Origin of the sequence: Flavisphingomonas formosensis (assembly GCF_009755815.1) — a bacterium.
Lineage (GTDB): Bacteria > Pseudomonadota > Alphaproteobacteria > Sphingomonadales > Sphingomonadaceae > Flavisphingomonas > Flavisphingomonas formosensis.
In genome coordinates this window covers 220842-333796 of the sequence record NZ_WRPK01000001.1, presented here as the reverse complement: position 1 = coordinate 333796, position 112955 = coordinate 220842, and the positions used below count along the sequence as shown (strand labels likewise).

Here is a 112955-nt window from a genome sequence, read left to right as displayed (position 1 = left end):
CGCGACATTGGTCCTGCTGTTCGGTTTCCAGGGCCAGCAGATCCTCGCCAAGCCGCTGGTGATCGCGCTTATTGCCGTGCCGATCCTCATCCAGGTCTATCTCAACGCGGGTCTCGCTTACGTCCTGTCCCGTCAGTTCGGGGTCGCGTGGTGCGTCGCGGCTCCCGCCGCGCTGATCGGCGCCTCCAACTTCTTCGAGCTAGCGGTGGCCGCGGCGATCTCGCTGTTCGGCCTGAAATCCGGTGCCGCGCTGGCAACGGTGGTCGGCGTGCTAGTCGAGGTGCCTGTAATGCTGTCCGTGGTCTCGATCGTGAAGCGTACACGGGGATGGTACGAGTGCCGCGCCATGGCATGAGCCGCGTGACCCTCTCGCCCCTGCCGGTAGGCAGCTATGACGTGTTCCAACTCGCGTTGGATGCCGCTCGGCTGCCGACCGACGACCTGATGGAAGCCGATCGCCAGTTCTTCGAGCTGTCGGACGAGGCCGGCCCGATCGGCTTCATCGGTCTCGAAGGCACGGGCGCCGATCGCCTGCTTCGGTCGCTGGTCGTTCTCCCGAGCCGCAAATGCCAACGCTATGGCGGACTGCTCGTCGCTCATGTCGAGACATTCGCCAGGCAGGAGGGGGTCGAGCGCCTTCATCTGCTCACCCAGACCGTCCCCGATTTCTTCCGGTTGCGCGGCTATCGACCTGCCGAGCGCGGCTCGGCACCAAGCGCCATCAAGGCGACGGCGCAATTCAGCGCGGTTTGCCCCGCAAGCGCCTCCTATCTCGTCAAGGACATCGCATGACCCGCGTCCGCCTGCTCTCCGATCCCGATCACCTCCCCGCCCTCGACCCGGCGTTCGTCATCGACCGGCCGGCGCTGGGTATCGGTGACGATCAGCCCCCGCCCCGCATCCTGCTGCTCTACGGATCGCTGCGCGAGCGGTCCTTCTCGCGGCTTGCGGTCGAGGAGGCCGCACGGTTGCTCCAGCTCTTCGGCACCGAGACGCGCATCTTCGATCCGTCCGATCTGCCGTTGCCCGACCAGGTGAAGGGCGACGATCATCCGGCCGTCCATGAGCTGCGCGAGCTGTCGATGTGGTCGGAAGGCCAGGTTTGGTGCAGCCCGGAGCGTCATGGCCAGGTCAGCAGCATCATGAAGGCGCAGATCGATCATCTCCCGCTGGAGATGAAGGGGATGCGGCCGACGCAAGGACGCACACTCGCCGTCATGCAAGTGTCGGGCGGATCGCAGTCGTTCAACGCGGTCAACACGCTGCGCCTGCTCGGCCGCTGGATGCGGATGTTCACCATCCCCAACCAGTCGTCGGTCGCGATGGCCTACAAGGAATTCGACGAGGCCGACCGCATGAAGCCGTCGAGCTACTATGACCGGATCGTCGACGTGATGGAGGAGCTGGTACGGATCACCGTGCTGATGCGCCCCCACGCGGTGCAGCTCGTCGACCGATATTCGGAGCGAAAGGCGACCGGCAAGCCGGTCGCCGTAGTCGAGGATCACTTGGCGATCGCCATCGGTCGACGCTAACGAAGAGAATGCCTTGACCACACCCCTTCCATGTGAGACCGGCAGCGTCGCGAGTGCCGCGAGGGCGACCGCCGGGCAATCGGCGACATAGCCTATCGCTATGATCGCATCGGCCAATGGATCGACAGCGAAGCGCATCGCGGCTGGTAGGCGGGCGACGCAGCGCACGAGATACGCTGCGCGTTGTGGGGGAACCCGTTCCGCTCAGCGCCAGAATCGCGCGGCGTCGATCAGCATCGCGTGGGCGTCGCCGGCCGCGTCGAGCAGCTTCGTTTTGCTGCCCGGGAAGAGCAAGGCCATAGCATCCGGCGGATCGCCAATGCCGAGGCCGGTCAGGACAGCGGGCGCTGTCACCAAGTCGTTGAGGTTCCCTAATTCGTCCTGCAAACCCTCGAGTGCCGCGATGAAATGCCTGTACCGGCGGCGCTCGCGTTTGCGATCGAACAGCGCGATGAAGAACTCGGCCGCGTAGCGCAGCTTCTTGGCGTCCTTGCGGACCTCGTGACGCGCCGGGTCGTCCGCTTCGGCCAAATTGCGACCATGTTTCTTCACCTTGCGACGGAGACGATCCAGAGCGGCGCCGGCAAACACGCGCGCCGGCGCGTCGCGCACGTCCGCGGCGGCGGCCGCAGCCAACCATGCGCCACTCATGCTCCATTGGGTCAGATCAAGCATCAGCCCGCGTACGCGGGGCGAGCCGAGGGTTGCGTCTACATGGACATAGGCGGTTTGCCGCGCGGTCTCGAGGTGGTGCCGAAGCGCACCGGACGGAGCACGCTCGAGCAGGGCATCGATGCCACGCGCTTCGCCCAGTTCCGCCGCAAGCCAACGCAGGTCATCGCGCAGGCCCGCGCCAACGCCGTCATCGACCAGCGCCCTGAAGATTGAAAAGGCCGACCGCAGTCGGCGCAGCGCCACGCGGGCCTGGTGCAGCGCCTCCGGCGCGTGGCCGGTGAGGAACAGGTCTTCGTTCAACCGGAACTGACGCAGGCAGGCGCGGACGACATGCTGGAATGCCCGCGCTGCCGTCATATCGTGGTTCAGCAAGACCGGCTCGGCCTTGAACGCCGTCACGGCCGGCGCGAGCAGCGCGTAGCCGCGTTCGGCCTTTGTCTGAATGCCCAGGCGGACAGGTGCGGCGGCATCAAGCTTGCGCGCGAGCGCGAACAGGGCAGCGGGCTCACCGCTCTTCAATTCCAACTCGGCCTCGCAGAACGACGATCGACGATCGCCGGCCACCACCTCGCCGCGGTCGAGAACCAGTTCGATGACCGCGCCACCTTCGTTGATGTCCCAGGCCCGGCGTTCGACGTTGACCTTGAAGACAGGCGCAAGACCGGAAGCCAGATCGCCGAGGAGTGCCGGGATCGGCGTGGTGTCGTCGATGACGGGCGTGTCGTCGGCAACCGCTCGCTCCCATTCCGGCCGTGCGAACAGGCCGGCCGCCGGCGCGCCGCCGGCCTTGATCGTCTGAACCCGCTTGCGCCCGGAGCGGCGGATGCGCAGCGAAAGACCTGCCTGCAACAGCCGGTGATCGGATGTGTCGAAGTAGATCGACCGTTGACGTGTCTTCCTCGGCGTGCGCGCCATCAAGCCGGCGGATTCCAGGACATCGGCGTGCCGCGGACTCAGCGTCAGCTTGAGTTCGACTTCATCCGGCATTGTCACGACCGATGATATACTGCCAGGAGCTTTCTTGCTGTTCATTCGCCGATCCTCCTTCTGGGAGAGGCGCGATCGTCGGACTCGATCGCAGGGGCATGGGGTTCGGCGTCGCCGACGATCTCCCACGCCGCCATGAACAGCGCGGCGATGGCCGGTCCGATCACGAACCCGTTGAACCCCATCAGTTCGAATCCCCCAAGCGTGGCGACCAGGACGACATAATCGGGCATACGGGCATCGTGCCCGACCAGGATCGGGCGCACGATATTGTCGACGCTGCTGATGATGAAGAATCCGCATAGGAAAAGGATCGCGCCCTGCCAGATCGCCCCTGTGGCAAGCAGATAGACCGTCACGGGCACCCAGATGAGGCCGGTGCCGATCGCCGGAAACAGGGAAAACACACCCATTGCCACGCCCCAGAGCAGGGCACCGGGGAGCCCGAGCAACCAGAAAGTCATGCCGCCGACGGTGCCTTGCAGAATGGCGACGATCAGGCTGCCCTTGATCGTCGCGCGAATGACCGCGACGAATTTCGCGACCAGCACCGCGCGCTGATCGCGCCTCAGCGGAATAGCGCGCTCGACCCGCGCCGCCAGTGCGTGCCCGTCACGCAGGAGGAAGAAGGTCAGGTAGAGCATCACGCCGAGGGCGAGGAAAAAGCCGAACGCTCCCTGACCGATGCTGAGCACCTGAACGGCTACCGCGCGAAAGCTGCTCGCAAAACCTTGACTGAGTTTGGAACGCAGGCCGCCGACGTCGTCCAGGCCGATGTCGGCGAGCCAGCTTCTGGCCCAGGCTGGCAAATGCCCCTGCGTCTGGACGAACAGCCGTCCGAGATCGATCTCGCCACTTTGCACGCGGGCGTACAAGTCGGCAGCCTCGCGCAGCAGTGCCGCGCCCAGCAGGATTGCCGGCACCACCACCACCACGACAATGATGAGGAGGGTCGCGAGAGCCGCCCTGCCCGGGACGCCGCGGCATCGCGGCCAGCAGCCGCATATTGACCGGTTCGAACAGCACGGCTGCGATCACCGTCCAGAGGATCGCGCCAGAGAACGGCGCGACAAGCCAGAGGAAGGCGAGCGTGGCGACGGCGACCAGTGCGAGAAGGAAAGTGCGCCCCAACGACATGCCGGAAGGTGAGCGCTCGCTCATGGCACCGAGACCAGGCCGCGTCCCTGGCGCGGGGCGAAAACGGTCAACCTCCGGCCCAGGGGCTTGCAGCCTTCGAGCAGCACCAGAAGCATGACCCCAAGGCCGATCGCCAGCACCATGTCGCTCCAGGCGATCGACCCGAATTTCAGCAAAGCCTGCGCCTGTGGCAGGAACAGGATCAGGGCGGTCACGGTCGTGATGGCAGCGCCGACATAGCGCAGCGCGGCATTGTGCCGGATAAGCGCTTCGCCAAGCGAGGCACTGAACGACCGGTTGACCAGGATCAGCGCGACGATCTCGGCGATCAGCGCGAAGAAGGTCAGCGCGCGGAGCTCCATCTCGGGCATCCCCGACCATGTCTCGACGAGAAAGACGGTGGCCAGCATTGCAAAGGCAGCTCCGCCCTGAAGGACGCTCCACACGATCATCGGCAGCGAGAACAGGGCCTCGGCGGGATCGCGCGGGCGGCGTCGCATGATGTCATCCTCCTCGCGCTCGGCTTCGAACACCAGCGCGCAGACCGGGTCGATCACCATTTCAAGCAGCGCGATATGGATTGGCCCGAACAGGATCGGCAGCCCGAAGAACAGGGGCAGCAGGGCCAACCCCGCGATTGGCACATGGACCGCGAAGATGAAGGCCATCGCCTTGCGGATATTGTCGTAGATCCGCCGCCCAAGCCGGACCGACTGCACGATCGATCCAAAATCATCCTCGAGCAGGACCATGGCGGAAGCCTCGCGCGCGACATCGGTGCCGCGTTTGCCCATGGCGACACCGATATGGGCCGCCTTGAGCGAGGGCGCGTCGTTGACGCCGTCGCCAGTCATCGCGACGATCTCGCCATCGGCCTTGAACGCCTGGACGATGCGCAGTTTCTGTTCTGGCATGATGCGGGCAAATACGGTGACGGTCTTCAACCGCTCGGCAAGCTGTGTGTCGTCGAGCGCCGCCAGGTCAGCTCCCGTCAGCACGTCGCCATCGGCGATCCCCGCCTGGGTCGCGATCGATCGTGCGGTGGCGGCATAGTCGCCGGTGATCATGACGACGCGAATGCCGGCGCTGCGGCATTCCGCGACCGCCCCTGGCACGCTCGCGCGGATCGGATCGGCGAGCCCGACCAGTCCGGTGAGCACATAGTCATAATCATGCTGCGTCTCGGCCCAGCTTCGATCGTGTGGGGTTGCGGTCGCGACACCGAGCACGCGAATGCCGCGCGCCGCCATGGCTTCAACCGCGGCGGTCATCGCCGCATGTTCATGCGCGGGCAGGTGGCACAGGCTGGCGATCGCCTCCGGCGCGCCTTTGGCGGACAGGTTCAACGCAGCGCCATCGTCCCAGATGTTCGACATCGCCAGCAGATCGGGACGCAGCGCATAGGCATGCGCCAGCGTACCGGCGGATACCGCGGCTCCCCGGATCGCGCCGTGAGCACTGTGCAGCGCGATCTCCATCGGGTCGGTCGGCTCAGCCGCACTGGCGAGCGCCGCCGTCTCGATCAAGCCATGATAGGCATCCGGGACCGCGTCGGTGCCGATCATGTGGATCTCCCCGGATGGCAGCCAGAGTTCGGTGACCGACATGCGGTTCTCGGTCAGCGTGCCGGTCTTGTCGGTGCACAACACGGTTGCCGATCCGAGCGTCTCGATCGCCGCGGCCCGTCGGGTGAGGACGCCGACCTTGCCGATCCGCCACGCACCCATCGCGAGAAAAACCGTCAGGACGACGGGGAACTCCTCCGGCAGCATCGACATGCCGATCGCGATGCCGGCCAGCACCGCCTCGATCCAGCCGCCGCGCAGCAGTCCGAACAGCAAGACGACCAGCAGTGCTATGACCCCGCCGCCGATACCGCACCACGTGACGATCCGCGTTGCTTCTCGGCGCAGGCGCGGCGCCTCGGTATCGAGGGTCGCAAGCGACTGGCCGATCCGGCCGATCTCGCTGCGCGGTCCGGTCGCAAGCACCCGGGAAATGCCGCTCCCGCGCGTAACCAGCGAGCCCGAATAGACATAAGGCTGGCCCTCTCCGCCGGGGCGGGGCGTCGCCTCCGTCACATCGGGCATGGCGATGACCTTGCCGACCGGAAGCGATTCGCCCGTCAGCAGCGATTCGTCGGTCTGGAGATCGGCCGCCTCGACCAGCACCGCATCGGCGGCGATACGATCGCCCTGCTCGAGGACGAGCAGGTCATCGCGCACCACCTCGCGCCCGGGGATGCGAACGCGCGTGCCATCGCGAATGACGAGCGCACGCGGCGCCGACAGGTCGCGCAACGCCTCCAGGACGTGCTCGGTACGGGTTTCCTGGATCACGGTGACGGCGACCGAAAAGGTCGCGAAGCCAAGCAGGATCAGCGCTTCGGTCATGTCTCCGAGCAGCAGATAGGCGACCCCGCCGGCCAGCAGCAGCGCCAGCATCGGCTCGCGCAGGACCTCGAGTGCGATGCGCACGATGGACCTTTGTCCGGCCCGTGGCAGCTCGTTGGGTCCGTCTGCCGCCAGTCGCGCGCGCGCCGCATCGGCGGTCAGGCCGGCCGGTCGAATGCCCTCAATCATCGTCACGCCCGCCCCCTTCGCGCCCGCCCCCTTCGCGTTCGCCGCCTTCGCCTGAGCCGCTGCGATGGCAGCGTGCGCAATTGTCGATATTGCGGATGCCCTCTTCCGCATGCTTGGCGCGAAGCTGGTCGGGTTGATGTTCGTGGCAACTGTAGCAGGTGTAGCGGGAGAGATTGCCGCCAACATGACAGGTGGCGCAGCTTGTATTGTGGGGTCCGGTCAGCGCGAAGAAGCGCGCGTGGTCGAAGCTTGCGGGTCTCCAGCCCTTTTGCGTGTGGCACTGCGCGCAGTTGCTGCCAGCCTGGGCATGGAGAGCGGTCTGCGGGGCGCGATGGCATGACGCGCACCGGGTGCGCAGGTCGGCCCGCAACAGTTCATGCGCGAAGCTCGTCTGCGACGCCTTCACCAGTTGCGGCTCGCTATGATCGCTGTGGCAGGCCAGGCAGTTGGGCTGAGCGAGCGACTGGTGAAAGGTGATGCGACGCTTGCCCGCCTCCAGCGGCACGCCCTTGGTGGACCGGATGCCGATATCCGCGACCTTGTGGCAGGCGGTGCAGCGGTCCGCCGACACGCCCTTGAACGGGACATGGCAGGCAAAGCAGTCCCGCGTGATCGCGCTATGTGCCGGGGTCAGGGCCCCGGGCGCGACCATCAGATGCGGGCGGGTAAAGGCCAGGACGATCAACGCGCAGAGGTTGAGGGCGATCAGGATCAAACCCCAGCGGCGCATCATTTCCAGCCCCAGAACAGGAAAATCGCGATGATATGGGCAAGCGCCAGCACCGCGAACGCCAGCGTGATGGGCAGGTGGACGACCCGCCACTGCTTGACGGCATCGAAGGTCAGGCTGTCCCAGTGAGTCCGGTCATCAACTTCTTCCGACGACAGGCCCTGCGCCCGCAGTCCGGCACGGGTCGCCTCGAGTCGCTTGCGTGACCGCCCGAGCAGGAATTTGCCGGTCAGGCCGCTGGCGACGTTGATCAGCATCGCCCAGACCGCCAGCCAGGCGAGGATCGCGTTGAAATGGATGCCGGCGTGGATGAGGATCAGCAGCGACCCGGCCCAGGCGAGGCGTTCGTGCCAGCGCAGCAGCGTGGCGGGCTTGCCCGAATTGATCAGCTTGTGCTTGCGCAGCGAATAGCCGGTCGAGGCGATGATCAGCAGCACGCCGGGTATGCCGAGATAGCGTCCGACCCAGACCATGTTCGACAGGTGCAGCAGCGCATCGAGCGCCAGCGCCGCGCCGCCGAGCAGGGCGAGCGAGACGTAGAAGGGAATGACCTCCCGGCTCATCAGGCTGGTGCGCCATCCGCTCATGCCTCAAGCACCAGATCGCCGACCGGCGCGCCGACGCAGAGCAGACAGCGACCGCGGGCGACCTCGAAGGACGGTGGTTGCGCATAGCGGACCTCGCCGGTGCCGATCGTGGTTTCGCATGTTCCGCAGCTGCCCGACCGGCAGCCGGACTCGACCTCGACCCCGTGGTGCTCGGCGAAGTCGAGCAGGTTGGTCTCCTCTCCGGTCCAGCTCAGCGTCCGCCCCGACCGGGAAAAACGCACCGCCAGCGGCCGATCGAGCGGCATCGCGGCGATGGCCTCAGCCGACGCAAGCGATGCGGGGCCAAACGCCTCATATCGCACCGCGGCGTCGTCCCCTGTCCAGACGCGCAAGGCGGGAACCAGGCTCGCCATCATCGGCGGCGGTCCGCAGACATAAAAATGGTGGCGTCCTTGCGCCAGAACGCGCTGCAGCAGCGGAATATCAATGAAGCCCGTCGCCTGACAATCCGGCCCACCCGCTTCACCGGACAATGGGCAGCTCTGGACGATGGTGACCCGAAAATGGGGATGCTGCGTGCGCATTGCATCGATCGCTGCTTCGAACACCAGCTCGCGGCTGTCGCGCACGCCGTAGACAAGATGGATCGCACGATCGGGCTGCCTGGCAAGCGCCTCGCGCGCCATGGCGAAGAGCGGCGTGATACCAATGCCGCCGGCGATCAGGACGGCGGGGACATTGGGCTCATCATCAAGGCCGAAGGTGCCAGCCGGCGCGCGCAGCTGCACGATCGAACCAGGAAAGACGTGATCGTGGAAATGCCCGGAGACGAGCCCTGGCGGGAGTTCGGGCCGGTCAACGGGGGGCGGGATACGCTTGATGGTGATGCGATAATTATCCGAATTGGGGCTATCGGACAGCGAGTAGCAGCGCGTGACCTGTCGGAAGGTGCCCCGAGGGTCGGGCAGGTCAAGCTGAACGGTCAGGAACTGTCCGGCCTTGTAGGGTGGCAACGGAGCGCCATCGACCGGCTCGAGATAGAAGGAGCATTGGCCGAGCGCATCGTCTTCATAGTCTCGGCGACGTACGCGAAACGCGCGAAGGCCGGCCCAGGCCGCCCCGCTCCCGGCCGGGCGGTGGGGATCGACCGCGGCAGCCTGCCTTGATGTCAAAGCTCTGCGATGAATCGCTATAGCGATGGCAAGCGCCACCTGAACCAGCAGGGCCGCGGAAATATAGCCGAGAAGCGCGAGCGCTGTCACTCGAGCAAGCGCGTGGGCGGCGGGGTGGCAAGGCCGCGGGGATGGCGCGACGGCATCATACTGCCGTTCCGACCATCAATCCGATCCCCGCAGTCGCCGCCATCGCCAGCGCACCCCAGAATGTGACGCGCAGCGTTGCGGTCCACACCGGCGCTCCGCCCGCGCGCGCGCCAACCCCGCCGAGCAGAGCAAGGAACAGGAGCGAGGCAATCGCTTCGATCACGATCAGCCAGCCGCCGGGCGCGATGATCACGATCGCCAGCGGCAAGGCGGCGCCGGCGGTAAACGTCGCGGCCGAAGTCAGCGCTGCCTGGATGGGCCGCGCGGTCGTCATTTCCGAAATACCGAGTTCGTCGTGGGCATGGGCGGCAAGCGCGTCCTTCGCCATCAACTGGCGCGCGACGGTGTCGGCGGTCGCCGCATCGACGCCGCGCTTGACATAAATGCCTGCGAGTTCGTGCACCTCGGCCTCGACATTGCCCGCCAGTTCGCCGCGCTCGCGCGCGAGATCGGCTCGTTCGGTATCCGACTGGGAGCTGACCGAGACATATTCGCCCGCGGCCATCGACATCGCACCTGCGACGAGGCCGGCAACGCCCGCGACCAATATGTCTGCCGGTTTCGCGGCCGCCGCCGCGACGCCGATGATCAGGCTCGCGGTCGAGACGATGCCGTCGTTCGCGCCGAGCACCGCCGCGCGAAGCCAGCCGATTCGCGAGACGAGATGACGTTCGGGATTGAGGTGAAGCCTAGTCATCGTCCTGTTCGCCCTTCGCAGCCGCGCCGTCGCCCCGTTCGCCCGCCTCGGCATGCGCACCGGGGGTGAAGGCTAGGGGGTCGAGCGCCAGTGCTCCATAAGTAGAAGCACCAATGGCGGCCACGGCGAGCGGAGCAGCCAGCGTGGCGGGCGGCCGGGCGTCGGGCACGCCCGGATGCAGGGCCGCTGGCTTGCGGCCGGTGATGAATGCGCGGATCAGGTTATCGCGCGTGATGAGCGACATGGCGATGACCGCGACGACGTGCATCGCGATCAGGCCGAGAAGGATGTTCGCCAGCGCTTCGTGGAGGCCTTCGCCGCCTTCGCCCTGCATCGTCGCGCCGGTATAGACGATGCCGCCGACCGTACCGAGCAAGGCGACAATCGCCAGGCCGCCCAGCGCGTTATGCCCGATCGACCGCTCGGGCGTGCCGGCGAACAGGCCACGAAGATGGTGCGCGATCTGCCCGGGCTTCAGGAAATTGGCGAAGCGGGCGTGTTCGCCGCCGACAAGACCCCAGACGAGACGGAATGCGATAAGCACGGCGGCGACCCAGCCCGCGGGGACATGCCAGGGCGCAAGCGCGCTGTCTTCTTCCGAGGACAGGAACGCCACCAGGATCGTGGCGACGAGCAGCCAATGGACAGCCGCACGGGCAGATCCCAAACGCGGATCGTTGCTGATGGCTGTGAATTGGCAGTCGATATGTCAGAATGATCACCTCCGTGGTGCGGTGATCCTGGGCTCGACTTCTGACGGAGACCTGACGCCGGGCGCTATTGGCGGTCTGTCGGAGCGTTTCCCCCAAGGTGTCGCGCCCAGTCGATCCGGGTCAGGCCAACGAGCGCGACGATCATCAGAACCTGAATGACGATGCTGGCCGGGCTGCTGAAAGCATCGAGAAGAACGTCGCCCATAGAAGTTTTCTGAATACTCTTCGCGGTGAATGCGTAGATCGAATAGGAAATGATCCGTCCCGCGAAGAAAGCAATTGTGAAGCCGGCCAGTCGGACGCGGGTCAAGCCGGCGGCTTCGAAAAGTTGCGCGGACGGTACCGGCGAAAGTGCAAAGAGTGCCAGCGCGAGAAGGCCACCGCGCTTGTTCCGTTCCAAAGCGGCACGCGCTGCCGCAAGGTTGCGCCGCGTTCGTACCGACACGCGGTTGCCGAGAAGCCGGAAGCCAAGCGCGAGCAGGAACCGGCCCGACGCTGCCGCGACCGCTCCCGTCAGGATGATCGCCGGTGTCGACATCTGCGTGCCGAGCCCGAAGAGGACGATGATCGACCATGTCGGCGGGCCGAATGCCGGCATCAGGTTCACGCCGAGAACGACGGCAAAAAGAAGAATATAGGGCAGCAGGTAAGCCTCGATTGCCGATTGCGCCTCGCTCTATCAGCCCTGCGCGGGCGCAGCGAACGAAACCCGGAAGAGCGCGCCGCCGCCTGTCTGGTTCTCGACGGTGATGGTGCCGCCATGCGCCTGTGCGAGACGCTGCACGATGCCGAGGCCGAGGCCCGCGCCATCGGTCTTCCGGCGCTCCTTGCGCCAGAACCGTTCGAAAATGTGCGGCAAATCCTCGTCAGCGATGCCGTGCCCATAGTCGCGCACGCTCAGCTGGGGACCAGGGCCTGCGGTCACGTCGATCGGGGTGTCGCCAGGCGCGTGCGCGAGCGCATTGTCGATGAGGTTGCGATAGATGCGGGTGATCGCTTCGGCATGGCCCAGCACCCTGGTCTCGCCGACCGCCTCGAATCGCAGGTCGCGGTTTGCGGCGAACGCCTTCGGCGCCATCATCGCCACGACATCGCGCCCAATCTCGGCGAGATCGACCAGCGTACATGGCTCGACCGCCAGAGCGTCGGCCTGGGCCAGATCGAGCATCTGGCCGACCAGACGGGTCATATGCTGGGTATCGGCCTGCAGTTCGTCGCGCACCTTGCTCGGAGGCAGCCGGTCGAGCGACAGCTGCATGATCGACAGCGGCGTGCGCAGTTCATGGGCGGCGTTGGCGGTGAACCCGCGCAGGATCGCCATCGATTCATCAAGGCGTGTCAGCGCTCGGTTGACGGCACGCACAAGGGCATTCACCTCGCGCGGCTCGGTCACCTCCGACAAGCGCGACAGACCGTTTTCGGGATCAAGAGCATCGACTTCCGCCTCAGCCCGCTTGAGCGGCGTGAGAACCCGCCGGACCGCGACGACGTTGAACAGCAACAGCAGCGCCGACAGCGGGATCAGCGGCAGCGCGACATGCTGGACGATCTCGTTGACGATAACGGGAACATAGGGCCGGATGCCGTCGCCTTCGAACTGCATGAACAGCCAGTGTCGTTGGCCGTCCTGAACAACCGAGCGAACGCCCGTTATCCGGTAGCCGGCCGGCACCCGCTCCCGCCTTGTCCAATCGATCAGGGTGCCGGGGGAAGAGACCGACCCAATCGTTGGCTGCGCCGCAGCTACCTCCCGTCGGTCGACATAGCGGGCTGACCAGTGCTCGGCCCCCGGCGGGCCGGCAAGGAAATCGGGTGCCAGGGCAGTCGCGGATTGCGCTTTTCCGGCCTCCAGCGTCAGCAGTTCCTGCGCGAGCGATTCCGGCTGGCTGCTATAGGTGAACACGACGATCGCAACGTCGAGCAACGCAAATAGGAGCGTAAACCCGGCGAGCCGGGTCGCAATCTGACGGAACAGGGTCGGTCCCGTCGGCCCTCGCTTGCGATTGCCGGCCTTATCCATGGGCGGTGGCAGGGGCGAACAAGGCGTAGCCGACGCCGTGGACGGTGCGGATCTGCACGTCAGCGGCGGCGGAGGTCAGGCGTTTGCGCAGCCGCGACACGCACGTCTCGAGCGCGTTCGGCGTAACCTCGGCATCCATCGAATAAAGCGCGCCTTCGAGCGCCGGTTTGGCAACAACATGCCCCGCGCGCCGGAGCAGGCATTCGAGCAGGTCGACTTCGCGTGGCGTGGCGTCGACCGGTATTCCCCCGACCGTCACGGAGCGCTCGGCCGAATCGAGGATGACATTGCCGACGGTCAGATGGGTGCCGAGCGAAGCGCCGGGGCGCCGCAACAAGGCACGGCAACGCGCCGCCAGTTCGGGGATCTGGAACGGCTTGACCAGATAGTCGTCCGCACCGGCATCGAGACCCATCACCCGATCATCGAGCCCACCGCGCGCAGTTAGGACCAGGATCGGCATCATGTCCTGGCGCCGGCGCAAGGATCGAACAAGATCGAGGCCTTCCCCATCGGGCAGACCAAGGTCGAGCAGCATCAGATCATAATCATTGATCCTGAGCGCATGCTCGGCGCCGTCGACGGTTTCGCACCAGTCGACCGCGAAGCCCTGCCGGTCGAGGCCTTCGCGAATCAGGCTCGCCAGCCGGGCATTATCTTCAACGAGCAACAGGCGCATGATCGATATCCGTCCCCTCCGCGGCACGCTTGTAGCCGGTAATCATTGCGAGCGGCAGATTCTCGCGGTGACGCACACTCTCGACGATAGCGCCGATCACATGCAGCGCGACCGCACCGATCAGCAGGTTGGCTGTGACCTCGTGCAGCGTTTCGACCCAGACGATACCCCAGAAGGCATCGAGACCCATCATCCACCCGGTCGTGCCAACCGTGGCGAGCAGCGCCATGAGCAAGACGATCATCGCCGCGCCGGCGGGGTTATGGCCGACGTAACGCGGTTCGCGATGCCGCATCATGGCTCCGAAATAGCCGAGCAGCCGTCGCGGCCCCGGCACGAAGCTGGCGAAGCGGGCATGTCCGCGCGCCACGAAGCCCCAGCCGAGCCGAATGGCGAGCGCCGCCACGACGGCATATCCGACATAGATATGCGGCGCCTCCTCGTGGCGCAGGAAGGTCAGATTGGCGATGACGCCGCCCGCGACGGTCCAGTGAAAGATGCGGACGAGCGGATCCCACACTCTGACCCGAACTTTGCCCGGGACAGCAGGGACGGCGAGCGGAGCGGCGCCAACCTCAGCCATGATCAATCGACGTTGTTCTGAACGACGGCGCCGGTCACCGGGTTGAAATAGACTTCGGCGCGCTTGCCGTCCTTGGTGTGGGCGTAGATTTCGTAGCAGCTACCCGAAACCTGGAAGACCTTGATGTCGCGGTAGCCCATCTTGGCGATCTTCGCCTTCATCTGCGCCGGCGTCAGCCACTTCGCCTGCGGCACACTGGTGCACAAGGGCGCTGCAACGGCGATGGAAGTGATGGAAAGGGCAGATGCGGTCAAAACGAGCTTGAGCATAAGAGAAGGTTTCATGGGGCAATCCTTGATCGTCGGAGGTAGGGCGATGAGCCCGGTTCGATCGATCTGGTCCCCGCTGCTGACGAAATGCTGACACGGCGGTGAAATAGAAATCGACCAGCACTTCGGAGTTATTTTCGAAGCAACGTCAGGGATGCGTCAGGACTTCGGTCGAGATGCCGGTTGTCGCCGCTCTCGGCGCAACCCGGAGTTTTCAATATGAACCGAATCCTGCTTTCGGCGGCGACCTGCGCCGCCGCCCTTCTCTCCACCGGTGCCATGGCCGCTCCTCCCGAGCCGAAGCCGCTTTCGGCACAGACGCGCGCCAATCTTGAGGCCGCGATGCACGGCGAGGCCTATGCCAACCTCAAATATCTTCGCTACGCCGACCAGGCCGAGGCTGCTGGCAAGCCGGAACTCGCCAGGCTGTTCCGAGAGTCGGCGAACATCGAGGCCAATGAGCATTTCGACCGCGAGGCCCAGGCACTGCAACTCGGCGGTGCGAACAGCGCCAATCTCGAAGATGCGATGGCCGGCGAGCATTACGAGAACGTCACCATGTATATCGATTTCGCCAGGCAGGCCGAGGCCGATGGCGATACCAAGGTCGCAGCTATGTTCCGCCAAATCGCGGTCGACGAAGGCATGCATTACGAAGCCTACAAGGCTGCGCTGGCGAAACTGTCGCCCCGATAAGCCAGCGCTCGGTGCCGACCGCCTTCCCCCGAGCTGGTCGGCACCGAATTAGAACGTAATCGAACGATGCGCCCCGCCATCGTTAAGCCATCGCAATTGGCAGCGAACGGTAGGCGAGTCGGCCCGTCTTTGGATCTGGCCCGAGTATCCGAGAGCGTCTTTAGCGCCGCGGACATACAAGCGAACTCGTTATCGTGATTTGCCGAGCAATGAGCGATACCCGCCCACTGCCATAACGCCGGCCTCGCGCGCCAGGCGACGGACCCGCGAGCGAAGTGAATCGGACGCAGCGTTCCACTCTCGTGCAATCCGCTCATCGCCGAACAGAGCGGCTCCAATTTCGCGCTGGCTGGCACCTTCCCTGAGCGCATCATGGACGCGGAGCATATCGATAAGGCGCGCGATCTGGGGATCGGGCGGAAACAATGAGCGCGCGAACCGTCGCCTGCGAGACAGGTCGAGGAGTCGGCGCAGCGGCAGCAATTTCCGCTCCGAAGACACTATGCCCCGCAATCTGAAGTGCAGCAGGACGGCTTGCTGTCCCGACAGGCGGCCTTCCTCGACATCGAAACGGATGTGATGCCAGCCATCGGAAAGGACGGCATGTTCGCGTTCGTCCGCGTCGATCGCGATGGCGAGCCAGGGCGCGATGAGGTCAAGATCCAGGCTGTCGGGATCCGCCCGATCCGCGGGAATGGCGGCGACGGAAATCGTTGCCGGATCGAAATCGACATGCCAGATGATCCGGGCCTCGGGCGCAGCGCGGCTCGGATTCTCGGCGAAAGTGAAGCCCCCATGCAAGCGGTTCGGGACGGACGCCACGGGTGACGCTGCTGGCCCGCACATGCCAGGCAATATAGTCGGGATCGCGGCGCACCCATTCCCACATCAATCCGGCGCGATCGATTCCGCGCAGTCGCGCATACCCCGCCGCGTCGCGCCAGTCCGGCGAGGGTTGCTCGCCAGTTGGCACGCTCATCGGCCACCCCTGGCAAAGCAATCGGGGCGGCGATCAAGAACAACCAAAATGGATGCAACGGTCAATTTGCGACTTGGCGGTCCCGGATCGAGTTGAGTCGCGCTTTTTCGCGAAAAGCCTCCGTGATATGACAGTTTTATTACTGGAGCCGTCGGACACTGACGTGAGACACCAGAGTCCGGCCCGAAGTGTCGGGAAAGGGCGATCACCGGAATTGCGGTGACTTGAGACATCGCCGGCGATCGTGAAGCGGCCCCATGGGCATGCACAGCATGGCGACGCAATTTATGCGCGTTGTCGAGGCCGCGGCGAGCGCGGACGATCTCACCACCGCAATGGCGGCGGTGACTGCTCAGTTGGGCTTCCAATATTTCGCGCTGACGCATCATGTCGACATTGTCGCGGCGAGCGGCAGCGCCATTCGCCTCCACAATTATCCGGCGCGCTGGGCCGATTATTATGACCGCAATGCGCTCGGCGTCTCCGATCCGGTCCACCGCGCGAGCCATATGACCAGCCTGGGTTTCCCGTGGTCGCGGATGTCCGAGATGATCCCGATGACCCGCGAAGACCACCGCGTGCTGTCGCTGGGCCGCGACCAGGGTATCGGCGACGGTTTCACGGTGCCGGCGCATGTGCCCGGCGAGGCGCGCGGCTCCTGCTCGTTCGCGAACGAGGCGGGCCGGCCGATGCCGCACGAGATGCTGCCGATGGCGCAGCTCGCGGGAATGTTCGCGTTCGAGGGCGCGCGGCGGCTCTGGGTGATGCGCGGAGGGCTGCAGATGCCGCCGCGGCCGGTCCTCACGGACCGCCAGCGCGACTGCGTACTCTGGGTCGCGCGGGGCAAGAGCGACTGGGAAATCAGCCTGATCCTCGGTGTCGGCGAGGAGACGATCGCCCGGCATATCAAGCAGGCCTGCGAGCGCTACGGCGTGAACAAGCGGACATATCTGGTGATCCTGACGCTTTTTGACGGAACGCTGACCTTCTCCGATATCTTTCGCAGCCGATATTACCCTTTTCCGGAATAGCGGGCTGACCCGCAGCAGGGCGACCCTTGGCCGATCACGGTCAAGGAGCCAGTCACATGCTGCATATTGTTCAATCCGCCGCGCAGTCGGCATCAGGCGCGGTCCTGCGTTCGATGTTCGCCGCCCGCAAGTCGGTCTTCGTCGATCTGCTAAAGTGGGACGTACCGGTCCTTGATGGCCGCTATGAGATCGACCAGTTCGACGATGTCCACGCAACCTATCTGATCCTCGCCGACCCCGACGGCACCCATCTCGGATCGGCCCGGCTCCTGCCGACGACGCGGCCGCATATCCTCGACAGCCTCTATGCAGAACTGTGCGACGAGGCGCCGCCGCGGTCCGCCGACATCTTCGAGATCACGCGCTTCTGCCTCGATCGCGGGCTGAGCGCGCGCGAGCGCCGCCAGGTGCGCGACATGCTGGTAACCGCGCTGGTCGATCATGCGCTGGCGACGGGGATCACCGCCTATAGCGCGATCGCGGAGACGGGCTGGTTCCAGCAGATCCTCGCCTTTGGCTGGCGCTGCATGCCGCTCGGGCTGCCGCGCGTCATCGATGGCACGATGCTGGCGGCGCTCCGCATCGAAATCACCCCGGAAACGCCGAGCCTCCTCGAGTCCGGACGTGCCACGGCAGCCGCGCTGCGCGTCGACCGACGCGTCGCGGCGTGACGCGGGGGGGACGGAACATGACCGACACACCCGACCTATCCGGCGAGATCGCGCGCCACGCCGCCGACCTCCTTGCCGATGGCTATTGCATTATCCCGGGCGCGCTGCCGCTGGCGACAATCGGTGCGCTCGACAACGACCTCGCGGGCGACTTCGACCGCACCCCGTTCGGCCAAGGCGGCTTCTACGGCACGACGACCAAGCGGTTCGGCCGGCTTCTCCTCCGTTCGCCCCACACGGCGGCGCTGGTCCAGCACCGCCTGATACTCGGCATAGTCGAAGGGGTGCTGTCGCCCTGGTGCGATCGCCTCCAGCTCAACACCACCCAGGCGATCGCCGTGCATCCCGGTGCTCCGGCGCAGCTTCCCCACCGCGACCAGGATATGTGGCGGGGGCCGGTTGGCGAGATCGAGTATCTCGTCAACGTTATGTGGCCGCTGACGCCCTTCACGAACGACAATGGCGCGACAATGGTGTGGCCACGGAGCCACGGCTCCAGCGCGCTCAAGCCCGAGCCGGTCGAGTCGCCCCTCGCGGTCGAGATGGCGCCGGGCGCAGCGCTCATTTTCCTCGGCTCAACGCTGCATGGTGCCGGCACCAATCGGACGGGCGCGGTGCGGCGTGGTCTGGTCGTCGGCTATTCGCTCGGCTGGCTCAAGCCCTATGAGAACCAGTGGCTCGCTTATCCCCCAGACGTCGCGCGCCATTTTGCCCCGGAGCTCGCCGCGCTGGTCGGCTACTGCCAGCATCGTCCCAATCTCGGCAATTTTGAAGGCCAGTGCCCGTCGGTGCTGCTCGGCAACGGAGCGGACCTCCCGCTCGGCGCGATCGACGCGCTCCGCCCGGACCAGCAGGCAATAGTCGATGCTTACGAACAAGAACGGCGAGCGGTGTCGTGAACTCGGGTGCAACCGCCGAACGCGTCCATGAAGCGCTGAAACGCCGGATCATGAGCCGCGAATTCCGGCCGGGCGACCGGCTCGACCCGGCGGTGCTCGCCGCACCGCTGTCGTCCAGCGTGACACCGGTACGCGATGCGCTCCACTTGCTGACCGGGGAAGGACTGGTCGAGACCCGTACCAGCGGCGGCTTCCACATTCCCGCGCTCGACGAGCCGGCGCTGAAGGACCTCTATGACTGGTCCGCGCAGCTGCTGGCGCTCGCCACCCGTGGATGGCCGGGCCCCGATGCTGCGGCCATCGCGCAAGGCAGCGGCCAGGACGATCGATCGATCGCCGAACGCACCGCAGCGATATTTCTGTCCATCGCCCGGCGTTCGCCAAACGGCGAGCACCAACGCGCTGTTGATCGTCTCAACGCACGTCTGCACGCGATCCGGACCGTCGAGCCGCAGGTGCTCGACCAGGTGGATGACGAACTCGCCGCAGTGGCATCGGCAGTAGCCGCGGGCGCGCGCGACACGCTCCGCCGCATCAGCGCGTCCTATCATCGCCGCCGCCGCCGCGCCGCAGCCGATATCGTGCGCGCCGTGTACCGCGCCGGCTGAACGGCGACCGCCCCGGTGCGTCAAACAAACTCGATATAGAATCCGTATAAAGTTCGGATAGCCGGCCGCGCTCCATAGACTGCCATGGCTGCATTTCGCAGCATGACAGAAGGAGTGCATCATGGAACGCGAAGACGACGTGATCGAACTCGGCACCGCGAGCGTCGAGACCAAGGGCGGCGCAGGCTTGGTCATCGATGCCAAGAACGGCCAGCAGCCGTTCGGCATCGCTGACGACTGACCCTGTCGGCGCGCGGTCCCGTCCGGGGCCGCGCGTCGATCTGCAAGATCCAGCCATGCACCTCGCCCTTCGCACCGGCATTTCCTTCTGCTGCGTCGATGGGCGCCTGCTATTCCTGGACGTGATCGCTGATCGCTATTTCTGCCTGTCGGCACGCGCCGAGGAATGCTTTCTCGGGCTCGTCGGGACCGGCGGGAGGGTCGCTGACCGCAAGGATGCGCTCGATGCGCTCATCTCGCGTGGCATGCTCGTCGAGGCGCCGACGCCCGTTCCGCTCAGGCCATGCACGCTCCCACCGCTTCCGGAGGAGAGCGTGCTCGACCAGCCGCTGCCGCGCGGAAGCTTGCGGCAAGCGGTCGGAGCCCTGGGTCGTCTTACGGCGGTCCAACTGCGCCTGAAGATCGCCGGGCTGGCGCGCACCCTGACCTCGATCAGCGTGATGAAGGCGCGCCTGGAGCCGGTTAGGGGCAACCCGGACATGCTGCTCTGCCGGACAATGGCCGGCTTCGGTCGGGCAACCGGGGTCGCGACGATACTCGATAACTGCCTCGGCCAGTCGATCGCCATCGCCCACGACATGCTGGCGCGCGGGCTCGGGCCGGACGTCGTGCTGGGCGTGCGGCTCGGTCCGTTCAATGCCCATTGCTGGGTTCAGTATGAGAACCGCCTGGTCAACGACCGCTTCGACATGGTTCGTACGTTCACGCCGATCCTCGTGATCTGATGCGCGCGCGCTTCCTCGCCGTCATTCGCCTCGCTGGGCCGGACGCGGGGGTGGTCGAACGGCCGGACAGTGCGACAGCGACCGCCGAGCCGCTGCCGGTTCTGGTCCGCGGCGACCGTCTCACGGTCTTGAGCAACTTTGGAATAGCTGGTCCCGACACAGCCGGAGAGGCGGTCGTCGGCGAGCTCTTCGGCCGCGGCAACACGCAACCCGCGCATGCGCTCACGGAAACCGAGTGGACCGGCATCCGGCAGTCGCGCGGGCTGGCCCTCGTCGAACGATATTGGGGTGCCTATGTCGCGTTCATCGTCGGCGACAGCGAGGTGAGCATCGTACGCGCGCCGCTTGGCGACGTGGGATGCTATTATGCGCGGTCCGGCGACATGCTGATCGTCGCATCCGATCTTGCATTGCTCCTCGCCGCGTCCGGTCGGGCGCGGCGCATCAGCATGCCGGCCCTGGCGCGCCATATCGCCTATCCGGAGTGGCGGTCGGGGGAAACCTGCATCGATGGCGTCGGTGAGCTTCGCGGCGGAGACCGGCTTACCGTCTCGGCGGCCGGCATGCGCTGCGAGACCTTGTGGTCGCCTTGGGCATTCGCCGCGGATGAACGGATGATCGACGATCCCGACGAAGCGGCGCGGGCGATCAGGAACGCGGTCCACCTCGGGGTCCGCGCGCGGGCCGCCTGCCGGGACCGCACACTGCTCCTGCTGTCGGGTGGCCTGGATTCTGCGATCGTGGCGGCAAGCCTGGCACGTATCGGTGCGGACTTTGTCTGCCTCAATCTTGTCGGCGACGACCCCGCCAGCGACGAGCGGCATTATGCCGGCCTGGTGGCTGACTCCGTCGGTGCCGGGCTGCTGACGCGACGGTTCGAATTGGAGCGGATCGATGTGCGGCGATCCGGCGCCGCGCACATGCCCTATCCCGTCCATCGCTGCTTTACCCAGGCGCAGGACAGCGTGGCGATGGAGGTCGCCAACGAGGAGGGTGCCCAGGCCATTCTCGACGGTGGCGGTGGCGACAATGTCTTCTTTGCCGTGCGCACCGTCACAATCCTGGCGGACTGCCTGATCGCAGGCGGCTTCGATCGACGCTTCTGGGCCGCGACGCGAACGCTCGGCGACCTTGGCCAGACGAGCATGTTCGCGCTCGCGCGCAAGGCCGCTTATCGTGCGTGGTTCCGCTCGCGGGCACCACGGCTGGCGGCGGGGACGGCTTTCCTGACCAGGGCAGTCAGAGCCGCCATCGCCGAAGGGACGCCCCACCCCTGGCTCATGCCTCCCCGGCATGTCCTCCCGGGCCGCGCGAGTCACATCGCGCTGCTCGTGCCGGCGCAGAATCTCGCCGAGGCCATCAACGCCCAGGCGCCAGCACATGCGATCTCGCCCCTGATCACTCAACCGGTGATCGAGGCTTGCCTCCGCGTTCCGAGCTGGTTGTGGCTGGAGCCCGGCCTGGACAGGGCGGCGGCGCGACGGGCGTTCAAGCCTGTCCTGCCACCAGAGATATTCCACCGGCGCTCAAAGGGGACGCCTACCAGCTTCGTTGCGTCCATCTTCGATCGGAATCGATTGGCCATCCGCGACATGCTGCTTGGTGGAAGGTTGGCCGTGCTCGGAATCCTCGATGTGAACGCGGTCGAGCGCGCGCTGGATATCGCCGGACCTGTCCGTGATCTTCGCTTCGTCCGGATCATGGAACTGGTCGATGCCGAGGCCTGGGCCAGCGCGCAGGACTAGCGGGTCGGGCGCGGTTGCGGCGTGCTCCGACCGGGCGATCGCAGCGCACGCCAGCGGGTATATTGGGCGGCCTTGGCCGGGTCGGAATCCTCGTGATGCTGCAACCAGAAGGAGAACCAGTCGAGGTTGCGCTCGTAAACGGCCCGGCGATGCACAGGCTGCCATTTCACATGATATTCGTCGGGATAGACGTACATTTCCACCGGCTTGCGCTGCTCGCGCAGCGCGCCGAACGCCTCGAGCGCAAGCCGAAACTCATTGTCCGCAAGCTGCAAAAGGAGCGGCGTGTCGATCCGTGCCGCATTCTGGGCAAGCGACGTTTCGCGCCAGAAGGTGCGGTCGTTGGCGGTCGCCGGGGGGTAGCCCATGCCACGCAGCCAGTCGGCCCAGGCGATGCCGCCATAGGTTGCGGTCGTGTTGGGCTCCATGCAGCAGGTGCTCATGGCGGCAGCGGCAAAGGCGCGCGTGTTGATCAGCGCGAAAGCCGCGGTCGACGCGCCGTCGCTGAGGCCGGTGATTCCGACCCGCGCGGGATCCGCGAAACCGCGATCGACGGCGAGACTGACTCCGGTCAGGACAGAAGACAGGAGGCTGCGTCGCTCGCCCCAATTCTTCTGGTTGGCGGCATTGATGTCGTACCATGTCTTCAGCTTCGGAAACGCTGCGGCGAAGAAGGTCGGGCGCTCGGTACTGAGGACGGCGAACCCGCGCTGGGCAAACAGGTAGATCGGGTAGTCATCCCCGGTCCCGCCGCGCAGGAAACCATCGCTGTGATACTGGACGACGACCATCGGCAGCTTCGTGCCGGCACGATAGTCCGGCGGCAGGACGAGATCGCCCCAGGCTTCGAGACCGAGATCGTTGCGCCACCGCAACCGGACGACCTGCCCCAGCCGGATACCGGCAAATTCGGGGTTCGGGTTGAAGATCTCGCGAACCGCGCCGGTCACGACGTCGATCGTCACCACCCGGCGTGGTGTCAGGCTGTTCTCCCGCGTGCAGACCAGCATGGTGGTCGCCTTCACGCAGCCGTGAAAAACATCGTCGGTCCGCAGCACCGTCCCGGGCGCCCGTGCGTCCATCGACCAGCGATAGAGCGCGGTGTCACCCTTGTCCCAGCCCTCGCGTCGCAGGAACAGCACCGCATCGCCGTCCCACCAGATGGAGAGGATGCCCCCGGCACATGCGGCGGCGCCGCACTGCACCGTCTCGCCGTTACGCCCGGTCGCCTTCAGTCTTGCGGGCGCCAGGGGCGACGAAACGGCACGCTCGGCCCATGCCCTGCGACCGTCGGCCGTGACCGCCACGGGGTCGGCGGGCAGATCGGGCGCGATGGCCGCCTGAAGCGCGGCACGATCGACGGAATCGGCCACCATGGTTCGTCCGGACTGGACCTCCACGGCAACGACATCCAGTTCGTCGGTCGCCGGTGTCAGCGGCCGTGCCGAGATTTCCGGCGAAACGCGCCTGTCGTAAAGCCATCCGGCCTCGCCTTCGCGGTCGATCGCCGCGTCCGCGGCGGCCCCGTCCCGACGGCTGCCGAAGAGCAGGCGCGCGCCGTCCTGGCTCCAGGCAAGCACATCAACGTCAATGCTTGAATGGGAAACAGCGCGCGCGCCGCTTCCATCGGCATTGGCCACCCATGCCTGGGTCACGCCATTGTCCCGGCGCAGATAGGCGAGCGCTCGTCCATCCGGCGACCATCTGGGAACGATCGTCCGGGTCGCGCCGCTCGGTAGATAGAATCCGCGCTGGACGTCGAGGATCTTGATGAGTTCGCCGCCACGATCGAGCACTGCCGGCGGCCCGGGCGCTCGGAGTTCGTTCACGACCAGCGCTCGGCAATAGCCGTTGGTGGCAAGGTCCGCGCGATTGAGGATATAGGCGACGCGGCTGCCGTCGGGCGAGACCGCGAACGGGCTCGGACCCGCATAGGACGCGGAATCCGGATCGCCGATATCGCGCAGTCCGATCAGATCGACCGCCGTGATCGGGCGCTTCGGCCGCGTTTCCGACGTCGGCGCCGGGATGATGTCGTCGCATCGCGCGTGCGCGACCGTCGGGAACGCCAGCAGGATCGCGAAGGCGGACATCGTGCGCACTCCGGATAGCCTCACCATTTCTTGGTCAGCCCGAAGGCGATCAGCCGCCCGACCGGCGAATAGTTGGTGGAGTCGTAGGGTGTGTCATACGGGATCGACGTGGCGATCGGGTCGGGCTTGGCATTGAACAGGTTCTGGACCGAGAGCGTCACTTCGATGCCGCGCAGGGCGGCTGACGCGGCTTCCACCCGGTAGCGCGCCGTCAGGTCAAACGTCGTCATCGCGCCGACCCGGACCGCCGGGCTGGAGCGGACATCGCTGACGCCGCCCGTATAGTTTCCGTTGGCCGTCAGCGTCAGCGGCCCGCCGGTCCAGCCGATGCTCGCCTGGCCGCGCCAATGCGGCGGATTGAAGATGACGCCGGCGAGCGGCGATACGGGCTGGCCGGCGCTGAGCTGCTGGTCGCTCGTCAGATAGGCGATGTCGGCCGACAATCGGAGCTGCTGGCCGTTGGCGATCGACGCGGTGTAGCTTGCGAGGATGTCCACGCCCCGCGCGGCCTGGCGTCCGGCATTGACGTTGGCGTCGTCGACGATCGCGATCACATTGGCCGGGTCATAGGGCACGCCGGTGATGTTGAGGAACGTGCCCGCGCTCGCGATCGCCGCGGCCTGCGCGCTGGCGCTCGGATCGAGGATGATCTGGTCCCGGTAGATCGGATTGCTCAGCGCCTGCTGGGTGAGCGTGATCGGCGCGACGATGCGATTTCGGTAGGCGACATTGAAATAGCTGATCTCGAGGCTTGCCCCGGGCAACGATCGCGGATGAAGCGCCACGGTCGCCGACCAGGTCGTCGCGCGTTCGGGCTTGAGGTCGGGATTGCCGCCTAGGATAAGGATGGTGCCGGCGGTCGCCGGCATGCCGGTCGCGCCCAGCGCAAAGGGTGGAAACAGGTAAACCGCGCGCGGTTGATATTGCTGGTACAGCGTCGGCGCCCGGAAGGACTCGCCCCAGCTGCCCTTGATCGCGATGTCCCGGCTCAGCGCCCAGGAAAGCCCCAGCTTGGGCGTGGCAACCTCGCCGATGCCCGGATAACGCTCATAGCGGACAGCCGCGCTGAGATCGATGCGGTTGGCGAACGGCAGGTCCTGGTCCGGGCCGATCAGGGGAAGGTTGAGTTCGCCGAATGCGAAATGACTGGCTTGCGAGTGCGCGGTATTGACTGCGCTGCCCGCGCCGACAAAGCGTCGGAAGCCGATGTCGCGATAGCCCGCGCCGAGCGCGAGCTTCGCGGTTCCGCCGGGAAGGCGGAACAGGTCGCCATCGCCGTCGATCTCGATCGACTTGGCGGTATTGCGGTAGAAACTGTTCCCGGAGTCGGTGCACGCGGCGAACGCGCATTCCACCTGATGATAGTCGACCCGCTCCTTGCCATAGGTGCCCGTCAGCGCAATTCGCCAGTTGCCGGGGAGTTCGAGCTTGAGCGACGGGGCGATGCCAAAGGACTTGTCGACCGAGGAGAAGGTCGCCCTGCCTTCGTCGAGATTGCCGCCCGCGACCGTCGGAAAGGTGAGGTTGCTCCAGCGAATATTGTAGAGGCCATCGATCTCGAAGGAGAGCCATCCGCCAAGCGACTGGTGTCCGCTCGCGAGGACACTGTGGTGGCGCAGCGCCGGGAACAGGTCGAGGCCCGGCGAGCGACCGGCTGCATAAGAGCGCTGGCTCGCCCGGATTGCGCTGTTGCTGCCATATTCATATGCTGCGATCAGGCCGCCGCCCGGCCAGGTCCTGCCCGCGACCGCGCCATATTGCTGCTGGAAATCGCCGCCATCAGTCGTGGCGGAGAGGCGCGCGCTGGTTTCCAGTCCGTCATAATCGCGCCGCAGGATGATGTTGGCGACACCGGCGACCGCGTCCGAGCCATAGATTGCCGACGCGCCGTCCGGCACGACTTCGATGCGGTCTACGGCGCTCGTCGGGATGCCCGATACGTCGACGCTCTGCTTGACCGCCGTATAGGCCAGCCGATGCCCGTTGAGCAGGGTAAGCGTCGCGTCACTGCCGAGGCCGCGCAGATTGACTGACGAGCCGCCGCCGACATCCACCCCGCTGGCGGAAGGGACGTTCATGCCGATGCCCGGGTTCTGACCGCCGCCGAAGCTCTGGGGAATCCTGCGCACGACATCACCCAGGCTGGCCTGGCCCGAATCCCGGATATCCTCCCCGCTCAGCCGGATGACGGGGGAGGCGACCGACGATCCGCGGATGCGGCTTCCCGTCACGACGATGTCCGACCCGTCGGAAACGGCTGTCATGGCCTGAGGCTCGCTCGAGGGATTCGGTTCGATGATCAGGCCATCGGCCACGGCGCGCTGCTGCAGGCCGGACCCGGCAAGCAGGAATGCGACGGCATCTTCCAACGTGAAATCACCATCGAGCGCTGGCGCGCGCTTGCCCTTCACGAGGTTCGCCGGGGCGACGATGCTGCGACCGGAGGCAGTCGCGACCGCGCGCAGCGACGCTGCCAGCGGCTGCGACGGAAGATGATAGCTGTGCCGCTCGACTTCGCTGGCCTGGGCAGCCGTCGCTCCCAGAACAGACGCCGCCACGCTCGTCGACATCGAGGCGGCAATCACCGCAAAACGCAATATTCCCATTATGAACTCCCCGTGCGACGCTCCGACGCGGCATCGCTTGGGGACCTCGACAGCCGAGGTGCGTTTTACCCTGGGATTTTTTTGCGGCTATCGACGCGGCGCCAGGATCAGGCTGCCGTGATCGTCGTGGGACAGGTCAAGATTGAACGTTGCGGACAGCATTCGGGCCAGGCCCTGTGCATCCCTCGCGGCGAAGGTGCCGGTGAACCGGAGGGCGCCGATGGCTCGGTCGGCAAGAATGATCTGCGCGGAATTATAGCGGTTCGCGGCCGCCACGACCTCGGCCAGCGACGCGTCCTCGAACGACAACATACCCGAGGGCCATCGCGTTTCGCTGGCGCGGAGCGCTACCGGCGAACCCATCGGTGTGTGCTGTTCCAGTGCCAGCCGCTGGCCCGGCTTAAGCAGCCGTCCGGTCCTTGCCGTCTCGACCCGACCGGCCGCTTCGTTTCTCACTTCGACCGACCCCCGCAGCAGCGACACCGTCACGCGACGTTGCTGCAGGTCGACGTCGAAGAGCGTTCCGTGCGCGATGATCATGCCGCTCCCGGCCGTGACGACGAACGGGCGCGCTGGATCATGCGCCACGTCGAAGCGGGCACGCCCATGCTCGAGCGTCAATCTGCGTTCCCCGGCGGTGTAGGCGATTGCCAGGGCACTGTTCGTGTCGAGCGTGACGCGCGAGCCGTCCGCCAGCGTGACGGTGCGGATCTCGCCTATCCGGCTGGCGACTTCGGCCGGGTCCGTCCGGCCTGGTCCAAAGGCGCCGAACCGCTGCAAGCCGATGCCCGAAAGCACCACCAGGACAAGGGCGGCAACAGCGGCGACCGCCATTCGGTACCGCGGCCGGGTAGGTTTTGAGTCGAACCGCCGCGGCATCTCGCCAGCCGGTGTCCGGGCCGCCAGGGCCGTGCTGTCCCAGGTGCCGAGGACATCATCATAGATGTCGGCATGTCGAGGATCGGCGGCGTACCAGTCCTGGAAGGTTTCGTGATCGTCCGCACCGTCCGGCGAGCGCAGTCTCGTCAGCCAGGCAATGGCCTCCGCGCGCACGATCTCGTCCGTGCGCGCCTCCCTCCCGGCTTCGGACATCAACGGGACCTCAGCACGCGGTCGAGATGGGTTATCGCCTTCGTCATGTGCCACTCGACGCCTTTTACGCTCAATCCCGTGCGCTTGGCGATGTCGCTATAGCTGAAGCCGTCGACACGATGCGCCAGGAATATCTCGCGTGTCTTGGGGCCGAGCCGCATCAGGGCATTCTGGATCCGGTTGAGCAGGTCACGCGCCTCGAGCCCCGCGACGATATCCGGTCCAGCCAGCGTCTCCTCGTCGGCGGGTACATGCCGCGCGAGCGAGCGTTGCAGGGCTGTCTTGGCGCGGTCGCGGAGCAGGTTCGTCGCGATCCGGTTGAGATAGGCTTCGGGCTGTTCGATTACGCGGTCCGCCGCCGTTGCATCGACGAAGCGAGCGAAGCTTTCCTGCATGAGGTCGTTCGCATCCTGGCGGTCGGCTCGCCGCGCGAAGTAGCGAAGCAGCTTCGGCGCCTGGGTTTGGTAAAGATCGTTCAGGGCGAGCACCGACCCAGTCACCACGCGGTCGTCGGGGGGCAACGGGTCGCCTTCGACCAGCCTTGGCGAGGCCAGCGATTTCAGGACGTCGGGGATCAGCCGCATCGGGATCCCCGATCCGCGATGCAGGCCCTGTCGCTCGCGCGACGAAATCGCTTCAGTCCAACGCTCATCCGGCTCGCCCAGTCGTTCGAGGCGATGCCGGCGAAAGCCGGGTGTAGAGAACATGCTTGAGACATGCGCCGACGCCTTTGGCCGCAAGCGGCTTGGACATGCGCGTCGGCCACCCGGCCGCGTCGATGGCGGGTCAAATTTTCCCAAGCGAGGTTCTCAAGCCTCGGCGCCGCCCTCGCGACGCGGGGCCAGACTAACACCCTGATTCCGAGAAGCAACACCAACGGTCTTGGCGTCGCATTACCAGAATCGGAGTGCAGCCGGCATCAGCATTGAACATCGCAAGGCGAGCGTTCGTTCGTCACCCACCGCAACCCGTTGTGTCCAATCATCTCATCCACCGACCGCAGACGGCTGGGTACTCCCAGGCGACGTAAATGGTTTTCGCCCGTTCTCTCGACGATCGGCGCGCGGGAACGGACGGGTTCCTCGACGATCCTCCTGACGCAGATGTCACATTGCGGACCAGCTTTTCCAGAGCATGTAGAGGGCCACGCAGAAGATCAGCACGGCGAAGACACTGTTGAGAAGACCCTTGCGGGCGGACAACTGCTTGGATGCGGCTGCCCCAATGACACCGCCGATGATACCGCCGCCGATGAAGGTCGCGGCCAGGCCCCAATCAATCAGCCCGGAAAAGGCGTAGTTGAGCGCCGTCGTCAGGCCAAAGGCTGTCACTGCGACGAGTGAGGAGCCAACCGCATTGATCATCGGCATGCCGGTGGAAGCCATGAGGCCAGGCACGATCAGGAAGCCGCCGCCAATGCCGAAGAAGCCCGAGAACAGTCCCGTCGCGCTGCCATAGGCAATGACCTTGGGGGCATTTTCGCGCCGGCACTGAACGTCGGGATTTCCCAAATTGCCGCGATTGCGCAGCATCAGCACGCCGACCACCAGCATGAGCAGCGCGAACAGAAAGAGCAGGTGCTGCCCGTCGAACGCCTTGCCCAGCGTCGAACCGCCATAGGCACCAAGCACACCGGCGAACGCATACATGCCTGCGCAGCGCCATTTGATCGTGCCCTGCCGGGCATGGGGAATGAGGTTGGCGCCGGCATTGGCAGCGACCGCAAGTGCACTGGTGCCGATCGCGACATGCGGCGACGCCACGCCCACGAGATAGACCATGAGGGGCACCGCCAGAATCGAGCCTCCGCCCCCGACCAGACCAAGCGTGAAACCGACGACGGAGCCCGAAGCGGCGCCCAGCAGATATTGGACAGACTCAAGCATGCGCGCGTTAGAGACTGTTCAAGGGAAGTTTGAGATAGCGCGTACCGTTGTCCTCGGGCTCGGGAAGGTTGCCGCCGCGCATGTTGACCTGGATCGAAGGCAGGATCAGCCGCGGCATACCAAGCGTGGCGTCGCGCGCTTCACGCATCGCGACGAACGCCTTCTCGGTGACGCCTGAATGGACATGGACATTGCCCTGTCGCTCCGCCGCCACCGTCGTCTCCCACATGAAATGCTCACGCCCCGGCGCCTTGTAATCATGACAAAGGAACAGCCGGGTCCGGTCCGGGAGCCCCAGCAGCCGGTGGATCGATCGGAACAATGTCTGGGCGTCGCCGCCCGGGAAGTCCGCGCGAGCAGTGCCATAATCGGGCATGAACAGCGTATCGCCGACGAACGCGACGTCACCGATGACATAGGCCATATCGGCGGGTGTGTGCCCAGGGACATGGAGCGCGATTCCCTCGCGCGATCCCAGCCGGAAGCGTTCGCCATCGAGTAGCAGGCGATCAAATTGCGATCCGTCCCGCGCGAAGTCCGGCCCCTCGTTGAAGATCGCGCCGAACGTCGATTGCACCGTCAGGATATCGCGTCCGATCGCGAGCGTGCCGCCCAGGCGCTGCTGCAGATAGGGCGCCGCCGAGAGATGGTCGGCATGGACATGGGTCTCGAGCAGCCATTCGATCTCTAAACCCTCGGCTTCGACATAGGCAATGATTTGATCAGCGGATTCGCGCGAGGTTCGTCCCGACGCGGGGTCGAAGTCGAGCACGCTGTCGATGATCGCCGCCTTGCGGGTTGCCGGATCGCTGACGACGTGGGTCGCGGTAAAGGTCGCCTCGTCAAAGACGCTGTGCACGGCAACGTCGCCGGCGGCCGCACCCTCGACAATACGGACGGCCTGTTCGAGCGGCAAGTCGATCATGTCGTGCTCCACCGCCACGACCTCATGCGCTCCCAGGCTCGGTGCCGGCCTGGGCCGCAAACTGGTCGAAGGCCTCAACCGCCTGGGCGGCATACATCAGGCTTGGTCCGGCACCCATGTATAGCGCCATGCCCATCACCTCCATGATCTCCTCGCGCGTCGCGCCCCGCTTGACCGCCGCCTGGCTGTGAAAGGCGACACAGCCATCGCACCGGATCGCCACAGAGATGGCAAGCGCGATCAGTTCCTTGGTCTTGGTATCGAGCGTTCCCGCCTCGGTCGCAGCCCTGGCCATCGCCGAGAAGGCCTTTGTGACCTCTGGGCTGCCAAGGCGGACTTCCTTGATCGCGCCGGTTAGTTGCGCGGCCATTTCCGGCCAATCCTTATTCATAGCGGCGATCCTTTCGTTCAGTAGCGACCCAGCAGGCTGAGCAGCCGGTAGGCGGCGACGATACGATCGGTACCCGCGCGCGCCGCGCCAGCCTCGGCGGCTATGGATTCGCGTTCGGCGTCGAGCAGGTCGAGCTGCGGCTTCATGCCAACCCGAACCTCTTGGGTAATGCTGTCGAGCGCCTGCGCAGCGGCGGCGGCCTGCTCCGTAGCCGCCTGTTCGACGAACTGCGCCGTACGAACATCCTGAAAGGCGGAGATGACCTGTTCCTGGACCTGCATCCGCATGGCCCTTGCCCGTGCGTCGGCTGCCCGGACACTACTATCCGTCTCGGCGACCTTGCCCGACACCCGGCCGCCGCTGAACAGCTCCCAGCGCGCGCGGATGCCCACGGTCGCGCTGTCCGCGCGATAGTCGGGAAAGAACTGATCGCGTACCGTGGCGCCTTCCACGAAGACACCGACCGTAGGCAGGCGCTCCGCGCGCGCACCGCGTGCTGCGGCCTGAGCGGCGCGCAGGCTGGCTTCGGACTGCGCCAGCGCGGGATTGCTGCGGATTGCCGCATCCATCACCTCGTCGAGCGTGGCGGGCAGCACGGGATTGGGCGGGAGTGGCTGCAGATCGACGGGCTCAAGCCCTGTCAGGTTACGGAAATGCGCCTGCGCCGAGACCTGCATCCCTTGTGCGCGGGCAAGCCCGGCGCGCGCCTCGGCAAGACGGGCGCCCGCCTGGGAGACGTCGGTGCTGGGGCTCTCGCCCGCACGAAACTTGAGCCGGGCCTGGCGCTCGATCTCGGTGGTTTGGATAACAAGGCGGCCATAGAGATCGACCATGTGCGCGGCGGTCAGCACGTCGCCATAGGCTTGGGTCACCGCCATCACGAGCTGGCTGCGAATGCCGATCTGCCCCGCCTCCGCGCCGGCGATCCCGGCGCGGGCCTGATCGATCCCGGCGCTGACCCTGCCCCCGGTGAATAGGGGCTGCTCGACCGTTATTTGCGCGGCGCGCGGGGTCACGTTCGCCGCGTCAAGTCCGAAGAAGCCGCGCGGATCGAGGCGGCCGTAGCCGATCGTGCCGCTGAGCGTCGCGGTCGGCAGCCGGCCCGCTTTCGCCTGCTCGAGCCGCGCATTGGCGGCATCCGCATCCGCGTCGGCTGCAGCAATCTCGGGCGCATGCGCGATGGCCGCGGCAAGCGCCTCCTCAAGCGTCGTCGCGTGCGCCGTGGTGCTCAGCGCCAGCGGGGCGGCAAGCCACAGCATCAGGCGCGCAAGGCGGCGCTTGACCATCATTTGAAGGCGTTGCCCGGACGGACGCCCATCGCCTTGAAGACCATCGCTGCCGGACAAAAGCCGGTGAAGCCGGCCTGGATCATATTGAGCCCGGCAAAGCCGCTGAGGCCGATCCACCAGGGATGGACGGTGAAGGACAAGACGATCCCCAAGAGGACGACAGTGCCTGCAAAGATCATGACGGCGCGATCGAGAGTCATTGTGCAGTTCCTTTTCGTGTCGAACGAGGCGGTCACATCCGCAGCTTCTTGATGCCCATGACGTGGAGCGCGAGCTTCTCGTAAAAGGGCTCGTTCTCGCCCTTGCGCACCTTGCGAAGGAAATATTTCTCGAAGCCAATCTTCGCGAGATGGACCCACTTGCCGCTAGCCGCCCAGTTGACGTTGCGCGGCGGGATCTGCGGCTGCGCCACGAAGGCAACGCCGCCATCGCCGAAGTCGGCCAGGCAGACGGCATTCCAGCTGGCTTCGGCCGTTGGCTCCTTGCCGTCGAGGATCGCATCGAGATTGGCCGCGATCGCGGTCACCATGCTTTCGATCATGAAGCCGGTCTTGGGAACGCCAACCGGTACGGGCGTCGGCCCGGTCGGCGGGATCGCCACGCAGACACCCAGCGCGAAGATTTCCGGGAAGGCGGGGTTGCGCTGATGCTTGTCGATCAGGATGAAGCCGCGCGGATTGGTGAGGCCGGGGATGTCGCGAACGGCGGGCACGCCCCGGAAGGCGGGGAGCATCATCGAGAAAGCGAACGGCAGGTCATGAGTTCGGGCCACGGCGCCGCCCTCGGCGATTTCCTCGACATGCATCATGCCCGCCTCGACCCTGGCGACGCGCGCATTGGTGACCCATTTGATGTGCCGCTCGCGCAGTGTGCTTTCGAGCAGACCCTTGGTGTCGCCGACGCCGTCGAGCCCGAGATGACCGATATAGGGCTCGGCGGTGACGAACGTCATCGGCACCTTGTCGCGGATCTTGCGGCGGCGCAGCTCAGTATCGAGGATCAGCGCAAATTCGTAAGCCGGCCCGTAGCACGACGCGCCCTGCACCGCGCCGACCACGATCGGTCCGGGATTTTCGACGAAGCGATCGAACGCGTCGGCCGCGGCCGAGGCATGCGCGGTCTGGCAGATCGAGACGGTGTGACCGCCATGCGGCCCGAGTCCCTCGATTTCGTCAAATGCCAAATCAGGCCCGGTTGCAATTACGAGATAGTCGTAAATGATATTGCTGCCGTCATTGAGCTCGAGTCGTTTTTCAACCGCATGCAAGCGCTTCGCGCCGACGGCAGTGAAGCCGATCTTCTTCCTGGCGAAGATGGGCGGCAGATGCACTTGAATGGCTTCGGGCTCGCGCCAGCGAACCGCGACCCAAGGGTTGGAAGGCACAAAGGAATAGGTGTCTGAATTGGATACCATCACCACCTCGGCCCGTCCCTTGGCAGCCGTTTGGATTTCATAGGCGGCGATGGTGCCGCCCAGGCCCGCGCCCAGCACCACGATCTTCGGCTTGTTCATGACGCCTGTTCCTCTCGCCTCGAATATCTCACTTGACTGAATATGATGATTACACAATATACGCAATATACAAATTAATGACTCGGCGATGGAGATCTACCATGTTCGGATTCGGCAAGACCAAGGCGCACCGGGAAATCGACGCGCAGACTCTCAACGGAATGCTGGCCGATGGTTCAGCGCTCCTCATCGACGTGCGGGAACCCGACGAATTTGCCGCCGAGCATATCAAGGGCGCAGTAAACGCCCCGCTTTCGACATTCGCACCACGTAATGTTCCGGATGCAGCGGGTCGAACGATCGTGCTCCAATGCGCTGGCGGCAAACGGTCTGGCCTCGCGCTCGACCGCTGCGCCAGCGCGCAGTCGAGCATCGATACGCATCTCGCGGGCGGCATCGGCGCCTGGAAGGCGGCTGGCTTGCCGGTCGAACGCGGCTAGGGCCATGCAACAGGGGAGCCATCGGCAGTGACAAAATGGGCATGGATGGTCGCTGGCGCGGCCCTGACGCTGACGGCCTGCGGTGAGAGTGCGCCGAGTGAACAAAAAGTCGCCGCGTTGCCCACCGGCGAGCGGCTGGCCGTCACGCTCGCAGAGACCCCCGACATGAAGGCGGTCGGAGCCGAGATAACGACCCGCGACCAGGCCCAGGCGCTTGCCCGTATTCCCGGCACCTTGGTCAGTCTCTCGGTTCGCGCCGGCGACATGGTGACCAAGGGCCAGCGCATCGGCTCGATCGTCGATTCGCGCCTTGGCTACGAAACCAGTGCGGCGGGCGCGCAGGTTGCCGCCGCGCAAGCCGAAGCAGCACGCGCACGAGGCGACCTTGTTCGTGTCCAGGATCTCTACAATCACAATGTCTATGCAAAGGCGCGCCTCGATCAGTCGGTCGCGATGTCGCGCGCCGCCGATGCCCAGGTGGCAGCCGCCCGCGCGCAGCAGAATGCGAGCGCCAGCGTCGCCGGGCAGGGCGCGGTCCTCGCGCCCGCCTCGGGCCGCGTCCTGCGTGCGGATATTCCCGCTGGCTCGGTCGTGGCGCCGGGCATGTCGATCGCAACGGTTACGGCGGGGCCGCCTGTTCTCCGCATCGATCTGCCGGAGTCGCTGGCAAACGCCGTGCGTGTCGGCACGCGGGTCATAGTTGCTCAAGGGGATTTGCCGGAAGGGTCGCGCCAGGGACAGGTGGCACAGGTCTATCCTGCCATCGCCGGAGGCCGGGTGCAGGTCGACGCGACCGTGCCTGGCCTTTCCAGCGAATTGGTTGGGCGGCGGGTTGGCGTGACGATCGAGGTCGGCCAGCGCCGGGCCATGGTGGTGCCGCGCCGCTTCATCTCGACCCGCTACGGCATCGACTATGTCGATGTCGTCACCCCCGATCGACGCATCAGCGCGGTGGCGGTCCAGACCGCGCCAACGGGCGATCCGGGTAACCTCGAAATCCTGGGGGGCGTCACGGCGGGCGATATCCTCTTCTCTCCCGGACGCGGTAAGTGAATCTCGGCTTATCGGGGCGCCTCACCCGCGCGACCATCACCTCGCCGCTGACGCCTTTGTTTCTACTGGCCGCGATCGCGATCGGCCTTCTGGCCCTGTTCACGATTCCCCGCGAGGAAGAGCCGCAGATCAGCGTGCCGATGGTCGACATCCAGGTGATGGCGCCAGGCCTTTCCGCGCCGGACGCCGTCCAGCTTGTCGGCATCCCGCTCGAGACGATTGTGAAAAGTGTCGATGGCGTCGAGCATGTCTATACCCAGGCCGAAGACGATGGCGTGATGGTGACCGCACGGTTCCTGGTGGGATCGAACCCAGAGGACGCCGCGACCCGGATCGACGAGAAGTTGCGCGCCAACTGGGACCGCATTCCGGTAGGTATCCCGGATCCAAAGGTCACGGTGCGCGGGATCAACGATGTCCCCACCATCGTCCTGACGCTGTCGCCCAAGCCGGGCGCGGCCGGGCGATATGACGACCAGGCGCTCTATGCGCTTGCCACCCGGTTGCGGACCGAGATCGCCAAGGTCGACAATGTCGGGCTTACCTTCCTGACCGGCGGGCGCCCCGAAGAGATCCGTATCGCGCCCGATCCCGGCAAGCTCAACCAATATGGCGTACCGCTCGGCAGCGTGATCGATGCGGCCGCGCAGGCCAATCGCAGCTTCCCCGCCGGGAGCGTTCGCGACGGCGGGCAAGCCGTCGCGGTCACCGCTGGCCAGACGCTTTCTTCGGCGCAGGACGTCGGCATGCTCACCGTCCGGTCAGTCGCCGGGGCGCCGGTCTATCTGCGCGATGTCGCCACGGTCACCCAGGGGCCCCGCGAGGATCAGGCCCGCGCGTGGCGCTGGGCACGCAACGACGGGCGTTGGTCGAACGCGCCGGCGGTCAGTCTCGCGATCGCCAAGCGGTCGGGCGCCAATGCAGTCGTCGTCTCCGAGGCGGTGCTCGCACGCCTCGAAAGCCTCAAGGGCAGCCTCATTCCCGACGGTATCGATGTCGCGGTCACGCGCAATTACGGCGCAAGCGCGAATGAAAAGGCCAATGAGCTTCTCTACCACCTCGCGCTCGCGACGGTCTCGATCGTCATCCTGATCGGTTTCGCGATCGGCTGGCGTGAGGCCGGCGTCACCGCCGTGGTGATCCCGACGACGATCCTGCTGACGATGTTCGCCTCGAACCTGATGGGCTACACGATCAACCGGGTCAGCCTGTTCGCGCTGATCTTCTCGATCGGCATCCTCGTCGACGACGCGATCGTGATGATCGAGAATATCGCTCGCCATTGGGCGATGCCCGATGATCGCACCCGTACCGAGGCCGCGATTGAAGCGGTCGCCGAGGTCGGCAACCCGACCGTGGTCGCCACGCTGACCGTGGTGGCAGCGCTGCTGCCGATGCTGTTCGTGTCGGGCCTCATGGGACCGTATATGGCGCCGATCCCGGTCAATGCGTCGGCCGCGATGGTCTTTTCCTTCTTCGTCGCGGTGGTGATCGCGCCGTGGCTGATGATCCGCTTCGCGCGCAAGACGCTGGCAGCCGATGGCGCGGATGGCGATCACGGGAACGGGCATGATGCGAGCGGCGGCAAGCTCGGCCGCCTCTATGCGCGGGTCGCCCACCGGATCATCGATAACCGGAAGTCAGCGCGCAATTTCCTCATCGCGGTTGGCATTGCCACGCTGGTCGCCTGCTCGATGTTCTATTTCAAGGCGGTAACGGTCAAGCTGCTGCCGTTCGACAACAAGTCCGAAGTCCAGGTCGTAGTCGATATGCCGGAGGGCACCAGCCTCGAAGGCACCGGCCGCGTTCTCGAAGATGTCACCCGCCTGACCCGCGAACTCCCCGAAGCGACCGCGATGGAAGCCTATCTGGGCACGTCGGCGCCGTTCAATTTCAATGGGCTCGTGCGCCACTATTTCCTGCGCAGCCGCCCGGAGATGGGCGATGTCATGGTGACCCTGCTGCCCAAGGGCGATCGCGATCGGTCGAGCCACCAGATCGCGCTCGACCTGCGCCAAAAGCTCAAGGCGTTGAAACTGCCAGAGGGCGCGTCGATCAAGGTCGTCGAGACACCCCCTGGCCCGCCAGTGCTGGCCACCTTGCTCGCCGAAATCTACGGCCCGGACGCCCAGAGCCGCCGCGCGACGGCGACCGAACTGGAGAAGATCTTCAAATCGATCCCCTATATCGTCGATGTTGACAACAGCTTCGGCCAGCCGCGACCCAAGCTGCGCCTGATCCCGCAGCGCGACCGGATCGACTATTACGGCCTCTCGGCCCGCGACATCAACGACTCGATCGGCGCGCTGCTGGGCAGCAAGACGGTTGGTTATGCGCCGCGCGGGGATGAACGCACGCCGCTGCCGATCACCATCGCCCTCCCGCAATCCGCGCGAAGCTGGACGCAGACGCTTGCCAGTACGCCGGTGACGGTCTCGCAAAGCGCTAACGGCCCAAAACTGATCGAACTCGGCACGATCATCGATGCGCGGCAGGAGCAGAGCAGCCCGGCCATCTTCCGGCGCGACGGTCACTATGCCGATATGGTGACCGCTGAACTCGCGGGCGATTATGAGGCGCCGATCTACGGCATGCTCGCGGTCGATCGCGCGATCGACAGCTATGACTGGGCCGCCAGAGGGCTGGAGAAGCCCGTCATCCGGTTCAGCGGCCAGCCGACCGATGAAAAGGCGACCAGCCTGCTCTGGGACGGCGAATGGGAGATCACCTGGGTGACCTTCCGTGACATGGGCGGCGCGTTCATGGTCGCGCTGCTCGCTATCTATATCCTCGTCGTGGCCCAGTTCCGCAGTTTCAGGCTTCCGCTCGTCATCCTCACGCCGGTCCCGCTGACTTTGGTCGGCATCGTGATCGGCCATATGCTTTTCCGCGCGCCATTCACCGCCACCTCGATGATCGGCTTTATCGCGCTGGCGGGCATCATCGTGCGCAACTCGATCCTGCTGGTCGATTTCATCCGCCACACCTCTACCCCCGACAAACCGCTGCGCGACGTGTTGATCGAAGCGGGTACGATCCGCTTCAAACCGATCGTCCTGACGGCGGCGGCCGCAATGATCGGCGCCGCGGTCATCCTCACTGATCCGATCTTCCAGGGCCTCGCCATTTCGCTCCTGTTCGGTCTCGCCTCATCGACCTTGCTTACCGTGCTGGTTATCCCCGCCATTTACGTGGTGCTGCGTGATGACGGGAGGCCGGCAAGCAAATGACGATGACGATGACGATGACGGTGACCGACAGTGCGGTGGAAATGCTGTGCGAACGCGCGACCGAGGTTGCCGCGTTTCTCAAGGTCGTTGCCAATGAACAGCGCTTGCTCCTGCTCTGCCGCCTGCGCGAAGGCGAGGCATCGGTCGGCGAGTTGGTCGGCTTGTGCGGCCTGTCGCAGTCGAGCGTGTCGCAGCATCTCGCCCGCATGCGCGAGGGCGGCCTGGTCCAGACCAGGCGCGAGAACACCACGATCTTCTACCGCATTGCCGATGTCAGGGTGCAGGCCTTGATGGCCTTCCTGTGTGATCAGTTCGGCGAGCAAGTCACCGGCGTGCCCGCTGCAGAGCGCGCACCGTAACCAACAACCGGCCGCCGGGGGAACTAAAGGATCTTGGCGAACATGGCAGCCGATCCACGTGCCGGCGACGCCGCCTTTCGGCCAGCCCGAGCTGCCATTTCGACAGGTCCAGTCCTTGCAAGCGCGGCGAGAAAGGCCGCTGCCGCGATGAACGCATCCGACGCCACGCTGTAATAGACCTGCTTTGCGGCGCGCCGGGTCTGAACCAATTCAGCCTTGCGCAGCACGCCGAGCTGCTGCGACAGCCCCGGTTGCCCAATGCCGGTCAAAGCCTCGATTTCGCCGACCGACTTCTCACCTTGCGCGAGCAGGGTGGCGATCAGCCGGAGGCGGGTATCGTGGCCCAAGGTGCGCATCACTTCGGCGAGCACTTCGAGATCCGGGGCGGGCAAAGTGTCAGCCATCGCCTACCCTTTCTGCGACTGCGGCTTGCTGCGGTAAAACCACAGCGGGTCATCCGCCGCGGCCAGCAGAGCAGCCTGGTCCTGGTGGGGCGGCAACAGCACCGCGTCGCCGGGATGCCAGCCTTCCGGGGTCACGACATGATCGGCATCGACAATCTGCAGGGCGGCCAATACCCGGAGCATCTCATCGACCGAGCGTCCGATCGTCGCGGGATAGCAGATCATCGCGCGGATGATCCCGTCGGGATCGATGAAATAGGTCGATCGCATTGTGGCGGCGTCGGGCGAGCGATCCGAAATCATGCCGTAGGCCCGTCCGATGATCAGCGATGGATCCTCGACAATCGGGAAGCTCACCGTGACACCGAACCCGTCGCGGATCGCGCGGATCCAGCCCAGATGCGAATAGAGACTGTCAACCGAGACCGCGAGCAGCGCGCAGTCGAGCGCCTCAAATCGGTCGCTCGCCTTTGACAGGGCGACGAACTCACTGGTGCACACCGGGGTGAAATCGGCAGGATGCGAGAACAGGATCAACCATCGGCCGCGAAAGTCGGAGAGGTTGACCACCCCCATCGTCGTTCGCGCCTGGAAATTGGGGGCCGGATCGCCGATCTGCAGGCACTGTGGGGTGCCGCCCATATCGGCCGATGTTTCTGCCATTTCGGAAAATTCCGTCTCACGCATCTTGGCACTATTTCCTACACGATTACATTACAGATGTAAGCGAGAAATTGAGGATTTGCTCGTGGGAATGTCGAGACGATGGGCCACATGGCTTCCGGTGCGCCCGAAGGGAATGACTCCGGGCCTTCCCTTGGAGGCGGGCAAGGCACAGCAATTACAGAGAATTGCGAGATGAATGCAGCGTTGGCTGATCCTGCCGTCATCATCTGCCCCTCCTGCGCGACGGCAAATCGTGTTCCCGCCACCCGCATCTCGGAAAGCCCGAAATGCGGGCGCTGCAGCCAGGTGCTGTTTCAAGGTGTGCCGGTTGCCGTAAATGGCCAGGCATTCGATCGCCATGTGATGGCCGGTTCGCTACCCGTCCTCGTCGATTTCTGGGCAAGCTGGTGCGGTCCATGCAGGGCGATGGCTCCGGCCTTTGCCGCTACGGCGAAGAGTCTCGAGCCGCGAGTGCGTTTGCTGAAGGTCGACACCGAAGCAGACCAGGCGGTTGCCGCCCGGTTCGCGATTCGGTCGATTCCAACGCTCATCCTGTTTTCAGGCGGACGGGAGATCGCGCGCAGTGCCGGCGCTATGGATCAACGCGCCATCACCAGTTGGGTCAACCAGCACCTGCCTCCCGGCTAATCTTCGCCGTAGAGATCACGGCTCGGCGCGCTACACAACCTCACCGGGCCGCGACGGTTGATTGCTGTGGGGAGCACCGTCGTGGGCGAGCTGTGCGAGCGCGGGGACGCCCACCGGCGGCGTGGCTTGCCAGGGTACGAAGAATAGTCGCTTTGCCATAGATCCGCGTATGCGATCGACCTGCTTCAGCTCACCGCTGAGCCGTTGGCGCAGCAGAGGGTCGCTCGAGCCAGCAGCCAGCAGGCTCTTGTTGATGATCCAGGCAAAAGGCTCGATTTGCGCGCGCCGCAAATCGTCCTGCAATGCGCTGGCCTGCGAGACAGGTGTGGTCTCGGCAAGGGTAACCAGCAGGATATGCGTATAGTGGGGATCCTGGAGCCTCATCAGCGGCGTGGTGATGCGGCCGGCAAGGTCGTGCAAGGTCGATTGCCGTGTCATTTGTCGGTGATAGGCACCGGTGGCATCCATGAGCAGAAGGCTGTGACCGGTCGGGGCCGTGTCCAGCACGACAAACGCACTGCGCGCCTCGGTGACGATATGCGAGAAGGCATGGAAGACGGCGACTTCCTCCGTGCAAGGCGATGCCAAATCCTCGCGCAGCAGGGCCTTGCCCTGCGCATCGAGCGTGCCGCCCTTCTGCTCCATGATCTTGGCGATGTACCGCTCGGTTTCCGCTTTGGGGTCGATTCGGTCGACGCGAAGCCCGGCGACATTCCCGGTCATCGTCATTGCCAGGTGAGCGGCGGGGTCAGTGGTACTGAGATGCACGCCGTGGCCACGCTCGACGAGACCTAGCGCTATGGCGGCGGCGATGGTCGTCTTGCCCACGCCGCCTTTTCCCATCACCATGATCAGCCCTTTGCCGTCCGCTGCGAGCAGGTCGATAAGTCGATCGAGGCCGGGCAAGTCGCCGACCCAGGGCGCAGGGACGGCGGATCCGCCAAGGCTCCCCGACAATTGGCCAGAACATAGGACTGAACGCAGAGCGTCCAGCCCCATCATCTCGAAGGGGCGCAGCGGTATGTCGTCGCGTGGAAGCTTTCGGAGCACGGCTGGCATCTCTGCCAGCGCCTGCTGTCCCTGCGCCTCCAGCGATGCCGCTGTCGCATCGGATGGGTCGCTGGCGCGGAACAGGCCGTTCACAACAAGATGCTGGTTGCTGAGCCCCAGCACCGCCAACTCCGTCGAGGTTCGGCCCGCTTCGGCGATCGCGCCGCGCTCCGGGCGCGTCACGAGTATGACGGTTGTGGCTGCCGGATCGCACAACCTCGCCATGGCTTTTCTGAAGCGCTCCTCCTGCGTCTTGAGTCCCGAGTGCGGTCCCAGGCACGAGGCGCCCTGGTCATTCTCCGCGAGGAACCCGCTCCACGCCTTGGGCAAGCTGAGCAGTCGCAGCGTATGCCCCGTCGGCGCGGTGTCGAAGATGATGTGATCATAGGTGCCGTCAGCATCGGCAAGGCGGCCGACGAATTCGTCGAATGCCGCAATCTCGGTCGTACAGGCACCCGAAAGCTGCTCACGAACCGTATCCCGTTCCTTAGCGCTCGCATTGGCCTCCATCTGAGCAAGCACGCGCGTGCGATAAGCTTCTGCCGCGACGGTCGGATCGATGTTCAGGACGTCCAGACCGACAGCATTTGGCACCGCGACCGGCTGATTGGTCAAGGGTACGACCAGTATTTCGTCGAGATTGGAGGCAGGGTCGGTACTGACGAGAAGGACCGATTTGCCGCGATCGGCAAGCGAAAGGGCGGCTGCGCTTGCGATCGATGTCTTGCCCACGCCTCCTTTGCCCGTGAAGAACAGGAAACGGGTGGGCTCGACCAGAAATTGTGGGACGCTGGTCAGCGAACTGTCGTTCATGACGTGGCTTGATCCTCTTCACTGCGGGGACGCCCGCCGCCGGCTGGCGCTGCAATTCACAAGATGTGGAAGGGACCGAAAAGTTCGAATCCTCTTTGTTGAGGGATGGCTTACCGCTTCGCTCAGCAGCCGGGCATACGTAGTCTCACGGCGTGCTGGGAAGTGTGGAAGCGCAGACCAAGGGCTACGCAACGTCACGTAGAGACCCCGGGGTGGCGTTGGACATAAGCCAATGTGCGGTTCGTCCGCGTCGATGGAGGCCTGACTCATGGCACTGAAGATGAAAGCCGCCATTTTCCTCGAACCCGGTCGAATCATCCTGGGGGAAAAACCGGTGCCGGATGTCGGGCCTTTGGATGCGCTCATCCGAGTGACGACCACCACGATCTGCGGGACTGACGTCCATATCCTAAGGGGCGAATATCCCGTTGCGCGGGGCCTGACGGTGGGACACGAGCCGGTCGGCATCATTGAAAAGCTCGGCTCGGCGGTCGTCGGCTATCGCGAGGGTCAGCGCGTGATCGCCGGCGCGATCACGCCGTCGGGCACCTCGAATGCATCTCTGTGTGGCTTCCACTCGCAATGCGGCGGCGCACATGATCATGGTTGGAAAGCGATGGGAGGTTGGCGATTCGGCAATACGATCGACGGTGCGCAAGCGGAGTACCTGCTCGTGCCCGATGCGATGGCCAACCTCTCGCCGGTGCCCGACGGCCTCACCGACGAGCAGGTGCTGATGTGCCCGGACATCCTCTCGACCGGATTCAGCGGCGCAGAATCGGGCCGCATCCGTATCGGCGACACGGTCGCCATATTCGCGCAGGGGCCTATCGGCCTGTGCGCCACCGCTGGCGCAAAGTTGATGGGCGCGACCACCATCATTGCGGTCGATACCCTGCCCGAAAGGCTGGCGATTGCCCGCGCGATGGGGGCGGATCATGTCGTCGACTTCAGCAAGGTCGACCCGGTCGATGAAATTCGCAGGATCACCGACGGCCGCGGAGTCGATGTCTCGATCGAGGCGCTTGGGCGGCAGGCCACTTTCGAGGCAGCCTTGCGCGTGCTGCGGCCGGGCGGCACGCTCTCCTCGCTCGGCGTGTATTCGGAGGATCTTCGCATCCCGATCGATGCCTTTTCCGCGGGCCTCGGCGACAACCGGATCGTCACTACGCTCTGCCCGGGCGGCAAGGAACGGATGCGGCGGCTGATGGACGTCGTGGCTTCAGGGCGCGTGGACACCGGGGCCCTTGTCACTCACCGTTTCGCGCTCGACGACATCGAGAGCGCGTATGAACTTTTCTCCAACCAGCGGGATGGTGTGTTGAAGGTCGCGGTTCGGCCCTGACGGTTCGCGCTGCCCGCCGAGTTTACGGGCACAGGCGCGGCGGCAATTCTTTTCACTGCGCGGCGGTCGGGGCCCATCGCACAAGCGCTGCGGCAAGGGCTGGCGCGATAGCGACGCTTGCGGTTGGGCCTGCCACGGTATCGGTGGACCGAACTCGCGCCACCCCCGCAGCAGCGAGTTTCGCGAGATCGTGAGGACTGGCCAGACAATGTGTGGCGACCGCCTCGATGCGTGTTGCGCCAGCGGCGTGGAGCAGTTCGGCGCATCGCACCAGGGTGCCACCGCTCGAGATGAGATCGTCGATCAGCACCACGGTCCGCCCCTGCACCCGCTCGATACCGGCTATCTCCAATTGGACATGACGATCGCCGAGCCGCCGCTTTTCACCGACCAGGACCTGGAGACCCAATGGAGCGGCGACGGTTTCGACCCAGGGCCGGGATTCAGCGTCCGGGCCGATCAGCATGACGGCTGATGTTATCTCCGGCCGGAGCAATTCGACCAATGTCTCCGCAGCCGACACTGCGACTGCATCGATCCCCGGGGCAACTGCCGCTAACGAGGCGGTTCGGTGGAGATGCGGATCGACCGTCACCAGCATGTCGAAATGCGCCGCGAGCAGCGTGCCGATCACTTTCTGGCTGACTGCTTCGCCAGGCTGGAACGCGATGTCCTGGCGCATATAGCCGAGATAGGGTGCAACCAGGACGATGCGGCTCGCGCCGCGGTCCCGCAGGGCCGAAGCCGCCAGCATCAGTTCGACCAGTTTCTCGTTGGGATGGTCGAGCGAGCGATAGAGGATTGCGGTGCGCTGCGTATCCTCAACCCGGACGAGGCTTTCGCCATCGGGAAAGCGACGGACGTTGACCGCCTGGCAGTTGATACCGAGGAGGTCGGCGAGGCGGTGAGCCGCCTGGCGAGATTCGGCGAAATGATGGATCGTCGCGATCATGACAGCAGCCGGTAGCCCGAGCCCTCGGCCGCCAGATCGCAGGCAAAGCGCAGGCCGGTCTCCGATTGCGCGTGGATCCGGTAAAGCGGCGCGCCCCTGCGAACCCTGTCACCGATCTTGCACAGCAAATCGATGCCCGCGCCCTTGTCCATCGGCGCGCCTGCCAGCCGGGCGATGCGCGCGATCAGGTGACAGTCGATCGCAGCGACCGAGCCGTCCTCGTCCGCGAGGATTTCGCTGCGCAGCGCGCCCGGACGGAACGTCTGGGTCTGCGCGCCTTGCGCCGCAACGAGGCGTTCCATTGCCGCCAACGCCTTTCCCGATGCCAGCAGGTCGAGCGCCCGCGCATAACCGCGCCCACCCTTCAGATCCGGGTCGAAATCGAGCACGCGTCCGGCCAGCAGCAGCGCCCGCTCACGCAGGTCATCGGGGGCGTCCGCATCGTTACGCAGCACGGCCATCACGTCGCGGGCCTCCAGCACCGGCCCGATGCCGCGTCCGATCGGTTGCGAGCCGTCCGTCAGCACGACATCGACCGTCAGTCCGACCTTGTGCGCGACATACTCAAAGAGCTTGCGTAGTCGCACGGCTTCGCCCTGCGAACGGACCTTGGCGGTGGGACCCACTGGAATGTCGATCACCATATGGGTGGAACCGGCGGCGAGCTTCTTGGACAGAATCGATGCGACCATCTGTTCAAACGTGTCGATGCGGAGTGGCCGCTCGACGGAGATCAGCACGTCGTCGGCCGGGGACAGGTTCATCCGCCCGCCCCAGGCAAGGACGGCCTTTTCGGTCGCGACGATGGCCCGCATGCGTTCCGCCGACAGATCGACGTTTGCAAGCACCTCCATTGTGTCGGCTGTCCCGGATGGCGAGGTGATCGCGCGCGACGATGTCTTGGGCATGATGAGACCGTGCGCCGCGACAATCGGCACGACGATCATTGACGTGCGATTTCCCGGGATGCCGCCGATGCAATGCTTGTCGACCACCAGCGGAGCATGCCAGTCAAAGCGGTCGCCGGCATCGGCCATGGCGCGGGTCAACGCGAGTGTTTCCTGGGTCGTCATGAAGCCGGCGCAGGCCACCAGAAAAGCGCCAATCTCCATCGGCGAGTAACGATAGGCCGCGACATCGGTGATGATGGCAGCGATCTCGCTGTCGCTGAGAACATCGCCGCCGATCTTGCGCCGGACGGCCTCCAGGCTGCGGGGCGGCTTGGCCTGCGCGATCGAGACGCTCTCGCCTTCGGCCAGCCCAAGTCGTCGGAAGGCCTGCTCGCCCAGGCCGATTTCGCCGTCGCCGACGATATGCGGATCGTCGCAGATCGCCAGCGTTGCGAGAATGCCGCTGACGCCTCCGGCGATCTCGATCTTGCGCATGGCTTGAAACTGCTCCGCGCCATAGCCGTCGGCCGAGCGTAGCAGGAATGCTGTGTTTTCAGGATAGGTATCGACTGCCACGCGCCTGATCTTCAACATCGATATCCCCGTTCGCGTATATCATGGCATTGCGCATGGTGCTCGAATGTCGCCGCCAGATGCGGCCGCGCCGCCGAAGCAAGATGTGCCCTCACGAGCCAGCCTGACGCAGCACGATCGGCAGCATGAGCAGGCCGGCGGCGACGCTTGCCACGAGCGGCAAAGCGGCTTGCCAGCCCCTGGTCCAGCCAGCGAGGCTGATCGCCGCTCCTGCCTTGAAGAGCGTGTTGAGCATGACGGGCGCTGCGAGCACGAGGCCTGCGGTTCGCGCATCAAGTGTTCCGGACGGCAACCCGCCCATGGTGATGATGGCGGAATCGACGTCGACTATGCCGGATAGGGCAAGCACGGTCGCAAGCCCGGCATCGCCGAACTTACGCAACACCCAGCGCAAGACCAGCGAGAGTACCATCACCAGCGCCATCAGGGTGAGGGCTGGCAGGATGTCGAATGGGTTGCGTACCGCGACTTCCTCGGTCGGCCGGGCCGGACGCCGCATCGCAATGCGCAGGTGCCAGAGCGCCGCCAGCGCACTCACGAGCGCGGCGGGAACGACAAGCAGCGCTAGCGTGGGAAATGCAAAGGGTGTGAGCACCGCCACCAGGACGAGTACGCGCAGAAACATGACCGTCGAGGCGGTTGCGATTCCGGCGATGAGAATGGGAGCGCTCTCGTCGATATTGCGTAGCTTGGTGGCCAGGGCCGCCGTCACCGCGGTCGACGAAACCATTGCTCCGGCACCCGCCGTCGCGATCGTGCCGCGCGATGCCCCCAACCGCTTGCTGGCAACATAGCCGGCAAACGAGAAGCCCGACACCATCACGACGACCATCCATAGCTGACGCGGGTTCCAGGCATCGAAGGGGCCATAGGTACGATCTGGAAGCAGCGGCAGGATAACCATGGCTATCAGGGCGAACCGCGCGATCGCGTTCACTTCGGCTTCGCTCAACCTCTCGACCCAGCCGTGAAGCTGCGGGCGCAAGGCCAGTACCAAGGTGATCACGACAGCGATGATCGTGGCGAGCATCGCTTGCTGGGTCGTCGCAAGATACCCGCAGCCGAGGGTCAGCAGGCCCACCAAACTCGCTGTCCCACTGACCTTGCCACTACGCCGCGCTAACTCTGCATAACCAAGCAGGATCAGGATGGCCGCTCCTGCGAGGATGATGGTTGCGACAATGCTGTCGCCTGAATGCATGGCACCGGCCATGCCACCTGCCAGCCCGAGCAGACCGAATGTGCGAATGCCTGCGAAGCGGGAGCCCGGCTGCTCTTTACGCAACGTCCATCCGCGCTGGACGCCGATCAGCAGGCCAAGGGCGAGCGAGAGGCCAATCGCTCCGATCGCGTCAATGCTGGTGGCCCCCAATCAATCTCTCCACTGTTGCCGTTCCCCGACCTCAGGGGGGCCGTGTTCATCTATCATCGATCATGTCGAGCGCGCGCCGTTTTGAGGAAACGCAGGTTATCGGGGGCCGTACGAAATTGAAAACATCCTTGCGCTGGCAAAGCACTTCCGCGCTCCGGTCTTCCTTCACGGCCTGGCGATATGGCGCGCGCTGGCACAGCTGATGCACTCCGCAGCCGCGGGCAATGCGTTCAGCCGCTCGGCCGCAATGACATCGCCGCAACTTGTGCAGATTCCGTAGCCGCCCGCGTCAAGCCGAGCGATGGCGTTCCTGGTCAGCTCGATCTCGGCGAGCGTCGAGCTTTCCAAAGTGTCCAGCGCCTGGTCATCCTCCCGATCGACCGCCTGTTCGGCAAAGTCGTCGTCGAGCGGTCGGTCCAGTTCGGCTTCGATACGCCCAACCTGCGACATCAACGTGGCAAGTCTCTCCGTTAAATGGCTACGAGCCTCTTTCTTGTCCGGCATCAGCCCACCTTCCTGTCGGCGATCATGGTTGCAATCTCGTCGGGCAGAACGAAACGTTGCTTCTTCAGTGTCTCCTGACGGATGATCGGCGGCATGCGCATGCGGCGAATCGTGAGGAGAAGCCCTTGGTAATTCTTGACGAATGTGCGGTGGATCGACCGCGCCTCGGTGCATTGCGCAACCTGGCCAAGGAGCCGATGCGCGCACGCTCGCTTGAGCAGATAGGGAATTTCCAACTTGTCCATGGGTCACCTCCGCACGAACACGGTGGCGCCCATCCGATACGGAGTCGTTACGGGATTCTCCGGACCCTCACCCGTCCAGATCAGCCGATGGCCGCAGGGAGATTTCCGTGGCCGTGGCGTCGAACCGACTGTTCCGCGCGCGCATGCTTGTAGCTTTCGAGCACCGCTCGCATGTCGGCGACGGCATGCTCGCGAGCCCTTGTGTCGCTGATTTGCGCGAGCTCTCGTTTCAGCTTGGTGGCGAAATCGGCATAGCTGTTTTGCCAGTCGGGTCCGATCACGTCCTGAAGTTTCGGATCGGCGGTCCTGGTTCGCGCGGCGGGCTTCGCCGGCGCAAGGTGATAGGCCTCTCCGATCTCTGGCACGAGAATCGAGGGTGCGATCTGCCTGGTTTGGGCGAGCTGGCGCAGCGTTTCGATCGACAAGGCTTCGCCATGGCCGAGGAAGACGCTGCCGCCAACAGGACGGCGAGCCTCCATCCAGGCGAGCAGGCCATCCTGGTCGGCATGCGCGGAGTAGGTCTCGATATGGCGAATCTGCGCCCGCACAACGATGTCCTCGCCCCAGATACGCACGCGCTCGGCGCCTTCGAGGATCACCCGGCCCAGCGTTCCCTCGGCCTGGAAGCCGACGAACAATATCGTCGCTTCCCGCTTGAACAGATTGTGCTTGAGGTGGTGCCGGATGCGGCCCGCCTCACACATCCCCGACGCGGCCAGGATGATCGCGCCCGAGACGCTGTTGAGCCGGATAGACTCCGCGGTGGCATCGACGAAATGGAAGGCCGTGTTGCGGAAGATGTTTTCGCCGTTCGTATCTTCCAGTGTGTCCGCATATTTCGCGAAGACGCTCGTGGCCCTGTTGGCCAGGGGTGAATCCACGAAGATGGGCACGGACCGGATACGCTTCGCGTCGATCAGCGCGGCCATGTCGAGCAGCAGTTCCTGCGTCCGTTCGAGCGCGAACACAGGGATGATAAGGTTTCCGCCGCGGGCCAGCGCCTGGGTGATTTCCTCCTCCAGCAGGGCGCGGCGATCGACGATCGTCAGGTCTTCCCGCTTGCGGTCTCCATAGGTGGACTCGCAGATGACATGATCGAAGCCGGCGGGACTCTCGGGGTCGGGGTGGAAGGCCTTGTGCTCAGGCCCTATGTCGCCTGAGCAGAGGATATGGGTGCCATCGACCTGCAGCTCGACCGAAACCGATCCCAATATGTGCCCGGCGTTCCAAAGGCGCGCCTTGAAATCGGGAACGGGTTCAAACCATTCTTCGAGCGCTACCGGTCGCGTCTGTCGCCAAGCAGCCATCGCGTCCTGCTCGGTGTATATCGGCTCGATGTCCGGCAGGTCGGCGCGATCCTTGCGCCGGTTGCGCCGGGCGGCGTCGCTCTCCTGGATGCGCCCGGCATCGGCGAGCATGAATTCGAGCAGTGCGGCGGTCGGCTCGGTGCACCAGATGTCGCCGGTAAAGCCTTCGGCCACCAGCCGAGGCAGCAAACCGCTGTGGTCGATATGCGCGTGCGTGAGGATGACGGCATCGACATGGCGTGCGTCGAACGCGAATGCGCTGCGGTTCAACGTCTCCAGCGTACGCGAGCCTTGGAAGAGGCCACAGTCCACGAGGACGCGCTTTCCCCGATGTGTGAACTCCATGCAGGAGCCAGTGACCGTGCGCGCGGCTCCGTGAAAGGCGAGCGTGAGTTTCTCGGTCATGCTGCCACGCTGCTGCTCAGGTCCATGGAACACCGCTAGGTCGAACCAGCGAGCCCGACACTTGGTATGTATACTTATCCTGGACCTTATCTCAGGCCGGCCCGGTCGCTGTGGATAGAACGGCCCTTTTCACTGGCATCGAAATGCTGAGCTTCACGCCGAAATATCCGCGATCATCAGGCCCACGGTCCCAACCTCCCATCACCTTTGCCTTGCAAGTGACCGGCTTGCCCTCCGGATTGAGCCGCAGGATCGCCGGCCGAAGGTCGGCCGATATCTCGGATGGAACCCAGCCCACCGCGCGGTGGTCGATCATCACGCCGAGCGCATTTGGATCGCGCGAATTATCGTCGAAGACGAGCTGGGCCGGAAAATGACAATTATGCCCCTCTTCGCAACGTCCGCCGGTCAGAGCGCTCAGATTGTCCTGCCATTGCATCTCGCCGACCAGATCAACATTGAATCCATGGGCGGCGCCGAGCGGCAAGACGCCGCGCTCGAACCACCAACATCCCGTGCCGTCATAATTGGCCGGAAAGTGCGGCTGCCCCGCCGTGCGGTGAGGTCTGGCAAAAAGCGCTTTGAACAGGGTCACCGCTCGTCTCCAGGCCAGCTTTCAGCCGTCATCAATGCGATAATATGATGGGAAGATCCGGTGATGCCAGGACGGAGCGAGTCGCGCCGCCAAGGACAAACTCACGGGCGCGCGAATGGCCGTAGGCGCCCATCACCAGAAGGTCAGTTCCCGAAGCCTTGCAATCCGCCAGCAGCGCCGTGCCGGCATCGCGGCCATCGGCGGGAATATCGACCGCTTCCGCTTCGATCCCATGGCACGCAAGATTGCGGCAGATATCCGCAGCGGAACCCGACATTGTCTTATCGTTATCACCCGACACCCAGGCCACACGCACCGTCTTGGCGAGGCTGCAGAATGGGAGCGCATCGGCCAAGGCGCGGGCGGCCGCACGGCTACCATCCCAGGCGACAGTAACGATGTCGAGCCGATGTCCACCGCCGCCACTTCGCGGCAGCAGGTAGATCGGCCTCCCGGACTCGAACACAAGGTCTTGAACCACGAACGCGATATCGAGCCCTTCATCGATGGGCACGACAGTGATGTCGTGAGACCGCGCGCGTTTCGTCAGTTCGCGGGACATGGCGAACTCCGTGCACTCGATCAGGGTCTGTTCACCACGGGATTGGGCCGGAATTCGCGTGGTCATTTCATCCAGAAGATGTCGTGCGCTTTCCCGGCTCTTGGCATTTTCCTCCGCGATCAGTGTGTTGGCATGCACCAGCTTGTCGGCAAGCCAGTTCGATACGCGGGGGATGACGATCTGACAGACCACACCGGACAGTCGAGCATCGAGCGTTGTGGCAAGGGATATTGCCGCATCGATCGACCAGCGCGGCGAGTGCTCTGGCGCACTGCGAAGCTGCAGTAGAATGTCGTGAATGCCCATGTGAAAACTCTCCCGCTGAAGGGATATTAGGCTCACTTGGAATCCTGGGAGATGCGTAGATTCCCGGACGCTTTCCCATTGCCAGGCGCGCCGGCCGTGCGGCTCGTCTCAGAATTTGATCGGGTGGTCGCAGCGGTTCGCAGAAATCCGCCTCATAAACCCGGACGGAGACCCGGACGAACCAACAAAAACCAGAAAAAATCTAATGATTTCAACTGGTTTTGGCGGAGACGGAGGGATTCGAACCCTCGGTACGGGTAATCCCCGTACGGCGGTTTAGCAAACCGCTGGTTTCAGCCACTCACCCACGTCTCCGGGAAGGCCGGTCGGGCGGCTATAGCGAGGCGTTGGCGCGGGATCAACTCGCCCTTTTCGAACTTTCCGCAGCCGTCCGGCTCAAGATCGACTCGGGTCATCGCGGCGTTCATTGATGCGACAGGTGCTCGGGGCTTAACCAAGCCGATCACGGTCGCGGGGGTTTGTCGGCATGTCGTCATCTTGGTTCGTTAACGCTATCGCCCTGGGGACGAGTTTCGCGCTGATCGCCGCCCCCGCCACGGCGCAGGTGCGCACGGTGGATCCCAATAGCGCTGCGCAGAGCGATTTCGCTCCGCCGCCGGCGTCCGATTCGGGCTACGGCACCACCATGCCGGCGGAGAACGGCCCGCCGCCGGGGCCGTCGCTGCAGACTGACGCAGCCGGCGCGGCCTCCTCGTCGACCGCGGCGACCAGCGGCAACAAGACCTATCAGCAGGGCGACGTGCTCGATGCCGCCGAAGGCGTGTTCGGCAAGGGCGCCGAAGGCCTCGCCAAGCTGCTCCAGAAGATCCTGCGCGAGCAGGGCGAGCCCAACGGCTACATTGCCGGACGCGAAGCGGGCGGCGCGGTGGTCGTCGGCCTGCGTTACGGCTCGGGTACGCTGCACCACAAGATCGAGGGCGACATGCCGGTCTACTGGACGGGCCCGTCGCTCGGCTTCGATCTCGGCGCGAACGGCGCGAAGACGTTCGTGCTCGTCTACAATCTCTACGACAGTGCCGAACTGTTCCACCGTTTCCCGGCCGCTGAAGGCAATGTCTACGTCGTCGGCGGCTTTACCGCGAGCTATTTGCGGCGCGGCGACGTGGTGCTCATCCCGATCCGGCTGGGCGTCGGCTGGCGGCTGGGCGCCAATGTCGGCTATATGAAGTTCACCCGCACGTCGAAGTGGATGCCGCTGTAACGGCCGCTAAGGCTGGTATGTCGCCGCGAACCGCACCGGGCGGCCCGAGGCCTGGTTGGCGAGCTGGGCTTCCCACATCACGCGCCGGCCGCGGATGATCGTGCCGACCGGCTTGCCGGTGAGCCGCATGCCCGTGAAAGGCGACCAGCCACAGCGCGAGGCCAGCCAGCTTTCCTCCACCGTCCATTCGGCCTTGAGGTCGACGATGGTGAAATCGGCGTCATAGCCTGCGGCGATGCGGCCCTTGCCGACCAGGTCGAACACACGCTGCGGCCCGGCCGAGGTGAGCTCGATCAGCCGCTGGAGGCTGAGCCGTCCCTTGGCGACATGATCCAGCATCAGCGGCAAGAGGGTCTGCACGCCGGGCATGCCGCTCGGCGAGGCAGGATAGGGCTTGGCCTTCTCGTCCTTCGTGTGCGGCGCATGATCCGATCCGAGCACGTCCGGCACGCCCTGATTGAGCCAGTGCCACAACCCGTCGCGATGCGCGCCCGAGCGGATTGGCGGGTTCATCTGTGCGTAGCTGCCGAGCCGCGGATACGCATCCTCACCCGCCAGGGTCAGATGCTGCGGCGTCACCTCGCAGGTCGCTATGTCCTTGTGCCCGGCAATATATTCGAGCTCGGCCGGCGTGGTCACGTGGAGGATGTGGATGCGCCGTCCGGTCTTGCGGGCCAGCGCGATGATCCGCCGGGTGGCCAGCATCGCACTTTCGTCGTCGCGCCACACGGGGTGGGACGAGGGATCGCCTTCGATCCGCTCGGCCAGCCGCGCCTGCATGCGCGCCTCGTCCTCGGCATGGATCGCCACGCGCCGGCGGCCCGAGCGCAGCACCCGTTCCAGCTCGGCATCTTCCGAGACGAGCAGGTCGCCGGTCGAAGCGCCCATGAAGATCTTCACGCCCGCAGCACCGGGCAGCATCTCGAACTCCGCCAGCGCCTCGGCATTGGCCGAGGTGGCGCCGACATAGAAGGCATGATCGCACCACATCCGATCGCGCGCGCGTACCAGCTTATGGTTCAGCGCGTCGGCGCTGTCGGTATTGGGCTTGGTGTTCGGCATTTCGAACACCGCCGTGACGCCGCCCAGCACGGCGGCGCGGCTGCCGGATTCGAGATCCTCCTTCGCCTCCAGGCCCGGCTCGCGGAAATGCACCTGGCTGTCGATCACGCCGGGCAGGACGGTGAGGCCGGTGCAATCGATCGTCTCGCCGGCATCGCCGGGCACGCCGATCTCCGCGATCCTGCCGTCGCGAACGCCGACATCGGCGGTAACCGGCCCGCCGGGAGTCCAGACGGTGCCGTTGCGGAGCAGGAGGTCATAGCTGTGCGTCATGTCGACTCCGATCGATGGCCAGAAAGGGCGCCGGCCGTCCCATGCCGCAAGCGGACGCCGATGGCGAGCCCGGCGGGCTTGTTCGGCCCTGCGGCCCGCCCTATCTGCCCCTCATGAGCGGAACCACCCTTGCCGATCGCGCCCTGATCCGTCTGTCCGGCGAGGATGTCCGTGGTTTCCTCCAGGGCCTCGTCACCAACGACGTCGCCGGCGACCTGCCGGTCTGGGCGGGGCTGCTGACCGCCCAGGGCAAGGCGCTGTTCGATTTCCTGATCTGGGCCGACGGCGCCGATATCCTCATCGATTGCGAGGCGACACAGGCCGACGCGCTCGCCCGGCGGCTCACCCTCTATCGGCTGCGCCGGGCGATCACCATCGCGCGCGACGAGAGCCTGGCCGTGCACTGGGCGAAGGAGGGCGAGCTGGGCGTCTCCGATCCGCGCCTGCCCGCGCTCGGCCGCCGCTGGATCGCGCCGCCGGCCCCCCCGACCGAGGGCTGGCGGGCGCATCGCCTGTCGCTCGGCGTCACCGAGGGCGTGTCCGAGCTGGGCGCGGACAAGACGCTGTGGCTGGAGGCGAACGCGGTCGAGCTCAATGGCGTCAGCTTCGCCAAGGGCTGCTATGTCGGCCAGGAGAACACCGCCCGGATGAACTGGCGGCAGAAGGTGAATCGCCGCCTGGTGGTGCTGCGCGCCGACGAGGATCCGGGCGAGGCGGCAAGCATCTGGTATACCGACCTCGGCCTCGCCGTCGCACGGCGGCGGAGCGAGGAGATCGCCACCGATCCGGCCATCATCCTGCCCGCCTGGCTGAGCGACGCTTTGACCGCGGGCTGATTCGGGCTAGCTTTCCTGCGGGACAGGGAGGGGCAATGCGCGCATCTCGGCAGTTGCACCATTTCCGACCGTCATCCTGACGAGAGTCAGGATCCAATAGCCGCAGCGTTGCATCTCATCGGCACCGCTGCGGCGAATGGATCCCGGATCAAGTCCGGGATGACGAAGGATAAGGCGATGTGCGCCCCACCGAACAGGGGAGAGGGACAGATGATCCGTTTTCGTGCCGCGCTCACGGCGCTTGCGCTGCTCGCCGCCGGCACCGCCATCGGCGCGCGTCCGGCTCCGACGCCGGCCGGCATCTCCATCCGCAACGCCGAGGATCTGGCGCCGCTGCCGGGTGGCCGCTGGGTGATCGCGAGCAGCATGGCGGGGCCTTCAGGATCGGGTGCGCTCTACGCCGTCGACGCCGCCACCGGGCGCAGCGTGCGCCTCTATCCCGATTCCCGCGATCCGCGCGAGCATGAGACGCCAGCCTGCGGGCGCGGGGTCGAGCCTTCCGCCTTCGCGCCGCACGGCCTCGCCTTCTGGCCGGTCTCGCGCGGCGGCGGCACGCTCTACGTGGTCAACCATGGCGAGCGGGAATCGATCGAGATCTTCACCATCCTGCCGGGGCGCACGCCAGCCTCGCCGCCTTATATCCGCTGGGAGGACTGCACCCGCGCCCCGAAGGAGCAGATGCAGAACAGCGTCGCCGTCACCGCGGGCGGCACGCTCTATGTCACGCTGACGCCCGACTATCGGCAGGGCAGCGATCTCGAGGATCATGCCGAGAATGCCGTGGGCGCGGTCTGGTCCTGGCATCCGACCCGCGGCTGGCGGCCGGTGCCGGGCAGCGAGATGGCCGGTCCCAACGGCATCGTCGCGACGCCGGACGGCCGCCGCCTCTATGTCAGCAGCTGGCCGAAGCGCGAGATCGTCGAGCTGACCTTGGGGCCGGACGGGACGAGCCGGCGGACGTTGGATGTCGATTTCCTGCCCGACAATCTGCGCTGGGCCGGCGACGGCACGATCCTCGCGGCGGGACATCGCGGCGCCGTCTCGGATGTCGTCGACTGCTATATGTCGGCGAAGGGCGATTGCGCGCTGCCCTCCACGGTGGCGGTGATCGACCCGGTGGCCTTTCGGGTACGCTGCGCCCGGCCGGTGGCGGCCTCCTTCGCGACGGTCGCGGCGCCGGTGGGAGGCGAAGTGTGGATCGGGACCGCACGGGGGAGCCGGATCACGCGGATAGCGGCGACGACGGTGAAGGGCCCGCGCTGCGGATGAGATCGATAGACCGGCTATGACCCCATCGCCCCTGCGAGGCAGGAGCGATGGCGAGCGGCGACGCTCCCAACCGGAGCGTCGCCGGCTCTCAGGTCCGATCAGGCGGCGAGCTTGCGCAGCACATATTGCAGGATGCCGCCGTTCAGGAAATATTCGAGCTCGTTGACCGTATCGATACGGCACCGCGTCTCGAACGTCTCGCTGCTGCCGTCGGCGCGGGTCAGCGTCACATGCACTGTCTGGCGCGGACGCAGCTCGGCGACATTCTCGATGGTGAAGGTCTCGGTGCCGTCGAGCTTCAGCGTCTTGCGGTCGACGCCTTCGGCGAACTGCAGCGGCAGCACGCCCATGCCGACCAGGTTCGAGCGGTGGATGCGCTCGAAGCTCTCGGCGATCACGGCGCGCACGCCGAGCAGGTTGGTGCCCTTCGCCGCCCAGTCGCGCGACGAGCCGGTGCCATATTCCTTGCCCGCGACGACGACCAGCGGCGTTCCGTCCGCCTTGTACTTCATCGCCGCGTCATAGATCGCCAGCACCTCGCCGGTCGGCACATATTTGGTCATGCCGCCTTCGATGCCGGGGATCATCTCGTTCCTGATGCGGATATTGGCGAAGGTGCCGCGCATCATCACGTCATGGTTGCCGCGGCGCGCGCCATAGCTGTTGAAGTCGGCCTTGCTGACCTGATGCTCCATCAGATATCGGCCGGCCGGGCTGTCGACCTTGATCGAGCCTGCAGGCGAGATGTGGTCGGTGGTGATCGAATCCGCGAAGATGGCGAGCGGACGCGCATCGCGAATGTCGGTCACCGGTGCCGGCGTCATCTCCATGCCCTCGAAATAGGGCGGGTTGGCGACATAGGTGGAGCCGGCGCGCCACGTATAGGTGTCCGAGCCCTCGACGTCGATCGCCTGCCAGTGCTTGTCGCCCTGGAAGACATTGGCGTAGCGGTTCGAGAACATCGCGCTGTCGATCGCCGAGGCGACGGTGTTGGCGACCTCCGCGGTGCTCGGCCAGATGTCCTTCAGATAGACCGGCTTGCCCTCGCTGCTCTCGCCGATCGGCTCCTCGGTGATGTCCTTCGCGGTCGTGCCGAACAGCGAATAGGCGACCACCAGCGGCGGCGAGGCGAGATAGTTGGCGCGCACGTCGGGCGACACGCGGCCCTCGAAGTTGCGGTTGCCCGAGAGCACCGCCGAGGCGACGAGGTCGTTGCCGTTGATCGCCTTGGAGATCGGATCCGGCAGCGGGCCCGAATTGCCGATGCAGGTGGTGCAGCCATAGCCGACCAGGTTGAAGCCGATCGCGTCGAGATCCGTCTGCAGGCCCGACTTGGTAAGATAGTCGGTCACCACCTGCGATCCGGGCGCGAGGCTGGTCTTCACCCAGGGCTTGGCCTTGAGGCCGAGCGCATTGGCCTTGCGCGCCACCAGGCCCGCGGCGACCAGCACCGAGGGGTTGGAGGTGTTGGTGCAGCTCGTGATCGCGGCGATCACGACGTCGCCATGTCCGAGATCGAAATCCTTGCCCTCGACGGGCACGCGCTTGTCGGCCTCGTCACCCTTCTTGTAGCCCGAGGCGAGTTCATTGTTGAAGCCCTCGTCGACATGGCCGAGCAGCACGCGGTCCTGCGGGCGCTTCGGGCCGGCGAGCGAGGGTTGGACTGTGCTCATGTCGAGGTTCAGCGTGTCGGTGAACACCGGGTCCGGCGCGGTCGCGTCGCGCCAGAAGCCCTGCGTCTTCGCATAGGTTTCGACCAGCGCGATCGCCTCGGCACTGCGGCCGGTGAGCCGCATATAGGTGAGCGTCGCGTCGTCGATCGGGAAGAAGCCGCAGGTGGCGCCATATTCCGGGGCCATGTTGGCGATGGTCGCGCGGTCGGCGAGGCTCAGCGCATCGAGGCCGGGGCCGTAGAATTCGACGAAGCGGCCGACCACGCCCTTGGCGCGGAGCATCTGCGTGACAGTGAGCACCAGGTCGGTCGCGGTAACGCCTTCAGGCAGCGTGCCCGAGAGCTTGAAGCCGACCACTTCGGGGATGAGCATGCTGACCGGCTGGCCCAGCATCGCGGCCTCGGCCTCGATGCCGCCCACGCCCCAGCCCAGCACGCCGAGGCCGTTGACCATCGTGGTATGGCTGTCGGTGCCGACGCAGGTATCGGGATAGGCGACGGCTGCGCCCGAATCATCGACGGAGTGCCACACCGCCTGGGCGATATGCTCCAGATTCACCTGGTGGCAGATGCCGGTGCCCGGCGGAACCACCTTGAAGTTGTTCAGCGCCTTGGAGCCCCATCGCAGGAACTCGTACCGCTCGCCGTTGCGCGCATATTCGAGCTCGACATTCTCCTGGAAGGCGTTCGGCGTGCCGAAGCTGTCGACCATCACCGAGTGATCGATGACGAGATGGACGGGCACCAGCGGATTGATCTTCTGCGCGTCGCCGCCGAGCTTGCTGATCGCATCCCGCATCGCGGCCAGATCGACGACGCAGGGCACGCCGGTGAAATCCTGCATCAGCACGCGAGCCGGGCGATACTGGATCTCGCGCTCGGACGTACGGTCCTTCTGCCAGTCGACGATTGCCTGGATGTCCTCGACGGTGACGGTCACGCCATCCTCGAAACGCAGCAGATTTTCCAGCAGCACCTTCATCGAGAAAGGCAGGCGGGAGATGTCGCCCAGCTTCTGCGCCGCGGCCGGCAGAGAATAATAGGCATAAGGCTTGCCACCGACGTCCAGGGTTGCGCGGGTCTCGAGTGTATCCTGTCCGACGGCGGTCATGCGGGCTTCCCCTATGCTGCGTATGTCAAGAGTCACGCGCGCTATAGCGAGGGGCTGCTGCAAGGGAAAGGGTAGCACCGGCCAGTCACGCTGCGAGGCGATCTTACGAAAGCCGGCTTGGCTGCGGCGGCACGAGGCTGCTCGCCCCAGCTTTGTGAGGGCCGCATCGTTCGTGCGAAGATCCGGCGCCCACTTTTCCGCAAGATGCCCCGTCACCCAGGGAAATTCAGTCCTCATTCAAGCGTTTCATGCACACTGACAGGTCGATGGACCCTTATCGGGACTGGAAAGAAAATGCGCATTTCCCGTAAATTTGCCGTCACCGGCACCGCTCTCGCCGCTGCGCTTACCCTCGGCGGCTGCGCCTATGACGATTATGGCGGCGGTTATGGCTATGGCTCGGTCGGCGTCGGATATGGCGGCGGCTATTATGACGATTATTATGGCGGCTATCCCGGCTATGGCTGGTATAACGACTATTATTATCCGGGCTACGGCTACTGGGTATATGATCGCGGCGGCCACCGTCGGCGGATGCGCGACAATGACTGGAATCATTGGCACGGCAATCGTCCGGGCGGGCCCGGACGGCCAGGCAATCCAGGGCGGCCGGGTGGATGGCAGGGCGGCCCGGGCGGACCCGGCGGACCCGGCCATGGCGATCATGGGGGCGATCACGGCGGCGACCATGGTGGCCCGCCGCCGCCGGGCGCTCCGCAGCCGCGGCCGGGCGGTGGCCAGTGGCAGGGCGGCGGCAACGGTCGGCCGCAGCCGCCTTCGGGCTGGTATCGCAACTGGGGCGGCAACCGTGGCGGCATGCGGCCGGCGCCAGCTCCGCGCGCCACGCCGGCGCCTCCATCCGGCGGCGACAACGCACCACCGCCGCGCCGCGGCGGCCGTTGATCGAGAGCCGCTAGGACCAGAAGCCTCTCCCCCGCCGCGAGACTGCCGGATTTATGCGTCGATTTGATCGCGGTTGTTGACGTCAATCCCGACGGAAGGCGGGCTCAGCGAAGCGTCCCGCTGAGCCCGGCTGACGAAGAAGGGCAGAACCTGCAATGCCTGTGTCTCGCAGCCAGGCACCGGAGGGGAAAATCGCATCGTGGCGAGCGCCTTTCCGCCCTCACAGAACCCTGTAAGGCACGACGTCCCGCACGTCGGGATCGATCGCGATCGGCCGGTCGGCGGGCGGGAAGGCGCGCTGCTCGCAATCCGGCCGCGGGCAGAGCCGACAGGAGATGCCAATCGGCGTCGCCGCCGCCCGGCTCGCGACGTCGAGCCCGTCCGCGTAGATGAACTCGGCGGCGTGCTCGGCCTCGCAGCCGAGCGCGACGGCGTAGCGGCGCGGGCTGCGTGCATAGCTGCCGGAAGGCTTCACTAGCCCCTTGGCCATCGAGACGTAGCGGACTCCGTCGGGCGTTTCGGCCAGTTGCACGAGGATGCGGTCGGGGATGGCAACCGCCTCGTGCACGATCCACAGCGGGCAAGCGCCTCCGAAACGGGCGAACTGAAGCCGCGTCGCCGAGTGGCGCTTGGTGATGTTGCCCGCCATGTCCACCCGGCAGAAGAAGAAGGGGATGCCGCGCGAATCCGGTCTCTGCAGCGTGGACAGCCGATGGCAGGCCTGCTCGAAGCTGACGCCGAAACGCTGGCAGAGCCGGTCGATATCGTGCCGCATCGCACGCGCGGCCGCGCGGAAGCGTTCATAAGGCATCAGCAACGCCCCCGCCGCATGATTGGCGAGGCCGACCGAAAGCAGCCGCCGTGCCTCAGGCGTGCGCAGCGGTGCATGAGTAGCGAGATCGGCGATCACCGGCTCGACTTCGACCGCCATGAGCTGATGGGCGATCAGGAAGCGCCGGCTTTCCGGCGGCAGCGCGCGATCGACCACCAGCCGCCGCGCGGCGCGTTCGAAGGTGCGGAGGGGCGCGCGCGCCTCCTCATGGCCTGCCAGCGCCACCGTGATGCCGTGCGCCTCCTGCAGATGCGCCGCAAGGATTGCCTCGGACGGGCCGTCCGCATCACAGAGCCGCGCCGCCAGCACCTCCGCCGCGCGATCGATCGCATCGACATAATTGCCCTCGTCGTGAAACCAGTCGCGCACCTCCTCCCACGGCAGCCGGTCCGCGCCGGGCACACCCGAGGATATGGCGTCGTCGACGATCTGCAGCCGCTCCTCGCTGCGCCGATAGGCGGCATGCAGCTGCACGAAGCGATCGGCAAGCGCCGGCTGCTGCTCCACCGCGCGATAGAGGGTCTCGAGTGGAATCGGCGGATCGGCGAACAGCGGATCGGCCGCCGCCGCGCGGATCGCCGCGATGCGCTGCGTGGCGTCATTCGCCTCGAACAGCCGCCAGTCCAGCGGGAAGGCGGCGCTCAGCGCTTCGATCACCTTGGCGGTGAGCGGCCGATCGCCATTCTCGAGTTGGGACAGATAGGAGACGGAGAGGCCGATGCGCTCCGCCATTGAGGCCTGGCCAAGGCCGGCACGAGCCCGCAGCCCGCGCAACTCCGCGCCGGCGAACAGGCGATGGCGGGGTGTTCGGGCCATGACGGGCCTCCTATAATTTGCAAAGACAGCCTTCGCAACTTCGCAAATTCGCATTTGCACAATCGGCCAAAGCTTGGAAAGGGGGAGTCTGGCGGCCCTCAGGGGACGGCCGCGCCGACAATAGGGAAGTGGAGCGGATGCTCTCGATTTTGCAGAAACTGGAAGACAAGCGCGCCCAGGCCAAGCTCGGCGGCGGCGAGGCCAGGATCGACTCCCAGCACAAGAAGGGCCGGCTCACCGCACGCGAGCGGCTCGACGTGCTGCTGGACGAAGGCAGCTTCGAGGAGCTCGACATGTATGTCGAGCATAACTGCGTCGATTTCGGCATGCAGGACCAGGTGATCCCGGGCGACGGCGTCGTCACCGGATCGGGCACGATCAATGGCCGCCTGGTCTATGTGTTCAGCCAGGATTTCACCGTTTTCGGCGGCTCCCTGTCCGAGCGGCACGCGCAGAAGATCTGCAAGATCATGGACATGGCGCTGAAGACCGGCGCGCCGGTGATCGGCCTCAACGATTCGGGCGGCGCCCGCATCCAGGAGGGCGTGGCGTCGCTCGGCGGCTATGCCGAGGTGTTCCAGCGCAACGTGCTCGCCTCCGGCGTGGTGCCGCAGATCAGCCTGATCATGGGCCCCTGCGCGGGCGGCGCGGTCTATTCGCCGGCGATGACCGACTTCATCTTCATGGTGAAGGATTCGTCCTACATGTTCGTCACCGGCCCGGACGTGGTGAAGACCGTCACCAACGAGGTGGTGACGCAGGAGCAGCTCGGCGGCGCGGTCAGCCACACCGCCAAGTCCGGCGTTGCCGACAATGCGTTCGAGAACGACATCGAGGCGCTGCTCGCCACCCGCGACTTCTTCGATTTCCTGCCGCTCTCCAACCGCGAGCATGTCCCGGTCCGTCCGACCGACGATCCCTGGGACCGGATCGAGGACAGCCTCGACACGCTGATCCCGGACAGCGCGAACAAGCCCTATGACATGAAGGAGCTGATCACGAAGGTCGTCGACGAGGGCGATTTCTTCGAGGTGCAGCCTTCCTACGCGGCGAACATCATCATCGGTTTCGGCCGCATCGAGGGCCGCACCGTCGGCATCGTCGCCAACCAGCCGATGGTGCTGGCCGGCGTGCTCGACATCTCCTCGGCGCGCAAGGCGGGCCGCTTCGTGCGCTTCTGCGACGCGTTCGACATTCCGATCGTCACCTTCGTCGACGTGCCGGGGTTCCTGCCGGGCACCGCGCAGGAGCATAACGGCATCATCAAGCATGGCGCCAAGCTGCTCTTCGCCTATGCCGAGGCGACCGTGCCGAAGATCACCGTGATCACCCGCAAGGCTTATGGCGGCGCCTATGACGTCATGTCCTCCAAGCATCTGCGCGGCGACTTCAACTATGCCTGGCCGACCGCGGAGATCGCGGTGATGGGCGCCAAGGGCGCGGTGGAGATCATCTTCCGCAAGGATATCGGCGATGCCGACAAGATCGCGGCGCGCACCAAGGAATATGAGGAGCGCTTCGCCAACCCGTTCGTCGCGGCGAGCAAGGGCTTCATCGACGAGGTGATCATGCCGCACTCGACCCGCAAGCGGATCGCGCTCGGCCTCCGGAAGCTCCGCAACAAGAGCCTCGAAAATCCCTGGAAGAAGCACGACAATATTCCGCTGTGACGAAACCGTCCTCTTTCCCTCGGCAAAGCCGCCACGCTGCGCGGCAATCCTAGGTATTGGTCATGGTCTACGCCGCGCCGACATCCGTATCCTTCCGTCCGCAGCCCAGGGGGCTGACGGGCGGCGCATTCGGTGCGCTTGTCCTGTTCGCGGCAAGCGGATGCCAGCAGGGTGGAGATGGGGCGGAAAACGTCAACACGTCCGAGGCAAGCCTCTCCCCGCATTCAACGCCCGGTCGGCCAACCCATGAAGCGGGGTCGAAGGGGTCGCAGGCGGAGTTGGCCGAAGCTTTCCGTGCAGCCTTTGGGAAGAGCGGTTCTGCGACGATAACGGATCACCCCGGCGGGACGACATACCGATACATGCCGGCAATGCTTGTGGAGACCAAGTTCGGCCCTGTCTTGCTGTCGGATGGTGAAGCAGTCGATTTCGGAGCCCAGACCGAAGGACGGATTGCGGCTCACTATTTGACCAGACGGAACGATACGTTCTCGATCAAGAAAGCCGATCTGAAATTTGTCCAGACCGGCATGCATGGCGCGGTCAATCACTTTTACGTCAGCGACAAGTTCGTCGATGGAAAGGTGCTTTACGCGGCAGGTAGCGGCACGAGCGCAGGGGATACCTGCGCCTGGGCAACTCTGACCGAACTTGACGAGAGCGGCCCAAAGAATCTTGGGACCATCTATCTGCACCATGATAATGAAGGCTCAGAAGAAGACGGAAGCAAGGTGATATCGACTACCGGCGAGATCGCAAATATTCGCAAAGGACAGTCATTCGATGTGATCTACAAAGGGTCCTTCCCCTTTGTCGCCCATTACATATTTTCGGATGGGCAGTTCATTCGCCAGAACCGCAACGGCAAGATGGAAAGCTGCTCATGAAACTCGGCCGTTTGAACCATATCGGCGTCGCCACGCCCTCTATCGAGGCGTCGGTCGCTTATTATCGCGACATCATGGGCGCCACCAAGATCCATGAGCCGTTCGACATGCCGGCGCAGAAGGTGAAGGTCTGCTTCGTCGACACGCCGGGCGAGAACGGCACGGCGGGCACCCAGATCGAGCTGGTCGAGCCGCTGGGCGAGGACAGCCCGATCCACGGCTTCCTCGCCAAGAACCCGGCCGGCGGCCAGCATCACATGTGCTATGAGGTGCCCGACATCCACGAGGCGAAGGCCTGGTTCGAAGGGCTCGGCAAGAAGGTGTTGGGCGAGCCGCGCATCGGCGCGCACGGCACCCTGATCTTCTTCGTCCATCCCAAGGACATGAACGGCGTGCTGACCGAGATCATGGAAACGCCGAAGCCGGGGGCCGGGCATTGAGCTACGAGACCATCCGGCTGGAGCTTGCCGAGAATGTGGCGACGCTCACGCTCAACCGGCCCGACCGGCTGAACGCGCTGACGCCGCAGCTCTTCGCCGAGACGATGGCCGCGATCGACGAGGCGGTGACCAACGGCGCCCGCGCGCTGATCCTGACCGGCGAGGGCCGCGCCTTCTGCTCGGGCGCGGATCTCACCGCGCGCGGCGAGACCGGGCTGCCCGAGGACCTCGGCCCGATCGTCGACGAATGCTATAATCCGCTGGCGCTCAAGCTCGCCAATCTCGACATCCCGGTGGTTACCGCGATCAACGGCCTCGCCGCGGGCGCGGGCTGCAGCTACGCGCTGTCCGGCGACATCAGCGTCATGGCCCGCTCGGCCTATCTGCTGCTCGCCTTCGTCAATATCGGCCTGGTGCCGGATGGCGGCGCGAGCTGGATGGTCGCCAAGGCGGTCGGGCGGGTGAAGGCGCTGGAGATGGCGCTGCTCGGCGAGCGGCTGATGGCCGAGGATGCGCTGGCCGCCGGGCTCGTCACCCGCGTCGTCGACGACGAGAAGGTGCTCGAGGAGGCGACCGCGATCGCGCGCAAGCTCGCCGCCGGACCGACGCAGGCGATCGGCCGCATCCGCAAGCAGATCGCCGCGGCGCTGACCGCCACCCTGCCGGAGACGCTCCAGATCGAGCGCGACAACCAGAGCGCCTCGGGCAAGACCGAGGACTTCAAGGAATCCATCGCCGCCTTCGCCGAGAAGCGCCCGCCGGTGTTCAAGGGCCGGTGAACATGATCTCGTCATCATCGGCGTTTCGGGCTATGGAGGCGGCATGGGCGAAGAGACCAGGGCAGTGCAGCTCCAGATCCCGGCGAAGGAGCTCGCCGAGCTGGAGCAATGGGCGCGGAACAGCGAGCGTCCGCTCGATGAGCTGCTCGGCGACGCCGTGCACACCTATGTCGAGCGCCAGCGCGCCTTCGCCGCTGCGGTCCAGGAAGGTCTCGACGACATCCGGGCGGGGCGCACGATCAGCAGCGAAGAGCTCCACGATCACATGGCCGAGGTCAAACGCCGTTTCTTCGCGCAGCGCGGCTAGGTGGCGGTCCGCTGGGCGTTCAACGCGCGCGCCGATCTCGAGCGTATCTGGCATTTTCATGCCGACCGCGATCCCGATCGGGCCGACGCCGTGGTCGCCATCATCGAGGATCGTGCCGACGCACTGGCAGTCCGCCCCCTACACCGCTCGCATCGGCGATATTCCCGGCACGCGCGAATATCTCCTCCGCGATCTCCAATATCTCCTCATCTACACGATCGACGATGATGGCATCTTCGTCGTCCGTGTCCTGAGCACGCGAGAAAGAGCATGACCGACAAGACGATCGCCGACTGGCAGACCGCTGCCGCCAAGGAGGTCAAGGGCCAGGACCTGACCTGGAACACCCCCGAGGGCATCGCGGTGAAGCCGCTCTACACCGCCGAGGATGTGGCGGGGATCGATCCGGGCCTGCCCGGCTTCGCGCCCTTCACCCGCGGCGTGCGCGCCTCCATGTATGCCGGCCGGCCGTGGACGATCCGCCAATATGCGGGCTTCTCCACCGCCGAGGCGTCCAACGCCTTCTATCATCGCAACCTCAAGGCGGGGCAGAAGGGCCTCTCGGTCGCCTTCGATCTCGCCACCCACCGCGGCTATGACAGCGATCATCCGCGCGTGACCGGCGACGTCGGCAAGGCAGGCGTGGCGATCGACACGATCGACGACATGAAGATCCTGTTCGACGGCATTCCGCTCGACAAGATGTCGGTGTCGATGACGATGAACGGCGCGGTCATCCCGATCCTCGCCTTCTTCATCGTCGCGGGCGAGGAGCAGGGCGTGTCGCAAGCCCAGCTCGACGGGACCATCCAGAACGACATCCTCAAGGAGTTCATGGTCCGCAACACCTATATCTACCCGCCCGAGCCGAGCATGCGGATCATCTCGGACATCTTCGCCTTCACCAGCGCGAACATGCCGAAATTCAACTCCATCTCCATCTCCGGCTACCATATGCAGGAAGCCGGCGCGACGCAGGTGCAGGAGCTTGCCTTCACCATCGCCGACGGCATGGAATATGTGAAATATGGCGTGGCCTCCGGCCTCGACATCGACAAGTTCGCCGGCCGCCTCTCCTTCTTCTTCGCGATCGGCATGAACTTCTTCATGGAGATCGCCAAGCTGCGCGCGGCGCGCGTACTCTGGCACCGGGTGATGACCAGGCTGGGCGCCAAGGACGAGCGCTCCAAGATGCTGCGCACCCACTGCCAGACGTCGGGCGTCTCGCTTACCGAGCAGGATCCCTACAACAACGTCATGCGCACCACGATCGAGGCGATGGCGGCGATGCTGGGCGGCACCCAGTCGCTCCACACCAACGCGCTCGACGAGGCGATCGCGCTGCCCACCGACTTCTCCGCCCGGATCGCGCGCAACACGCAGATCGTGATCCAGGAAGAGACCGGCATGACCAAGGTCGTCGATCCGCTCGGTGGCTCCTATTATGTCGAGGCGCTGACCCAGGAGCTGGTCGACAAGGCCTGGGAGATCATCGAGCGGGTCGAGGCCGAGGGCGGAATGGCCAAGGCGGTCGCCGCCGGCTGGCCCAAGGCGATGATCGAGGAAGCCGCCGCCGCCACCGCCGCGCGCATCGACCGCGGCGAGCAGGTGATCGTCGGCGTCAACAAATATCGCCTCGCCGAGGAAGCCGAGATCGAGATCCTCGATGTCGACAACCACGCCGTGCGCGAGGCGCAGATCCGCCGCATCCAGAAGGTGAAGGCCGGCCGCGACGAGGCCGCCTGCCAGGCCGCGCTCGATGCGTTGCGCGAGGGCGCCAGGGGCAAGGAGAATCTCCTCGGCCTCGCCGTCGAATGCGCGCGCAAACGCGCGACGCTGGGTGAGATCTCCGCCGCGATGGAGGATGTCTTCGGCCGTTACGGCACCAGCCCGACGCCGGTGAAGGGCATCTATGGCGGCGCCTATGGCGAGGAAGCGCGCTGGGGAAATTTGGTGGACGGCGTCAATGCGATCGCGCAGCGCAAGGGCCGCAAGCCCAAGCTGTTCGTCGCCAAGATGGGCCAGGACGGCCATGACCGCGGCGCGAACCTGGTGAGTTCGGCCTTCGGCGACCTCGGCTTCGACGTACTCGCCGGCCCGCTTTTCCAGACGCCCAAGGAAGCCGCCGAGATGGCGATCAAGGCGGATGTCGACGTGGTCGGCGCCTCCAGCCTCGCCGCCGGGCACAAGACGCTGATCCCCGAGCTGATCGGCCATCTGCGCGACGCCGGCCGGCCGGACATCAAGGTCGTCGCCGGCGGCGTCATCCCCGCGCAGGACTATCAGTTTCTCCGCGATGCCGGCGTCCAGGGCATTTTCGGCCCGGGTACCAATCTGGTCACCGCCGCCGGCGAAGTGCTACGGCTGCTCGGACACAATCTGCCCCCAGAGGGCATCGACGAGGCTGCCGAGTGAAATCTGGTATTGCCTTTATTCTGTTATTTGCCGGTCTGTGTATCGGGGAAAGTGCCAGCGCCTGTGCGCGAAGGCCACCCGCTTGGGAGATGCGGGATTATTCCGCGAGAAGCGCAGTTATAGTTCTCGGAAAATTTACAGGAATCGTCAAAGATACAGGCTTTGCCGATTCAAGTGTTCAAGGAATAATCAAGACTATTCGTGTGCTTAAGGGTATTCGGCAGCGATCTTATAGTGTGTCAAGCTCGAACGGCCCCTTCTATTGTTCAGGAATTTCCGGCGCTGGGTTTTCAGATGGCTCCATTAAAGACTTTAAGGCGATCTATTACATCAGTGAAAATGGAGACGGAACGTATAGTATCTATACGAAGGACTCCGACTATGAACAGAAACGCCCGTCTGTTGATGATTTGTTCAATAGCGACGTGAAGGCGTTTAAGAAGGCGCAGGGTCTTCAATGAAATCCTATATTTTCAACGGAGTTGGCATGGTCAAGCCTCGTACCGACTGGACCCGCGAAGAGATCGCCGCGCTCTTCGATCTGCCGTTCAACGATCTGCTCTGGCAGGCGCAGACGGTGCATCGCGCTTATCATGACGCCAATGCGGTGCAGCTTTCGACCCTCCTTTCGATCAAGACCGGCGGCTGCGCGGAGAATTGCGGCTATTGCAGCCAGTCCGCCAGCCACGACACCGGCCTCAAGGCCGAGAAGCTGATGGCCGTCGATGCCGTGCTGGAGGCCGCGCGCGAGGCCAAGGCCGCCGGCTCCGAGCGCTTCTGCATGGGCGCCGCCTGGCGTGAGCCCAAGGATCGCGACATGGACGCCATCGTCGCGATGGTCGAGGGGGTGAAGGCGATGGGGCTGGAGACCTGCATGACGCTGGGCATGCTCAGCGACGAGCAGACCGAACGGCTCGCCGAGGCCGGGCTCGACTATTACAACCATAATCTCGACAGCTCGCCCGAATATTATGGCGATGTCGTCACCACCCGCACCTATGACGATCGCCTCCGGACGCTGGAGCGCGTGCGCGGCGCCGGGATCAACGTGTGCTGCGGCGGCATCGTCGGCATGGGCGAGACCCGCGCCGATCGCGTCGGTTTCATCCATGCGCTGGCAACGCTGCCCGAGCATCCGGGCAGCGTGCCGATCAACGAGCTTGTGCCGATCGAAGGCACGCCGCTGGGCGACATGCTGAAGGGCATTCCGGCAGCGCAGATCGACGAGATCGAGTTCGTGCGTACCGTCGCGGTGGCACGCATCACCATGCCGGCCTCGGTGGTCCGCCTCTCCGCCGGGCGCGAATCGATGTCGGAAGCGACACAGGCGCTCGCCTTCCTGGCCGGCGCCAACTCGATCTTCACGGGCGACAAGCTGCTGACCACCGGCAATGCCGGTTCCAACGCGGACGCCAAGCTTTTCGACAAACTGGGGCTCAAACCTTCGCTGGCGCGTGAACCGCTCGCCATCGCGGCCGAATAACGGGACGGGGAATGTTCAAGAAAATCCTGATCGCCAATCGCGGCGAAATCGCTTGCCGCGTAATCAAGACCGCACGCCGCATGGGCATCAAGACCGTCGCGGTCTATTCGGATGCCGACGCGCGCGCCAAGCATGTCGAGATGGCGGACGAGGCCGTCCATCTCGGCCCCCCGCCCGCCGGCCAATCCTATCTGCTCGCCGACAAGATCATCGAGGCGTGCAAGGCGACGGGCGCCGAGGCCGTGCATCCGGGCTACGGCTTCCTCTCGGAGCGGACGAGCTTCGCCGAGGCGCTGGAAGCGGCCGGCATCGCCTTCATCGGCCCGCCGGTCGGCGCAATCGCCGCGATGGGCGACAAGATCGAATCCAAGAAGCTCGCCAAGGCGGCCGGCGTCAACGTCGTCCCCGGCTTCCTGGGCGAGATCGCCACCACCGACGATGCGGTGAAGATCGCGTCCGACATCGGCTATCCGGTGATGATGAAGGCGTCGGCCGGCGGCGGCGGCAAGGGTATGCGCCTCGCCTATAGCGAGCAGGACGTGCGCGAGGGCTTCGAGGCGACCAAGCGCGAGGGCCTCGCCAGCTTCGGCGACGATCGCGTGTTCATCGAGAAGTTCATCGAGAGCCCGCGCCATATCGAGATCCAGGTGCTCGGCGACAAGCACGGCAACATCCTCTACCTCAACGAGCGCGAATGCTCGATCCAGCGCCGCCACCAGAAGGTGGTCGAGGAGGCGCCGTCGCCCTTCGTCACGCCCGAGATGCGCAAGGCGATGGGCGAGCAAGCGGTCGCTCTGGCCCGCGCCGTCGGCTATTACAGCGCCGGCACGGTCGAGTTGATCGTCAGCGGCGCGGACACCACCGGCCAGGGCTTCTACTTCCTGGAGATGAACACGCGCCTGCAGGTCGAGCATCCGGTGACCGAATATATCACCGGCCTCGACCTCGTGGAGCAGATGATCCGCGTCGCCTATGGCGAGAAGCTCGCGCTGACCCAGGATCAGGTGCCGATCAACGGCTGGGCGATAGAGAATCGCGTCTATGCCGAGGATCCCTATCGCGGCTTCCTGCCGTCGACCGGCCGCCTCGTCCGCTACAGCCCGCCGCTGGCGGCCGACGATGTCCGCATCGACGACGGCGTGAGCGAAGGCTCCGAAATCTCGATGTTCTACGATCCGATGATCGCCAAGCTGATCACCTACGGGCCGACCCGCCTGGAAGCGATCGACAAGCAGATCACCGCGCTCGACCAGTTCGAGATCGACGGCATCGGCCACAATATCGATTTCCTCTCCGCGATCATGCAGCATGAGCGCTTCCGCGACGGCCGGCTCACCACCGGCTTCATCGCCGAGGAATATCCGGAGGGTTTTGTCGGCGCCCCTGCGGATGCCAGCCTGATCCGCTCGCTCTCGGCCATTGCCGCCCGCATCGCGACCGCAACCGCGGCGCGCGCCAGCCTGATCGACGGCCAGCTCAACGGCCCGATTCCGGCACCCGACGAATGGGTCGTGCGCATCGGCGACACCGATCACCATGTCGTGCTGGAAGGCGAGGCGATCCGCGTCGATGGGACGGAGATCGTCCTCGACGCGCCGTTCGTGCCCGGCCAGCGCCTGATCGAGGCGACCATCGACGGCGAGCCGCTGGCGGTCAAGGTCAAGCGCGCGGGGCTGTTCTGGAAGCTGACCACCCATGGCGCGACCTTCACGGCGCGCGTGCTGGATCCGCATGTCGCTCGCCTCGCCAATTATATGATCGAGAAGGTGCCGCCGGATCTTTCGCGCTTCCTGCTCTGCCCGATGCCGGGCCTGCTCACCGCGCTGCATGTCGGCGTCGGCGACAAGGTCGAGGCCGGCCAGCCGCTCGCGGTGGTCGAGGCGATGAAGATGGAGAATATCCTGCGCGCCGAGAAGGCCGGCACCGTCAAGGCGGTGGAAGCCAAGCCGGGCGACAGCCTGGCGGTCGACGCCGTGATCCTCGAATTCGAGTGAGTTCGAAGAGCAAGATCGCTCGACGATCATAGCCCTTCCCATTCGATCCGAGCGAAGTCGAGAAGGTCAGGAACCTCGACTTCGCTCGGTCCGGGTTATCGACTACGCTCGAACCGAACCGACGATTTTCCGAACTATTCCTTCACGGACACCCCATGCGCCCACGGCGCCTGCAGGAAACGGTCCGCGAGGAACTCGATCAGCGCACGCACCCGTGCCGGGCGGCGTGAGCCCGGCGGCGTCACGATGTGGAGCGCCGCCGGCGCGCCGGACCAACCGGCCAGCGCCTCTTCGAGCCGCCCGTCGCGCAGATGCTGCCAGACGAAGAATTCCGGCTGCACCCCCATCGCGATGCCGCCCAGCAGCGACGGCAGCACGATATCGCCATTGTTGGTGAGGATCCGCCCGTCGACACGCACCGTGCATTCGCCTTCCAGCGGATGATAGAAAGTCAGCATGCTCGGATTGGTGCGGTGCGAGTAGCGGATGAGCTGATGATTCTCCAGCTCGCGCGGATGCTGCGGCCGGCCGTGGCGCGCGAAATAGGCGGGTGAGCCGACCAGCGGCGCGCGCATCGTGAACAGCCGCCGGGCGCGCAGCGCGGAATCGGCCAGCGCACCGATCCGGAGGGCCGCGTCGTAACCACCGCCGATCAGGTCGACATATTGATCGGACAGATGCACCTCGACCGAGACCTTCGGATAGAGCGCCAGAAAATCCGGCAGCAGGTCTCCGAGATGCAGCACGCCGAACGACATGGGCGCGGCGAGGCGCACCAGGCCGTGGGGTTCGGCCGCCTTTTCGGACGCTTCCTCCTCGATCGCCTCACCCTCCGCGAGGATGCGCTGCGCCCGTTCCAGCGACATGCGCCCTGTCTCGCTGAGCGACAGGCGGCGTGAGCTTCTGTGCAGCAGGGGGGCGCCGAGCCGCTCCTCCAGCCGCGCCACCGCCTTGGAAACGGTGGCTTTCGACAGGTTCAGTTCAGCCGCGGCCGCGGAGAAGGAGCCGCGCTCCGCCACCTTGGCGAATACCGCCCAGGCTTCGAAATCGGGAAGATTGGCCATTATGATTAAATCCGAAACGATGCTTTTCCATCATATCTATTTCTGATGCGATCGGAAACGCCTATCTGGACTGCCAAGCAAGGCCTCCGGGCCGCTCGGGAGTTTCCGACATGATCGAACGCAGACCCTTCGAGACACTGGGCGCAGCGAACCATGGCTGGCTCGACGCTCATCATCATTTCTCCTTCGCCGATTATCATGATGGCGATCGGGTGCACTGGGGCGCGCTGCGCGTCTGGAACGACGATGCGATCGCGCCGCGTACCGGTTTTCCGCCGCATCCCCATGCCGATATGGAGATCATCACCTATATCCGCGAAGGCGCGATCACCCACCAGGACAGCCTGGGTAACAAGGGCCGCACCGAAGCGGGCGACGTCCAAGTGATGTCCGCCGGCACCGGCATCGCGCACAGCGAATATAATCTGGAGGATGTCGAAACCCGGCTCTTCCAGATCTGGATCGTGCCCGACCGCGGCCGCCCACGCGTCGCGCCGTCATGGGGCGCCAAACCCTTCCCCAAGGGTGATCGCGCCGGCCGCTTCGTCACTCTCGCCAGCGGCTTCGCCGAGGATGCCGACGCACTGCCGATCCGCACCGATGCCCGCGTGCTGGGCGCGACGCTGAAGGCAGGGCAGAGCACAGCCTATCCGACCAGCGGCGATCGCCATCTCTATCTGGTGCCGGCCAAAGGCAGCATCGAGGTGAACGGCGTGCGTATCGACGCGCGTGACGGCGCCGCGATCACCGCGGTCGACACGATCGACGTCACGGCGCTCGATGACGCCGAAATCGTTCTGGTCGACGCCGCCTGATCTTTCCTTTTCCGCCTTTTCCACTATCTCGCCGGGAGTTTCTGAAATGTCCAAGATCCTCGTCCTCTATTATTCCAGCTACGGCCATATCGAGACGATGGCGCAAGCCATCGCCGAGGGCGCGCGCAGTGCCGGCGCCACCGTGGACGTGAAGCGGGTGCCGGAGACGGTGCCGCTGGAAATCGCCCAGGGCGCGCATTTCAAGGTCGACCAGGAGGCGCCCGTCGCCACTGTCGCCGATCTCGAAAATTACGATGCGATCATCATCGGCACCGGGACGCGCTTCGGCCGCATGTCCTCGCAGATGGCGGCCTTCCTCGATCAGGCCGGCGGCCTGTGGGCGAAGGGCGCGCTGAACGGCAAGGTCGGCTCGGCCTTCACCTCCACCGCGTCCCAGCATGGCGGACAGGAGACCACGCTCTTCTCGATCATCACCAACCTCCTGCACTTCGGCATGGTGGTGGTCGGTCTGCCCTACAGCTTCCAGGGCCAGCTCGGCCATGAAGAGGTGACGGGCGGCTCGCCCTACGGCGTCACCACCATCGCCGGCGGCGACGGATCGCGCCAGCCGAGCGACAATGAGATCGAGGGTGCACGCTTCCAGGGCCGTCATGTGGCGGAAGTCACAGCGAAGCTGTTCGGCTGAGCCTAACGGAGCGCTTCGAAGGAGTATGTTTGAGATGACTGCGATGACCCACGATTTCGAAGCGCCCCAGCTCTCCCCGCTGGAGTGGAAGGTGGTGGCTCTCGCCCTGCGTGAGGCGGGCGATCGCGGCTGCGGCGGCTATACGCCGCCGTCGCGCGTCGGCACCTTCTTCCGCAGCGTGCTTCGCATTCTCACCGGCTATCAGGGCCAGCTGCCCTTGGCCGATCCCAAGCTCGAAACGCTGCGCCGTTTCGTCTGCACCGCGCGGGGCCACGCGGAAGCAGCGGCGGATCTGGGCCGGAAGCTGGTTGAACTCGGCTTCAGCAAGGGTCAGGTTGCCGCCGTGGCGATGCTCGCCCAGCGCTGATCGCCGGAAAGGATCAGATCGATGACAGACCCCGTCCAGCTCGCTCTGATCCCACCCCTGCGTGATCTGGGCGATGGCTTCACCGTCCGCCGCGCCCTGCCGTCGCGCCAGCGGCGGATGGTCGGTCCCTTCATCTTCCTCGACCAGATGGGGCCTACCGACCTTGCGGCCGGCCATGGCCTCGACGTGCGGCCGCATCCCCATATCGGCCTGTCGACCGTCACCTATCTGTTCGACGGCGAGATATTGCACCGGGACAGCCTGGGCGAGGTCCAGCCGATCCGTCCGGGTGCAGTCAACTGGATGACTGCCGGCCGCGGCATCGTCCATTCCGAACGATCCGCGCCGGAGATAAGGTCAGCCGGAGGTCCGCTCTACGGCATCCAGAGCTGGGTAGCACTGCCGACCGCGCATGAGGAAACGGCGCCCAGCTTCGTGCATCACGGCGCGGAAACGCTGCCCTTCGTGCAGGATGCGGACATGCAGGCGCGGGTGATCGCCGGCACGCTGTTCGGCGTCACCTCGCCCGTCCAGACGCTGTCCGACATGATGTATGCCGAGATCCGCCTTGCGCCGTCCGCGCGCCTGCGGATCGATGCCGAGCATGTCGAACGCGCCGTCTACATCGTCTCGGGCGCGATCAGCGTCGCCGGTCAGGACGGCGTTTTCGAGAGCGCGCAGCTGGTCATCTTCCGGCCGGACGAGGAGATCGTGCTGACCGCCGTCGGCGAGACCCGGCTGATGCTGCTCGGTGGCGAGCCTTTCGCCGAGAAACGCTACATCTACTGGAATTTCGTCTCCAGCTCGGCCGATCGCATCGAACAGGCGAAGCAGGATTGGCGCGCACGGCGCTTTGCCGACGTGCCCGGCGAGAGCGAGTTCATCCCGCTCCCCGACGAGCCCGTGCCCACGCGGCTCAGCTAGACCACCAAGCCTTCCCCCCATGTGGGAGAGGCCAAGGCCCGAAAGATTTTCGCACCCTGTGTCCGCCCTCACATCGGGGAACGGCGGGACACGCCATGCCGCGCGCAGCAGAACAGGAGGCTGACATGATTTCGCATATTCGCACCGGCAAGGCCCATCGCCTGATCGCAGTGGCGCTTGCGGCGCTCACCGCGCTGCTCGTCGCCGGGCTCACCGCGCGCAGTTTCGGCGATCTGCTGATCGGCATCGTGGCCGGCGCGCTCGCGCTGCCGCTCGTCCTCGTGCTGTTGCGTCCGATGCTGGAAGATGGCCCCCGCGCGCACGGCTTCTGATCGCGCCGACAGCTGCCGGGCCTTGCCTTTATGTCCGCCGCCGCTAAACGCGCGGCCATGCCCAAGATCAACGAACGCGCCCGCTCGCGCTCCGCAGCGCGTCTCGCCGCCGTGCAGGCGCTGTATCAGCAGGAGATGGAATCGATTCCGCTCCCGCGCCTGCTCGACGAATTCCACCTCCACCGGCTCGGCCACACCATCGAGGATGTGACCTATGCCGCCGCCGAACCCGATTTCTTCGACGATCTGGTCAAGGGCGTCGATGCGCGCCGCGCCGAGATCGACGCGGCCATCTCCGCGAAGCTCGCCTCCGGCTGGACGCTGGAGCGGCTCGATCGGCCGATGCGCCAGATCCTGCGCGCCGGCACTTATGAGCTGATCGCCCGCATCGACGTGCCGACCGCGACGGTGATCAGCGAATATGTCGATGTCGCCGACGCCTTCTACGCCAAGCGCGAGAAGGGTTTCGTCAACGGCCTGCTCGACGGTGTCGCCAGGGCGGTGCGCAGCTGACGCTACGCTTTTCGCTCCCCGCCTGCGCCATGGCATTTGCACATCGTCCCCTTCGCGGGGGCGGAGGGGAATAGATGGCGATAGCCGTGCAACGCCGCACGGCCTAAGCCCTGTTCCATGAGCGACGAGAAGCGCCTGATCGAAAGCCTGCGCGGCATTGCCTCGCATCCTGCGGCGCGCGGCCTGCAGGACGATGCCGCGGTGCTGGCCGCGCCGATCGGCCGCGATCTCGTCTTCACCCACGACATGCTGGTCGAGGGCATCCATTATCTGCCCTCCGATCCCGCCGGCGACGTCGCGTGGAAGCTGCTGGCCGTCAACCTGTCCGACCTTGCCGCCAAGGGCGCCCGGCCGCTCGGCGTGCTGATGGGCTACACGCTGGCCGGCGATGCCGATTGGGATACGGATTTCGTCGCAGGGCTCGCGCGCGCCTGCGAACATTTCGCCGTGCCCCTGCTCGGCGGCGACACCGTGGCGCTGCCGCCGGGTTCGCCACGCAGCCTGGGGCTGACCGCGATCGGCGAGGCACCGCGAGGCCAGGCACCGAGCCGCGCAGGCGCCCGCGCGGGCGATCGGCTCTGGGTCAGCGGCCCGATCGGAGATGCCGGGCTCGGCCTCGTCATCGCCCGCGGCATGATCGATGGGCCGCGCCGGCTGCTCAAGGCCTATCGCCTGCCGATGCCCCGGCTCGCCGAAGGCCAGGCGCTGGCGCCTCATGTCCATGCCATGGCCGACATTTCCGATGGCCTGCTGATCGACGCCGATCGCATGGCGGGCGCGAGCCGCCTAGCCGTCGCGATCGATCTCGATGCCGTGCCGCTTTCCCCGGAGGCAGCCGGTTTCGGCACCGACCGCGCTGCGCGATTGCGCGCGACGACGGCGGGCGACGATTATCAGCTGCTCTTCGCGGCCCCGGAGGAAAAGACGGAAAAGCTGTTAACCCTTTCCTCAACCTTGAACGCCACATTCACCCCGGTCGGGCGCTTCGCGTCCGGCGCGGGGCTGCGGGTGAGCGACGAAGCGGGCGAGGTGCCGCTTCCGGAAAGGCTGGGATATGAACATGGTAGGCACTCGTAGGCGGCGCCTGGTGATTTTGATCGCCGGCTTTCTGTGCGGTATCGCCAGCGCAGCGATCCTGGCCGGTCCGGCGGCGATGGTGAGGCCGCCGGCGGAAGGCGCGAGCGCCGCCTGATCGCCGGAGTCGGCATCCGGCGGCATAGCTTTACCTCTATTCCGGGCGGATGGCTTGCGCCGCCGCGATTTAGCACCCTATACCTTGCCCAAAGCGTCGGCATTATCGGCGCGAATATATAATTTGGGGAAGGATTGCTATGAACGTCGTGGTGCTGGCCATCGCGTGTGGCCTGATAGCTGTCTTGTACGGAATCATTACCAGTCGACAGGTGCTTGCGGCCTCCGCCGGCAACGAAACCATGCAGCAGATCGCCGGCGCGATCCAGGAGGGCGCCAAGGCCTATCTGGGCCGGCAATATCGGACGATCGCGATCGTCGGCGTGATCGTCGCCGCTCTCGTTTTCTATTTCCTCGGGCCGATCTCGGCGATCGGTTTCCTGATCGGCGCCGTGCTGTCGGGCGTGACCGGCTTCATCGGGATGAACATCTCGGTCCGCGCCAATGTGCGGACGGCCGAAGCGGCCCGCCAGTCGCTCCAGTCGGGCCTCACCACCGCGTTCAGGGCGGGCGCCGTCACCGGCATGCTCGTCGCCGGCCTCGCGCTGCTCGCGATCGCCGTCTTCTACTGGTATCTCACCGGGCCCGGCGGCCATGCGCCGAACGATCGGGTGATCGTCGACAGCCTCGTCGCACTCGCCTTCGGCGCTTCGCTGATCTCCATCTTCGCGCGTCTCGGCGGCGGCATCTTCACCAAGGCGGCGGACGTCGGCGCGGATCTCGTCGGCAAGGTCGAGGCCGGCATTCCCGAGGACGATCCCCGCAACCCGGCCACCATCGCGGACAATGTCGGCGACAATGTCGGCGACTGCGCCGGAATGGCTGCCGACCTGTTCGAAACCTATGTCGTCACGGTCGGCGCCACCATGGTGCTCACCGCCCTGCTCTTCGTCGGCGAGGCGGCACAGCTTTCACAACTCATGTCGCTGCCGCTGCTGATCGGCGGCGTCTGCATCATCACCTCGATCATCGGCACCTATATGGTGCGCCTCGGCTCCAACCAGTCGATCATGGGCGCGCTGTACAAGGGCTTCTGGACCACCGCGGTCCTCTCGGTGTTCGCGATCTTCGGCGTGTTCAAATTCGTGCTCGGCGATCTCGGGCAGGATGTCGCGCTGCAGGGCGCCGGCGGCGCGACCATCGCCTTCCCGGCGATGCACCTCTTTTATTCGAGCCTCGTCGGCCTCGCCGTCACCGGCCTGCTGGTGTGGATCACCGAATATTATACCGGCACCAACTACCGGCCGGTGAAGAGCATCGCCAAGGCGTCCGAGACCGGCCATGGCACCAACGTGATCCAGGGCCTCGCGATCAGCCTGGAATCGACCGCGCTGCCCACGCTGGTGATCTGCGTCGGCATCATCGTCGCCTATCAGCTCGCCGGGCTGATCGGTATCGCCTTCGCCGCCACGGCCATGCTGGCGCTGGCCGGCATGGTGGTCGCGCTCGACGCCTATGGGCCGGTCACCGACAATGCCGGCGGCATCGCCGAGATGTCCGGGCTGGAGGATAGCGTGCGCGTCAAGACGGACGCCCTGGATGCCGTCGGCAACACCACCAAGGCGGTGACCAAGGGCTATGCGATCGGATCGGCCGGCCTCGCCGCGCTCGTCCTGTTCGGCGCCTATACGACCGATCTCAGCCAGTTCTTCAGCGGGTTGACGGTCGATTTCTCGCTGTCCAATCCTTACGTCATCGTCGGCCTGCTGCTCGGCGCGCTGCTGCCCTATATCTTCGGCGCGTTCGGCATGACCGCGGTGGGCCGCGCCGCTGGCTCGGTGGTGGAGGAGGTCCGGGCGCAGTTCCGCGACAATCCCGGCATCATGGCGGGCACCAGCCGTCCCAACTATGCCCGCACCGTCGATCTCGTCACCAAGGCGGCGATCAAGGAGATGATCGTCCCCAGCCTGCTGCCGGTGCTGGCGCCGATCGTCGTCTATTTCGTGATCACCGCGGTCGCCGGCCAGGCCAACGGCTTCGCCGCGCTGGGCGCGCTGCTGCTCGGCGTGATCGTCTCGGGCCTGTTCGTCGCCATCTCGATGACCTCGGGCGGCGGCGCGTGGGACAATGCCAAGAAATATATCGAGGACGGCAATCATGGCGGCAAAGGATCGGACGCGCACAAGGCGGCCGTGACCGGAGACACCGTCGGCGATCCCTATAAGGACACCGCCGGCCCGGCCGTGAACCCGATGATCAAGATCACCAACCTCGTCGCGCTGCTGCTGCTCGCGGCGCTGGCGGCGCATTCGGCGGTATAAGCCCGCGCCGTCTGCCGAAATCGCCCCGTCCGGTTCGTCCGGGCGGGGCTTTTCGCAAAACTCGCCGCATATGCTTTCTTTTTGACCGGTGGAGGCGTATGGCGGCGCGCAATTTCAACCTGATTGCTGATAAAGGGGTCCTGTTTGGCCAAGGAAGAACTGTTGGAGATGCGCGGGCAAGTGGTCGAGCTGCTGCCCAATGCCATGTTCCGCGTCCGGCTCGAGAATGACCATGAAATTCTCGGCCATACCGCCGGCAAGATGCGCAAGAACCGCATCCGCGTGCTGGTCGGCGACGAAGTGCTCGTCGAGCTTACGCCCTATGATCTGACCAAGGGGCGGATCACCTACCGCTTCAAATAAACGGCCGGGGCCGCGATGCGCCTCGTGCTCGCTTCCGCCAGCCCGCGCAGGCTGGATCTTCTCGCGCGGATCGGCGTCACGCCCGACGCCATCGATCCTGCCGACATCGACGAGACACCCGAAAAAGCGGAGCCGCCGGCCCGCTATGCTGCACGCATGTCTGCCGCAAAAGCCGCGCTCGTCGCCGGCCGCCAGCCCGGCGCGCTGGTGCTCGCGGCCGATACCGTGGTCGCTGCCGGACGCCGCATCCTGCCCAAGGCTGAGCGCGAGGATGAGGGGCGCGCCTGCCTCGCGCTGCTTTCCGGCCGACGCCACCGGGTGATGACCGCGGTGACGCTGATCGACGCGCAGGGCCGCGCCCGTCATCGCCTCTCCACCAGCGTCGTCGCCTTCCGCCAGATCCCCGATGCGGAGATCGTCGCCTATCTCGCTTCCGGCGAGTGGCAGGGCAAGGCCGGGGGCTACGCCATCCAGGGCCGTGCCGAAGCCTTCGTGCGTTTTCTCGGCGGCAGTCATTCCGGCGTCGTCGGCCTGCCCCTGCTCGAAACCCGCGCGCTGCTGATCGCGGCCGGCTACGCGCTTGGCTGAGTGGCTCTACGAGGATGGGATCGGCGAAGCGCGCGCCGCGCTGATCGACAAGGACGAGATCGTCGCGATGCGGCTGGAATGGCCGGATGAAGCGACACGCCTCGGCACGATCGTGCCGGCGCGAATGCTGCGCGGGGCGGATGCCACCGGACGCGCGCTGGTGGCGCTGGAAGGCGGAACGGAAGCGCTGCTGGAAGCGCCGACCCGCGGCCTGAACGAAGGTGCGAAGCTGGTCGTCGAGATCGTGCGCGAGCCGATCGCCGAGCGCGGCCGCCTCAAGCCTGCCAAGGCGCGTGTGGCGGCCGAGGGCAGCAGCCCCGCACCGGGACCGGATCTGCGGCAGCAGATCGCGTCCAGCGGTCTCCCGGTCACCCAGCTTCATCCCCACCAGCCCGATCTTCTCGAACAGCATGGCTGGTCCGAACGGCTCGAGCAGGCACGTGACGGTGACATCGCCTTCCCCTGGGGGGCGCTTCAGATGGCGGTGACGCCGGCCATGACCTTGTTCGACGTCGATGGCGCGCTCGCCCCGGCCGAGCTGGCGCTGCACGGTGCGGAGGCAGCCGCGCGGATGATGATGCTGTTCGACATCACGGGATCGATCGGCATCGACCTGCCTACCGTCGAATCGAAGGCGGCCCGGCAGGCTGCCGCGGCGGCGCTCGACGCCGTACTGCCCCAACCGTTCGAGCGGACGGCAGTGAACGGCTTCGGTTTCCTGCAGGTGGTACGGCGGCGGTTCCGCGCCTCGATCCCGGAAATGCTGCACGCGGATCCGGCAGGCGCCTCCGCGCGCGCGCTGCTGCGCCTTGCGGAGCGCACCCCGGGCATGGGCATGCGCACGCTGGTCGCCCATCCGGCGGTGATCGCCCGGATCGAGCGCGAATCGGAGTGGCGCGAGACGCTGGCCCGCCGCATTGGCACGGCCGTCGCCTTGCGCGGCGACGCCGCACTCGCCATATCCGCAGGACATGTCGAAGCCCGATACAGCTAAGCGCGACCGCAACGCCTGCCCGCTCTGCGGCCGGCCCGCGGTGCCGCAGCATACGCCCTTTTGCAGCCAGGGCTGCCGCGATCGCGACCTTCTGAACTGGCTGGGAGACGCCTATCGCGTCGCTGGAAGACCCGCCGATGACGATGGCAACGAAATCGACACGGATGGGCTGGACAGCGGGGGCCGGTCCCCCTTATAGGCGCTGCTCCCAACGCTCCTGCCCAGGTAGCTCAGTTGGTAGAGCACGTGACTGAAAATCACGGTGTCGGTGGTTCGATTCCGCCCCTGGGCACCATTCCCCCGTTTCGGAGCTTCTCATCATCTCCTATTGAAGCTTGAGATCCTCAGATTTCTGCCATTTATCGTCGCCTGAAATGGCTAAGCTGATCAGCGACGCACCCCGTGGCACCGCCAGCACGCCCAGGCCGTGCCGATCCTGCACAGGCCCAGCGCCGATCAAATCTCAGCCCGTTCGGCGAGGATCAGAAGCGTCCTCCATGTCGATGGCAGGATATTCATCCGGATAGCTCGAAGATTGCCGGTGGCACCGTCGATGAGCGGAGCCGCACCCCACCCGCTCCGTAAGATCGGTTCGGTCGGCGGTTCCGTCCCGCGCCTCACGTTCGGCATGGATCGGTTGGTCGAGGGTCACACCAGCATGTTCAAAGCGTGAAGGCCTCGCGGATACCCCCTCGCGCTCGCTGGCATACGCACCTCAAAAACGGAAGTAACTGTAATCTGGGGCGAATGACGGGCATCAGTTTCAGAAGGCCGGAAATCTGCATTCAGATGGGCACTGAATTTTGAATTCGAAGCTACATATCTGCGGGAATTCGGTCATTTTGACCTTGACACGGCCGAATGCGCCGCACAATATGTATTCACTTTTTTAGATATATGAATTCCTAAAAGGCGATGGCGTGCCCCTCCTGGGAAAGAGGTTGGAATCGCTCCCGCATCGTTCGTTCCCCGCAGAATGGGCGCCCTGCGTCCCGGAGTGATCTACCATGATGGCTCGAGTCCGCACCCTTTGGGCGACCCGCCTTCCGGCCGCTGCTCGCGTCTGCGTCGCCCTCAGCCTGGGTGTTCCGGGCATAGCCGGTGCGCAAGCGGATCCCCGCCCGCGGGTCGAGCTGACGTCAGGCCCCGTCATCGGCCGGCGAAGTGCGGACGGGATGATCGCAAGCTTCCGCGGCATACCCTACGCTGCCGCGCCCACCGGCGCGCTGCGCTGGATGCCGCCGAAGCCGGTCAGGCCCTGGAGCGAGCCGCGCGATGCCGGAGCTTTCGGCGACGACTGCGTTCAGCTGCCTTCGCCCTGGCTGCCGCGCGTGGCCACGCGCCGCTTTTCCGAGAACTGCCTCTATCTCAACGTCTGGTCCGCAGCAAAGCCCGGGGCCGGCGCGCCGGTGCTCGTCTGGATCCATGGCGGCGGCTTCGTGAGCGGCGGCACCGCCCTTCCCGAGTTCGACGGCGAGCCTCTGGCGCGCAAGGGCGTGGTCTTCGTCAGTCTCAACTACCGGCTTGGCCGCCTGGGCTTCTTCGCGCATCCGGCCCTGAGCGCGAAAGCCCATGGGCCGCTCGGCAATTACGGCTATCTCGACCAGATCGCGGCGCTTCACTGGGTCCAGGCCAACATCGCGGCCTTCGGCGGCGATCCCGGCCGCGTCACTATCATGGGAGAATCGGCAGGCGGCATCTCGGTGCTCGACCTGCTCACTTCACCCGCGGCCAGGGGGCTGTTCAGGCAAGCCATCGTGATGTCCGGAGGCGGCCGGGCGGCGATGAGCAACCGGCCCCTCGACGGCGCCATCGCTGCCAGCGATTTCGGCGATCGGGGTCAGCGGGTCGCGCCGGGAACGGCAGAGCAGGTCGGCCTTGCCTTCGCCCGGTCGCAAGGCATCACCGGACGCGGCGCCAAGGCGCTGGCGGCCCTGCGCCGCCTGCCGGCCGAACGCCTCATGGCCGGGCTCGCACCCGCGACGATGCGTATCGATGGGGATGTGAAGGCAAGCCTGCCAGAGCTTTTCGGCACCCATGTGGGCGGCCCGATCGTGGATGGCCGGATCAAGCGCGCTATCACCGATCTTGCTCTTTCGCGCGGCGATCAGGCCCGCGTACCGGTCATGATCGGGTCGACCAGCGCCGACCTGTCGGTGCAGACGGGTCAGGACAAGGACCAGCTCTTCGCCGCGTTCGGTCCACTGGCCGCGCAGGCCCGCGCGATCTTCGATCCCGAAGGCACCGTGCCCCTGCCAGCCCTGCGCGAAGAGATCACGCGTGACCGCCTGCTGGTGGAGCCCGCCCGCTTCGCCGCGCGCACGATGGCCGCAGCAGGCCAGCCGACCTACCTCTACAGCTTCGGCTACGTCTCGGATTCGAAGAAGACGACATGGCCGGGCGTCCCTCACGGCGCCGACACCGCCTATTTCCTGGGCACCGCGCCACAGCTTCTGGGCAATCTTGCCACCGCCCGCGACAGGCACGTTGCCGACCAGACAAGTTCCTACGTAGCGCGCTTCGTCGCCACCGGTTCTCCGGGGGGCACGGGCGCCGGCGCATGGACCGATCTGCGCCAGTCCACCGCCACGATCATGACCTTTGCGGCGGACGGCACGATCGGCCTCCAGGCCGATCCGCAGAAGGCCAAACTCGATCTCATAGAGAAGACCGCCAACGGTCTCCAGCAAGAGCAAAACTAAAAACTGAAAACGGCTGTCAGAAGACCGGCGAGGCATCGCCGTCCGGCCCGGGCGCACGCTTCGGGATGAAGGTCATCTCCATAGGGGGTTTTGAGGTTGACGCCATGACACCTAGCACGCTTTTCCACTTCTACACCGTCACGCCGCGCCTTGCGCGCATCGCCATCACCAGCGCCCTGGCACTCGCCGCCGCACAACTGGCCATCCGCCCCGCTTATGCCGCAGACCGCGCCGAAACCGCGGCGGCGGATGAAACCGGCGGCGACATCGTCGTCACCGCCTCGAAAACCGGTGCGACCAGCATCCAGAAGATCCCGCTCAACATCTCCGCAATTGGCGACGAGCAGCTCAAGAAAGTCTCGGCAACCACCATCGACGATGTCATGCGCCAGGTTCCCGGCGTGAACGTGAGCGGCAACACCGGCAACAAGACCGTGGTCGTTCGCGGCCTGGCCGCGCAGAAGGGGTCCGCGCAAGTCGGCATCTACCTGGACGAAGCGCTGCTTCCCGCGGCCGGCAACGCATCCGTTGCGCAGACCGCGCCCGAACTGTTCGACATCGCCCGTGTCGAGGTGCTGCGCGGCCCGCAGGGCACGCTCTATGGCGCCGGATCGCAGGCCGGCACCGTCCGCTACATCACCAACGAGCCGAACCTCCAGCGCTACGAGGGGGCTTTCTCGCTGGATGCGGGCCTGCGCGCCCGCAACGGCGGCGCGAAGGAACAAGTCAACGCCATGGCCAACGTGCCTGTCATCGACGACGTGCTGGGCCTGCGCGTCGCCGGGTTCGCCCGCCACGTGGACGGCTTCGTGCGGATTCCCTCGCTGGACCGTAACCATTCGGACAATGAGAACAGTATGGGCGGCCGTGCGGAACTGCTGTTCAAGCCTTCGCCGAATACCCGCATTACGGCCTCGGTGCATTATCAGGACATCAAGCTGGCCGATACCGGGCGGGTCCTGCCGCATTCCGACACGCGCAGCAATCCGGTGCTCGAACCGTTCCGGGACAAGCTGTTGATCGCCAGCGCCACGGCCGAACAGAATCTTGGTTTCGGCACCCTGACGGCGACCTACTCGCACATCCGCCGCCGCAATTCTTACAACTTCGACCAGAGCCAGTACCTGCCGGCTCCCAACGCATCCATCTACCTGCCCCCGCAATATGCAGACTATGATCTGCGCTACGGCGTGATGCAGCAGGAAGCGCTCAGCAATTCGGACCTGGGCGAACTGCGCTTCGCCTCCAGCTGGGACTTCCCGGTACAGGTGACCGGCGGCCTGTTCTACAACAAGTCCAGGATGACCGCCGACGTGTTCGGCTCCTATGTCGATCCCGCCACCGGTCTTCCCTATGCGGGCATCCCATCATGGTACCGCACCCATACGGTAAGCAGTTCGAGCAACAAGGCGGCCTTCCTGAACGGCACGTGGGCGATCACCGACGCGCTCAAGCTGGAAGTCGGCATCCGCTTCTTCGAGATCAAACGCGCATCGCGGACCTACACCGCAAACTCTTTCTTCAATGCAACCACCGGCTGGGGCGATCCAAGCAGCTCGAAGAACACCGGATCGGTCAAGAAGGCGCAGCTCAGCTATAACTTCACCGATCGGGTCATGGCCTATGCGGTATTCTCGCAGGGCTTCCGCGAAGGCGGTGCGAACACCGTCTTCCCGGGCGCGAGCTATCCGGCCGCCTATGATCCCGACTTCGTGGACAATTATGAACTGGGCTTCAAGACGCAGTGGTTCGACCGCCAGCTGACGGTGAACGGCGCAATCTATCACATGGATTGGACCGGCATTCAGGTCAGCCAGAACGACAGCACCGGCGCCTACACCTACACCTCGAACGGCGGCAAGGCGACGCTCGACGGCGGCGAACTCGAATTGACGCTCCGGCCTTCCGCGCTGCCCGGCTTCACGCTCGGCCTCACTGGACGCTACTCGGTCCAGAAGCTGGCCGAGGACAATCCGGCGGTGGGAACCTATTATGGCCTGAAGGGCCAGGAAATCCCCTATTCCAACAAGCTGGGCGGCAGCGTCTCGGTCGACCAGGAATTCACCCTCGCGCAGCTTCCCGCCTTCGTGCACGTGGATGCCACCTATACCGGCAAGGGCCATACCGCGCTCGATCCGCGCGACCCGACCTACCGGACGATCGGCAACTATGCGATCGTCAACCTGCGCACCGGCATCGACAACGACAGCTGGAGCGCGGCCATCTACGCCAAGAACCTGACCAACGTGCGCGGCATCACGACCTGGCGCGTGGAGCAGGTCCCCGGCCTGCCGGATCGCGTGGTGACCACCGATCCGCGCGAAGTTGGCCTCTCGTTAAGCTTCAAGTTCTGACGGCCTGCCGCCGGGTCCGGTCATCCGGCCCGGCGGTCCTTTTACCCCAGCGTGGCGATGCATTCACGGGAGCTCGCCATGCCCTTCATGAGATTTCTCACGGACCGATGACACAGATCGATACGCCGACTGTCTATGCTGCCTTCCAGCGCGCCTGCGATAGCTGGGCGGACCACGACTTCCTCTTTACGCCCGCCGAGGCGCTCGACGGCGAACCCGCCTTCGCGCGCAGCTTCGGGCAGGCGGCGGCCGACGTCGAAGCGCTCAAGGCGCGCTATCGCGCTGCCGGCCTCGATGCTTCGCATCGCGTCGGCATCGCGATGGGCAACCACCCGGCCTTCTTCCTGCACTTCCTCGCTCTCAATGCGCTGGGAACCAGCGTCGCGCCGCTGAACGAGGGCATGCAGGATGCCGAACTGGCGGACATTCTGGTGCGCGCCGAACTCGACCTTGTCATCGCCTCCCCAGCCGCCGCACTGCGCCTTGCGCCCCTGTGCGAAGGCCGCATTTCCCTGTGCCGCTCGGACGCGGAGCAGGTGCCGACGCTCCAACGCGCGGCCGGCGATGAACAGCCGGGGCCCGCCAGCGAAGCCGCGTTGCTGTTCACCTCGGGCTCGACCGGGACGCCCAAGGGCTGCATCCTCTCGAACGCCTACTTCACGCAGGTCGGTCATTTCTACGCCACCATGGGCGGGCTCTGCGCCTTCAGGCTCGGCGAGGACCGCATCCTCACCCCGCTGCCTGTCACCCACATGAACGCATTGGTGGTTACCTTCATGGCCGCGATCTATTCGGGATCCTGCCTCATCCAGCTCGACCGGTTCCATGCCTCCCGCTGGTGGCGCACGCTGGCCGAGACACGCGCGACCATCGTCCACTATCTCGGCGTGATGCCGGCGATCCTGCTCCAGCGCGACGACGGCGAGGCGGCATGGCGCGGTCACCAGGTGCGCTTCGCCTTCGGTGCGGGCGTCGACCCGCGCCACCACCGCCGCTTCGAGGAACGCAGCGGCATTCCGCTGATCGAGGCCTGGGCCATGAGCGAGACCGGCGCCGCCGCCTGGATCACGGCCAACCACGAGCCGCGCCACGTGGGCACGCGCTGCTTCGGCAAGCCTCCGGCCAACCTCGACTGGCGCATCGTCCGCGAAAGCGGTGAGGACGCGGCCGTGGGCGAGCCGGGCGAGCTGCTGGTGCGGGCCCGCGGCGCCGATCCTCGCCGCTGCTTCTTCTCGGGCTACCACAACGACCCCGTCGCCACCGAGGAGGCCTGGGCGGGCGGCTGGTTCCACACCGGCGACATCGTGCGCCGCGACGCCTCGGACAGCCTCTATTTCGTCGACCGGCTCAAGAACATCGTGCGCCGCAGCGGCGAGAACATCGCCGCGATCGAGGTGGAAGGCGCGCTGCTCGAACAGCCGCAGGTGGCGGGCTGCTGCGTCCTGCCCGTGCTCGACGAGATCCGCGGCGAGGAAGTGATGGCGCTCATCCAGCTCGCCGGCGCGCCGGCCGACGAGGCCCGCGCCCGCGCGATCGCCGCTGGCGCGGCCAGCCGCCTCGCCTATTACAAAGTGCCGGGCTACATCGCCTTCGTCGATGCCCTGCCCACCACCGCCTCGCAGAAGCTGCAGCGCGGCGCTCTCCGTCAGCTGGGGCGCGATCTCGTCGCGGCGGGCTCGGCGTTCGACTTGCGCGACCTGAAGCGCAAGCGCGGCTGAGCGGCATCGGCCATGCCCGTCTCCCTGCCCTATACCGGCGTATCGGTGGCCTGTCCGGTCACCGTCCCCTACACGCGCACCAGCACGCGCAGCGCGACAGGCTTCGTAGGCCTTGCGCTCTCTGGCCTGCTCGCGGCCAGCGGCCTCGCCAAGGAGGATATCGACGGGCTCGCCGTCTCCTCCTTCACCATGGGCCCGGACACCACCATTGCGCTCACGGAACATTTCGACATGACGCCGAGGTGGATCGAATGGATCCCGACGGGGGGCGCGAGCGGCATCATGGCGCTGCGGCGCGCGGCCCGGGCCGTGCAGTGCGGCGACGCCGAAGTGGTCGCCTGTATCGGCGCCGACACCGCCGACCCGCTGAGCTTTGCGCGCCTGGTCGACGACTTCAGTACCTTCTCGACCGCCGCCGTCGCCCCTTATGGCAACCCCGGGCCCAACGGTCCGTTCGCGCTCATCACCGAACATTTTCTGCGCCGCTTCGGCCTGGAACGCGCGGATCTCGGCCGGATAGCGGTAGCCCAGCGCGCCAATGCCGCAGGCAATGCCAATGCCCTGCTCGGCGCGAAGCCGCTCAGCCTCGACGAGTATCTCGCCGCGCCGCCGATCGTCGAGCCGCTGCACCTGTTCGATTGCGTGATGCCCTGCGCGGGAGCGGAAGCGTTCCTCGTCATGAGCCGGGACCGCGCGAACGACCTCGGCCTCGCAAGCGCACGCATCGCCGGCTCCGTCGAACGCCACAACGCATTCCACGAGGATCCGGTGGCGATCCGCGGCGGCTGGAGCATGGACGCCGATGCCTTGTGGTCACAAGCCGGCCTCGTCCCGGCGGACGTGGACTGCGTGCAGACCTACGACGACTATCCGGTGATCGCTGCCATGCAGATCAGCGATCTCGCCTTCTGCGACAAGCACGCGCTGTCCGCCTTCCTGCGCCAGCATGACCTGCGCATCGAAGGCGACTTTCCGCTCAACACCTGCGGCGGCCAGCTTTCCTGCGGGCAGGCCGGCGCCGCCGGCGGCTTCCTGCCCATCGTCGAGGCCTTGCGGCAGGTCACCGGCCAGCCCCTCGGCCGACAGGTGCCCGGCGCGCGCGTCGCCCTTGCCAGCGGCTATGGGATGGTGACCTACGATCGCTGCCTCGCCACCGCTGCCGCCATATTGGAGGGCGAGACGTGACGCTGGACCTGCAGGTCTGCGCCTGCTGCGGAACGGCACAGTATCCGCCAAGATCGGTGTGCCGCACCTGCCTGTCCGAAGCCCTGGAGGCTCGTGCCATGGAGGCGATCGGCACGCTCGTCGCCGCGGCCACCGTACACCGCTCGCTCGATCCCGGTGCCTTCGCCAAATCCCTTCCCCTGCGCATCGGAACGGTTGCGCTGGAATCAAGCGTGCGCATGATCGTGCTGGTGCCGCGAGACGCGATCATCGGCCAACGGGTGAGCCTTCGCGCGGCATCGGGCGGCCATGCCATCGAGGCTGTCGTCCTCGCCGATCCGTCCGCCCGCCCTCGATCACAGGACTGAAGACCGTGACTTCCATGCAGACCGCGCAAAAGCCGGATATCGTCCTGAAACGCGCCATAGCCGCGTCGATCGTCGGCAACACGCTCGAATGGTACGACTTCTTCCTCTATGCCACCGCCGCGGCGCTGGTCTTCGGCGACGTGTTCTTCCCGGTGGGCACCGATCCCCTGATGAACACGCTCGCCTCGTTCGCAGGCTATGCCGTGGGCTTTGCCGCAAGGCCGCTGGGCGGGCTGATCTTCGGCCATGTGGGCGACCGGGTGGGGCGCAAGGCCTCGCTGTTCTGGACGCTGGCGATCATGGGGATCTCGACTTTCCTGATCGGGCTGCTGCCCAGCTATGCCCGGATCGGCATCGCCGCCCCGGCAGCGCTGGTGGTCCTGCGCATCCTCCAGGGCATCGCGGCGGGCGGCGAATGGGGCGGCGGGGTGCTGCTCATCACCGAAAACGCCTCGCGGAAGCGCGCAGGATTTTTCGGAGCGCTCAGCCAGACCGGCGTCGGGCTTGGCTTCGTGCTCTCCTCCTTCGCCTTCTACCTGGCCCGCCAGCTCTCGCCCGAGGATTTCATGAACTGGGGCTGGCGCCTGCCGTTCCTCGTCAGCATCGCGATCTTCGCGGTCGGCATCTACATCCGCCTCCGCGTCAACGAGACCAGCGACTTCGCCCACGCCGAAACCGTGCAGGGGGTGGATCACGCGCCCCTGGCCACGGTCCTGCGTGAACATCCCAAAGAACTGCTCGTGGGCATCGGCGCGCGTTTGGCGGAGACCTGCGGTTCGCACCTTTTCGTCACCTTTGCCCTCGCCTTCGGCAAGGTCGTGGGCGTGCCGGTCGATATTCTGGTACTGGGCGTGACGCTCGGCATGTTGGTGGACAGCCTGATGATGCCTGTCTTCGGCTGGCTTTCCGACCTGTTCGGCCGTCGCCGCGTCTATGCCGGCGGGGCCGTGGCCATGGCCCTGTTCGCCTATCCCTTCTTTCTGCTGCTCTCGTCGGGGTCGACGCCGCTGGTCCTGCTCGCCTTCGTGCTGGGCAACGGGCTTTGCCATGCGGCGATGATCGGCGTGCAGCCCGCCATGTTCAGCGAATTGTTCCCGGCGCGCGTGCGCTATTCGGGCCTTGCCATGGCGCACGAGGTCTCCTCGCTCGTGGTCGGCCTCTCGCCGGTGATCGCGACGGCGCTCTATGCGCACTATCGCGATCCCGTGCCCGTCGCCGGCTTCCTGGTCGGGGTGTGCGCGATATCGCTTCTGGCGCTGGCGATCTTGCCCATGCGGCCGCGCGCCGATCGCGATTGCTCCGCCTGACGCTCGCGACACCGCACCGCGGGGTTGCTTCGCCTCGGGCGTTATGGAATCGGCGATCAGGCACGAGGGCCGGGGCGCATGATCGAATTTCGCGGCGCGTCTGCTGGCGTGACGCATGCATGGCCGTCATTGGCAACCGCCCCATCTGGAGAGGACTAGGCAATGACGACGTCGACCGACGACGACACGACGCGAACCAGCAGTGCGGACATCGCCTATACCGAAGTGCGCGCCAGACTGCGCCGCGGCGAGCTCGGCCAGGACGACAGACTGGTGGACAAGGTGCTTGCCGCCGAACTCAACATGTCGCGCATGCCGGCGCGCGAGGCGCTGATCCGCCTGGTCCATGAAGGCTATCTCGTCGGCTCCACTCGCGGCTTCCGCCTGCCCGACCTGACGCGCGCCGACATCCTTGAGATCTTCGAGATCCGCCTCGCGCTCGAACCGCGCGCGGCGGCAGCCGCGACGCAGGCGCTGACCGAGGCAGACCTGGTTCGCCTCTCGGAAGCCCTGGAACGCTCGCGCCGTGCGACTCTGGAGGCCTGCGTTCCCGAGATCATGATCGCCAATGCCGACTTCCGCGACATCTGGGTCGGCGTCGTTCCCAACGGCCGACTGGTCTCGGTCATCTCGCGCTACTATGACCATGTGAACACGGTGCGTGTCCTCACCATGCATGATTTCGAGACGCAGCACGTAGCGCTCAAGCTCATGGAAGCGATCTCGGACGGCTTCGCGCGCAAGGACTCCTTCCACGTCTTCGAAACGATGCAAACCTTCATCAAGACCGGACGGGACCGCTACCTGGCGCTCAACTCTGCATAAGGGTCGTCTTCAATCGAGCTCCGAGCGGGACAGCGATGCCTGCGATTGGGCCATGAGCAGACTGTTGGCTTTCGGGCGACCGACGCAGCAAAGCTGGCTTCCCCGCCGGTTCCGGCGCGTGGTCGATTCGACCCGGGTCAGCCGCGCAGCTGTCCGGATCAGCTGCCGTCACGCTCGGCGCCGCGCTTCATTCCTTCGGCAAAGCGAGCGGCAGGACCCATCCGTGGGGCTCGCGCACCAGTACCCGGCCGCAGTGGCGGCAATTGCCCGTATAGACATTGCCGTCATAGCGGACGCGTTTGCGATGAACGGAATGCCCCTTCAGCCAACACAGCAAGCGCATGCATCGATCCCCACAGAAAAGCGCCGGGCCCCTTGCTGCGCTCCATGATACGGGGAGCTTGCTTACACAAGTGTCAATTATGCAACTCTGATACGCAGTAGTTGCACGGGGCGGCGCTTCCTATAGCGGCTTCGTGGATCGGGCGCTCGGCAAAAATTGCGGCATTCGGCAAACGTTTGCCGAACGCCGCCTCGTGCGATCCGAATAGCTGGAACCTGGTCTCTATCCTATTGAGCGGCAAGGCCGCCGTCGACGAGCAGGCCGTGGCCGATCATGAAGGCCGCGCCTGGGCCGGAAGCGAACAGCACCGCTTCGCCGATCTCGGACGGCTCGGAAACGCGGCCGACCGGATGGTTCGCCGCCACCATCTTCTCGCCCTCGGCGAAGTTGTTGCCGATATTGTCGTTCATGATCGCGGTCTTCACGCCGCCCGGGCAGATCGCGTTGATGCGGATGCCCTGCTTGCCATATTGCAGCGCGGAGGCCTTGGTCATGCCCAGCACGGCGTGCTTGCTGGCGCTGTAGGCTGGCTTGTTCACCACGCCTGCATAAGAGGCGAAGGAGCCGATGTTGACGATCGTGCCGCCGCCCTGCTTCAACATCTGGGCGATTTCCTCCTTCATGCAGAGGAAGACGCCGCGCACGTTGACGCCCATGATCTTGTCGAAATGATCGAGCCGCCACTCGGCCTCGGGCACCAGCTCGGGATCGATGCCGGCATTGTTCACCGCATGGTCGAGCCGGCCATAGGTGGAGACGGCATGGGCGACCATCGCCTTCACCTGCGCCTCGTCGCTGACGTCGCAGGCGACGAAGCTCGCCTCGCCACCCTTCGCCTTGATCTGCGCGACCGTTTCCTCGCCGGCCTTGGCCGAGACGTCCGACACCACCACCTTGGCACCACGGGCTGCGAACAGCTCCGCCGTCGCGCGGCCGATGCCGCTGCCTGCACCGGTGACCAGCGCGACCTTGCCCTCGAAATCCGCCATTTTCCGCCATCCTCTCGATCATTGCGCGCACGTTTGTGCTCGGCGCGACGCTAAAGCGGGAAGCATTTCGGAGCCAGCATGTCGATGGAGACGGCTTGCTGGATATGGACGTTAAGTTGCGACGGCCGGGTGCCCCTGTGGAACGGGGCCTCAAGCTCCTGTAGCCCAAGGATAAAGAATTCCGGGAGATGGATGCATGAAGTTTTCGATCATCTATGAGGCGCAGCTTACGGACACGTCGCGCGAGTCCGAGCATCAGATGTTCCAGGACATGATCGAGCAGGTGAAGCTGGCCGAGGAGCTCGGCTTCGACTGCATCTGGGCGGTCGAGCATCATGCGCTTACCCAATATGCCCATATGTCGGCGCCGGAGACCTTCCTCGCCTTCGTCGCGGGGATGACCAAGCGCATCCATGTCGGCCATGGCGTCGTCTGCCTGCCCTACAAGATGAACCATCCCGCCAAGGTGGCCGAGCGCGTCGCGATGCTTGACCAGCTCTCAAACGGCCGCGTCCATTTCGGCGTGGGCAAGGGCGGCACCGACACCGAGGCCGGCCTGTTCGGCCACAAGGTGAGCGAGATCGGCCCGATGGTCGACGAGGCGATGTACCTCATCCCGAAGATCTTCGTGAACGAGGAGATCGAGCATGAGGGCGAATATATCCAGATCCCGCGCCGCGCGGTCTGGCCGAAGCCGTACCAGGATCCGCATCCGCCGATGTACATGGCCTGCTCGCGCGAGGATTCGCTGCTGACCGCGGGCGAGCGCGGCATCGGCGCGCTGGTCATGGGCTTCACCGGCCCCGAGGAGATCGCCCGCAAAAACAAGATCTACCGCGATGCCTTCGCCAACCGGAAGCCCGAGGACCAAGTCGGCTTCCGCCCGACCCAGCATCTCGCCGCGCTGTGCCCGGCGGTGATCCTCGAGGATCGCGACCAGGCGCGGCGCATGGGCCTGCGCGGCCAGCGCTTCTTCATCCAGGCGATCGAGCATTTCTACCGCGGCGGCCCCGCCCCGGTGATCGAGGATCTCTCCTTCGACGAGCAGATGGCGCTGCTGGAGAAGGACAAGGAGAATCTCGTCACCTATCTCGGCGAGGAGAAGATCGAGATCACCGACCTGCAGACCGGCAACTACCATGTCGAGCAGGACGCCTACGGCACGATCGACAATGCGATCAACTATGTGCAGCGGCTGGTGAATTCCGGCGCGGACGAGATCCTCTTCCTCGTCCAGATGGGCACCATCCCGCACTGGGCGATCATGGAGACGATCCGCAATCTCGGCGAGACACTGATCCCGCATTTCCGCAACCAGGCCGAGGCGGCGGCTGCGCCGCAGCCGCAGGTCGCGTGATGGCGGGTGGTGTCCTCGAAGGCCATACCGCCTTCATCACCGGCGGCAGCGGCGGGATCGGCAGCTCTTCGGCCAAGTTCCTGCTGCAGGACGGGGCCGGCGTGCTGCTGATGGGACGCCGTCAGGATGCGCTGGAGCGCGCCCGTGCGATGCTGCTGGAAGAGGTGCCGGGCGGCCGGGTGGAGATCCTCTCCGGCGATTCCTCCTCCGCCGATGACGTCCAGCGCGGGCTGGAGATTGCCGACCGCATGGACGGCACGCTCGACATGCTGATCCCGACGGTGGGCGGCGGCGGCTTCATGCCGATCCTGATGCACACGCCGGAGACCTTCCGCGAGCAGCTGGAGATCAACATCATCACCGCCTTCCTGGTGATCCGCTACGGCGTGCCGCTGCTCAAGGACGGCGGCACGGTGGTCTGCGTCTCCTCGACGGCGGCGATCATGCCATTCCCGTGGCTCGCCGCCTATTGCACGGCCAAGGGCGGGCTGGAGCAGTTCGTGCGCTCCGCCGCGGACGAGCTTTCGAGCGCCAAGGTACGGGTGAACGCGATCCGGCCGGGCATGACGCGCACGGAAAGCACCGGCGCGATGTTCGATGCCCAGAGCGTCGTGCAGCCCTTCCTCGATCAGATCCCGATGGGCCGCACCGGCGTGCCCGACGATATCGGCCGCGGCGTGCGCTTCCTCGCCGGCCCGGAATCGGGCTGGATGACCGGGCAGAGCTTCGCGATCGACGGCGGGCACGAGCTGCGCCGCAATCCGGACCTCACCGCGATGGCGCGCGGCCTGTTCGGCGATGAGGTGATCGATGCGGTGCGCGCCGGCAAGGCGCCGGAGGGCGAAGTGCGCGCGCGTGTGGCGAGCGAGGTGGCGTCGCTGAGCTGATTTTCTCATCCTCCCCCAGCGGGGGAGGGGGACCATGCGCAGCATGGTGGAGGGGTTCAGGCCGGCAACGAGCGATGCGTCTGCGGTGAGCGGAACCCCTCCACTGCGCCAGGCGCGGCTCCCCTCCCCCTCTGGAGGAGGATGAAAGTAGAAGGGATTGGACATGAAGCGGCTCGAGAACAAGGTCGCCCTCGTAGCCGGCGGCGGATCGATCGGTTCCGCGACGGTGCGGCGACTCGCGGAGGACGGCTGCCGCGTCCTGCTCGGCGACATCGCTCTCGACCAGGCTGAGGCCGACGCCGAGGAGATCAGCCGGGCGACTGGCGTCGAGGTGATCGCCACGGCCTATGACCAGGGCGACGACGCCTCGGTGAAGAGGCTGGTCCAGACCGCGGTCGACCATTTCGGCCAGCTCGACTTCGTCCACGCCAATGCCGCCGATCTTTCCGTCGCGGGCGAGGATTATGACGCCGTCGCGACCGATCTCGCCATCTACGACCGCACGATGGACATCAATCTGCGCGGCTTCGTGCTGGTGACGCGGCACGCCATGCCGCATCTGGTGAAGAGCCGCGGCGCGATCGTCTATACCGGCTCGGGCTCCGCCTATATCGGCGAACCCACCCGCTTCTCCTACGGCATGAGCAAGTCCGGCGTGAACGCGCTGATGCGCCATGTCGCCACGCGCTGGGGGCCGGAGGGGGTGCGGGCCAACGCGCTGGCGCCGGGTTTCGTGCTCGGGCGGCGCGATGCGAGCGCCCTGCCCGAAGGCTTCATGGAGATGGTGACGGCGGCGCAGCGTATCCCCGTGGTCGGCGAGCCGCGCCACATCGCCGCGATGGTCGCCCATCTCTTCTCGGACGACGGCGCCTGGATCACGGGTCAGGTGATCGCGATCGACGGCGGATCGACGATGCGGGCGTAAGGGCGGAGGCCGTGGGCCGCACCCCGCGATCACCGTTCGTGCTGAGCTTGTCGAAGCACTCCCTGCTTCTTTTGGTGTTGGAAGCAAGGAAGAAGGAAAGGGCTTCGACAAGCTCAGCCCGAACGGGGAAGAGGCTCGCTCATAATCCTTGTCCGGAAGGGCCATCGTTCAGGCCATTGTTGGCCGGATCGCGAAAAGGCAGCGACACCGTCGAGCAAAGGGCGATTTTCAAGGCTTTGCCGTCACTATAGGCTCAACTTCGTTTTCCAGCCGCGATGGAGGACCCTTATCCCGCCGCGGCGCCCCATCAGAAATCGGTGCGACATGGCTACGACGACACTCTCCCGGGAACCGGTCAATTACGATCCGTTCGACTATGCGCTGCATGACGACCCCTATCCGGTCTACAGGCGGCTGCGCGACGAGGCGCCCGTCTTCCACAACAAGAAGTTCAACTTCTGGGCGCTCTCCCGCTACGAGGATTGTGCCAACGCGGCGCGGGATTTCCGGACCTTCTCCAGCGCGCAGGGCACCTCGCTGGAGGATCTGAAGGCGCAGGTCGAATATCTGATCAACACCGATCCGCCCGTGCACACCAAGCTCCGGCACCTCATCAGCAACCTGTTCACCCCGCAGCAGGTGGCGCCGCTGGAGGATGCCGTGCGCCAGATGGCGCGCGAATTGCTGGCGCCGCACCTCGCAACGGGCCGGATCGACATCATCGGCGATTTCGCAGCCAAGCTGCCGATGGCGATCATCTGCCGCCTGCTCGGCTTCCCGCGCGAGGACGAGGATATGCTGCGCGCCTGGACGGACAGCGTCGTCCACCGGGAGGAGGGCAAGTTCGAGATGCCCGACGAGGGCATGCACGCCACGCTCAAGCTCTACGACTATTTCAACCAGGACATGGCCAAGCGCGCCGAAGGGCAGACGCGCGAGGATATCATCGCGATGCTGATGCAGGCCGAGGCGGAAGGCCGGCTGAAGCATGACGATGTGGTCGGCTATATCTACATCCTCTCGATCGCCGGCAACGAGACCACCACCAAGCTGATCGGCAACATCTGCTACCAGCTTCACAAGCATCCCGACCAGGCGGCCTTGCTGCGCAGCGACATGGCGCTGCTGCCCTCGGCGATCGAGGAGGTGATGCGCTTCGACGGGCCGACGCAGATGATGGCGCGCACCACCACCCGCGACGTGTCGCTGCATGGCGAGACCATCCCGGCGGGCGCCAAGGTGGCGCTGATCTTCACCAGCGCCAATCGCGACGAGCGCAAGTACAAGGATGCCGAGAGCTTCGACATCCGCCGCAACGCGCGCGACCATCTCGGCTTCGGCGGCGGCCTCCATGCCTGTCTGGGCGCGGCGCTAGCGCGGCTGGAGGCCAAGGTGGCGATGGAGGAGATCATCGCCGCGCTCGGCCATTTCGAGGTGGACGAGAGCGGGCTCGACCGGATGCACTCGCCGAGCGTGCGCGGCTTCACCCATGTGCCGCTGCGCTTCGACCCGAAATAAACGAACGACCAGGCCGCAGGAAAGAACAGGGCGGCCCGCCCGCTACAGGAGAGCGCCATGGCCACGCCGGAAGAGAATAAGGCGATCGTCACCGAGTTCATGAAGACGATCAGCAAGGGCGACGTCGAAGGGATCATCGCCGGCTATGCCGAGGACGGCTATTGCGAGACGATGGGCCGCACCCTGATTTCCGGCCGCTTCTCGCGCGAGCAGGTGGCGATGGCCGCCGGCCGCATCTTCGAGGCCTTTCCCCAAGGCGTGGAGTTCACCATCCTGAACCTCACCGCCGAAGAGGATCGCGTGGCGATGGAGGCCACATCGCAGGCCACCCACATATCCGGCCGCGAATATGCCAATCACTACCATTTCCTGTTTCGCCTGCGCGACGGGAAGATCACGCAAATGAAGGAATTCATGGACACCGAGCTCGTGACAGACGTGATCTGCGGCGGACAGCGTCCGGCACAGGCTGCCTGATACGGGCGCGCTCCATAGTGCCGCACAAACTCTGTTGGAGACGATCGATATGACGAGCAAATTTCCCGATGGCGCCGCCCTGGTGTTCGGCGGCAGCGGCGGGATTGGTCTGGGAGTAGCGGAATCCTTCGTGCGCGCCGGCACCGGCGTCGCCATCTGCTACAATTCGAAGAAGGACGCGGCGGAGAAGGCGGCGGCCGAATTGTCCGCGCTGGGCGTGAAGGCAACCGCCCATCAGGTAGACGTGCGCGAACAGGACAAGGTGCAGGCGACGCTCGATGCCGCGATCGCCGCGCATGGCCGCGTCCACACCGTCGTTTGGGGCGCCGGGCCGCTGGTCGATCAGGTGTTCATCGCGGATACCACGCAAGAGCAGTTCCGCCGCGCCGTCGAGATCGAGGTGTTCGGCTTCTTCACCGCGACCAAGGTCGCCATCCCGCATTTCCGCGTGGCCGGAGGCGGCTCCTTCGTCCATCTCGGCTCGGCCGGCGACAAATGGTGGCCGGCGCTGGACGGCCTGTCGGTGGCGCCCAAGGCGACCAACGAGGCGCTGATCCGCGGCATCGCCAAGGAAGAAGGCAAGAACAACATCCGCGCCAACACCGTGCTGGTCGGCGTGATCGAGGCGGGCATGTTCCTGGAGCTGTCGAAGCAGGGTGTTTTCGACCAGGCCTGGACCGACGAGGTCCAGAAGACGCTGTGCCTCAAGCGCTGGGGCCAGCCCGAGGACATCGGCGCCGCGGCGGTGTTCCTCGCCTCCAACGACGCCAATTATGTGACCGGGCAGCAGATCTCCGTCTCCGGCGGCTTCGGGGTCTGAGGCCATGACCATATCAGCGAGGGCGCGCGAGGTCGGGCTCGAGGTCGAGGATCCGCTGATCCTCGACGATCCCGATGCGCATCCCTGGGACGATGAGGCGGATCTCGTCATCGTCGGCTTGGGAGGCGCGGGCGTCGCCGCTGCATTGGAAGGCCTGGAGCGCGGTGTCCGTGTGCTGGCGGTGGATCGCTATGAAGGCGGCGGTTCCACCGCCGCCAATGGCGGCATCTTCTATGCCGGCGGCGGCACCGCCATCCAGAAGGAAGCGGGCGAGGAGGATCCGCCCGAGGAGATGTACAAATATCTCAAGATCGAGGCGGGCAATGTCGTCGCCGACGAGACGATCCGCCGCTTCGTCGACGAGAGCGCGCCGACCGTCGACTGGATCCTGAAGCATGGCGGCAAGCTCAACAGCAAGGTGTGGAAGAAGAAGGCGTCCTACCCGCCGCTCGACTATTTCCTCTATCACCCCGACAATTCGCTGGTCGCCAATTACGTCAAGCAGGCCAAGCCAGCCGCGCGTGGCCATCGGGCGCATACCCGCAATGGCAAGAAGGCGTGGGGCCTGGGCAGTGGCATCTACAACCCCTTGCGCGATTCCGCGCTGAAGCTCGGCCTCAAATTCCTGCGCCATACCGAGGCGCGGCAGCTCGCACTCGACAAGACCGGGCGGGTGATCGGCGTGAAGGTGCTCACCATCCCTGAGGGCAGCGAGGATGCGAAGAAGTTCGCGGCCTATATCGCCACGGCCGACAAATATCTGGCGATGCTGCCCCCCTCGCTGCCCTTCGCGGCGGTGACGATCGGGATCGGCAACCATTATCTCAAAAAGGCGATGAAGATCGAGGCGCATGCCCGCCAGACGCGCTGGCTGCGCGCGCGGGAAGGCCTGCTGCTGAGCTCCGGCGGCTTCATCATGAACCACAAGATGGTCGAGCATTATGCCCCGGCCTATGCGAAAGGCATGCCCAACGGCACGCTCGGCGACCAGGGCGCGGGCATCATCATGGGCATGACCGCGGGCGGATCCACCGCGCTGATGGGCAAGGTGAGCTCATGGCGCTTCATCAACCCGCCGAAGGCGTGGTCGGACGCGATCGTGGTCAATGCCAAGGGCGAGCGCTTCGTCGACGAGACCGTCTATGGCGCGACGATGGGGGAGCATATCGTCGACCATCATGGCGGCCACGGCTACATCATCTACGACGCCAAGGGCCGCACCGCGGCGCGCAAGCAGGCGATGGATCCGCTGATCGTCCCCTTCCAGCGCGACGTGACCTTGCTCAACCTAACCTTCAACTACACTAAGGCTCCGACGCTGGAGGCGCTGGCCGACAAGATGGGCTTCGACAAGGCGACCCTGCTCGATACCGTCTCGGCCTATAACCGTGCTGCCAAGGGACAGGAGCCGGACCGCTTCGGCAAGGAAGTGGCCGACATGCAGCCGATCGAGGCCGGCCCCTTCTATGCGATGGACATCTCGATCACGAGCCGCTTCCTGCCGCTGCCGGTAATCACCTTCGGCGGGCTGCGCGTCGACGAGCGCACCGGCCAGGTGCTGGACGAGGCGGGCCAGCCGATCGCCGGGCTCTACGCCGCAGGGCGTACCGCGGTGGGCATCGCCTCGCAGACCTATGTCAGCGGGCTCTCCTTCGCCGACTGCGTCTTCTCCGGCCGCCGTGCCGCGCGGCATGTCGCGCGGGCGAATGTGTGAAGACGAGACAGTGCTTCTTCTTCGTCATCCCGGACTTGATCCGGGATCCATTAGCCGCAGCGCTGCCAATAAGGCGCAATGCTGCAGCTGGTGGATCCTGACTTCGCCGCAGGCGAGTTTATCCTGAGCGAAGTCGAAGGGTCAGGATGACGAAAGAGAGGTGTCATCCCCGAAACCAAGGATCGGACCATGAGCGACTTTCCCGATTCCCTGCTCTACATCGACGGCGTGCAGCGCCCGGCCGAGAACGGCCGCACCTATGAGAATATCGCGCCAGCCACCGCCAAGCCGGTCGGCCGCGCGGCGGACGGATCGCAGGCCGATATGGAGGAGGCGATCGCGGCGGCGCACCGCGCCTTCCACCAGAGCGACTGGCCGACAAATGTTGCGCTGCGCGTTGCCATGCTACGCAAGCTGCAGGCCGAGCTGCGCCGCCTCGCCGACATCTATCGCGACCGCATCGCGGCCGAGACCGGCGCCACCGCGGGCGTGATCGCCGGGCCGGGCCTCTATTTCCCGATCGAGATGATGACATGGACGATCGATCTCGCCGAACGCTACGAATATCGCCGTGACATCGGCGTCACCAGCCTGATGGGCACGCCCAGCCGCCGCCTCGTGTTCAAGGAGGCGGCCGGCGTCGTCGGCGCGATCACGCCGTGGAACATGCCGGTGCAGATCAACCTCGCCAAGCTGACCGCCGCGCTCGGCGCCGGTTGCACCATGGTGCTGAAGCCCGCGCCGGACACGCCCTGGACGGCGACGATCATCGGCGAGGCGGCCGCGAACATCGGCCTGCCCGCGGGGGTGCTCAACATCGTCACCAGCGCGGACAAGGCGACGCTCGGCGAGCAGCTCGTCGCCGATCCGCGCGTCGACGTCATCTCCTTCACCGGATCGACCGGGGTGGGCCGGCGCATCGCCGAGGCCGCGGCGCCCACGCTCAAGCGCGTCTTCCTCGAGCTGGGCGGCAAATCGGCGAACATCGTGCTCGACGACGCCAAATTCCCCGACGCGCTCTATGGCGCCGCCGCGGTTTGCTACCATGCCGGCCAGGGTTGCGCGTTGCCGACCCGCATCCTGCTGCCGCGCTCGCGCTACGAGGAGGGCGTGCAGACGCTGAAGGCGATCTATGAGAGCATCCCGTTCGGCGATCCTTCCAGCCCCGAGCAGATCCTCGGCCCGGTGATCTCGCAATCCCAGTTCGATCGCGTCAGCGGCTATATCGAGCTGGGCGTCGAGGAGGGCGCGCGGCTGGTGACCGGCGGCGTCGCCGAGGGGCTGGACGGCTATTATATTAAGCCGACTTTGTTCGCCGACGTCACCAACGATATGCGCATCGCCCAGGAGGAGATTTTCGGCCCCGTTCTGGTCGCCATCCCGCATGACGGCGACGACGATGCGGTGCGCATCGCCAATGATTCCGTCTACGGCCTCAGCGGCGCGGTGCAGTCCGCCGATCCCGACCGCGCGCTCGCCGTCGCGCGGCGCATCCGCACCGGCGGCGTCAACGTGAACAGCGCCAACTACTTCGCCGCCGACGCGCCCTTCGGCGGCTACAAACAGTCGGGCCTCGGCCGCGAGATGGGTGTCGAGGGTTTCGAGGAATATCTGCAGACCAAGACCGTGGCACTGGAGGCGGCATGAGCGCGAAGGACAAGGTCGTCATCGTCACCGGCGGCGCGCGCAACATGGGCTTTCATTGCGCCGCCGGCCTCGTCCGCCGCGGCGCCAAGGTCGCCATTATCGCGCGCGGCGAAGAGGCGCTGGCCGAGGCGAAGCGGAAGCTGGGCAGCGACGTGCTCACCATTGCCGCGCAACTGTCCGAGCGAACCCAGATCGAGGATGCGATCGCGCAGGTCGCCGATCATTTCGGCGGGATCGACGGCATCGTGAACAATGCCGGCGTCGCCTATCCCAACCGCGTCGAAAGTCTCGATCCCGATCAGGTGCTGGAACAGACCGCGATCAATCTGCTCGCCCCGATCTTCGCCTGTCGCGCGATCATCCCGCATCTGCGCGCGCGGGGTGGCGGACGCATCGTCAACGTCTCCTCGGCGACGGTGCATGTCGAGGGCGCGTTCAGCTTCCTCTCCATCTACGGCGCCACCAAGGCGGGGCTGGAGCGCTTCACCGACGAGCTGCGCTACGAGGTGCAGCGCGACAATATCGCCGTCACCAGCTTCATCCCCGGCGATACCTCGACCGGCTTCGGCACCGGCTGGGATCCCGACGTGGTGCAGGAAGCCTATGCCGACTGGATGGAGCGCGGGCCTTATTGGAACGGGATGATGCCGGTAGAGGCGGTCGGCGAGGAGATCGCCCACATCTTCGACCTGCCGTCGAATGTCACCTATGAGTTCATGATGCTGCGGCCCGTGGGACGCAGCGGCAAGGTGCTAGAAGGCGGCTGATCCTTCTACATCCTCCCCCGAAGGGGGAGGGGGACCGCCAGCCGCAGGCTGGTGGTGGAGGGGCGAGCCGCTTGTTGAAATCGATGCCGTTCGCTTGGGGTGGGCGGCGGCCCCTCCACCGCGCTACGCGCGGTCCCCCTCCCCCTTTGGGGGAGGATGAGCGTATCCCCGCCGCGTCTTGTAGAAATCGACCGCTGCGCGCACCGATTCCTCCACCGGCCGCGGCGACCAGCCCAATTCCCGCCGCGCCTTGCTCGCATCCATGTCGGGCAGGATGTGGCTGAGCCGCGCGCTTTCGACCGAGAGCTGGCTGTCGCGCCCGCGCAGCTTCGAGACGACGTCCGCGCCGAAGCCGAGCGCATAGAGCATCCAGATCGGCATCTTGCGGAAACGCACCTTCCGTCCCGCCTGGTCCGCCGCCATCTCGTAGAGCTGCTGCTGGGTGAGCCAGCGTTCGGAGACGATGTAGCGCTCGCCGATGCGCCCCTTTTTCTCGGCGAGCAGCATCGCCTCGGCCGCATCCTCGACGCCCACGCAGGCAAGGCCGGCGTCGATCGCAACGGGCAGCTCGCCAAATGCCGCGGCCGAGAGCAGCCGGCCGTGCGGGGTGAGCGCATAGTCGCCCGGCCCATAGGTGTTGGCGACGTTCATCGCGATGCCGGGCAGGCCATGCTCGCGCACATAGCCGAAGAACAGCTCCTCCGCCTCGACCCGGCAGCGTATGTAGTTGCCCGCGGTCCTGCCGTAGTTGAACCGGTCTTCCTCGGTCGACACGCCCGTGCCGTTGATGCCGATCGTGGCGATGGTGCTGGTGAAGATGAAGCGCTTGATCCCTTCCGCCAGCGCCGCGTCCATCACGTTGCGCAGCCCCTCGACATTGACGCGGTGCATCGGCGCCGGATCGCGCAGCCAGGCCTGCGTATTGACGACGCAGTGGAACAGGCTCTCGCAGCCTGCGACCGCGGCGGCCACCGCTTCGCGATCCGTGACGTCGCCATAGGCCCACTCGACCGGCAGGTCGCTTATGCCCTCGACGTTGGTCGACCTGCGCACGAAGGCGCGCACCCTGCGCCCCTCGGCCACCAGCTTGCGCACGACATGGCTGCCGAGGAAGCCGCCCGCGCCGGTGACGAGGACGATGCCGCTCATAGCCGCCCCATCACCTCTTCGACGAAGAGGGTGAGGCAGCGCCAGCCGCGCTCGGGCGACAGGCCGCCGACCAGAGGATGCAGGATCGGCCGGAAGGCGCCTTCGTCGAGCCGTCGCCGGGCGCGCTCCAGGCATTGGTCGGGCGACAGGATCTCGAAGATGCCGCTGGCGCGCAGCTCCTCGATCGAGCCGCTGTCGGTGGCGTAGTGGCGCTTCACGCGCGCCTTGCTCCACGCCGAATATTGCCGGTTTTCCTTGAGGATGTTCGGGCCGATCTCCTCCCAGGCGCGGTCCGGGTCGGGATCGACGAAGAGGATCGAGAGATCGCTGAACGAGGAGACATGCGCCGGCTTGCCCAGCCGCTCGGCCTCGGCGCGATAGATCGCCTCGATCTCGGGCATCGGCTGGCCGGGCAGGAAGGGCAGCCCCCAACGCGCCGCGCGCTTCGCCGCGGAGATGCTCATCCCGCCATACCAGAAGGGCGGGTGCGGATCGGTGTAGGGCCGCGGCGAGACATGGACGGTGCGGCCGCGATAGTCGAACGGCTCGCCCGACCAGGCCTTGAGCAAGGTATCGATCAGAAAATCGGTGGCCTCGCCACGCGCCGCGAAGTTGCGGTCCATCACATGATATTCGCTCTCGCGATAGCCCTGGCCGAGCACGAAGCTGAAGCGGCCGCGGCTGATGAGGTCGATCACCGCGATATCCTCGGCCAGCCGGATCGGATCGTAGAGCGTCGCGAGGATGGCGGAGGCGCGCAGCCCGATCCGCTCGGTGCGCGAGGCCATGGCGGCGGCGAGGACGAGCGGCGAGGGCATCCAGCCGATCTCGGCGTCATGATGCTCCTCGACATTGACGACCGCGAAGCCGTTGGCGTCGGCATAGGCCGCCATCTCGATCGCGGTGCGATAGCGATCGGATTCGCCCGAGCGCGTCTCGGCCGCGCCGCTCATGTTGAAGCGCAGCACGGGCTGGAGGCCGGCGCCCAATCCGGCGATCTCTTCCGCAACCAGCATCCGGCCCTTCCCCTCGCTCGCCTGTCGTGCCGCGGCGTCTTGCCGGCCGTCTTTCACGGAGCGAGCTTAGACTAGGGGCAGCACCGGGCACATCAAGGGCGGCGAGGAGGCTTTGCGTCCGAAAGGACAAGGGTGGCCGCTTGGCAAAAGACATGGCGCTGCTGGGCGAGTCGAAGCGAGACTAAGCTGGCAGTCGGAAACGATGGGCATAATTCCCCGTTCGTGCTGAGCCTGTCGAAGCACTCCCTTCTTCTTCGGTTCCCGGGAAGACAGAAGGAGAAGGAAAGGGCTTCGACAGGCTCAGCCCGAACGGTGTTGGAGGTGTTCACTGTCAGAGCCTAGAATGACGTCACGATACAAAACCGGAGAGGGCCGATGAGCCGCAGCGAAGCATTGTCCTTCTGCCGCATCTGCATGGGATCGTGCGGCATGGTGGTGACGCTCGACGAGGAGCGCCGTCTCGTCGACATCCGCGCCGACCGCGAGGATCCGCAGACTTTGGGCTTCGCCTGCTTCAAGGGCCTGCGCGCGGTAGAGGCGCATTACAGCGCGAACCGCGTGCTGCGGCCGCTGAAACGGATGCCGGACGGCGCCTTTGCCGAGATCGGCATCGAGCAGGCGCTCGACGAGATCGCCGAGCGGCTGGCCGCGATCCGGAAGGCGCATGGGCCGGAGGCGATCGCCGGCTACAAGGGCGGCGGCGGCTTCTTCACCTCCTCCGCCGTCACCCTGCTGATCGAATGGCTGCAGGCGCTGGGATCGCCCAAGGCCTATAGCTCCGCGACGATCGACCAGTCCGCCAAGATGGTCACGGCCGGCCGGATCGGATTGTGGCCGCCGGGAAAACCGACGATCGCCCAGTGCGAGGTGCTGATGCTGCTCGGCACCAACCCGCTCGTCTCGCAGAATCCGCCCTTCGACGTGCGCAATCCGGTGAAGCGGATGAAGGAGGCCAAGGCGCGGGGCATGAAGCTGATCGTCATCGATCCGCGCCGCACCGAGACTGCCCAATTCGCCGACCTGCTGATCCAGCCGCTGCCCGGCGAGGACGTGTCCGTGCTCGCCGCGATCCTCCACATCATCCTTGCCAATGGCTGGGAGGACAGGGAATTCTGCGAGGCCAATGTCGCCGATCTGGAGACGCTCCGCACCGCCGTCGCGCCGTTCACGCCCGCTTATGCTGCGGCCCGCGCCGACGTGAAGGCGAAGGATCTGGTCGAGGCGGCGCGGCTGTTCGCGGCGTCCGGGCTGAACGGCATCGCCGGCAGCTCGACCGGGCCGGACATGGGCCCCTTCTCCAATCTCGCCGCGCATCTGATCGAGGCGATCAACGTGGTCTGCGGGCGCTTCCTGCGCGCGGGCGATCCGGTGCCCAATCCCGGTGCGATCCTGCCGCGCTATCCGCGCCGCGCGCAGGCGATCCCGGCGCCGCGCTGGTGGGACCATGGCCCGAAGAGCCGCATCGACGGATCGGGCATGCTCGCCGAGGAGATGATGACCGGCGTGCTCGCCGACGAGATATTGACGCCGGGCGAGGGCCAGGTGCGCGCGCTGATCGTCCATGGCGGCAATCCCGCCTCGTCGGTGCCGGACCAGCGCAAGATCGTCCGTGCGCTGCGCTCGCTCGACCTGCTCGTCTGCATCGAGCCGACCATGTCGGTCACCGCGGAGCTCGCCGACTATATCCTGCCGCCCTACATGCAATATGAGCGGCCGGACCTGCCCTTCTGGCTCTACGAATATATGATCTACCAGGACGAGGCCTATACCCGCTACACGCCGGCGGTGGCCGCGCCGCCCGAGGGCGCCGCGCTGGTCCATGATCATGAGATATTCTGGGGCCTTGCGAAGCGGCTCGGCATCCCCCTCACCTGGCGGGGCGTGCCGCTCGACATGGAAACGTCGCCGAGCGTCGACGACATGCTGGCGATCGCGGCCAAGGACGCGCCGGTCTCGCTCGACGAGATCAAGCGCCATCCGCGCGGGCTGATCGTCGATGGCGAGCCGCAATATGTGGAGCCGGCCGAACCGGGCTGGACCGGCCGCTTCACGGTGATGCCGGACGATGTCCGCGCCGAGCTCGACGCCGCACGCCGCGAAGGCGAGCAGAACGAGGACGGGCGCTTCTTCTATCGCCTTGCCGTGCGGCGGCTGCGCGAGACGTTCAACTCGGTCGGCCGCGACCTGCCGACGACGCGCAAGCGCGTTCCCTACAACCGCGCGTATATGAATCCCGACGATCTCGCCGTACTGTCGATCGGCGCCGGCGACGAGGTGGAGATCAGCTCGGCGCGCGGATCGGTGGTGGCAGTGGCCGAGTCCGACGCGACCTTGCGCCGGCGGGTGGTGACGCTGGCGCACGGCTTCGGCGGTCTGCCGGATGCGGCGAGCAATCGCGGCTATTATCAGGACGGCGTGTCGACCAACCTGCTGCTCGACGACGAACGGCGCGAGACGATCAACGCCATGCCGCAGATGACCGGGATTCGCATCGCGCTGCGGCGGGCGGGGCGGGTTAAGGTGTCCCACCAACGTCCGTCATCCTGACGAAAGTCAGGATCCATTCGCCGCAGCGTCGCGTCTTATCGGCACCGCTGCGGCGAATGGATCCCGGATCAAGTCCGGAATGACGGGTAATGGGATATCCCGTGCCTTACCGCACGATCGCCGGATGCGGGATGCGCGGCTCGCCGAGCATCTCGCGATAGGAAGGCGGCACGACGCCATTGTCGTCCGTGATGCCGTATTTCTGCGCGATCTCGGCGCCGATCAGCGTCTGGCCGGACAGCGTCATCAGCTCGGGGTCGTCGTAGAGCGCGCGGATGACGCGGCCGGTGAACTCCGGCGATTCCGCGACCTTCATGAACTCCTCATATTGCTCCGGATGCGCCTTGGCGGCGACGTCGGTGCGGTGCGTCTTGAGCGGGCCCATCCAGATCGAGACGGCGGCGACGTCGAAATCGCGCAGGTCCACCGCCATGTCCGCGGCGAACTTGTCGACGCCGGCCTTCTGCGCGCCATAGGCGGCGCCATGCATGTAGCAGGCGGAGCCGAAGGAGGAGGAGAAGGTGATCAGCCCGCGGCGGCGCTTCACCATCAGCGGCGCGGCATAATAAGAGGCGACATATTGACTGCGCAGGCCGACATCGAGAATGTCGACCAGGGCGAGCGGCTTTTCCCAGAAGACGCCGGGATTGATCAGATCGTCGTCGATATAGGCGACGTTGTTGACGAGGATATCGAGCTGGCCCTGCTCCTCGGCGACGCGGTCCATCAGCGCCTTGACCTCGGCATCGTTGCGATGGTCGACGCCGACGGCGATGCCCTTGCCGCCGGCGGCGGTGATCGCCTCGGCCGTCTCGCGGATCGTGCCGGCGAACTTGGACTGGCCCTCCGCGGTGGTACGGCCGGTGACGTAGACGGTCGCCCCCGTCTGCCCCAGCCCGATCGCAACGCCCCGCCCCGCACCGCGGCTCGCGCCCGTCACGATCGCCACTGTCTTGTCGGCCATTCTCACGTCTCCGTTTTTAATCCGTCCAACCCCTCATTCCCGCCTTCGCGGGAATGAGGGTAGCGTTACCTACATCCCGTTGCGCGCCTTGAAGTCGCCCACCAGGAACTCGACCGCATTGCGGATGTCGTTGCGGCGATAGCCGAGCAGCGCCGTCTCCGCGGGATCCGGGTCATAATAGATGGTGCCGCCGCGGCCGGCGAACATCGTCGCGTCCGGAAACAGCGGATGCTCCTGGTCGATCACCGGCAGCGTCACGTCGCTGCCCGCCGCGTCGAAGAACATCTGGATATATTGTTGCCAGGACAGATTCTCGTCGCCGACCAGATAGGCCTTGGCCGGCTCGCCGCGCTCCAGCGCGCCGGCCACCGCCTCGGCGAGCGACTGGGTGGAGATGCAGTTGGCGCCGCCCGGCGGAGCGAAGTATGGAATGCCCTCCAACTGGCCCATCGCGTAGCTGATGTAATAATCGAAGAAGGAGACGGCGAGGCCTGGGATCGAACCGACCACGATCGGCGCGTTCACGCTGGTGACGCGGAATTCCGGCGTGTTCAGCGCGCGGATGCCCTCGTCCGCGAGATGGCGCGAGCGGACATAGTCGTTGGTCTCGATCAGCTGCGGCGCGGCCTGCGGATAATAGCTGCCGATATAGACGGCGACGGGAATGCCCGCCTCGCGCGCCAACGCGAAGAATTTGGGCACGCCGATCGAATTGGCGCGCTCATAATGGGCCGACGGGTCCGCGCCCTCGGGGATGTGGCGGATGTCGTTGCCCGCGCCGAACACCAGCGCGTCGAAGCCCTTGAGCTGGTCGACGGTGAAATCGCCGTCCAGATAGCTGCCCTTGATGAAGGGGAAGGTGACGAGCTCGGTCCCTGCCGACGGCGCGTTGCGCGCGGCGAGGGTGACGTCATGACCGAGCGACTTCAGGTGGGTGGCGCAATGCGCGCCGATCATGCCCGTGCCGCCAACCAGCAAAATCTTCATCTACAGTCTCCCGGCGGGCTTCAGCCCTGCTTGTGATCGTCGAGTACCTTGCGCAGCACGCCGAGCAGGGTCGAGCCGCGCGGATGGCCGACATAATGGACGAGGAAGACGGCGACCTCCTCCGCCTGCTCCGGCGTCAGCTCGCCATTGGCGAGCGCGGCGCGCAGCTGGATCTCCAATATGCCGGCATCGCCGAGCGTCGCGGCGACGCCGAAGATCATCAGCCTCCGGTCGCGCACGCTCAATATGTCGCGCGACCAGACCTCCGCGAACAATTGCTCGATCGTGTTGGTGACATAGTCCGATCGCCCCTCGCGCGGCGGCAGCGGCACGACATCGCCATAGATTTTCCCGAACATCGCCTCGCCGCGATCGCGGCGCTCGTCGCTATGGCTCATGCCTCCATCGCCTCCTTGAGCAGGACCATCGGATCGAACACGCCCATCATCGCGCCCGCGGTGAAGCCGGCATCGGCGACGAGGTTCAGCCCGTTGACGTAGCTCGCGCCCGGCGTGTTGAGGAAGATCAGCGGATAGCTCTGCTCGGCCGAGGAGGAGCGCCGGTTGATCGGCCGGGTGAAGACGTCGATCATCTTGGCGCTGGAGACCGCCTCGAAATCCTTGGTCATGCCGGATTCGGTCGGCCCGGGGCTCAAGAGGTTGATGCGGACGCCCCGTTTGATCAGTTCCTGCGACTGGAGCAGGCCCCAGACGATCACCGCCTCCTTGGCGAAGGTATAGGGATCGCCGAGCTCCGCCAGGCGGGGCTCGGCCCAGGCGAGGCCGGCGTCGTAATCCGGCGTCGCGATCAGCTCGCGGATCGTATCGAGCCGCTGCATATAGCCATTGCCCGCCGTAGAGGCGATGACCGCGATCGCGGAGCCTTCCGGCATCTTAGGCAGCGCCTGCTCGATCAGGTAGCGCACGCTCAGGAAATTGACCTGGATCACCTCGATCGCTGGAAAGGTCTGCGGCAGGCCGGCGCAATAGAACAGCGCATCGATCGGCCCCGGCACGGCGGCCAGCGCGGCATCGATCTGCGCGCGGTCTCGCAGGTCGCAGCTCTGGAAGGAGGCGAGTTCCACCGGTGAGGGCCTGATGTCGAAGCCGTGCACCTCGCCGCCGAGCCGCACCAGCTCGCGCGCCGTCGCCTCGCCGATGCCGGAGAAGCAGCCCACCACCACGCAGCGCTTGCCCTTGTAGGACCAGAGATCGGCCATGCGTCATCCTCTTCTGCTGTATCCGTCCGTCTCTATGGGCTGGCGCCGGGCGACACGAGGGCCGCGATGTTTTGAGAATGGGCCACTTCGTTCGATCGCGCCCGAAACAGGGCGGACGCGCAGGGGATCGGGTGGTCCGCTTCCTTGTCCGGCCGAAGCGGCGCGCCTAGCGTGCCCGCGCAATTGCGAGCGGCGGCCGCACCCGCGCCGCCATGAGGACAATCGAGGGAGACAGGATGGGCGAGGCGCTCTTTCCCGCGGGCTGCGCGCTGGTGATCGGCGGCAGCGGCGGCATCGGCAGCGTGGTGGCGAAGGAGCTGGCGCGCGCCGGCAGCGACGTCGCCATCACCTATCGGCGCAACAAGGCGAAGGCCGACGAAGCGCAGCAGGATATGGACGCGATCGGCGTCAAGGTGACGAGCCACGCGCTCACCACCGGCGACCGCGCGTCGGTGGCGGCCGCGGTCGAGGAAGCGGTGGCGGCGCATGGCCGGATCCACACCGTCGTCTATGCCGCGGCGATGCTCACCGAGCAGGTCGACATCGCCGATATCAGCGACGCGCAATGGACCGAGGCGGTCGAGCAGGATCTCGGCGGCTTCTTCAACGTGCTGAAGGCGACGCTGCCGCATCTGCGCGCCGCGGGCGGCGGATCCTATGTCAATCTCGGCTCGGCCGGCGACCTCTACTGGCCGCCCAAGGATGCGCTGTCGGTGGCGCCCAAGGGCGCGATCGAGGCGCTGATCCGCGGCATCGCCAAGGAGGAAGGCGTCAACAGGATCCGCGCGAACAGCGTGCTGGTCGGCGTGATCGAGGCGGGCATGTTCCTGGAGCTGACCAAGCAGGGCGTGTTCGACCAGGCCTGGACCGACGAGGTGCAGAAGCTGCTCTGCCTCAAGCGCTGGGGCCAGCCGGAGGAGATCGGCCACGCCGTCGCCTTCCTCGCCTCGAACAAGGCGGGATATATCACCGGGCAGCAGATCTCGGTGGCCGGCGGGTTCGGCATTTAGACGTCACAGGGCACATTTTCCCGTTCGTGCTGAGCTTGTCGAAGCACTCCCCTTCTTTTCCGATGTCGAAGGAAGAAGGAACGGCTTCGACAAGCTCAGCCCAAACGGGTTTGCGGTTTCGCGGTTCGGTTGGCCTGGTCGGTCGGCCGCATGTGGGAGAGACAATCATGGATCTGGGTCTGGCCGGCAAGACGGCGATCATCACCGGCGGCAGCGGCGGCATCGGACGCGGGCTGCTAATCGAGTTCGCGCGCGAAGGCCTGAACGTCGTCAGCGCCTCGCGCGATCAGAAGACCGGCGAGGGCATCGCCGAGGAAGCCCGCGCCATGGGCCTGGCCGGCACGATCGTCGCGGTCGCCACCGATGTCACCGATCGCAAGAGCGTCGATGCCATGGTCGCCGTCGCGCATGAGCGGTTCGGGCCGGTCGACGTGCTGATCAACAATGCCGGCGGCGTCGCCCATCCCGCGCCCTTCGAGGATTTCGACGAGGAGGGCCGCCGCTGGGAGATCGCGCTCAACATCGACGGCGTGGTGAATTGCTGCC

At 65.7% G+C, this 112955-nt stretch carries 108 protein-coding genes, 2 tRNA genes and 3 pseudogenes (2 of these 113 cut by a window edge); 64 read left to right on the top strand and 49 right to left on the bottom strand.

Going from position 1 to position 112955, the window contains the following annotated elements; translation table 11 throughout:
* The 3 genes in view from arsB to arsH are tightly spaced (each overlapping or abutting the next) and all read left to right on the top strand, a layout consistent with a single transcriptional unit that may run on beyond the window.
* Positions 1–355 carry the 3' end of an ACR3 family arsenite efflux transporter gene (arsB, locus tag GQY20_RS01700; protein ID WP_157215305.1) on the top strand. The gene continues 722 nt to the left of window position 1, outside the view, so the window shows 355 of its 1077 coding nt (coding positions 723–1077); its start codon lies beyond the left edge, outside the window; it ends in the stop codon at positions 353–355.
* Positions 352–792: an arsenic resistance N-acetyltransferase ArsN2 gene (gene arsN2, locus GQY20_RS01695; RefSeq protein ID WP_157215304.1), complete on the top strand. Its 441-nt coding sequence runs from the start codon at positions 352–354 to the stop codon at positions 790–792. Before arsB ends, arsN2 begins: the two co-directional genes overlap by 4 nt.
* Positions 789–1535 (top strand): arsenical resistance protein ArsH, encoded by a 747-nt coding sequence (gene arsH / locus GQY20_RS01690; protein ID WP_157215302.1) that lies wholly within the window; start codon positions 789–791, stop codon positions 1533–1535. The genes arsN2 and arsH overlap by 4 nt, the downstream gene beginning before the upstream one ends.
* A gap of 204 nt (positions 1536–1739) precedes the next feature.
* Here arsH and GQY20_RS01685 read toward each other — a convergent pair whose 3' ends face one another.
* From GQY20_RS01685 to GQY20_RS01625, 13 genes and pseudogenes are all read right to left on the bottom strand, one after another.
* Positions 1740–3242, bottom strand: coding sequence for a CYTH and CHAD domain-containing protein (locus GQY20_RS01685; RefSeq protein WP_232475837.1), 1503 nt, complete (start codon positions 3240–3242; stop codon positions 1740–1742).
* A pseudogene (locus tag GQY20_RS01680) lies at positions 3239–4358 on the bottom strand (AI-2E family transporter). The gene GQY20_RS01685 and the pseudogene GQY20_RS01680 overlap by 4 nt, the downstream one beginning before the upstream one ends.
* Positions 4355–6916 carry a cation-translocating P-type ATPase gene (locus tag GQY20_RS01675; protein WP_157216109.1) on the bottom strand — a complete coding sequence of 854 codons (2562 nt, stop codon included), beginning with the start codon at positions 6914–6916 and terminating at the stop codon, positions 4355–4357. The pseudogene GQY20_RS01680 and the gene GQY20_RS01675 overlap by 4 nt, the downstream one beginning before the upstream one ends.
* Positions 6909–7649 carry a cytochrome c3 family protein gene (locus GQY20_RS01670; protein ID WP_157215300.1) on the bottom strand — a complete coding sequence of 247 codons (741 nt, stop codon included), beginning with the start codon at positions 7647–7649 and terminating at the stop codon, positions 6909–6911. Before GQY20_RS01670 ends, GQY20_RS01675 begins: the two co-directional genes overlap by 8 nt.
* Positions 7646–8233: a hypothetical protein gene (locus GQY20_RS01665; protein ID WP_157215298.1), complete on the bottom strand. Its 588-nt coding sequence runs from the start codon at positions 8231–8233 to the stop codon at positions 7646–7648. The genes GQY20_RS01670 and GQY20_RS01665 overlap by 4 nt, the downstream gene beginning before the upstream one ends.
* The gene (locus tag GQY20_RS01660) at positions 8230–9456 is read right to left on the bottom strand and encodes a 2Fe-2S iron-sulfur cluster-binding protein (protein WP_157215297.1); all 1227 of its coding nucleotides are present in this window, start codon (positions 9454–9456) and stop codon (positions 8230–8232) included. The genes GQY20_RS01665 and GQY20_RS01660 overlap by 4 nt, the downstream gene beginning before the upstream one ends.
* Positions 9457–9511: 55 nt before the next feature.
* Positions 9512–10213 carry a VIT1/CCC1 transporter family protein gene (locus tag GQY20_RS01655; protein WP_157215295.1) on the bottom strand — a complete coding sequence of 234 codons (702 nt, stop codon included), beginning with the start codon at positions 10211–10213 and terminating at the stop codon, positions 9512–9514.
* Positions 10206–10880, bottom strand: a complete 675-nt coding sequence (locus GQY20_RS01650) for a cytochrome b/b6 domain-containing protein (protein ID WP_232475835.1) — start codon at positions 10878–10880, stop codon at positions 10206–10208. Before GQY20_RS01650 ends, GQY20_RS01655 begins: the two co-directional genes overlap by 8 nt.
* A 110-nt stretch (positions 10881–10990) precedes the next feature.
* Positions 10991–11524 (bottom strand): hypothetical protein, encoded by a 534-nt coding sequence (locus tag GQY20_RS01645; RefSeq protein WP_232475834.1) that lies wholly within the window; start codon positions 11522–11524, stop codon positions 10991–10993.
* Positions 11525–11605: 81 nt separating this feature from the next.
* On the bottom strand, positions 11606–12946 hold the full coding sequence (locus tag GQY20_RS01640) for a sensor histidine kinase (RefSeq protein WP_157215294.1): 1341 nt from the start codon (positions 12944–12946) through the stop codon (positions 11606–11608).
* Complete coding sequence (locus tag GQY20_RS01635) at positions 12939–13625, bottom strand: response regulator (RefSeq protein WP_157215293.1); 687 nt, start codon at positions 13623–13625, stop codon at positions 12939–12941. Before GQY20_RS01635 ends, GQY20_RS01640 begins: the two co-directional genes overlap by 8 nt.
* Positions 13606–14208, bottom strand: a complete 603-nt coding sequence (locus tag GQY20_RS01630; protein ID WP_157215292.1) for a cytochrome b/b6 domain-containing protein — start codon at positions 14206–14208, stop codon at positions 13606–13608. Before GQY20_RS01630 ends, GQY20_RS01635 begins: the two co-directional genes overlap by 20 nt.
* Positions 14209–14210: 2 nt before the next feature.
* Complete coding sequence (locus GQY20_RS01625) at positions 14211–14492, bottom strand: PepSY domain-containing protein (RefSeq protein WP_198350807.1); 282 nt, start codon at positions 14490–14492, stop codon at positions 14211–14213.
* Between the two features lie 204 nt (positions 14493–14696).
* On the opposite strand from GQY20_RS01625, the gene GQY20_RS01620 reads away from it, so the two are divergent.
* Complete coding sequence (locus GQY20_RS01620) at positions 14697–15173, top strand: rubrerythrin family protein (protein WP_232475833.1); 477 nt, start codon at positions 14697–14699, stop codon at positions 15171–15173.
* Positions 15174–15362: 189 nt separating this feature from the next.
* On the opposite strand, the gene GQY20_RS32395 is transcribed toward GQY20_RS01620, so the two are convergent.
* Positions 15363–15656 carry a DUF2285 domain-containing protein gene (locus tag GQY20_RS32395; protein WP_157215290.1) on the bottom strand — a complete coding sequence of 98 codons (294 nt, stop codon included), beginning with the start codon at positions 15654–15656 and terminating at the stop codon, positions 15363–15365.
* A gap of 51 nt (positions 15657–15707) precedes the next feature.
* Here GQY20_RS32395 and GQY20_RS32390 point away from each other — a divergent pair, with 51 nt between their 5' ends.
* A complete protein-coding gene (locus GQY20_RS32390; RefSeq protein WP_232475832.1) occupies positions 15708–16001 on the top strand; it encodes a hypothetical protein in 294 nt (97 codons plus the stop codon).
* Between the two features lie 10 nt (positions 16002–16011).
* On the opposite strand, the pseudogene GQY20_RS32990 reads toward GQY20_RS32390, so the two are convergent.
* Positions 16012–16062 (bottom strand): annotated as a pseudogene (locus GQY20_RS32990) (hypothetical protein); the annotation flags it as partial.
* Positions 16063–16424: 362 nt separating this feature from the next.
* On the opposite strand from GQY20_RS32990, the gene GQY20_RS01605 reads away from it, so the two are divergent.
* The 7 genes from GQY20_RS01605 to GQY20_RS01575 all read left to right on the top strand — a co-directional run bounded on the left by GQY20_RS01605 (position 16425) and on the right by GQY20_RS01575 (position 22071).
* Entirely contained in the window at positions 16425–17183 is a 759-nt protein-coding gene (locus GQY20_RS01605) for a LuxR family transcriptional regulator (RefSeq protein ID WP_157215287.1), read from the top strand.
* 56 nt (positions 17184–17239) lie between these two features.
* Positions 17240–17854: an acyl-homoserine-lactone synthase gene (locus GQY20_RS01600; protein WP_157215285.1), complete on the top strand. Its 615-nt coding sequence runs from the start codon at positions 17240–17242 to the stop codon at positions 17852–17854.
* A gap of 17 nt (positions 17855–17871) precedes the next feature.
* Entirely contained in the window at positions 17872–18753 is an 882-nt protein-coding gene (locus tag GQY20_RS01595; protein ID WP_157215283.1) for a phytanoyl-CoA dioxygenase family protein, read from the top strand.
* Complete coding sequence (locus tag GQY20_RS01590) at positions 18750–19361, top strand: GntR family transcriptional regulator (protein WP_157215282.1); 612 nt, start codon at positions 18750–18752, stop codon at positions 19359–19361. The genes GQY20_RS01595 and GQY20_RS01590 overlap by 4 nt, the downstream gene beginning before the upstream one ends.
* A gap of 121 nt (positions 19362–19482) precedes the next feature.
* Positions 19483–19602, top strand: coding sequence for a benenodin family lasso peptide (locus GQY20_RS01585; RefSeq protein ID WP_137785159.1), 120 nt, complete (start codon positions 19483–19485; stop codon positions 19600–19602).
* Between the two features lie 55 nt (positions 19603–19657).
* Positions 19658–20326 (top strand): lasso peptide biosynthesis B2 protein, encoded by a 669-nt coding sequence (locus GQY20_RS01580; protein ID WP_157215280.1) that lies wholly within the window; start codon positions 19658–19660, stop codon positions 20324–20326.
* Positions 20326–22071 carry an asparagine synthase-related protein gene (locus GQY20_RS01575; RefSeq protein WP_157215279.1) on the top strand — a complete coding sequence of 582 codons (1746 nt, stop codon included), beginning with the start codon at positions 20326–20328 and terminating at the stop codon, positions 22069–22071. The genes GQY20_RS01580 and GQY20_RS01575 overlap by 1 nt, the downstream gene beginning before the upstream one ends.
* Here GQY20_RS01575 and GQY20_RS01570 read toward each other — a convergent pair.
* The 10 genes from GQY20_RS01570 to GQY20_RS01525 form a co-directional block, all read right to left on the bottom strand.
* Positions 22068–24164, bottom strand: a complete 2097-nt coding sequence (locus GQY20_RS01570; protein ID WP_157215278.1) for an Atxe2 family lasso peptide isopeptidase — start codon at positions 24162–24164, stop codon at positions 22068–22070. The genes GQY20_RS01575 and GQY20_RS01570 overlap by 4 nt on opposite strands.
* Positions 24165–24184: 20 nt before the next feature.
* Positions 24185–26770, bottom strand: a complete 2586-nt coding sequence (locus GQY20_RS01565; RefSeq protein ID WP_232475831.1) for a TonB-dependent receptor — start codon at positions 26768–26770, stop codon at positions 24185–24187.
* An 87-nt stretch (positions 26771–26857) separates the two neighbouring features.
* A complete protein-coding gene (locus GQY20_RS01560) occupies positions 26858–27862 on the bottom strand; it encodes a FecR family protein (protein WP_157215277.1) in 1005 nt (334 codons plus the stop codon).
* Positions 27862–28446, bottom strand: a complete 585-nt coding sequence (locus tag GQY20_RS01555) for an RNA polymerase sigma factor (RefSeq protein WP_157215276.1) — start codon at positions 28444–28446, stop codon at positions 27862–27864. The genes GQY20_RS01560 and GQY20_RS01555 overlap by 1 nt, the downstream gene beginning before the upstream one ends.
* A 522-nt stretch (positions 28447–28968) precedes the next feature.
* Positions 28969–29748 carry a sulfite exporter TauE/SafE family protein gene (locus GQY20_RS01550; RefSeq protein WP_157215275.1) on the bottom strand — a complete coding sequence of 260 codons (780 nt, stop codon included), beginning with the start codon at positions 29746–29748 and terminating at the stop codon, positions 28969–28971.
* A gap of 7 nt (positions 29749–29755) precedes the next feature.
* Positions 29756–30673 (bottom strand): MBL fold metallo-hydrolase, encoded by a 918-nt coding sequence (locus GQY20_RS01545; RefSeq protein ID WP_157215274.1) that lies wholly within the window; start codon positions 30671–30673, stop codon positions 29756–29758.
* A gap of 22 nt (positions 30674–30695) precedes the next feature.
* On the bottom strand, positions 30696–31064 hold the full coding sequence (locus GQY20_RS01540) for a carboxymuconolactone decarboxylase family protein (protein WP_137902954.1): 369 nt from the start codon (positions 31062–31064) through the stop codon (positions 30696–30698).
* A 17-nt stretch (positions 31065–31081) separates the two neighbouring features.
* Positions 31082–32353: a TolC family protein gene (locus tag GQY20_RS01535; protein WP_232475830.1), complete on the bottom strand. Its 1272-nt coding sequence runs from the start codon at positions 32351–32353 to the stop codon at positions 31082–31084.
* The gene (locus GQY20_RS01530) at positions 32350–32553 is read right to left on the bottom strand and encodes a YgaP family membrane protein (protein ID WP_157215273.1); all 204 of its coding nucleotides are present in this window, start codon (positions 32551–32553) and stop codon (positions 32350–32352) included. Before GQY20_RS01530 ends, GQY20_RS01535 begins: the two co-directional genes overlap by 4 nt.
* A gap of 32 nt (positions 32554–32585) precedes the next feature.
* Positions 32586–33866: an NAD(P)/FAD-dependent oxidoreductase gene (locus tag GQY20_RS01525; protein ID WP_157215272.1), complete on the bottom strand. Its 1281-nt coding sequence runs from the start codon at positions 33864–33866 to the stop codon at positions 32586–32588.
* A 101-nt stretch (positions 33867–33967) separates the two neighbouring features.
* Here GQY20_RS01525 and GQY20_RS01520 point away from each other — a divergent pair, with 101 nt between their 5' ends.
* The 4 genes from GQY20_RS01520 to GQY20_RS01505 are packed head-to-tail and all read left to right on the top strand — an operon-like array spanning position 33968 to position 38948.
* Positions 33968–34306, top strand: a complete 339-nt coding sequence (locus GQY20_RS01520; protein WP_157215271.1) for a rhodanese-like domain-containing protein — start codon at positions 33968–33970, stop codon at positions 34304–34306.
* Positions 34307–34333: 27 nt separating this feature from the next.
* Positions 34334–35359 carry an efflux RND transporter periplasmic adaptor subunit gene (locus GQY20_RS01515; RefSeq protein WP_157215270.1) on the top strand — a complete coding sequence of 342 codons (1026 nt, stop codon included), beginning with the start codon at positions 34334–34336 and terminating at the stop codon, positions 35357–35359.
* The gene (locus GQY20_RS01510; protein ID WP_157215269.1) at positions 35356–38589 is read left to right on the top strand and encodes an efflux RND transporter permease subunit; all 3234 of its coding nucleotides are present in this window, start codon (positions 35356–35358) and stop codon (positions 38587–38589) included. Before GQY20_RS01515 ends, GQY20_RS01510 begins: the two co-directional genes overlap by 4 nt.
* Positions 38586–38948 (top strand): ArsR/SmtB family transcription factor, encoded by a 363-nt coding sequence (locus tag GQY20_RS01505; RefSeq protein ID WP_232475829.1) that lies wholly within the window; start codon positions 38586–38588, stop codon positions 38946–38948. The genes GQY20_RS01510 and GQY20_RS01505 overlap by 4 nt, the downstream gene beginning before the upstream one ends.
* A gap of 23 nt (positions 38949–38971) precedes the next feature.
* Here the strand turns inward: GQY20_RS01505 and GQY20_RS01500 are convergent, their stop codons facing one another.
* Entirely contained in the window at positions 38972–39352 is a 381-nt protein-coding gene (locus tag GQY20_RS01500) for an ArsR/SmtB family transcription factor (protein WP_157215268.1), read from the bottom strand.
* 3 nt (positions 39353–39355) lie between these two features.
* Positions 39356–40015, bottom strand: coding sequence for a peroxiredoxin (locus GQY20_RS01495; protein WP_157215267.1), 660 nt, complete (start codon positions 40013–40015; stop codon positions 39356–39358).
* Positions 40016–40210: 195 nt separating this feature from the next.
* On the opposite strand from GQY20_RS01495, the gene trxC reads away from it, so the two are divergent.
* Positions 40211–40666: a thioredoxin TrxC gene (gene trxC, locus GQY20_RS01490; RefSeq protein ID WP_198350805.1), complete on the top strand. Its 456-nt coding sequence runs from the start codon at positions 40211–40213 to the stop codon at positions 40664–40666.
* A gap of 30 nt (positions 40667–40696) precedes the next feature.
* On the opposite strand, the gene arsA is transcribed toward trxC, so the two are convergent.
* A complete protein-coding gene (arsA, locus tag GQY20_RS01485; protein ID WP_157215266.1) occupies positions 40697–42529 on the bottom strand; it encodes an arsenical pump-driving ATPase in 1833 nt (610 codons plus the stop codon).
* Between the two features lie 268 nt (positions 42530–42797).
* Here arsA and GQY20_RS01480 point away from each other — a divergent pair, with 268 nt between their 5' ends.
* Positions 42798–43874: an NAD(P)-dependent alcohol dehydrogenase gene (locus GQY20_RS01480; RefSeq protein WP_157215265.1), complete on the top strand. Its 1077-nt coding sequence runs from the start codon at positions 42798–42800 to the stop codon at positions 43872–43874.
* Positions 43875–43926: 52 nt separating this feature from the next.
* On the opposite strand, the gene GQY20_RS01475 is transcribed toward GQY20_RS01480, so the two are convergent.
* From GQY20_RS01475 to GQY20_RS01435, 9 genes are all read right to left on the bottom strand, one after another.
* Positions 43927–44826, bottom strand: a complete 900-nt coding sequence (locus GQY20_RS01475; RefSeq protein WP_157215264.1) for a ribose-phosphate diphosphokinase — start codon at positions 44824–44826, stop codon at positions 43927–43929.
* Positions 44823–46310 (bottom strand): thymidine phosphorylase family protein, encoded by a 1488-nt coding sequence (locus tag GQY20_RS01470; protein WP_157215263.1) that lies wholly within the window; start codon positions 46308–46310, stop codon positions 44823–44825. The genes GQY20_RS01475 and GQY20_RS01470 overlap by 4 nt, the downstream gene beginning before the upstream one ends.
* 91 nt (positions 46311–46401) lie before the next feature.
* Positions 46402–47682, bottom strand: a complete 1281-nt coding sequence (locus GQY20_RS01465; RefSeq protein ID WP_157215262.1) for an MgtC/SapB family protein — start codon at positions 47680–47682, stop codon at positions 46402–46404.
* A gap of 165 nt (positions 47683–47847) precedes the next feature.
* Positions 47848–48186, bottom strand: a complete 339-nt coding sequence (locus GQY20_RS01460) for a TraR/DksA family transcriptional regulator (protein WP_157215261.1) — start codon at positions 48184–48186, stop codon at positions 47848–47850.
* Entirely contained in the window at positions 48186–48431 is a 246-nt protein-coding gene (locus GQY20_RS01455; RefSeq protein WP_157215260.1) for a hypothetical protein, read from the bottom strand. The genes GQY20_RS01460 and GQY20_RS01455 overlap by 1 nt, the downstream gene beginning before the upstream one ends.
* Positions 48432–48511: 80 nt before the next feature.
* Positions 48512–50143, bottom strand: a complete 1632-nt coding sequence (locus GQY20_RS01450) for an MBL fold metallo-hydrolase (RefSeq protein ID WP_157215259.1) — start codon at positions 50141–50143, stop codon at positions 48512–48514.
* Between the two features lie 91 nt (positions 50144–50234).
* Positions 50235–50738, bottom strand: a complete 504-nt coding sequence (locus tag GQY20_RS01445; protein ID WP_157215258.1) for a hypothetical protein — start codon at positions 50736–50738, stop codon at positions 50235–50237.
* Between the two features lie 31 nt (positions 50739–50769).
* Positions 50770–51606 carry a universal stress protein gene (locus GQY20_RS01440; RefSeq protein ID WP_157215257.1) on the bottom strand — a complete coding sequence of 279 codons (837 nt, stop codon included), beginning with the start codon at positions 51604–51606 and terminating at the stop codon, positions 50770–50772.
* A gap of 222 nt (positions 51607–51828) precedes the next feature.
* Positions 51829–51921, bottom strand: a tRNA-Ser gene (locus GQY20_RS01435).
* Positions 51922–52093: 172 nt separating this feature from the next.
* Here GQY20_RS01435 and GQY20_RS01430 point away from each other — a divergent pair.
* Positions 52094–52828 carry a DUF1134 domain-containing protein gene (locus tag GQY20_RS01430; protein WP_157215256.1) on the top strand — a complete coding sequence of 245 codons (735 nt, stop codon included), beginning with the start codon at positions 52094–52096 and terminating at the stop codon, positions 52826–52828.
* A 6-nt stretch (positions 52829–52834) separates the two neighbouring features.
* On the opposite strand, the gene GQY20_RS01425 is transcribed toward GQY20_RS01430, so the two are convergent.
* Positions 52835–54163 carry a dihydroorotase gene (locus tag GQY20_RS01425; protein WP_157215255.1) on the bottom strand — a complete coding sequence of 443 codons (1329 nt, stop codon included), beginning with the start codon at positions 54161–54163 and terminating at the stop codon, positions 52835–52837.
* Positions 54164–54276: 113 nt separating this feature from the next.
* On the opposite strand from GQY20_RS01425, the gene ygfZ reads away from it, so the two are divergent.
* Together ygfZ and GQY20_RS01415 are read left to right on the top strand one after the other, a co-directional pair.
* On the top strand, positions 54277–54999 hold the full coding sequence (gene ygfZ, locus GQY20_RS01420) for a CAF17-like 4Fe-4S cluster assembly/insertion protein YgfZ (protein ID WP_157216100.1): 723 nt from the start codon (positions 54277–54279) through the stop codon (positions 54997–54999).
* Positions 55000–55209: 210 nt separating this feature from the next.
* Positions 55210–56268 (top strand): SMP-30/gluconolactonase/LRE family protein, encoded by a 1059-nt coding sequence (locus GQY20_RS01415; RefSeq protein WP_157215254.1) that lies wholly within the window; start codon positions 55210–55212, stop codon positions 56266–56268.
* Positions 56269–56366: 98 nt separating this feature from the next.
* On the opposite strand, the gene acnA is transcribed toward GQY20_RS01415, so the two are convergent.
* Complete coding sequence (acnA, locus tag GQY20_RS01410; RefSeq protein WP_157215253.1) at positions 56367–59051, bottom strand: aconitate hydratase AcnA; 2685 nt, start codon at positions 59049–59051, stop codon at positions 56367–56369.
* 294 nt (positions 59052–59345) lie between these two features.
* On the opposite strand from acnA, the gene GQY20_RS31895 reads away from it, so the two are divergent.
* Positions 59346–59954: a hypothetical protein gene (locus tag GQY20_RS31895; RefSeq protein WP_198350804.1), complete on the top strand. Its 609-nt coding sequence runs from the start codon at positions 59346–59348 to the stop codon at positions 59952–59954.
* Positions 59955–60174: 220 nt separating this feature from the next.
* Here GQY20_RS31895 and GQY20_RS01400 read toward each other — a convergent pair whose 3' ends face one another.
* Positions 60175–61602, bottom strand: coding sequence for a helix-turn-helix domain-containing protein (locus GQY20_RS01400; protein WP_157215252.1), 1428 nt, complete (start codon positions 61600–61602; stop codon positions 60175–60177).
* A 137-nt stretch (positions 61603–61739) separates the two neighbouring features.
* Here GQY20_RS01400 and GQY20_RS01395 point away from each other — a divergent pair, with 137 nt between their 5' ends.
* From GQY20_RS01395 to GQY20_RS01350, 10 genes are all read left to right on the top strand, one after another.
* On the top strand, positions 61740–63272 hold the full coding sequence (locus GQY20_RS01395) for an acyl-CoA carboxylase subunit beta (protein WP_157215251.1): 1533 nt from the start codon (positions 61740–61742) through the stop codon (positions 63270–63272).
* 62 nt (positions 63273–63334) lie between these two features.
* Positions 63335–64159: a hypothetical protein gene (locus tag GQY20_RS01390; RefSeq protein WP_157215250.1), complete on the top strand. Its 825-nt coding sequence runs from the start codon at positions 63335–63337 to the stop codon at positions 64157–64159.
* Positions 64156–64599: a methylmalonyl-CoA epimerase gene (mce, locus tag GQY20_RS01385; protein ID WP_157215249.1), complete on the top strand. Its 444-nt coding sequence runs from the start codon at positions 64156–64158 to the stop codon at positions 64597–64599. Before GQY20_RS01390 ends, mce begins: the two co-directional genes overlap by 4 nt.
* Complete coding sequence (locus tag GQY20_RS01380; RefSeq protein WP_157215248.1) at positions 64596–65378, top strand: enoyl-CoA hydratase-related protein; 783 nt, start codon at positions 64596–64598, stop codon at positions 65376–65378. Before mce ends, GQY20_RS01380 begins: the two co-directional genes overlap by 4 nt.
* A 43-nt stretch (positions 65379–65421) precedes the next feature.
* On the top strand, positions 65422–65685 hold the full coding sequence (locus tag GQY20_RS01375; protein ID WP_157215247.1) for a CopG family ribbon-helix-helix protein: 264 nt from the start codon (positions 65422–65424) through the stop codon (positions 65683–65685).
* Entirely contained in the window at positions 65686–65913 is a 228-nt protein-coding gene (locus tag GQY20_RS01370; protein ID WP_157215246.1) for a type II toxin-antitoxin system RelE/ParE family toxin, read from the top strand.
* A gap of 42 nt (positions 65914–65955) precedes the next feature.
* Complete coding sequence (gene scpA / locus GQY20_RS01365) at positions 65956–68100, top strand: methylmalonyl-CoA mutase (protein ID WP_157215245.1); 2145 nt, start codon at positions 65956–65958, stop codon at positions 68098–68100.
* A complete protein-coding gene (locus GQY20_RS01360) occupies positions 68097–68561 on the top strand; it encodes a hypothetical protein (protein ID WP_157215244.1) in 465 nt (154 codons plus the stop codon). Before scpA ends, GQY20_RS01360 begins: the two co-directional genes overlap by 4 nt.
* 26 nt (positions 68562–68587) lie before the next feature.
* Positions 68588–69583: a biotin synthase BioB gene (bioB, locus tag GQY20_RS01355; protein WP_157215243.1), complete on the top strand. Its 996-nt coding sequence runs from the start codon at positions 68588–68590 to the stop codon at positions 69581–69583.
* Between the two features lie 11 nt (positions 69584–69594).
* Positions 69595–71577 carry an acetyl-CoA carboxylase biotin carboxylase subunit gene (locus tag GQY20_RS01350; protein WP_157215242.1) on the top strand — a complete coding sequence of 661 codons (1983 nt, stop codon included), beginning with the start codon at positions 69595–69597 and terminating at the stop codon, positions 71575–71577.
* Positions 71578–71711: 134 nt separating this feature from the next.
* On the opposite strand, the gene GQY20_RS01345 is transcribed toward GQY20_RS01350, so the two are convergent.
* The gene (locus GQY20_RS01345; RefSeq protein ID WP_157215241.1) at positions 71712–72641 is read right to left on the bottom strand and encodes a LysR family transcriptional regulator; all 930 of its coding nucleotides are present in this window, start codon (positions 72639–72641) and stop codon (positions 71712–71714) included.
* A gap of 110 nt (positions 72642–72751) precedes the next feature.
* On the opposite strand from GQY20_RS01345, the gene GQY20_RS01340 reads away from it, so the two are divergent.
* The 20 genes and pseudogenes from GQY20_RS01340 to GQY20_RS01245 all read left to right on the top strand — a co-directional run bounded on the left by GQY20_RS01340 (position 72752) and on the right by GQY20_RS01245 (position 92073).
* On the top strand, positions 72752–73456 hold the full coding sequence (locus GQY20_RS01340) for a pirin family protein (RefSeq protein WP_157215240.1): 705 nt from the start codon (positions 72752–72754) through the stop codon (positions 73454–73456).
* Between the two features lie 46 nt (positions 73457–73502).
* Positions 73503–74102, top strand: a complete 600-nt coding sequence (gene wrbA, locus GQY20_RS01335; protein WP_157215239.1) for an NAD(P)H:quinone oxidoreductase — start codon at positions 73503–73505, stop codon at positions 74100–74102.
* A 34-nt stretch (positions 74103–74136) separates the two neighbouring features.
* Positions 74137–74469, top strand: coding sequence for a hypothetical protein (locus tag GQY20_RS01330; protein WP_232475827.1), 333 nt, complete (start codon positions 74137–74139; stop codon positions 74467–74469).
* A gap of 21 nt (positions 74470–74490) precedes the next feature.
* On the top strand, positions 74491–75393 hold the full coding sequence (locus GQY20_RS01325; RefSeq protein ID WP_157215237.1) for a pirin family protein: 903 nt from the start codon (positions 74491–74493) through the stop codon (positions 75391–75393).
* Between the two features lie 125 nt (positions 75394–75518).
* Positions 75519–75725: a hypothetical protein gene (locus tag GQY20_RS01320; RefSeq protein WP_157215236.1), complete on the top strand. Its 207-nt coding sequence runs from the start codon at positions 75519–75521 to the stop codon at positions 75723–75725.
* Between the two features lie 57 nt (positions 75726–75782).
* The gene (gene nusB, locus GQY20_RS01315; RefSeq protein ID WP_157215235.1) at positions 75783–76238 is read left to right on the top strand and encodes a transcription antitermination factor NusB; all 456 of its coding nucleotides are present in this window, start codon (positions 75783–75785) and stop codon (positions 76236–76238) included.
* Between the two features lie 117 nt (positions 76239–76355).
* Positions 76356–77315, top strand: a complete 960-nt coding sequence (gene thiL, locus GQY20_RS01310) for a thiamine-phosphate kinase (RefSeq protein WP_157215234.1) — start codon at positions 76356–76358, stop codon at positions 77313–77315.
* 254 nt (positions 77316–77569) lie between these two features.
* Positions 77570–79690, top strand: coding sequence for a sodium-translocating pyrophosphatase (locus tag GQY20_RS01305; protein WP_157215233.1), 2121 nt, complete (start codon positions 77570–77572; stop codon positions 79688–79690).
* 144 nt (positions 79691–79834) lie between these two features.
* Positions 79835–80053: a translation initiation factor IF-1 gene (gene infA / locus GQY20_RS01300; RefSeq protein ID WP_003049127.1), complete on the top strand. Its 219-nt coding sequence runs from the start codon at positions 79835–79837 to the stop codon at positions 80051–80053.
* 15 nt (positions 80054–80068) lie between these two features.
* Positions 80069–80641: a Maf family protein gene (locus GQY20_RS01295; protein ID WP_157215232.1), complete on the top strand. Its 573-nt coding sequence runs from the start codon at positions 80069–80071 to the stop codon at positions 80639–80641.
* Positions 80634–81635 (top strand): ribonuclease, encoded by a 1002-nt coding sequence (locus GQY20_RS01290; RefSeq protein WP_157215231.1) that lies wholly within the window; start codon positions 80634–80636, stop codon positions 81633–81635. The genes GQY20_RS01295 and GQY20_RS01290 overlap by 8 nt, the downstream gene beginning before the upstream one ends.
* Entirely contained in the window at positions 81613–81834 is a 222-nt protein-coding gene (locus tag GQY20_RS01285) for a DNA gyrase inhibitor YacG (RefSeq protein WP_157215230.1), read from the top strand. The genes GQY20_RS01290 and GQY20_RS01285 overlap by 23 nt, the downstream gene beginning before the upstream one ends.
* Before the next feature lie 20 nt (positions 81835–81854).
* Positions 81855–81930, top strand: a tRNA-Phe gene (locus GQY20_RS01280).
* A gap of 712 nt (positions 81931–82642) precedes the next feature.
* A pseudogene (locus tag GQY20_RS32385) lies at positions 82643–84193 on the top strand (carboxylesterase/lipase family protein); the annotation flags it as partial.
* A 2-nt stretch (positions 84194–84195) separates the two neighbouring features.
* Positions 84196–86691, top strand: coding sequence for a TonB-dependent receptor (locus GQY20_RS01270; protein ID WP_157215228.1), 2496 nt, complete (start codon positions 84196–84198; stop codon positions 86689–86691).
* Positions 86692–86798: 107 nt separating this feature from the next.
* On the top strand, positions 86799–88409 hold the full coding sequence (locus GQY20_RS01265) for an AMP-binding protein (protein WP_157215227.1): 1611 nt from the start codon (positions 86799–86801) through the stop codon (positions 88407–88409).
* A 12-nt stretch (positions 88410–88421) separates the two neighbouring features.
* Positions 88422–89594, top strand: coding sequence for a thiolase family protein (locus GQY20_RS01260; protein ID WP_157215226.1), 1173 nt, complete (start codon positions 88422–88424; stop codon positions 89592–89594).
* Positions 89591–89941, top strand: coding sequence for a Zn-ribbon domain-containing OB-fold protein (locus GQY20_RS01255; protein WP_157215225.1), 351 nt, complete (start codon positions 89591–89593; stop codon positions 89939–89941). The genes GQY20_RS01260 and GQY20_RS01255 overlap by 4 nt, the downstream gene beginning before the upstream one ends.
* Before the next feature lie 14 nt (positions 89942–89955).
* Entirely contained in the window at positions 89956–91248 is a 1293-nt protein-coding gene (locus GQY20_RS01250; RefSeq protein ID WP_157216099.1) for an MFS transporter, read from the top strand.
* A 162-nt stretch (positions 91249–91410) separates the two neighbouring features.
* The gene (locus tag GQY20_RS01245) at positions 91411–92073 is read left to right on the top strand and encodes a GntR family transcriptional regulator (RefSeq protein WP_157215224.1); all 663 of its coding nucleotides are present in this window, start codon (positions 91411–91413) and stop codon (positions 92071–92073) included.
* Positions 92074–92260: 187 nt separating this feature from the next.
* Here the strand turns inward: GQY20_RS01245 and GQY20_RS01240 are convergent, their stop codons facing one another.
* Positions 92261–92416: a hypothetical protein gene (locus GQY20_RS01240; protein ID WP_157215223.1), complete on the bottom strand. Its 156-nt coding sequence runs from the start codon at positions 92414–92416 to the stop codon at positions 92261–92263.
* A 227-nt stretch (positions 92417–92643) separates the two neighbouring features.
* Positions 92644–93405: a glucose 1-dehydrogenase gene (locus GQY20_RS01235; RefSeq protein ID WP_157215222.1), complete on the bottom strand. Its 762-nt coding sequence runs from the start codon at positions 93403–93405 to the stop codon at positions 92644–92646.
* Between the two features lie 196 nt (positions 93406–93601).
* Here GQY20_RS01235 and GQY20_RS01230 point away from each other — a divergent pair, with 196 nt between their 5' ends.
* The 9 genes from GQY20_RS01230 (at position 93602) to GQY20_RS01190 (ending at position 103517) form a co-directional block, all read left to right on the top strand.
* Positions 93602–94762, top strand: a complete 1161-nt coding sequence (locus tag GQY20_RS01230) for an LLM class flavin-dependent oxidoreductase (protein ID WP_157215221.1) — start codon at positions 93602–93604, stop codon at positions 94760–94762.
* On the top strand, positions 94762–95649 hold the full coding sequence (locus GQY20_RS01225) for an SDR family NAD(P)-dependent oxidoreductase (protein ID WP_157215220.1): 888 nt from the start codon (positions 94762–94764) through the stop codon (positions 95647–95649). The genes GQY20_RS01230 and GQY20_RS01225 overlap by 1 nt, the downstream gene beginning before the upstream one ends.
* Before the next feature lie 163 nt (positions 95650–95812).
* The gene (locus GQY20_RS01220) at positions 95813–96574 is read left to right on the top strand and encodes an SDR family NAD(P)-dependent oxidoreductase (RefSeq protein WP_157215219.1); all 762 of its coding nucleotides are present in this window, start codon (positions 95813–95815) and stop codon (positions 96572–96574) included.
* Positions 96575–96898: 324 nt separating this feature from the next.
* Positions 96899–98092 (top strand): cytochrome P450, encoded by a 1194-nt coding sequence (locus tag GQY20_RS01215; protein WP_157215218.1) that lies wholly within the window; start codon positions 96899–96901, stop codon positions 98090–98092.
* 57 nt (positions 98093–98149) lie between these two features.
* A complete protein-coding gene (locus GQY20_RS01210) occupies positions 98150–98569 on the top strand; it encodes a nuclear transport factor 2 family protein (RefSeq protein WP_157215217.1) in 420 nt (139 codons plus the stop codon).
* A 49-nt stretch (positions 98570–98618) separates the two neighbouring features.
* Positions 98619–99389: an SDR family NAD(P)-dependent oxidoreductase gene (locus GQY20_RS01205; protein WP_157215216.1), complete on the top strand. Its 771-nt coding sequence runs from the start codon at positions 98619–98621 to the stop codon at positions 99387–99389.
* Positions 99390–99393: 4 nt separating this feature from the next.
* Positions 99394–101103, top strand: a complete 1710-nt coding sequence (locus GQY20_RS01200) for an FAD-binding protein (RefSeq protein ID WP_157215215.1) — start codon at positions 99394–99396, stop codon at positions 101101–101103.
* A gap of 189 nt (positions 101104–101292) precedes the next feature.
* Positions 101293–102750 carry an aldehyde dehydrogenase family protein gene (locus tag GQY20_RS01195; RefSeq protein ID WP_157215214.1) on the top strand — a complete coding sequence of 486 codons (1458 nt, stop codon included), beginning with the start codon at positions 101293–101295 and terminating at the stop codon, positions 102748–102750.
* Positions 102747–103517, top strand: a complete 771-nt coding sequence (locus GQY20_RS01190; RefSeq protein WP_157215213.1) for an SDR family oxidoreductase — start codon at positions 102747–102749, stop codon at positions 103515–103517. Before GQY20_RS01195 ends, GQY20_RS01190 begins: the two co-directional genes overlap by 4 nt.
* Positions 103518–103640: 123 nt before the next feature.
* On the opposite strand, the gene GQY20_RS01185 is transcribed toward GQY20_RS01190, so the two are convergent.
* Both GQY20_RS01185 and GQY20_RS01180 read right to left on the bottom strand, forming a co-directional pair.
* Positions 103641–104666, bottom strand: coding sequence for an NAD-dependent epimerase/dehydratase family protein (locus GQY20_RS01185; protein WP_157215212.1), 1026 nt, complete (start codon positions 104664–104666; stop codon positions 103641–103643).
* Entirely contained in the window at positions 104663–105682 is a 1020-nt protein-coding gene (locus GQY20_RS01180) for an LLM class flavin-dependent oxidoreductase (RefSeq protein WP_198350803.1), read from the bottom strand. Before GQY20_RS01180 ends, GQY20_RS01185 begins: the two co-directional genes overlap by 4 nt.
* Before the next feature lie 375 nt (positions 105683–106057).
* On the opposite strand from GQY20_RS01180, the gene GQY20_RS01170 reads away from it, so the two are divergent.
* Positions 106058–108229 (top strand): molybdopterin-containing oxidoreductase family protein, encoded by a 2172-nt coding sequence (locus GQY20_RS01170; RefSeq protein WP_157215209.1) that lies wholly within the window; start codon positions 106058–106060, stop codon positions 108227–108229.
* 106 nt (positions 108230–108335) lie between these two features.
* Here the strand turns inward: GQY20_RS01170 and GQY20_RS01165 are convergent, their stop codons facing one another.
* The 4 genes from GQY20_RS01165 to GQY20_RS01150 all read right to left on the bottom strand — a co-directional run bounded on the left by GQY20_RS01165 (position 108336) and on the right by GQY20_RS01150 (position 111399).
* Positions 108336–109193, bottom strand: coding sequence for an SDR family NAD(P)-dependent oxidoreductase (locus tag GQY20_RS01165; protein WP_157215208.1), 858 nt, complete (start codon positions 109191–109193; stop codon positions 108336–108338).
* 69 nt (positions 109194–109262) lie between these two features.
* Positions 109263–110180 (bottom strand): NAD-dependent epimerase/dehydratase family protein, encoded by a 918-nt coding sequence (locus tag GQY20_RS01160; RefSeq protein WP_157215207.1) that lies wholly within the window; start codon positions 110178–110180, stop codon positions 109263–109265.
* Between the two features lie 20 nt (positions 110181–110200).
* Positions 110201–110578: a carboxymuconolactone decarboxylase family protein gene (locus GQY20_RS01155; protein WP_157215206.1), complete on the bottom strand. Its 378-nt coding sequence runs from the start codon at positions 110576–110578 to the stop codon at positions 110201–110203.
* Positions 110575–111399: a coniferyl-alcohol dehydrogenase gene (locus GQY20_RS01150; RefSeq protein WP_157215205.1), complete on the bottom strand. Its 825-nt coding sequence runs from the start codon at positions 111397–111399 to the stop codon at positions 110575–110577. Before GQY20_RS01150 ends, GQY20_RS01155 begins: the two co-directional genes overlap by 4 nt.
* Before the next feature lie 236 nt (positions 111400–111635).
* On the opposite strand from GQY20_RS01150, the gene GQY20_RS01145 reads away from it, so the two are divergent.
* Both GQY20_RS01145 and GQY20_RS01140 read left to right on the top strand, forming a co-directional pair.
* Positions 111636–112409: an SDR family NAD(P)-dependent oxidoreductase gene (locus GQY20_RS01145; RefSeq protein WP_157215204.1), complete on the top strand. Its 774-nt coding sequence runs from the start codon at positions 111636–111638 to the stop codon at positions 112407–112409.
* Between the two features lie 167 nt (positions 112410–112576).
* Positions 112577–112955: the beginning of an SDR family NAD(P)-dependent oxidoreductase gene (locus GQY20_RS01140; protein ID WP_157215203.1), read on the top strand. It continues 455 nt past the right edge of the window; only the first 379 of its 834 coding nucleotides appear in the window; its start codon is at positions 112577–112579; its stop codon lies beyond the right edge, outside the window.

Coding starts and splice junctions, on each gene's coding strand:
- GQY20_RS01200 (WP_157215215.1), top strand. CDS start 99,394: ATGACCATATCAGCGAGGGCGCGCGAGGTCGGGCTCGAGGTCGAGGAT.
- GQY20_RS01150 (WP_157215205.1), bottom strand. CDS start 111,399: ATGGCCGATCTCTGGTCCTACAAGGGCAAGCGCTGCGTGGTGGTGGGC.
- GQY20_RS01505 (WP_232475829.1), top strand. CDS start 38,586: ATGACGATGACGATGACGATGACGGTGACCGACAGTGCGGTGGAAATG.
- GQY20_RS01220 (WP_157215219.1), top strand. CDS start 95,813: ATGAAGCGGCTCGAGAACAAGGTCGCCCTCGTAGCCGGCGGCGGATCG.
- GQY20_RS01500 (WP_157215268.1), bottom strand. CDS start 39,352: ATGGCTGACACTTTGCCCGCCCCGGATCTCGAAGTGCTCGCCGAAGTG.
- GQY20_RS01605 (WP_157215287.1), top strand. CDS start 16,425: ATGGCGACGCAATTTATGCGCGTTGTCGAGGCCGCGGCGAGCGCGGAC.
- GQY20_RS01285 (WP_157215230.1), top strand. CDS start 81,613: ATGTCGAAGCCCGATACAGCTAAGCGCGACCGCAACGCCTGCCCGCTC.
- GQY20_RS01185 (WP_157215212.1), bottom strand. CDS start 104,666: ATGAGCGGCATCGTCCTCGTCACCGGCGCGGGCGGCTTCCTCGGCAGC.
- GQY20_RS01195 (WP_157215214.1), top strand. CDS start 101,293: ATGAGCGACTTTCCCGATTCCCTGCTCTACATCGACGGCGTGCAGCGC.
- GQY20_RS01625 (WP_198350807.1), bottom strand. CDS start 14,492: ATGAAACCTTCTCTTATGCTCAAGCTCGTTTTGACCGCATCTGCCCTT.
- GQY20_RS01685 (WP_232475837.1), bottom strand. CDS start 3,242: ATGAACAGCAAGAAAGCTCCTGGCAGTATATCATCGGTCGTGACAATG.
- GQY20_RS01665 (WP_157215298.1), bottom strand. CDS start 8,233: ATGAGCGGATGGCGCACCAGCCTGATGAGCCGGGAGGTCATTCCCTTC.
- GQY20_RS01670 (WP_157215300.1), bottom strand. CDS start 7,649: ATGATGCGCCGCTGGGGTTTGATCCTGATCGCCCTCAACCTCTGCGCG.
- GQY20_RS01415 (WP_157215254.1), top strand. CDS start 55,210: ATGATCCGTTTTCGTGCCGCGCTCACGGCGCTTGCGCTGCTCGCCGCC.
- bioB (WP_157215243.1), top strand. CDS start 68,588: ATGGTCAAGCCTCGTACCGACTGGACCCGCGAAGAGATCGCCGCGCTC.
- GQY20_RS01470 (WP_157215263.1), bottom strand. CDS start 46,310: ATGTTGAAGATCAGGCGCGTGGCAGTCGATACCTATCCTGAAAACACA.
- GQY20_RS01540 (WP_137902954.1), bottom strand. CDS start 31,064: ATGAATAAGGATTGGCCGGAAATGGCCGCGCAACTAACCGGCGCGATC.
- GQY20_RS01425 (WP_157215255.1), bottom strand. CDS start 54,163: ATGACGCACAGCTATGACCTCCTGCTCCGCAACGGCACCGTCTGGACT.
- GQY20_RS01320 (WP_157215236.1), top strand. CDS start 75,519: ATGATTTCGCATATTCGCACCGGCAAGGCCCATCGCCTGATCGCAGTG.
- GQY20_RS01525 (WP_157215272.1), bottom strand. CDS start 33,866: ATGAACAAGCCGAAGATCGTGGTGCTGGGCGCGGGCCTGGGCGGCACC.
- GQY20_RS01575 (WP_157215279.1), top strand. CDS start 20,326: ATGCGCGCGCGCTTCCTCGCCGTCATTCGCCTCGCTGGGCCGGACGCG.
- GQY20_RS01245 (WP_157215224.1), top strand. CDS start 91,411: ATGACGACGTCGACCGACGACGACACGACGCGAACCAGCAGTGCGGAC.
- GQY20_RS01395 (WP_157215251.1), top strand. CDS start 61,740: ATGCTCTCGATTTTGCAGAAACTGGAAGACAAGCGCGCCCAGGCCAAG.
- GQY20_RS01210 (WP_157215217.1), top strand. CDS start 98,150: ATGGCCACGCCGGAAGAGAATAAGGCGATCGTCACCGAGTTCATGAAG.
- GQY20_RS01250 (WP_157216099.1), top strand. CDS start 89,956: ATGCAGACCGCGCAAAAGCCGGATATCGTCCTGAAACGCGCCATAGCC.
- GQY20_RS01225 (WP_157215220.1), top strand. CDS start 94,762: ATGGCGGGTGGTGTCCTCGAAGGCCATACCGCCTTCATCACCGGCGGC.
- thiL (WP_157215234.1), top strand. CDS start 76,356: ATGAGCGACGAGAAGCGCCTGATCGAAAGCCTGCGCGGCATTGCCTCG.
- GQY20_RS01265 (WP_157215227.1), top strand. CDS start 86,799: ATGACACAGATCGATACGCCGACTGTCTATGCTGCCTTCCAGCGCGCC.
- GQY20_RS01450 (WP_157215259.1), bottom strand. CDS start 50,143: ATGACCGAGAAACTCACGCTCGCCTTTCACGGAGCCGCGCGCACGGTC.
- GQY20_RS01270 (WP_157215228.1), top strand. CDS start 84,196: ATGGACCGATCTGCGCCAGTCCACCGCCACGATCATGACCTTTGCGGC.
- arsA (WP_157215266.1), bottom strand. CDS start 42,529: ATGAACGACAGTTCGCTGACCAGCGTCCCACAATTTCTGGTCGAGCCC.
- GQY20_RS01530 (WP_157215273.1), bottom strand. CDS start 32,553: ATGACTCTCGATCGCGCCGTCATGATCTTTGCAGGCACTGTCGTCCTC.
- GQY20_RS01160 (WP_157215207.1), bottom strand. CDS start 110,180: ATGAAGATTTTGCTGGTTGGCGGCACGGGCATGATCGGCGCGCATTGC.
- GQY20_RS01550 (WP_157215275.1), bottom strand. CDS start 29,748: ATGCTTGAGTCTGTCCAATATCTGCTGGGCGCCGCTTCGGGCTCCGTC.
- GQY20_RS01600 (WP_157215285.1), top strand. CDS start 17,240: ATGCTGCATATTGTTCAATCCGCCGCGCAGTCGGCATCAGGCGCGGTC.
- GQY20_RS01145 (WP_157215204.1), top strand. CDS start 111,636: ATGGGCGAGGCGCTCTTTCCCGCGGGCTGCGCGCTGGTGATCGGCGGC.
- acnA (WP_157215253.1), bottom strand. CDS start 59,051: ATGACCGCCGTCGGACAGGATACACTCGAGACCCGCGCAACCCTGGAC.
- GQY20_RS01455 (WP_157215260.1), bottom strand. CDS start 48,431: ATGGACAAGTTGGAAATTCCCTATCTGCTCAAGCGAGCGTGCGCGCAT.
- GQY20_RS01345 (WP_157215241.1), bottom strand. CDS start 72,641: ATGGCCAATCTTCCCGATTTCGAAGCCTGGGCGGTATTCGCCAAGGTG.
- GQY20_RS01295 (WP_157215232.1), top strand. CDS start 80,069: ATGCGCCTCGTGCTCGCTTCCGCCAGCCCGCGCAGGCTGGATCTTCTC.
- GQY20_RS01205 (WP_157215216.1), top strand. CDS start 98,619: ATGACGAGCAAATTTCCCGATGGCGCCGCCCTGGTGTTCGGCGGCAGC.
- GQY20_RS01155 (WP_157215206.1), bottom strand. CDS start 110,578: ATGAGCCATAGCGACGAGCGCCGCGATCGCGGCGAGGCGATGTTCGGG.
- GQY20_RS01375 (WP_157215247.1), top strand. CDS start 65,422: ATGGGCGAAGAGACCAGGGCAGTGCAGCTCCAGATCCCGGCGAAGGAG.
- GQY20_RS01675 (WP_157216109.1), bottom strand. CDS start 6,916: ATGATTGAGGGCATTCGACCGGCCGGCCTGACCGCCGATGCGGCGCGC.
- GQY20_RS01475 (WP_157215264.1), bottom strand. CDS start 44,826: ATGATCGCGACGATCCATCATTTCGCCGAATCTCGCCAGGCGGCTCAC.
- GQY20_RS01655 (WP_157215295.1), bottom strand. CDS start 10,213: ATGACTAGGCTTCACCTCAATCCCGAACGTCATCTCGTCTCGCGAATC.
- GQY20_RS01630 (WP_157215292.1), bottom strand. CDS start 14,208: ATGGCTGAGGTTGGCGCCGCTCCGCTCGCCGTCCCTGCTGTCCCGGGC.
- GQY20_RS01565 (WP_232475831.1), bottom strand. CDS start 26,770: ATGGGAATATTGCGTTTTGCGGTGATTGCCGCCTCGATGTCGACGAGC.
- GQY20_RS01305 (WP_157215233.1), top strand. CDS start 77,570: ATGAACGTCGTGGTGCTGGCCATCGCGTGTGGCCTGATAGCTGTCTTG.
- arsN2 (WP_157215304.1), top strand. CDS start 352: ATGAGCCGCGTGACCCTCTCGCCCCTGCCGGTAGGCAGCTATGACGTG.
- ygfZ (WP_157216100.1), top strand. CDS start 54,277: ATGAGCGGAACCACCCTTGCCGATCGCGCCCTGATCCGTCTGTCCGGC.
- GQY20_RS01440 (WP_157215257.1), bottom strand. CDS start 51,606: ATGGGCATTCACGACATTCTACTGCAGCTTCGCAGTGCGCCAGAGCAC.
- scpA (WP_157215245.1), top strand. CDS start 65,956: ATGACCGACAAGACGATCGCCGACTGGCAGACCGCTGCCGCCAAGGAG.
- GQY20_RS01215 (WP_157215218.1), top strand. CDS start 96,899: ATGGCTACGACGACACTCTCCCGGGAACCGGTCAATTACGATCCGTTC.
- GQY20_RS01640 (WP_157215294.1), bottom strand. CDS start 12,946: ATGGATAAGGCCGGCAATCGCAAGCGAGGGCCGACGGGACCGACCCTG.
- GQY20_RS01340 (WP_157215240.1), top strand. CDS start 72,752: ATGATCGAACGCAGACCCTTCGAGACACTGGGCGCAGCGAACCATGGC.
- GQY20_RS01390 (WP_157215250.1), top strand. CDS start 63,335: ATGGTCTACGCCGCGCCGACATCCGTATCCTTCCGTCCGCAGCCCAGG.
- GQY20_RS01535 (WP_232475830.1), bottom strand. CDS start 32,353: ATGATGGTCAAGCGCCGCCTTGCGCGCCTGATGCTGTGGCTTGCCGCC.
- GQY20_RS01620 (WP_232475833.1), top strand. CDS start 14,697: ATGAACCGAATCCTGCTTTCGGCGGCGACCTGCGCCGCCGCCCTTCTC.
- GQY20_RS01260 (WP_157215226.1), top strand. CDS start 88,422: ATGCCCGTCTCCCTGCCCTATACCGGCGTATCGGTGGCCTGTCCGGTC.
- GQY20_RS01495 (WP_157215267.1), bottom strand. CDS start 40,015: ATGGCAGAAACATCGGCCGATATGGGCGGCACCCCACAGTGCCTGCAG.
- wrbA (WP_157215239.1), top strand. CDS start 73,503: ATGTCCAAGATCCTCGTCCTCTATTATTCCAGCTACGGCCATATCGAG.
- GQY20_RS01190 (WP_157215213.1), top strand. CDS start 102,747: ATGAGCGCGAAGGACAAGGTCGTCATCGTCACCGGCGGCGCGCGCAAC.
- GQY20_RS01635 (WP_157215293.1), bottom strand. CDS start 13,625: ATGCGCCTGTTGCTCGTTGAAGATAATGCCCGGCTGGCGAGCCTGATT.
- GQY20_RS01330 (WP_232475827.1), top strand. CDS start 74,137: ATGACTGCGATGACCCACGATTTCGAAGCGCCCCAGCTCTCCCCGCTG.
- GQY20_RS01645 (WP_232475834.1), bottom strand. CDS start 11,524: ATGCCGGCATTCGGCCCGCCGACATGGTCGATCATCGTCCTCTTCGGG.
- GQY20_RS01170 (WP_157215209.1), top strand. CDS start 106,058: ATGAGCCGCAGCGAAGCATTGTCCTTCTGCCGCATCTGCATGGGATCG.
- GQY20_RS01520 (WP_157215271.1), top strand. CDS start 33,968: ATGTTCGGATTCGGCAAGACCAAGGCGCACCGGGAAATCGACGCGCAG.
- GQY20_RS01585 (WP_137785159.1), top strand. CDS start 19,483: ATGGAACGCGAAGACGACGTGATCGAACTCGGCACCGCGAGCGTCGAG.
- GQY20_RS01580 (WP_157215280.1), top strand. CDS start 19,658: ATGCACCTCGCCCTTCGCACCGGCATTTCCTTCTGCTGCGTCGATGGG.
- GQY20_RS01430 (WP_157215256.1), top strand. CDS start 52,094: ATGTCGTCATCTTGGTTCGTTAACGCTATCGCCCTGGGGACGAGTTTC.
- GQY20_RS01555 (WP_157215276.1), bottom strand. CDS start 28,446: ATGCGGCTGATCCCCGACGTCCTGAAATCGCTGGCCTCGCCAAGGCTG.
- GQY20_RS01165 (WP_157215208.1), bottom strand. CDS start 109,193: ATGGCCGACAAGACAGTGGCGATCGTGACGGGCGCGAGCCGCGGTGCG.
- GQY20_RS01545 (WP_157215274.1), bottom strand. CDS start 30,673: ATGATCGACTTGCCGCTCGAACAGGCCGTCCGTATTGTCGAGGGTGCG.
- GQY20_RS01570 (WP_157215278.1), bottom strand. CDS start 24,164: ATGTCCGCCTTCGCGATCCTGCTGGCGTTCCCGACGGTCGCGCACGCG.
- GQY20_RS01595 (WP_157215283.1), top strand. CDS start 17,872: ATGACCGACACACCCGACCTATCCGGCGAGATCGCGCGCCACGCCGCC.
- GQY20_RS01350 (WP_157215242.1), top strand. CDS start 69,595: ATGTTCAAGAAAATCCTGATCGCCAATCGCGGCGAAATCGCTTGCCGC.
- GQY20_RS01240 (WP_157215223.1), bottom strand. CDS start 92,416: ATGCGCTTGCTGTGTTGGCTGAAGGGGCATTCCGTTCATCGCAAACGC.
- GQY20_RS01560 (WP_157215277.1), bottom strand. CDS start 27,862: ATGTCCGAAGCCGGGAGGGAGGCGCGCACGGACGAGATCGTGCGCGCG.
- nusB (WP_157215235.1), top strand. CDS start 75,783: ATGCCCAAGATCAACGAACGCGCCCGCTCGCGCTCCGCAGCGCGTCTC.
- GQY20_RS01325 (WP_157215237.1), top strand. CDS start 74,491: ATGACAGACCCCGTCCAGCTCGCTCTGATCCCACCCCTGCGTGATCTG.
- trxC (WP_198350805.1), top strand. CDS start 40,211: ATGAATGCAGCGTTGGCTGATCCTGCCGTCATCATCTGCCCCTCCTGC.
- GQY20_RS01480 (WP_157215265.1), top strand. CDS start 42,798: ATGGCACTGAAGATGAAAGCCGCCATTTTCCTCGAACCCGGTCGAATC.
- GQY20_RS01230 (WP_157215221.1), top strand. CDS start 93,602: ATGAAGTTTTCGATCATCTATGAGGCGCAGCTTACGGACACGTCGCGC.
- mce (WP_157215249.1), top strand. CDS start 64,156: ATGAAACTCGGCCGTTTGAACCATATCGGCGTCGCCACGCCCTCTATC.
- GQY20_RS31895 (WP_198350804.1), top strand. CDS start 59,346: ATGCGCATTTCCCGTAAATTTGCCGTCACCGGCACCGCTCTCGCCGCT.
- GQY20_RS01400 (WP_157215252.1), bottom strand. CDS start 61,602: ATGGCCCGAACACCCCGCCATCGCCTGTTCGCCGGCGCGGAGTTGCGC.
- GQY20_RS01180 (WP_198350803.1), bottom strand. CDS start 105,682: ATGCTGGTTGCGGAAGAGATCGCCGGATTGGGCGCCGGCCTCCAGCCC.
- GQY20_RS01460 (WP_157215261.1), bottom strand. CDS start 48,186: ATGCCGGACAAGAAAGAGGCTCGTAGCCATTTAACGGAGAGACTTGCC.
- GQY20_RS01235 (WP_157215222.1), bottom strand. CDS start 93,405: ATGGCGGATTTCGAGGGCAAGGTCGCGCTGGTCACCGGTGCAGGCAGC.
- arsH (WP_157215302.1), top strand. CDS start 789: ATGACCCGCGTCCGCCTGCTCTCCGATCCCGATCACCTCCCCGCCCTC.